Source organism: Streptomyces sp. AM8-1-1 (assembly GCF_032229325.1).
GTDB lineage: Bacteria > Actinomycetota > Actinomycetes > Streptomycetales > Streptomycetaceae > Streptomyces > Streptomyces achmelvichensis.
In genome coordinates this window covers 8,375,726-8,473,713 of record NZ_CP135086.1, presented here as the reverse complement: position 1 = coordinate 8,473,713, position 97,988 = coordinate 8,375,726, and the positions used below count along the sequence as shown (strand labels likewise).

At 67.9% G+C, this 97,988-nt stretch carries 69 protein-coding genes and 7 pseudogenes (1 of these 76 cut by a window edge); 42 read left to right on the top strand and 34 right to left on the bottom strand.

The window, feature by feature from the left end; translation table 11 throughout:
- Positions 1 to 510: 510 nt before the first annotated feature.
- Complete coding sequence (locus RPQ07_RS37720; RefSeq protein WP_313941861.1) at positions 511 to 678, bottom strand: hypothetical protein; 168 nt, start codon at positions 676 to 678, stop codon at positions 511 to 513.
- 405 nt (positions 679 to 1,083) lie between these two features.
- Positions 1,084 to 1,623, bottom strand: a complete 540-nt coding sequence (locus RPQ07_RS37715; RefSeq protein ID WP_313941862.1) for a hypothetical protein — start codon at positions 1,621 to 1,623, stop codon at positions 1,084 to 1,086.
- Positions 1,624 to 1,678: 55 nt separating this feature from the next.
- Here RPQ07_RS37715 and RPQ07_RS37710 point away from each other — a divergent pair, with 55 nt between their 5' ends.
- The 12 genes from RPQ07_RS37710 to RPQ07_RS37655 all read left to right on the top strand — a co-directional run bounded on the left by RPQ07_RS37710 (position 1,679) and on the right by RPQ07_RS37655 (position 15,202).
- On the top strand, positions 1,679 to 1,912 hold the full coding sequence (locus tag RPQ07_RS37710; protein ID WP_313941863.1) for a hypothetical protein: 234 nt from the start codon (positions 1,679 to 1,681) through the stop codon (positions 1,910 to 1,912).
- Between the two features lie 518 nt (positions 1,913 to 2,430).
- Entirely contained in the window at positions 2,431 to 4,557 is a 2,127-nt protein-coding gene (locus tag RPQ07_RS37705; RefSeq protein WP_313941864.1) for a hypothetical protein, read from the top strand.
- Complete coding sequence (locus tag RPQ07_RS37700; RefSeq protein WP_313941865.1) at positions 4,554 to 5,039, top strand: hypothetical protein; 486 nt, start codon at positions 4,554 to 4,556, stop codon at positions 5,037 to 5,039. Before RPQ07_RS37705 ends, RPQ07_RS37700 begins: the two co-directional genes overlap by 4 nt.
- A 116-nt stretch (positions 5,040 to 5,155) precedes the next feature.
- Positions 5,156 to 5,281 (top strand): hypothetical protein, encoded by a 126-nt coding sequence (locus RPQ07_RS37695; RefSeq protein ID WP_313941866.1) that lies wholly within the window; start codon positions 5,156 to 5,158, stop codon positions 5,279 to 5,281.
- A gap of 14 nt (positions 5,282 to 5,295) precedes the next feature.
- Complete coding sequence (locus tag RPQ07_RS37690) at positions 5,296 to 7,815, top strand: DEAD/DEAH box helicase family protein (RefSeq protein WP_313941867.1); 2,520 nt, start codon at positions 5,296 to 5,298, stop codon at positions 7,813 to 7,815.
- A 237-nt stretch (positions 7,816 to 8,052) separates the two neighbouring features.
- The gene (locus RPQ07_RS37685) at positions 8,053 to 9,717 is read left to right on the top strand and encodes a hypothetical protein (RefSeq protein WP_313941868.1); all 1,665 of its coding nucleotides are present in this window, start codon (positions 8,053 to 8,055) and stop codon (positions 9,715 to 9,717) included.
- A 135-nt stretch (positions 9,718 to 9,852) separates the two neighbouring features.
- Positions 9,853 to 10,995: a hypothetical protein gene (locus RPQ07_RS37680; RefSeq protein WP_313941869.1), complete on the top strand. Its 1,143-nt coding sequence runs from the start codon at positions 9,853 to 9,855 to the stop codon at positions 10,993 to 10,995.
- A gap of 273 nt (positions 10,996 to 11,268) precedes the next feature.
- On the top strand, positions 11,269 to 12,237 hold the full coding sequence (locus RPQ07_RS37675) for a PIN domain-containing protein (protein ID WP_313941870.1): 969 nt from the start codon (positions 11,269 to 11,271) through the stop codon (positions 12,235 to 12,237).
- Positions 12,234 to 13,064: a hypothetical protein gene (locus tag RPQ07_RS37670; RefSeq protein ID WP_313941871.1), complete on the top strand. Its 831-nt coding sequence runs from the start codon at positions 12,234 to 12,236 to the stop codon at positions 13,062 to 13,064. Before RPQ07_RS37675 ends, RPQ07_RS37670 begins: the two co-directional genes overlap by 4 nt.
- A gap of 462 nt (positions 13,065 to 13,526) precedes the next feature.
- The gene (locus RPQ07_RS37665; protein ID WP_313941872.1) at positions 13,527 to 13,655 is read left to right on the top strand and encodes a hypothetical protein; all 129 of its coding nucleotides are present in this window, start codon (positions 13,527 to 13,529) and stop codon (positions 13,653 to 13,655) included.
- A gap of 337 nt (positions 13,656 to 13,992) precedes the next feature.
- Positions 13,993 to 14,529, top strand: a complete 537-nt coding sequence (locus RPQ07_RS37660) for a hypothetical protein (protein WP_313941873.1) — start codon at positions 13,993 to 13,995, stop codon at positions 14,527 to 14,529.
- Positions 14,530 to 14,929: 400 nt separating this feature from the next.
- On the top strand, positions 14,930 to 15,202 hold the full coding sequence (locus RPQ07_RS37655) for a hypothetical protein (RefSeq protein WP_313941874.1): 273 nt from the start codon (positions 14,930 to 14,932) through the stop codon (positions 15,200 to 15,202).
- Between the two features lie 102 nt (positions 15,203 to 15,304).
- Here the strand turns inward: RPQ07_RS37655 and RPQ07_RS37650 are convergent, their stop codons facing one another.
- Complete coding sequence (locus tag RPQ07_RS37650) at positions 15,305 to 15,829, bottom strand: hypothetical protein (protein ID WP_313941875.1); 525 nt, start codon at positions 15,827 to 15,829, stop codon at positions 15,305 to 15,307.
- Between the two features lie 313 nt (positions 15,830 to 16,142).
- On the opposite strand from RPQ07_RS37650, the gene RPQ07_RS37645 reads away from it, so the two are divergent.
- A complete protein-coding gene (locus tag RPQ07_RS37645) occupies positions 16,143 to 16,940 on the top strand; it encodes a hypothetical protein (RefSeq protein ID WP_313941876.1) in 798 nt (265 codons plus the stop codon).
- A gap of 609 nt (positions 16,941 to 17,549) precedes the next feature.
- Positions 17,550 to 18,818, top strand: a complete 1,269-nt coding sequence (locus tag RPQ07_RS37640) for a competence protein CoiA (RefSeq protein ID WP_313941877.1) — start codon at positions 17,550 to 17,552, stop codon at positions 18,816 to 18,818.
- Positions 18,819 to 19,041: 223 nt separating this feature from the next.
- Here the strand turns inward: RPQ07_RS37640 and RPQ07_RS37635 are convergent, their stop codons facing one another.
- The gene (locus RPQ07_RS37635) at positions 19,042 to 19,398 is read right to left on the bottom strand and encodes a DUF6907 domain-containing protein (RefSeq protein ID WP_313941879.1); all 357 of its coding nucleotides are present in this window, start codon (positions 19,396 to 19,398) and stop codon (positions 19,042 to 19,044) included.
- A gap of 103 nt (positions 19,399 to 19,501) precedes the next feature.
- On the bottom strand, positions 19,502 to 21,946 hold the full coding sequence (locus RPQ07_RS37630; RefSeq protein ID WP_313948726.1) for a DEAD/DEAH box helicase: 2,445 nt from the start codon (positions 21,944 to 21,946) through the stop codon (positions 19,502 to 19,504).
- A 196-nt stretch (positions 21,947 to 22,142) separates the two neighbouring features.
- Here RPQ07_RS37630 and RPQ07_RS37625 point away from each other — a divergent pair, with 196 nt between their 5' ends.
- From RPQ07_RS37625 to RPQ07_RS37615, 3 genes are read left to right on the top strand one after another with little or no spacing between them, the layout of a single operon-like run.
- Entirely contained in the window at positions 22,143 to 23,273 is a 1,131-nt protein-coding gene (locus tag RPQ07_RS37625; RefSeq protein ID WP_313941881.1) for an ABC-three component system protein, read from the top strand.
- Positions 23,270 to 23,746 carry an ABC-three component system middle component 2 gene (locus tag RPQ07_RS37620; protein WP_313941882.1) on the top strand — a complete coding sequence of 159 codons (477 nt, stop codon included), beginning with the start codon at positions 23,270 to 23,272 and terminating at the stop codon, positions 23,744 to 23,746. The genes RPQ07_RS37625 and RPQ07_RS37620 overlap by 4 nt, the downstream gene beginning before the upstream one ends.
- The gene (locus RPQ07_RS37615; RefSeq protein WP_313941883.1) at positions 23,739 to 25,610 is read left to right on the top strand and encodes a hypothetical protein; all 1,872 of its coding nucleotides are present in this window, start codon (positions 23,739 to 23,741) and stop codon (positions 25,608 to 25,610) included. Before RPQ07_RS37620 ends, RPQ07_RS37615 begins: the two co-directional genes overlap by 8 nt.
- Positions 25,611 to 25,661: 51 nt before the next feature.
- Here RPQ07_RS37615 and RPQ07_RS37610 read toward each other — a convergent pair whose 3' ends face one another.
- The 4 genes from RPQ07_RS37610 to RPQ07_RS37595 form a co-directional block, all read right to left on the bottom strand.
- The gene (locus RPQ07_RS37610; RefSeq protein ID WP_313948727.1) at positions 25,662 to 27,143 is read right to left on the bottom strand and encodes a UvrD-helicase domain-containing protein; all 1,482 of its coding nucleotides are present in this window, start codon (positions 27,141 to 27,143) and stop codon (positions 25,662 to 25,664) included.
- Entirely contained in the window at positions 27,130 to 27,618 is a 489-nt protein-coding gene (locus RPQ07_RS37605) for a hypothetical protein (protein WP_313941884.1), read from the bottom strand. The genes RPQ07_RS37610 and RPQ07_RS37605 overlap by 14 nt, the downstream gene beginning before the upstream one ends.
- Before the next feature lie 36 nt (positions 27,619 to 27,654).
- Positions 27,655 to 28,521, bottom strand: coding sequence for a DUF6083 domain-containing protein (locus RPQ07_RS37600; protein WP_313941885.1), 867 nt, complete (start codon positions 28,519 to 28,521; stop codon positions 27,655 to 27,657).
- A gap of 159 nt (positions 28,522 to 28,680) precedes the next feature.
- Complete coding sequence (locus RPQ07_RS37595; protein WP_313941886.1) at positions 28,681 to 28,944, bottom strand: helix-turn-helix transcriptional regulator; 264 nt, start codon at positions 28,942 to 28,944, stop codon at positions 28,681 to 28,683.
- Between the two features lie 200 nt (positions 28,945 to 29,144).
- Here RPQ07_RS37595 and RPQ07_RS37590 point away from each other — a divergent pair, with 200 nt between their 5' ends.
- Both RPQ07_RS37590 and RPQ07_RS37585 read left to right on the top strand, forming a co-directional pair.
- On the top strand, positions 29,145 to 30,182 hold the full coding sequence (locus RPQ07_RS37590; protein ID WP_313941887.1) for a hypothetical protein: 1,038 nt from the start codon (positions 29,145 to 29,147) through the stop codon (positions 30,180 to 30,182).
- A gap of 552 nt (positions 30,183 to 30,734) precedes the next feature.
- Positions 30,735 to 32,513: a hypothetical protein gene (locus RPQ07_RS37585; protein ID WP_313941888.1), complete on the top strand. Its 1,779-nt coding sequence runs from the start codon at positions 30,735 to 30,737 to the stop codon at positions 32,511 to 32,513.
- A 62-nt stretch (positions 32,514 to 32,575) separates the two neighbouring features.
- Here RPQ07_RS37585 and RPQ07_RS37580 read toward each other — a convergent pair whose 3' ends face one another.
- Positions 32,576 to 33,274: a hypothetical protein gene (locus RPQ07_RS37580; protein WP_313941889.1), complete on the bottom strand. Its 699-nt coding sequence runs from the start codon at positions 33,272 to 33,274 to the stop codon at positions 32,576 to 32,578.
- Between the two features lie 334 nt (positions 33,275 to 33,608).
- On the opposite strand from RPQ07_RS37580, the gene RPQ07_RS37575 reads away from it, so the two are divergent.
- A complete protein-coding gene (locus tag RPQ07_RS37575) occupies positions 33,609 to 34,274 on the top strand; it encodes an HNH endonuclease family protein (RefSeq protein ID WP_313941890.1) in 666 nt (221 codons plus the stop codon).
- 155 nt (positions 34,275 to 34,429) lie between these two features.
- Entirely contained in the window at positions 34,430 to 34,783 is a 354-nt protein-coding gene (locus RPQ07_RS37570) for a DUF6207 family protein (RefSeq protein ID WP_313941891.1), read from the top strand.
- A gap of 127 nt (positions 34,784 to 34,910) precedes the next feature.
- Here RPQ07_RS37570 and RPQ07_RS37565 read toward each other — a convergent pair whose 3' ends face one another.
- Both RPQ07_RS37565 and RPQ07_RS37560 read right to left on the bottom strand, forming a co-directional pair.
- Positions 34,911 to 35,393 carry a hypothetical protein gene (locus RPQ07_RS37565; RefSeq protein ID WP_313941892.1) on the bottom strand — a complete coding sequence of 161 codons (483 nt, stop codon included), beginning with the start codon at positions 35,391 to 35,393 and terminating at the stop codon, positions 34,911 to 34,913.
- A 49-nt stretch (positions 35,394 to 35,442) separates the two neighbouring features.
- Positions 35,443 to 37,221 (bottom strand): trypsin-like serine peptidase, encoded by a 1,779-nt coding sequence (locus tag RPQ07_RS37560; RefSeq protein ID WP_313941893.1) that lies wholly within the window; start codon positions 37,219 to 37,221, stop codon positions 35,443 to 35,445.
- Positions 37,222 to 37,411: 190 nt separating this feature from the next.
- On the opposite strand from RPQ07_RS37560, the gene RPQ07_RS37555 reads away from it, so the two are divergent.
- Positions 37,412 to 37,873, top strand: a complete 462-nt coding sequence (locus tag RPQ07_RS37555) for a hypothetical protein (protein ID WP_313941894.1) — start codon at positions 37,412 to 37,414, stop codon at positions 37,871 to 37,873.
- 229 nt (positions 37,874 to 38,102) lie between these two features.
- Here the strand turns inward: RPQ07_RS37555 and RPQ07_RS37550 are convergent, their stop codons facing one another.
- Positions 38,103 to 40,910, bottom strand: a complete 2,808-nt coding sequence (locus RPQ07_RS37550) for a hypothetical protein (protein ID WP_313941895.1) — start codon at positions 40,908 to 40,910, stop codon at positions 38,103 to 38,105.
- 518 nt (positions 40,911 to 41,428) lie between these two features.
- A complete protein-coding gene (locus RPQ07_RS37545) occupies positions 41,429 to 41,614 on the bottom strand; it encodes a hypothetical protein (RefSeq protein ID WP_313941896.1) in 186 nt (61 codons plus the stop codon).
- A 320-nt stretch (positions 41,615 to 41,934) separates the two neighbouring features.
- Between RPQ07_RS37545 and RPQ07_RS37540 the strand changes: the two genes are divergently transcribed.
- Positions 41,935 to 44,079, top strand: a complete 2,145-nt coding sequence (locus RPQ07_RS37540) for a tetratricopeptide repeat protein (protein WP_313941897.1) — start codon at positions 41,935 to 41,937, stop codon at positions 44,077 to 44,079.
- 149 nt (positions 44,080 to 44,228) lie between these two features.
- On the opposite strand, the gene RPQ07_RS37535 is transcribed toward RPQ07_RS37540, so the two are convergent.
- The 4 genes from RPQ07_RS37535 to RPQ07_RS37520 form a co-directional block, all read right to left on the bottom strand.
- Positions 44,229 to 44,741 carry an ATP-binding protein gene (locus RPQ07_RS37535; RefSeq protein ID WP_313941898.1) on the bottom strand — a complete coding sequence of 171 codons (513 nt, stop codon included), beginning with the start codon at positions 44,739 to 44,741 and terminating at the stop codon, positions 44,229 to 44,231.
- A 695-nt stretch (positions 44,742 to 45,436) separates the two neighbouring features.
- The gene (locus RPQ07_RS37530) at positions 45,437 to 45,973 is read right to left on the bottom strand and encodes a hypothetical protein (protein ID WP_313941899.1); all 537 of its coding nucleotides are present in this window, start codon (positions 45,971 to 45,973) and stop codon (positions 45,437 to 45,439) included.
- 32 nt (positions 45,974 to 46,005) lie between these two features.
- Complete coding sequence (locus tag RPQ07_RS37525) at positions 46,006 to 46,971, bottom strand: helix-turn-helix transcriptional regulator (protein ID WP_313941900.1); 966 nt, start codon at positions 46,969 to 46,971, stop codon at positions 46,006 to 46,008.
- A 315-nt stretch (positions 46,972 to 47,286) separates the two neighbouring features.
- Positions 47,287 to 47,556, bottom strand: a complete 270-nt coding sequence (locus RPQ07_RS37520) for a hypothetical protein (protein WP_313941901.1) — start codon at positions 47,554 to 47,556, stop codon at positions 47,287 to 47,289.
- Between the two features lie 1,040 nt (positions 47,557 to 48,596).
- Between RPQ07_RS37520 and RPQ07_RS37515 the strand changes: the two genes are divergently transcribed.
- Positions 48,597 to 49,700: an ImmA/IrrE family metallo-endopeptidase gene (locus RPQ07_RS37515; RefSeq protein WP_313941902.1), complete on the top strand. Its 1,104-nt coding sequence runs from the start codon at positions 48,597 to 48,599 to the stop codon at positions 49,698 to 49,700.
- On the top strand, positions 49,697 to 50,932 hold the full coding sequence (locus tag RPQ07_RS37510; RefSeq protein ID WP_313941903.1) for a hypothetical protein: 1,236 nt from the start codon (positions 49,697 to 49,699) through the stop codon (positions 50,930 to 50,932). The genes RPQ07_RS37515 and RPQ07_RS37510 overlap by 4 nt, the downstream gene beginning before the upstream one ends.
- Here RPQ07_RS37510 and RPQ07_RS37505 read toward each other — a convergent pair.
- A complete protein-coding gene (locus RPQ07_RS37505) occupies positions 50,929 to 51,552 on the bottom strand; it encodes a hypothetical protein (RefSeq protein WP_313941904.1) in 624 nt (207 codons plus the stop codon). The two genes, RPQ07_RS37510 and RPQ07_RS37505, sit on opposite strands and share 4 nt — an antisense overlap.
- Before the next feature lie 310 nt (positions 51,553 to 51,862).
- On the opposite strand from RPQ07_RS37505, the gene RPQ07_RS37500 reads away from it, so the two are divergent.
- Positions 51,863 to 53,785 carry a hypothetical protein gene (locus tag RPQ07_RS37500; protein ID WP_313941905.1) on the top strand — a complete coding sequence of 641 codons (1,923 nt, stop codon included), beginning with the start codon at positions 51,863 to 51,865 and terminating at the stop codon, positions 53,783 to 53,785.
- Between the two features lie 461 nt (positions 53,786 to 54,246).
- Here RPQ07_RS37500 and RPQ07_RS37495 read toward each other — a convergent pair whose 3' ends face one another.
- Positions 54,247 to 55,344 (bottom strand): hypothetical protein, encoded by a 1,098-nt coding sequence (locus RPQ07_RS37495; protein ID WP_313941906.1) that lies wholly within the window; start codon positions 55,342 to 55,344, stop codon positions 54,247 to 54,249.
- Positions 55,345 to 55,525: 181 nt separating this feature from the next.
- On the opposite strand from RPQ07_RS37495, the gene RPQ07_RS37490 reads away from it, so the two are divergent.
- Positions 55,526 to 55,834 (top strand): hypothetical protein, encoded by a 309-nt coding sequence (locus tag RPQ07_RS37490; RefSeq protein WP_313941907.1) that lies wholly within the window; start codon positions 55,526 to 55,528, stop codon positions 55,832 to 55,834.
- Positions 55,835 to 56,012: 178 nt separating this feature from the next.
- On the opposite strand, the pseudogene RPQ07_RS37485 reads toward RPQ07_RS37490, so the two are convergent.
- Positions 56,013 to 56,603, bottom strand: a pseudogene (locus tag RPQ07_RS37485) (TetR/AcrR family transcriptional regulator); the annotation flags it as partial.
- A gap of 84 nt (positions 56,604 to 56,687) precedes the next feature.
- Between RPQ07_RS37485 and RPQ07_RS37480 the strand changes: the two are divergent.
- Both RPQ07_RS37480 and RPQ07_RS37475 read left to right on the top strand, forming a co-directional pair.
- Positions 56,688 to 57,422 (top strand): annotated as a pseudogene (locus RPQ07_RS37480) (SDR family NAD(P)-dependent oxidoreductase).
- Entirely contained in the window at positions 57,361 to 58,098 is a 738-nt protein-coding gene (locus tag RPQ07_RS37475) for a DUF664 domain-containing protein (protein ID WP_313948725.1), read from the top strand. The pseudogene RPQ07_RS37480 and the gene RPQ07_RS37475 overlap by 62 nt, the downstream one beginning before the upstream one ends.
- Positions 58,099 to 58,264: 166 nt before the next feature.
- Here RPQ07_RS37475 and RPQ07_RS37470 read toward each other — a convergent pair whose 3' ends face one another.
- The 3 genes and pseudogenes from RPQ07_RS37470 to RPQ07_RS37460 all read right to left on the bottom strand — a co-directional run bounded on the left by RPQ07_RS37470 (position 58,265) and on the right by RPQ07_RS37460 (position 60,807).
- Complete coding sequence (locus tag RPQ07_RS37470; protein WP_313948724.1) at positions 58,265 to 58,741, bottom strand: hypothetical protein; 477 nt, start codon at positions 58,739 to 58,741, stop codon at positions 58,265 to 58,267.
- A 1,252-nt stretch (positions 58,742 to 59,993) separates the two neighbouring features.
- Positions 59,994 to 60,074: pseudogene (locus RPQ07_RS37465) on the bottom strand (XRE family transcriptional regulator); the annotation flags it as partial.
- Between the two features lie 25 nt (positions 60,075 to 60,099).
- Positions 60,100 to 60,807: a site-specific integrase gene (locus tag RPQ07_RS37460; protein WP_313948723.1), complete on the bottom strand. Its 708-nt coding sequence runs from the start codon at positions 60,805 to 60,807 to the stop codon at positions 60,100 to 60,102.
- Between the two features lie 511 nt (positions 60,808 to 61,318).
- Here RPQ07_RS37460 and RPQ07_RS37455 point away from each other — a divergent pair.
- Positions 61,319 to 61,804 (top strand): annotated as a pseudogene (locus tag RPQ07_RS37455) (transposase); the annotation flags it as partial.
- 21 nt (positions 61,805 to 61,825) lie between these two features.
- On the opposite strand, the pseudogene RPQ07_RS37450 reads toward RPQ07_RS37455, so the two are convergent.
- The 3 genes and pseudogenes from RPQ07_RS37450 to RPQ07_RS37440 all read right to left on the bottom strand — a co-directional run.
- A pseudogene (locus tag RPQ07_RS37450) lies at positions 61,826 to 62,227 on the bottom strand (transposase); the annotation flags it as partial.
- A gap of 513 nt (positions 62,228 to 62,740) precedes the next feature.
- Entirely contained in the window at positions 62,741 to 63,130 is a 390-nt protein-coding gene (locus RPQ07_RS37445) for a hypothetical protein (RefSeq protein ID WP_313948722.1), read from the bottom strand.
- On the bottom strand, positions 63,127 to 70,173 hold the full coding sequence (locus tag RPQ07_RS37440) for a polymorphic toxin-type HINT domain-containing protein (RefSeq protein WP_313948721.1): 7,047 nt from the start codon (positions 70,171 to 70,173) through the stop codon (positions 63,127 to 63,129). Before RPQ07_RS37440 ends, RPQ07_RS37445 begins: the two co-directional genes overlap by 4 nt.
- 633 nt (positions 70,174 to 70,806) lie before the next feature.
- On the opposite strand from RPQ07_RS37440, the gene RPQ07_RS37435 reads away from it, so the two are divergent.
- Positions 70,807 to 74,097, top strand: a complete 3,291-nt coding sequence (locus RPQ07_RS37435) for a DNRLRE domain-containing protein (RefSeq protein WP_313948719.1) — start codon at positions 70,807 to 70,809, stop codon at positions 74,095 to 74,097.
- Between the two features lie 1,045 nt (positions 74,098 to 75,142).
- A complete protein-coding gene (locus tag RPQ07_RS37430; RefSeq protein ID WP_313948718.1) occupies positions 75,143 to 76,063 on the top strand; it encodes a DUF4238 domain-containing protein in 921 nt (306 codons plus the stop codon).
- A gap of 9 nt (positions 76,064 to 76,072) precedes the next feature.
- On the opposite strand, the gene RPQ07_RS37425 is transcribed toward RPQ07_RS37430, so the two are convergent.
- Together RPQ07_RS37425 and RPQ07_RS37420 are read right to left on the bottom strand one after the other, a co-directional pair.
- Positions 76,073 to 76,872 (bottom strand): IS5 family transposase gene (locus tag RPQ07_RS37425; RefSeq protein WP_313949142.1). Its coding sequence is split into 2 segments (ribosomal slippage): positions 76,073 to 76,534 and positions 76,537 to 76,872, totalling 798 coding nucleotides; the frame shifts between segments, so codons are not numbered across the junction.
- 269 nt (positions 76,873 to 77,141) lie between these two features.
- The gene (locus RPQ07_RS37420; protein WP_313948717.1) at positions 77,142 to 77,939 is read right to left on the bottom strand and encodes a hypothetical protein; all 798 of its coding nucleotides are present in this window, start codon (positions 77,937 to 77,939) and stop codon (positions 77,142 to 77,144) included.
- A gap of 164 nt (positions 77,940 to 78,103) precedes the next feature.
- Here RPQ07_RS37420 and RPQ07_RS37415 point away from each other — a divergent pair, with 164 nt between their 5' ends.
- The 6 genes from RPQ07_RS37415 (at position 78,104) to RPQ07_RS37390 (ending at position 86,164) form a co-directional block, all read left to right on the top strand.
- Positions 78,104 to 78,235 carry a hypothetical protein gene (locus tag RPQ07_RS37415; protein WP_313948716.1) on the top strand — a complete coding sequence of 44 codons (132 nt, stop codon included), beginning with the start codon at positions 78,104 to 78,106 and terminating at the stop codon, positions 78,233 to 78,235.
- 821 nt (positions 78,236 to 79,056) lie between these two features.
- Positions 79,057 to 80,352 carry a hypothetical protein gene (locus RPQ07_RS37410; protein WP_313948715.1) on the top strand — a complete coding sequence of 432 codons (1,296 nt, stop codon included), beginning with the start codon at positions 79,057 to 79,059 and terminating at the stop codon, positions 80,350 to 80,352.
- The gene (locus RPQ07_RS37405) at positions 80,349 to 80,909 is read left to right on the top strand and encodes a hypothetical protein (RefSeq protein ID WP_313948714.1); all 561 of its coding nucleotides are present in this window, start codon (positions 80,349 to 80,351) and stop codon (positions 80,907 to 80,909) included. The genes RPQ07_RS37410 and RPQ07_RS37405 overlap by 4 nt, the downstream gene beginning before the upstream one ends.
- A gap of 11 nt (positions 80,910 to 80,920) precedes the next feature.
- Positions 80,921 to 81,538: a hypothetical protein gene (locus tag RPQ07_RS37400; RefSeq protein WP_313949141.1), complete on the top strand. Its 618-nt coding sequence runs from the start codon at positions 80,921 to 80,923 to the stop codon at positions 81,536 to 81,538.
- Positions 81,535 to 84,699, top strand: a complete 3,165-nt coding sequence (locus tag RPQ07_RS37395) for a hypothetical protein (protein ID WP_313948713.1) — start codon at positions 81,535 to 81,537, stop codon at positions 84,697 to 84,699. Before RPQ07_RS37400 ends, RPQ07_RS37395 begins: the two co-directional genes overlap by 4 nt.
- On the top strand, positions 84,692 to 86,164 hold the full coding sequence (locus RPQ07_RS37390; protein WP_313948712.1) for a Wadjet anti-phage system protein JetD domain-containing protein: 1,473 nt from the start codon (positions 84,692 to 84,694) through the stop codon (positions 86,162 to 86,164). Before RPQ07_RS37395 ends, RPQ07_RS37390 begins: the two co-directional genes overlap by 8 nt.
- A gap of 381 nt (positions 86,165 to 86,545) precedes the next feature.
- Here the strand turns inward: RPQ07_RS37390 and RPQ07_RS37385 are convergent.
- The 5 genes and pseudogenes from RPQ07_RS37385 to RPQ07_RS37365 form a co-directional block, all read right to left on the bottom strand.
- A pseudogene (locus RPQ07_RS37385) lies at positions 86,546 to 87,301 on the bottom strand (IS256 family transposase); the annotation flags it as partial.
- Positions 87,302 to 87,319: 18 nt separating this feature from the next.
- The gene (locus tag RPQ07_RS37380; RefSeq protein ID WP_313949140.1) at positions 87,320 to 87,733 is read right to left on the bottom strand and encodes an IS30 family transposase; all 414 of its coding nucleotides are present in this window, start codon (positions 87,731 to 87,733) and stop codon (positions 87,320 to 87,322) included.
- The gene (locus tag RPQ07_RS37375; RefSeq protein WP_313948711.1) at positions 87,700 to 88,479 is read right to left on the bottom strand and encodes a helix-turn-helix domain-containing protein; all 780 of its coding nucleotides are present in this window, start codon (positions 88,477 to 88,479) and stop codon (positions 87,700 to 87,702) included. Before RPQ07_RS37375 ends, RPQ07_RS37380 begins: the two co-directional genes overlap by 34 nt.
- A gap of 52 nt (positions 88,480 to 88,531) precedes the next feature.
- Positions 88,532 to 89,072 (bottom strand): annotated as a pseudogene (locus RPQ07_RS37370) (transposase); the annotation flags it as partial.
- Between the two features lie 74 nt (positions 89,073 to 89,146).
- Positions 89,147 to 92,758 (bottom strand): Helicase associated domain protein, encoded by a 3,612-nt coding sequence (locus tag RPQ07_RS37365; protein ID WP_313948710.1) that lies wholly within the window; start codon positions 92,756 to 92,758, stop codon positions 89,147 to 89,149.
- Positions 92,759 to 93,006: 248 nt separating this feature from the next.
- Between RPQ07_RS37365 and RPQ07_RS37360 the strand changes: the two genes are divergently transcribed.
- From RPQ07_RS37360 to RPQ07_RS37345, 4 genes are all read left to right on the top strand, one after another.
- Positions 93,007 to 94,038: a TniQ family protein gene (locus tag RPQ07_RS37360; protein ID WP_313948709.1), complete on the top strand. Its 1,032-nt coding sequence runs from the start codon at positions 93,007 to 93,009 to the stop codon at positions 94,036 to 94,038.
- Positions 94,039 to 94,212: 174 nt separating this feature from the next.
- Positions 94,213 to 94,932: a hypothetical protein gene (locus RPQ07_RS37355; protein WP_313948708.1), complete on the top strand. Its 720-nt coding sequence runs from the start codon at positions 94,213 to 94,215 to the stop codon at positions 94,930 to 94,932.
- The gene (locus RPQ07_RS37350; protein ID WP_313948707.1) at positions 94,929 to 97,250 is read left to right on the top strand and encodes a hypothetical protein; all 2,322 of its coding nucleotides are present in this window, start codon (positions 94,929 to 94,931) and stop codon (positions 97,248 to 97,250) included. Before RPQ07_RS37355 ends, RPQ07_RS37350 begins: the two co-directional genes overlap by 4 nt.
- A protein-coding gene (locus RPQ07_RS37345; RefSeq protein WP_313948706.1) for a hypothetical protein crosses the window boundary here: on the top strand, positions 97,247 to 97,988 show its 5' portion. It continues 356 nt past the right edge of the window; only the first 742 of its 1,098 coding nucleotides appear in the window; its start codon is at positions 97,247 to 97,249; the stop codon falls past the right edge of the window. The genes RPQ07_RS37350 and RPQ07_RS37345 overlap by 4 nt, the downstream gene beginning before the upstream one ends.

The following is a 97,988-nucleotide window of genomic DNA, read 5'->3' as shown; positions in this document are numbered from 1 at the left end:
CCCGCGGAGCGGGTAAGAGCCTGCTGCGCAGGCTCTGAAGGAACTTCCGCGCTGCGCACGGAAGTTGAAGTGAAACCCCGCGCTGCGCGCGGGGACCGAAGTGAGACTCCTCGCGGTGCGAGGAGTCTGGGCTCTGCGCTGCGCTCCGAGCCTTGTTTCCCTCCGTCAGAACTTTCGCTATATCCGGAGATTGGCTGGTGCCCTCCGGCTCTCCGCTGACGCTCCGAGCCGGCGGCTCCTTCGTCGCTGCGCTCCTGGAAGGAGCCTGAGGGTCCGTCCGCTGCGCTCCCGAACCCGGCCCGCATTCGCGGGCGGCTGGCTACGAGGCAGCGTGGCCGGGGTGCTTGGCTAGCCGTTTCCTTCGTTGCAGAATTTTTGGTGGATCCGGTTTCGGGGTGTGTGCCTCCTTGGGCTGGAGGTGGCGGAGGCGGGGTGTGCCCGGGGGGTGAGGTGATGCCAGTTGCGGTTGGCTGCACAGACATTGAGTTCCTCTTCGTGCTCGGGCGGGTGTCAGTCGTGCTGCCACCACGTCACTACGAGGCCGGCCAGGAGTGCCCCGATGTGGCGGACGGCTCCGGTGAGGAGCGCTACGGAGACGAGGCGCCGCCATGAGACGGGGTCGGGCGTCACGTGGTCCTGGTGCGGGGTGGTGGAGGGGGTGCGGTTCTTCTTCGGCATGGCGGGTGTCCGTTCGGGCGGGGCGCGGCAGCGCGGGCTGTGGTGCTGGGACCAGTGAGCCAGAGCCGCAGGTCTGCAGAAAATTGCGCTTCTCGGGGTTGTAATGGTGGGCATGGCACGAGGAGCGCCGAGTCCGGCTGATCTGTGGGTGATTCGCGAACTTGCCGCGCGGGAGGTGGTGGTGACGGCCAGCCAGTTGGAGAGCTGGCGGCGGGCGGGGTTGTTGCCGCGTCACCGGCGCCGCGGGCTCGGGCGAGGGCAGGGGTCGGTGGTGGACGCGGTCGATCCGGTGGTGGTGGAGAGCGCCGCGGCGCTGGCGCGGCATCTTCGGCAGGGGCGGCATCGTCGGCTGGCGGTGCTGGAGTGGTTCGCCGAGGCCGGCATGGGCGTGCGGCCGGGGGCGGTTCAGGTGCCGGAGCCCCCATCGGCGCCGTGCGCCAGGCTCTCGTCTGGGTGCTGGAGAGGTCGGTGTCGCACCGGCTGGTGGAGTTCGCTCGCAGCGCGGCCGGGGCGGGTGAGGAAGGGCAGGACGTGCTGTATGCGGCCGCCGAGCGGCTCGTGGCGCCGCGCCGCGGGGCGGCGAACCCCGCCCTGGTGCGCGCGGCGCTCGAAGCCGGCGAGGACGTGCCGGTGGAGGCCGAGGGGCCGGACTCCAGGAGCATGGTGCATGTGGTCGCGGCGATCGGTCTGGGAGTGGAAGAGGTGGGGGCGGAGGCGCTGGCCGAGGCGTTCGCCGCGTTCGGCATGTACGGCCTGACGGTCGAGGACTGGGCGCAGATGCTGGGGGCGGCCGAGCGCGGCGAGGTACCGCCCCTGGGCTGGGGGCTGCTGGAGCAGCATGCGGACGTGGTGGGTCCGGTGAAGCGGGCCAGTGACGAAGACCTCGTGCGGGCGCGGACGGTGCTGGCCGGTCTGCGCGGGTTCTACGGGCTGTATGTGATGCACGGGCTGCTCATGCCGGACACACCGGCGCAGGCCGCGCTGCGGCAGCGGACGACGAATGGGGCATGTTCCCCTTCCTGGACCACCTCATCACCGTCAGCCCCTCCCCGGCCAGTTCGCCGAGTCCCTGGCGGTCTGCATGGAGCCGCCCTTCGACAATCTGTACGAGGCGCTGATGGAGCAGCTCGCAGCCGACCCGTACGTCTTCCGGATCCCCGGCGACGACACAGGCGCCGCCGGCTTCGGCGAGACGTGGGTACGCACCCTGCGCGAACAGACCGCGGCCGGGTGAGAGTCAGGCGGTGGCGTGCACCAGGACGCTCGCCGAGAGCGCGTTGGGCCTGTTCTGTCGGATGACTGGCCCCTGCAAGTGGCGTAGATCAGAACTGGTGTTGGGCTTGGCTGTACCGAACTGACCAAGTTATTTGCCTGGTTGAGAGCCGTCATCTTGAAGTCAGTCTGTTTTAGGTGGAGATGGGCGTAGTCTTGGGTGGAGCCGGCGGAGTTCGTTGTCGTCGGCTGCGCACCGCTCTGGCTACATGGAACTGCATGCCGCAGGGTTCGAACTGAGGCATGAAGAGCGGCTGGCACCCGTCGTCGACGGGAGTTCGGTCCCCTGGGGATCCGACTGACCAGCAGCTCGCCTAGGACCGTGGAACGCTGGTCGGCACGGGACATCGCGGAGACATGAGCCGCTGGTGGAGCGTGACGGCGCTCGCCGCCCCCTGTGGACGGCGCGCAGTGGAGGCAGTGGCTCACGCCCTGCCGCGGGTATTTCCTGCTGCGCGCGATGCCCAGGAGAGCAAGATCGTGACTTCTTCGTTCGACGAACTCGACGGCCTCGATGGGCAGGAGCCCGACGAGGGCCTGCCGCCCCTGCTGCGCCGCCCCGAGCCGGTCGCGGACCCGCTGCCGGTGACCAAGCTCCGCAGCACCCGTAGGGAGCTGCTCGAGAACCCCGAGGCCGCGCTGGACGAGGCCGCGGCGAACGCCATCACCTCGGGTGCGGTGGACCCGGAGCGGCTGCAGGCCCTCGTGGCCCGTGAGCCGATCAGCCTGCTGACGGCCAAGCCGGTCGTCGGCGGGATGCTGTACGCGACCCCGCCGCACTACCGCTACCTCGACCTCGACGTCCTGCCGGACTTCATCAACCAGCGGTGGGCGGACCAGCTGCGCACGGCCATGGACGTGGCGCCGTCCACGTCGGTGGTGCCGACGTACGAGACCGTGACCGATCCGAAGACCGGCAAGCCGCTCGCGGTCTTCACGGTGCGCATGCGGGACCGCCAGGCGCTGGCCAAGGCGGTTGGCGAGAGCATGCGGAAGACGTACAAGGCCCAGAAGGGCGAGAACGTCTACACCGAGAGCGTGCTCCAGCAGGGCGTGAAGGAGCCGCTGACGCTGTTCGTGATGCGCGTCGTGTACGACGATGGCACCGAGGACACCTTCCTGGTCGCGGGCGACGGCAACAGCCGGATGGTGAGCATGTGGCTGGCGCGCACCGACGGCGACATCGAGAAGGCGATCTCGGCCTGCACCGCCTCCGTCATCGGTTCCGCCGAGCGGTCCGGGGGGCGCAGCCGCGCGGAGCAGGCGGCCACGCGGCGGCGGGTGGGCGAGCTGACGAAGCGGACCCGTAAGAACCTGGCGGCGCCCACGCTGACCGAGGCGACCCGACGCGAGGGCCACACGCTGGCCTTCCCCGCCACCGTCGTGGTCGGCGCGCAGGCGGACGGGGGTGGGCCGCTGGCCGACCTGGTGGCGGCGCGGGACGACCTGCTGGCCACCCTGCACGTCCGCGTCACCGCCTGGACGCCGGGGGCCCAGAACACGCAGGGCATGCAGCGGGTCTACCGGCACGCCCTGCGCGAGGGCCTGATCACCCCGGACGTGCACCGGGTGCTGTCGGGCACGGTGGGTACGCAGGCCATGCACGAGCTGCTCGGGGTGCCGGCGCACCGGCTGTGGTCGGCTGCCGTCCACCAGCACGCGGTGCTCGCCGGACCGCACGCGGACGCCATGAACCGGCTGATCAAGCAGGAATTCGGGATGGTCAAGGCGTACCGGCAGCCGATCAGCGAGCGGCTGGCGCCCATGGCGCTGTCGGCCTACCGCAGCAAGGAGGGCATCGAGCAGCCGCTGCGGGCCTTCGGCAACGGCGGCACGATCACCGACCGGGTGTGGAAGCAGCCGTGGGAACTGACCAAGGGCGACGACGCCTTCGGGGTGCTCGACGACATCCTCGAGCGTGCCCTGGCCGGCAAGGAGGACGCTGTCGCGGAGCTGACCGTGCTCGGCGGGACCGCCGCGATCCTCGACGGGTACATCACACGGGACCGCGGCTCGAAGGAGGGCACCGACCGCGACAGCTACAAGGCGCCCTTCCGGGCGACGCCGGTCAAGCTCCTGGCGCTGCTGTCGAAGACCTCTGGCGGGCTGCGGATGCTGCACTCAATCGCCGTCGCCCACGTCGCCGCCGACCCGGCCGTGCTGCCGAAGCTGTTCCACACCCAGGAGCGCGAGGTCGAGGGCGTGGTGGTCCACGACGGCAAGCCCATGCTGGACAAGTCCGGCGAGCAGGAGATCCTCGACTACGAGTGGGACCTCGTCCACGCCGCCGACCCGGCCCACGCCCTGGCCACCATCGCCAAGAACCGCGCGGAGGCCAAGGCCAAGACGGACGGCACGTCGGCGGAACCGGAGGCCGAGGACGCGCGCCAGCGTCGGCTCCTCGACCAGGGCATCAAGGGTGCGGCCAAGGCCGGACGGGCCCTGGCCCGTATGAGCCAGAAGCGCGGCAACCAGGTCTTCGGCACCTTCGAGGCCGTCAAGGCGCTGCGGGTGCAGCTGGGCAATCTCGAAGAGATCCTCATGCAGTTCGGGCCAGCCGATCCCTCGATCTTCGTGGTCGACGAGGACGATGAGGACTCCGAGTGAGCACGGCTCCGACGCTTCCGACGGCGATCGTTCAGGCGCTGCGGCCGGTCCTGCGGCTGATGGGCCCGGTGCTCGACGTCCCCGCGACCGCAGAGGGCCGCGCGGGCTCGCCGGTGGTGGTGTGCCGGGCCAGCCCGGACGTGGTGCGCCGCCGGGTGGCGGCGAGCTGCGCGGTGTACGTCGCGTGGGACAACCGCGGTGGGTGCCGGTACGTGGGTAGCGTGTGCCGCCAGGGCCCGTGCGCGGTCGGCGACCGGCTGGCCGAGCACTACGCCCATCGCACGGTCGGGGTGTCCCGGCGGACGTCCTGGTGCCTGCTGACCGTGCTCCCGCTGTCGGAGGGGACTCCCCTGGAGGCGGTCCGCGTCGCCGAGGGGTGGACGGCCCGGCTGCTGAACCCGGCGGACGGCTCGGCCCACCCGCGGGTGGATCTCACGCAGACGCCCGCGACGCTGGTCTCCTTGCCCGCCCAGGTTCGGTAGGAGACAGCCGCTGTCCTGCGGTGCCGGCTTGACGGGCCAGGCACGGTCCGCGAACGGGTGCTTCCCGGCCCGCCGCTTCTCAGGCGGGCCGGGAAGCACCCCGCCGGCGGGCGTGGGTGCCAGAGCCGCAGCAGGGCCGCGCCGAGGCGGAGACGTCGGTGTGGCGCGAGGCCGTCGCCGGGCGGGCGACGGCCCTGAAGAACGAGGAAGTGCGTGCGGCGCTGGGCCGCCGGGACAGGTGAGGGAGGACGGCGCAGTGGCGCTGGATTGGGATCGGATCGGTACGGGGGACAGCGAGGCGCTGCTGCGGCCCCGGGATATCTACGCGGGGCTGTCCAGCCGGCCGTGGCCGTATCTGCGGCATGAGCAGGGCGAGGTGCTGGACAAGTGGTTCGAGCGGCGACGTGAACGCGATGTGGTGATCAAGCAGAACACCGGCGGGGGCAAGACGGCCGTCGGCCTGCTGATCGCGCAGAGCACCCTGAACGAGGGCATCGGCAAGGCCGTCTACCTGACCCCGGACAACTACCTCGTCAAGCAGGTCCGCGAGGAGGCCGACAAGCTCAACATCGCCACCACGGACGATCCGTACGAGCCGGCATTCCTCACGGCGCAGGCCGTGCTGGTGACGAACTACCAGAAGCTGCTCAACGGCAGGTCGGCCTTCGGTGTCGTCGGGGACGGCAAGGAGCCGCTCGATCTGGGCATCGTCGTCGTCGACGACGCGCACGCCGCGCTGGCGCGGACCGAGGACCAGTTCCGGCTTCGGGTGCCCGCCGGGCACGAGGCGTACGACAAGCTGCTGCAGCTGTTCGCGCAGGACCTGCGCCACCAGTCGGCGAACGCCTGGTCGGCGCTGGAGGACAAGGACCCCACCGCGTTGGCGCCGATCCCGTTCTGGGCGTGGGCCGACAAGCGCGAGGAGGTGCTGAAGATCCTGCGCCCGCACCGCACGGAGCGGGTCTTCGAGTTCGTATGGCCGCTGCTCGCGGAGGTGCTGCACCTGTGCACCGCGACGGCGACGTCGTCGGCGATCGAAATCAGGCCCTCGTGCCCGCCGATCGACCGCATCCCGTCGTTCGTGCGCGCCCGCCGCCGGGTCTACCTGACCGCGACGCTCGCCGACGACAGCGCCCTGGTCACCGACTTCGGTGCCGACCCAGCCCTCGTCGCGAAGCCCGTCACCCCGGGCAGCGCCGCCGACCTCGGTGAGCGGATGATCCTGGCCCCGGTGGCGCTCAACCCGAACCTGGACGACGAGGCCGTCCGCGTGCTGGCCCGCCAGTTCGCCGACGGGGACCAGGACGGCGACGGTGTCGCCGAGACCGAGCCAGTCAACGTGGTCGTTCTGGTGCCCAGCGACCGGGCCGCCGCGAACTGGCGGCCCTACGCCCACCACATCTGGCGGGTCGGGGACCTCGAGGCGGGCGTGAAGGAACTCCAGGCCGGCCATGTGGGCCTAGTGGTACTGGTCAACAAGTACGACGGCGTCAACCTCCCGGCCGACGCCTGCCGTCTGCTGATCCTCGACCAGATCCCGCGGCCCCTGGACGGGGTGGAGCGGCGCGAGGCTGTCGCGCTGGCCGACAGCACGGTCCGTCTGGCCCGCGAGGTCCAGCGGATCGAGCAGGGCATGGGCCGCGGCGTGCGCGACGGCGAGGACTACTGCGCCGTCCTGCTACTGGGGGCGAAACTCGCCACGGCGATCCACGACGCCCGCCACCTGGCTCTGTTCTCCCCGGCGACCCAGGCGCAGCTGAAGCTGAGCCGGGACATCGCCGGCCAGATCAAGGGCGAGGGACTGGACGCGGTGAGGCAGGCGCTGCGGGCCTGCCTGGGGCGGGTGCCGCAGTGGCGCGAACGCAGCCGGCGGGCGCTGGCGGAGGTGCGCTACGCCGAGCACGGGACGGTGCGGGACGAGGCCGTCGCGCTGCGCGAGGCGTTCGACCTCGCGGCCACCGGCCGTACCCCGGCCGCGGCCGAGCGGGTGCAGAAGGCGGTGAACGACCTCGGCAACGGCGACACGGCGCTGCGGGGCTGGCTGCGGGAGCAGAAGGCCGCCTACCTGCACCTGACCGATCACGCGGCCGCCGAGCGGGCCCTGGCCGGGGCACTGGACGACAACCCGTTCGTCCTGCGACCCGTCAACGGCGGCGCCCCCGTCCAGCTCAAGGCAGCCGCGGTGCAGTCGCGCGCCGCCGCCGAGTTCCTGGCCGCCCGGTACCGCGACGGCGTCAGCCTCAGGCTCGGCGTGCAGGCGCTGTTCGAGGACGTGGTGTGGGGCGAGGAGGAGCGCTCCGACGACGCCGAACGGGCCTGGCAGCAACTCGGGCTGCATCTCGGGTTCGCCAGCACGCGTCCGGAGAAGCTGTACGGCACGGGCCCGGACAACCTGTGGGCGCTCTCGGCGGCGCGGCAGGCCGTCGTCGAGCTGAAGACCGGCTGCATCACCGACACCATCGCGAAGAAGGACATGGACCAGCTCGGCGGCAGCGTCCGCTGGCTCAACGAGCACAACGCCGAAGTGGAGGCCGTGGCGGTCATGCTGCATCCCAGCCGGGTCCGCGACGGCAAGGCCACCGCGGTGCCGGGCATGCGCGTCGTCACCCCCGCCATGTTCGAGAAGCTGAAGGAGGCCGTGACGGCCTACGTGGCCGCGCTCGCGAGCAGCCCGGAACGCTGGGCGGACGAACAGGCCGTCCGCGAACAGCTCACGCACCACAAGCTCACCGGTGACCGGCTCTTCACCACCTACTCCGAACCCCTGCGCGCCTGATCAACACCCGGAAGTCAGAGGGGTCCTGGGCCGGTACGGGCCGCCGCGTATACCGGCGGGCTCGTACCGGTCGGCAGGCACAGGCGGGCGTCCCCGGGCCGGCCCCTACGGCGGGCGACGGCGGCCGGTCGGCAGCCCTTGGCACCGTTCGCCCTGCCCGCCGGGGCCGGGGGCGGGGCGAGGAGTTCGGCGTACGGAGCGGGTCGGGATGTCAGAGGGGGTTCGTAGGGTGGGCGTGTGGTGCGAGTTCCGTGGGAGAAGCTGGCCGAGAACCCCAGGCTGTCGGAGTCCTTGGTGACACTGCTGGTGATGCGCCTGCAAGAGCGGGCACAGGCGGTCGACGGGACAGGCGGGGACGGCGGCCGGGACCTGTTCGAGCACACCGACGACGATGAACTGGTCCTGTATGAGGCGAAGTCGTTCACCGGCCGGATGACCGCGGGACGGCGCAGGCAGGTGGAGCGGTCGCTGGTGTCGGCGGCCCGTCACCAGCCGGACCACTGGGATCTCCTCGTGCCGATCGATGCGAACCCCGCCGAGCTGCGGTGGTTCGACGGCCTGCGCGATGAGTTCCCTTTCGTGCGGCGGTGGCGGGGGCGCAGCTGGCTGGACGAGAAGTTCGCGGCCCATCCCGATCTGGTCCGGTATGCGCTGCAGGAGTCCGCCGACTACATCCTGGAGCGCATCGCCGAGGCGCGCGCCGAGCGTGACACGTTGGCCGGCGGGATCAGCGACTACGCCGAGCGGGCCAGCGCGCTGCATACGCGGGTCCAGGAGATCTCCCCCCACCACGCGGTGCACACCTCCATGGACGCCGACGGGCGGACGGTCGTGCACCTGACGCCGCAGGGGCCGGCCCCGGACGGGCAGGGCACCATCCGGTTCACCGGCCGGGTCCGCTTCGCCGGCGGGGACCCGCAGGAGGCCCGCCGAAGGCTGCGGTTCGAGGAGACCATGCGCTTCGGCGGCGAGGTGGAGCTGAGCGCGGACAATCTCGCCGAAGCCGCCCTGTCGGGCCCCGCCGGGCTGGGGCTGGAGCGGATCACGGTGGGCGGTGTGCGCATCACCTCGCCCCGGCAGGAGGTGACGCCGCCACTGCGAGGCCAGGTCGTCGTCCAGCTGTCCTCGGGCGTTCCGCTCGCCTCTCTGCCCGTGTCCTTCACGCACCGGGTGAGCGGCATGGACGGCGGGACCCTCCTCGGCAGTGACATGACGGGGTTGATGCGAGTGCGGCTGCGCTACGACCAACGCGATCTCTCCGCTCAGCTGAAGTTTTCCTTCCAGCCGCCCGAGGCGGCGATGCCGCAGACGATGGTCCCGGTGCTCCGGCTGCTCAGCCAGGCCACGCCCGGTCGCTTCATGGAACTCGCCTTCGCCGGGGAGCCAGCCGGCCGGGTGCGGGCACCGATCAGCACGACCATGACGCCTCAGGGCTGGGAGCCGGGAGAAGCCCAGCTGTGGGCCGATGCCTTCGACGACCTGACGCGGCTGCAGAGCAGGACCGGGCGTTTCTTCCCCGTCCCCGACGACTTCACCAAGCGCGATGCGCGCGAGGTCAAGGACATTCTCTCCCTGCTCGACGGGAAAGAGATCGTGCTGCGGGGCGGCACCGTGTCCGTGGGCGTCGACAGCGCCGAAGCCCTCACTCAACTGGGGGACATCCGCGCGGGGATGTTCCGCGTCACCGCCAGCTACGAGGGGATGCTCTTCACCCTCGGCGAGCACCAGATCGACCTCGGTCCCTGCACCGAGATCTACACCATGGACAAGATCCTGAACATGAAAGAGGCCCGGCGCGACCTCGCCGCGCGCGGGCACGCAACCGTGGTGATGCGCATCGCCGAGCGTTTCCCGGCCGTGCGCTACCTCGGGCCCGAACGCCCCAGTAGCGCCGAGGTGTGACGGCGGCGCCGAGACGGTGGCAGGTGCGGGTACACGGAGACGGCCTAGACGTGGTCGCGACGGCGCGAGGGTCGCGCGCCCTCTGGTGGCCGCGTCGCTGACGGCCGACGATGTCCTGGAGGATCACCAGCGGGGGTGGGCGTGGAGCTGACGGCGTTCTTCAGCAGCGGCGACGGATGGGCACAGCCCTGGGTGCTCGACACCGAACTGGTCGAGTCCCTGCGGTTCGGCCCGCCAGCCGGTCACACCGACCTGGACGTGGCCATCGCGCTGACCCGGCTGCTGCACCACGACTTCGTCTCCCACGGCACCGACGGCAAGGGCAGGCATCTGGACGACGAGAGCGTGCCGATCGTCATCAAGGCCCACCGCGCCGTTCTGGAACGCCTCGCCCTCGAGCCGCCGTCCTGGCCGTTCCGTTCGTTCGACGGGCCGCGCGGGTTCGGCACCTACTGGCGCGACAACAACATGAGCGGCAGCTGGAAGGCCCGGCGGGACTGCATCGAGCAGCTCATGGGCCCCACCCGCGACGCGCTGGAGGACCTCCAGGAGCTGGAGTACGAACGCCGGTTCACCAAGGGGCCCTCAGGCAGCTTCAAGAACCTCATCTTCGCCGCCGACGGGGCGAAGCCACAGATCGTGCTGCGCGACGCGGTGAACAACGACGTCGAGATCGTCCGCAACTCCGACAACTGCCTGGTCTTCACCGACCCCCTGCCGCCGCACGGGCTGACCTGGCGGCAGATGGTGGCCTGGTGGAGGAAGAAGCACCAGCCGGACGCCGACGAGAAGAGCGCCGCCGACGCGCTGTACCGGCGCCTGTACCGGTCGCTGGACTCCCCGCCCGAACAGCTGCTCATGATCACCTACTGCGCCCGTTACGCCGAGGCCGGCGGCTTCGACCTGCCCGCGCTGATCCCGCAGGTCTACCTCCACTACGACCCCTACAGCCGCAGGAGCGGCAAGCAGTCCGGGGCGCTGTACCGGCAGCGGATGGACTTCCTGCTCCTGGCCCCGGACCGTTCCCGCATCGTGATCGAGGTCGACGGCGTGCAGCACTACGGGATCGCGAACCCGCCCGACGAGAAGGGCCGGGTCACCCATACCGCCGTGCCGCGGCTGTACGCGGAGATGGTCGCCGAGGACCGCCGGCTGCGGCTGGCCGGATACGAGATCTACCGCTTCGGCGGCTGGGAACTCACCGCGCCGGGCGGGAAACAGCTCCTGGATGTCTTCTTCACCGACCTCCTGGCGCGACACGAGAAGCCGACACTTTAGCCGGAGGTCCCGGGGCGCGAACTCCGGTGTGTCGGTCAGCCGTTGCGCACCCCAGACCGCGAGGTCGACGGGCAGCTCGTCCGCGACAGCGAGCCCGTGCCCGACAGGGCTGACGAGCAGGTCCTCATCGGACACCAGCGGGACGTCGTCTACGCCGCACCGGTCAGGGGCCTGGCCGGGTCGGGTGCAGGAGACGGAACTCGCACCGGGCGTCAGCGCTGACAGGATGTGCCAGACGGGGACCGCCGGGCCCCGAGGGGGAGGAACAAGGGCATGTTGAGAGCCGGAACGACCTGCGCCGAGGCGATCGATTTCCTGGATAACGATCTCGTGGCCGGAACCCTCAACGACGTCTCCAACCGCATCCCGCACATGATGAAGACGGGCGCGGACGCCAAGGCCGAGATGCAAGCCGTGCGCAAGCGGTACGACGAGTGGACATGGCAGGCTGCCGAGGAGATCAACCGGCGGTTCAGCGACCGAGAGATCGCCGGCCAGTTGCGTGCTGGCCGCTACCGGGCGATCCTCACCGCACCGCTGGACGAGGCCCGGCTGATGATGTACGTGGAAATCGCCGAGCTCCGGGACTACTTCAGAACCCTGGCCAACCGGGTGCGTGCCATGCAGGAGCGGTACGGGCGCGCCGGTGCCGTCCGGTACGCGGTGCTGGACACGAACACCACGCTGCACTTCATGCGGTTCGACAAGGTCCCCTGGCAGAAGGTGTTCGGGAAGGGCACGGCGGTCGTGGTGCCGCACGTCGTGGTCGACGAGATCGACACCAAGAGCTACCAGACGGGGGACAAGAAGATCTCCAGGCGGGCGCGCGGCGTGTTCCGGCTGCTGGAGTCGATCCTGGAAGCGGGGCCCGAGGGAGGGACCGCGGACGACGGCACACTCCTGCTCATCGCGGCCGATGAGCCTGGGCACTCCCGCCTTTCCGTGCCGGACGACGAGTTGGTGGCCTCGGCACTGCGTCTGCACCAGGCCGTCGCTCCCGTGGAAGTGATCGTCGTCAGCCGCGACATCGGCGTGCGGACACGCGCCGCCACATGGGGGCTGCCGGCACGGCCCCTGCCCGACACGTACCTGATCGAGGGCGGCGAACTTCACCGGCAGGCACTGGAACAGGCAGCCGCCGAGCTCGTGCCGGGCGGGGGCCTACCGGAGCAGCCCGAGCCGAAGGAATCCGGCGCACCCTCCCCCAACTGGGCGGCACGTCAGGCAGGGAACGGCTCGTGAACGCACAGGACGGGCAGGGTCGCCAGGAGCGTGCGGACGCGGTGGACCGCGAGATGGCCGCACACCTGCTGCCCGACGCCGTTGTACGGGCGCTGGGCCGCTGGTGGGAGACGAATGCGGCTGCTTACGCGGACGGGACACCCAGCGCGCACACCGTCCGCTACACGCCCGGCCGGTGGGCGCAGATCACTCCGTGGCCGGAGGCGCTGGCGCCCACCTCCGCAGGTGGTGACGCTGCGGTCAGCCGGGCGGAGGTGGCCTCGGCCGTCGCCGACGCGCTACGGCGGGAGGCGTTCCAGGAGGCACTGGTCGCGACGTATGTGTGGGGCAAGGGCAAGCGCGGCACTCCCGGCGGCAGCGGCCCGGCCACCCTGCACAAGATCCTGGCCTTCGACGGCCTCGACACGGCGCTGGCCACCGCGGTCACCGCGCTGCGCGAGCACGGTGCACCACAGGCGTACGCCGCACTCCACCGGCAAGTTCCCGGGCTCGGGCCGGCCTTCTTCACCAAGTTCCTCTACTTCACCGGCATCGCGCTGGCGCCCGCCCACGGCCCGCGGCCACTCATCCTCGACCGCGTGCTGTCCAGACGCCTGAGGTGGATGGCCGCCGCGGTCGGCCGCGAGAGCAGCCACGATGTGGACGGCTCGATCGCCGCCTGGATGTGGTCGGACAGCAACTGGACGCCCCACCGCTACCAGGTCTACCTCTCCTTCATGCACGCCGCCGCCGACCAGCTGGCCGCAGGCGACAACTGGCCGTCCGGTGCAGCCCCCGACCTGCTCGAATGCGCGTTGTTCACCACCACCTGGGAGACATCCGGCTGACGGCACACTGTGCCGGGGCGTGTGGCCGGTACTGGGCACGGTGGATTGGCTTCGTTCACTTCAAGCGGTTCTGCGCGACGCTGCGCGCCGGTCTTGCCGGTACCGGAGGGCTGGTGGCCGGTGTCCTGTTCGTGCTGGTGACGGTTGCGCCGGGTGGCCACACCCCCTGTCTCATGGAGTGGTCCGCCCTCATGGCTGACCACCCCCACGGAGTGGTCCCCCAGCGCGGGGACCCTCAACTCCCCAGCACCGCCTCCATCACCCCCCGGGCGATCGGCTCCGCGAACCCACCCCCCGTGATGTCCCCCTGACGATGCTCACCCCGGCCCTGCAGCCGCTGAGATAGAGAACCTGCCCATCCACTGGCTCAAGGACTGGATGCTGTGCCTGGACGTCGAGTGCGGGATGCGTGCTGCACCGGCTGTACGGCACGGTGACCTCCTACGAGCCCGAGCCGGCCGGGTGGGGTTCTCCCCCGCGGGCGGCCACCCGGCCATCTCCGTGCCCGTCCACCGGATCGTCGCGCTCACCAGCGACCGGCAGCGGCGCAGCGACGGACAGGTGCCCGCCCACGAGCCGTACGAAGAATAGAAGGCCGTCCGCCTCGGCCGCGAGGGCGGAGCGTTGGGGCCGATCCAGGCGATGTTCGTGTCCGTCAGATGTTGAACCGACCGGCTGATGGACGAGCACGGCGCCGACAAGATCTCGTAGTAGATGGTCCGGCCAGGCGCGCTGCTGTGGCCCCGTCGACGCTCCGGATGGCACCGGTCGGTTCTTACGCCTCGAAGGGCTGCCGGCCAGCTCCGACGAGCTCTGAAGCCTCGGGTTTCCGTGATGCGGATCACAGGAAGATTCGAGGGATGCGTTGTCGGATCGGGTCCGTGCCGGGACCGAGAGGAGAAGGATTTTCCCCGACAAGGAGGCACCCATGGCCACCGAGGACCCGACGCCCAGTTACACCATGGTCGAGGATGACGGCTCTGTTCACACCGACTTGGCGGAGCGGATCAGCCAGTTCAACTGGGACACGGATACCGGCGCGGCGGTCACGGCCTTGTTCCCGGCCCACTGGAGCGGGAACGCCGGCGATACCGTGACCCTCCGGGAGGACGGAAGCGTCGCTCTCGACGTGGATGGCACGTTCGGACTGCCGGAGCCGTTCGACCGTGTCGCCCCTCCCATGATGATCACCACCACCACCGGCATGGCAGTGCTCAAGGCCGGCCACCCGGCCAACCAGACCATCGAGTCCGGGTTCCGGTCTCTGAACATCCCGGTCCCCGACGTGATCCAGGCGCTGAGCGCCCGCGAGGCCGCCCTCGCCGGCGACGGATCCACGATCCGCTCCTTCAGGTCGGAGGTGCTGGGGATGTGGAGCGGATGGAATGAGCCGGTCTCCACCGCCTGCTCGGCAACTGGGCGGATCCTCTCTACGACCAAGGTCACCTCACCCCTGACGCCCTGAAGAAGCTGAAGTCAGAGGCCAAGGCCATCAACCGGCAGCTCACCCCGGTCTGGCGCCGCAAGACCGGCCAGGCGCGGCTACGGCTGCTCGACACCCCGCTCGGCAGCGGGCTGACCCTGTACGACCTGGTCCCCGCAAAGACCGCCGCCGACACCGGAGTCGAAGCCGGCTTCGATGACCCGCGCCTGACCGAGATCCTGGAGGCCCTCTCCCCGGCCGAGCGAGCGGTGACTCTCGCCCTCGCCACCCCCGGGGTCACCACCTGGGCTGAAGCGGCCATAGCTGCTGGGGCTGCGGAGCCAAAGCGTCAGGGCGAGCAGGTCCGCCGAAAGGTGAAGAAGCTCGCTGCGCGCATCACCGGCCGCTCTCTGGAGGCCGAGACAAGCATGGTGAGCGGACGATGAGCACCCTCAACCCCGTCCCGGCCCGCCGCCGGGAAGTGGTGCTGCGGATCGCCCTGCCCAACATTCCGGCCTGCACCGCGGTACTCGGCACCGGCAGCGTCGGCGCAGCCCTGGTCCACGGCACCGTCCCGGCAGGCTCCCCCCTCGTGGGGCCGCTCGTGGTCCTCGCCCTCGGCGCGATGGCGTACGACGTCGGGCTCCGTGCCCTGCCCGCCGCGTCGGCCGACCGCGCCGCCGGACGACAGCGCGGTCCTTCTCGGCTTGAGTGAGTCCGGCCCGCGCCGCGCCTACCACGGCCCGGGCCCGGCGCTCGCAACGCATTCCTCGAGCCCGCAGAGAACATCGCGCTCAGCATCGAGCTGGCGCGGTCGTCAGCCGCCGTCGCGAGCAATCCGCCGGCCGATGCCGGTCCAGACCGGCTCGGCCGCTTCCTCGGGCACGGCGCCGGTGAGACCGTCGAGGTGCTCGACGGCCTCACGGGTGATGTAGCGGTCAGGGTCGGGGGATTGCAGGTAGCGGCGCAGCAGGTCGGCGTCGAGATCCTGGCGCTGGAGGTAGGCGGCGAGGGTGCCGACCAGGAGGTGGTTGTGGGCGAGGGCGTCGGTCAGGGCGTACAGGACCAGGCGCTGCCATTGCTTCATGCTGTCGCCGTGCAGGGTCTTCAGGTGCTGGGCGCGGGCGAGGTAGGCGTTGATGTGACGGCAGTGGTAGGTGACCAGCGCCAGCAACTCGGGCGGTACGCCCTCATCGGCCGGGAGCGGAGCGGGCGCCACGGCGCAGGAACCGGGCGCGGGCGGCAGGGCGTCGCGGACTTCCTGCAGGCCCGCGGTTTGCTGCGGGCCACGGGCGATCTCGCTGCGCCGCTGGGGGCGCCTTCGCGGGTGGGGTGAGGTCATGGCGGTGCCGTCTTCCGGCCGACCCCACGATCCGGCGCCTGTCGGGCGGCCGGGGCCGCACGGCGGGGCGCTGTGAGTGACGCGGCGCGTCTGGGACCTACCAGTCCGGGTCAGTCGTGGGCTGACGCGGCACTCGGCCGGGCACCGTCACAGCGCGGCAGGAAAGGGGCGGCACCGCCCGGACAACGACGAACGTCCTCCCCACGTCACGGCCGATTTCCCGGCGGGGCGGCAGAAAATCGGTGAACACCAGGCAGGTGTCGGCGTGGCGGACATCGGTGCTGTGTCAGTGCCGCGTGCCACACTGCCGGCCATGTCGCTCGCTGATCTCACTCTCGACCTGTGGCGGACCTTCGACCAGGTCACCGCCCAGCGGATCGCCCAGAATGCCGCTGACCACGTGGGCGGCCGGGTGTCACTGGTCGAGGCCACGGAACACCTCGGTGCCCCGCTGCACCGCGTCCGGGTCGAGCGGGACGGGCAGGAGTTCGCCCTGATACCCGGAGGCCGGGTGTCCCTGGGCTTCGACGCCGCCACCTGGAAGCCGACCGCGCAGCAGGCAGCTGACTACGCGGAGAGCCTGCAGCAGGGCTACGGTTACGGGTCCGATCTGCGGACCCACCTCGAGCGGATCCTCAGCGCTCGCCGCAGCGTTCACCTGGACACCCTCCTCATGGCCGTGGAGGACGAGAACCTGACCGAACCTCCGGCCGACATGGCTGCTGCCCTCCTTGCCCGTGGTCTGCGGATGCCGAGCTCCGACGAGTGGGAACACGCTTGCGGCGCCGGGTCGGACACCCTGTTCCGGTGGGGCGACGACTGTCCCCTCGACCGCATCCCCTACGGCGACGACACCGGCCCGCACAACGAGCTGAACGCCTTCGGCCTGCACATCGCCTACGACACCTACCGCACCGAGCTGACCAGCGATGTCACCGCGGTCCACGGCGGCGACGGGGGCGAGTCGGTGTGCGGCGGCTACGGCCATCTGCTGGCCTGGCTCCCCCTGGCGACCGCCAACCGTAACCCCGGGATGGCCGAGTTCGTGTACGGACCGGACGGGGAGGACCTGTACGACAACTTCTCCACGCGGCCGGTGCTCACGCTCTGAGCGACCGCCTATAGGCCGTCCACCGCGGGCCTGGCGCCGCTGGGAGTCCGAACTCGGCGAGGACGCCGACCCCGACGGCTTCGTCGACCGGGCTGTGCACAACCGCTGGAAGACCGTGCTGCCGCGCGGACTCGTCCCCCGAGACCGTAGGCGACGACCTCACTCGCATCGCCGCACCTACCTGCAGACGGACGTCGAAGGCGCCGGGCCGGGCGCCAAGCCCACGGCCACGGTGCAGCGCTCACGCTGAAGCCGGACAGCTGGCCGACTTCTTCCGCGCGCCCATGTCCAGAAGCTGTTCGACCAGGCCGGGTGGCAGCGTGAGCCGTCTGACAGGCGCATCCCGTCAGAGAGGGCTTTGGCCGGACCGGTGTCCCTGAAGCTGGACACCCCCGCCGGGCCGAGTTGGCTCATGAGAGAGACTGAACCGCCCGGCGGCGTGCCCTGTGTCCGGCCGATGCTGCCGCCGCCGGGCACCGCCAGCGGCCGGCCGGGCCGGACCGGCTCATCGGCGCACCAACGGCACAGGAGCCGCGCGTCCTCATCCGGTGTATCGCCGTCCCGCCGCGAGGGGATGCTGTCCTTCTCGGGCCACACGGGAGGGGGCTGATGGGGTACACCGCTGTGCACGCGGGCTGGGGCCGGCTGGATGCGTCGCTGGACGATCTCGGTTGTGGCCGGTCCTGGGCGGACGTCCACCGCGTGAAAGGGCTGGAGCTCGCGTGTCCGGAGTGCCGGGGAAGGGTGTTCGCGCGCATCTCCCCCCACCGCGCCAGGCACTTCTACCACCAGGTGCGGCCGCGCGACTGTGAGTTGGCGAACGAGTCGCCGGAGCATCACCTGCTGAAGCTGGAGCTGGCCACCGCCGCCCGGGCGGCGGGCTTCAGAGCAGAGCTGGAGGTCGGCAACGAGGCCCGGACCTGGCGTGCCGACGTGCTGGTCTTCGACCGGCAGGACCGGCCGTTCATCGCGCTGGAGGCGCAGTTGTCGCCCATGACGCCGCAGGACGCTCGGATGCGGACGGACCGCTACGCGGCGGACGGTGTGGCGGTGTGCTGGGTGGCGATGGAGAAGCGCCCGTGGGAGCGCGGCGTGCCCTCCCTGCGGGTAGCGCCCCCTAGGGACCGCGGGGACGCATGGACAGTGCGCCATGGCATGGCGCGCTACACCTGGGCAGCGCCACGCACGGTGAAGACGAAGGCGGCGTGGACGCACATCAGCTGTTGTCTGGACGAGGCGGTCCGGTGGATTCTTCAGGGACGGGTTCATGCCCATACCGGCCCGGGCGGCTCGGTGTGGTGGACCGCCCACTCCTACGTCCACCTGGCCATCGCCCGGGCCCGGCTGGAGGCCGATGCCGAAGCCGTCCAGCAGGCGGCTGCGGCCGAGCAGCGCCGACGGGCCGCACAGGAGCAGGCCGCTGCCACCGAGCGGGTCCGACTGGCCGCCGAGCAGCGCAGACTGGCTGCCGAGGAAGAGGCGCACGAGGAGCAGCAGGCGGAGCAGGAGCGGCTGGCGGACTTCTTCGAGCACGCGGGCATCAAGGCCGCGCTGTGGCCCGCGTTCATGCAGTTGGTCTGCTCCGCCTCTGGCAAGGCCGTCACATGCGGTGACCAGAGCCCCGCCCATGGCAACGGGCTGCTCCTCTACAGCCGGCCGCGCAAGGGGGCCGCGTTCCAGCTGGCCGGTGTGGTGTGCCCTGATCCTTCGGCGCTCGCCGGGTGGCCTGCGGACCTGACCATCCTGGTCCCCGGCCGGGTCTGGCTGTTGCGTATCGAGGAAGCCGCCCAGAGCCTGCTGAAAGTCGCCGTCTTGGATCCGGTCACCCAGCACTGCGCCTACGAACGGGTCGGTCCCCGGACCGCGACGCTGACGTGAAACGCATCAGCTTCCGGTGGGTGAGCGCCTATCGACGGCAGAGGGGGTGTCGAAGGGTACGGGGCCCGGTGCCGGTGATGGCGCTACTCGGTCGAGTGAACGCGCACGGACGCGTCGTGCCGGGCATGAAGCCGATCAGCGAAGCGCACGTTGCGCAGGGCCCGGCCGTCGTCAACGTCGCAAGGAGAGCGCGGCCCGTCCGGCGCCGCCGACGGAGCCGACCTCATCCGGGAAGACGCTCCATCCAGGTCTCCAGAGTTGCTGTCATCGCTCGCAGCTCTTGAATGAGTCCCACGACGTCGTCCTGGCTGGACAGCCGACCGGCCTCGCCGGTCGCCTCGACCTCGATGTGAGGCGCTCCTGGTGCGCCGTCCGGGCATGTGCCGGATGTCAGGGTCAGCATGACCTCCAGCCAGCCTGCCCGGCTGTGGCGGGGAACGGCAAGGCCCGGCCCCATCACCATGTGCACAACGTCCTCGAGAGACGCGACACCCGCGTCTGCTTGGTGCTTCCAGTCGCACCACGCAGGGCAGGTGAAGGGCGGAAGGGCCGGTTGCGCGGTGGCAGTGTCCACGATCATGCATCCTGCCCGTTGCGCCACTGTCTGCGCCGGAAGGCACGCCGGAGGCTGCCCGTGAGCCGACGGGGCGACGTGGCCAGGGCTGAGCGCGATCGGGCCGGAACTACACGAGGGGCGCTGGAGTAGCGTTCTCGTCGGTCCAGTCCCCGTCGAAGAGGGCGTCGACCAGGCGCTCTTGGCTAGCGTCGAGCTGCCCGGCGCGGTGCTTGGTGCGGGCCTTGGCCAGCCAGGCGCCGATCCTGACCGTCTCGCCGTCGACGCGGATCGTCTCGCGGGCGGCGGGGGCGCGGTTTTCGCGGTGGAGGAAGAGTTCCAGGAGCTGGACGGTCTGTTCGAAGGTGCGGCGGGTGCGGCGGGCGGGGCTGAGCGGGTTGCTCCCGGGGAAAAGGCCAAGAGAGCTCACCAGATGTTGCTGGCCGGGGTGAAGGGTCTGCCAGGTGGCCAGCTGGCGGTGCAGCCAGGAGCCGATCTTGACGCCGGCCAGGAGGGTGTCGCGGGTGAGCATGGCCGGGTCGGCTCCGTCGGCGAGATGGGCGCGCAGCAGGTGGTATTTGCGGTGCCAGTCGGCGCCGTGGGGCAGGCGCCAGTCGGGTGCGAGGGTGGTCAGGGCGTCGGCGCGGGCCTGATCGAGCTGGTTCTTGGCTGCGAGGTGGCGTTGTTCGGCGAGCCAGGAGCCGACGGCGGTCGTGGCGGGGGCGGCGAGGTGGCCGTGGGTGCGCAGGTAGTCGGCGGCGGCGGTCAGGCGGGCGCGCCAGGCGGCGTCGTGCTTGTCCCAGATCATGCCGAGGGCGTCGAGTTCGGCGATCCAGTCGGCTTCGAGTCGTCCGGCCTTCGCAGCGTCGCGCATGGTGGTGATGAAGGTGCCCAGGGTGTAGCCGGCGGGGTCGGTGTAGTCGGCGGGGACGTCGAGGTGGCCCATTTCGTCACGGTAGGACTGGGCGGCGGCGAGGCCGAGGCGCCGGGAGCGGGAGACAGCCGCCTCGCGGGGGTCGAAGGAGGCCAAATCCATGGCGCGGGCGATGCGCTCGGGGTGGACGGTGAAGTCGAAGTGCCAGCGGCGTTCGATGACGTCGCTGGTCTCCCTGGGGAGACGGTTGGTCTTGTCCGGGAGGCGCTCGAGGATGCGGTGGTCGTGGCTGGCCAGCGCGCAGGCGATCGCCCACACCGGCTCGTAGGCGGTGCCGAGGATGTTCTCGCCGTCGGCGCCGGGCGGGACGTAGACGGGGACGATCAGTGAGGCGGTCTTGCCAGACACGTCCAGGCGCAGGGCGCGGCCGAGGGCTTGGACGCAGCGGATGACGCTGCGGGTGGGGTCGGCGAAGACGATGGCATCCACGCTGGGGATGTCGACGCCTTCGGCGATCAGGCGGGAGTTGGCGAGGATCGCGCAGTCGGCGGCCGCGAAAGCCGTGAAGGTGTCGGCGCGTTGGGCGGGGGTGTACTCGCCGTGGGCGAAGAACAGCCTGGGGGTGATGTCCGGGACGAGGTCGGGATCGGTGCGGGCCAGCAGGCGCAGGGTGTGGGGGAGTTCGCGGGCGAAGCGGCGGGCGTCGGAGACGAGGTTGAAGTAGACCAGGATTTTGCTCAGACGGTGTTCGGTCATGGCGCGCAGGACAGACAGGTGCAGGGCGGTGGTGCGCAGCGCGCTGTCCCCCTCCTCACCGTCCCCACTGGGCGGGGATGTGGTGGGGGTAGGGATGTTCAGGCTGCGGCGTAGGTCGGCGTCGGTGAGGGTGGGCACCACGATGCGGTAGTCCGCAGCCCGGCCGTCTTCCACCGCCTGGGCGAGGGGGTACTCGAAGACCTTCCTTCCGTACACCTGCTCGTTGTCCATGGAGTTGGCGAACGCGTCCACCTCCAGTTCCTGGTTCGGCGCGGTGGCACGGCGGCGGGGGCGGGTGGTGTCAGCGGACTCGGCCAGTTCGGGGGCGGCGAAGATGCGTGGGGTGGCGGTCATGTAGAGGCGGCGGTCGGCGCGGATCCGCGCCCCGTCATTGACGGCTGCCCACTTCTTGTCGGCCCGGCCGGCGATCCGGTGCGCCTCGTCCATGATGGCAAGGTCGAACGGCGGCACCACGAATCTCGTGTTCTGTGTCTCCTCGATCTTGTCCAGCGAGTCGTAGGTACAGATCAGAGTCAGCGCGGGGATCTGGTCCGTGCCCTCCCCCACAACAGACATCAGGGCGGCAAGGGTCTGAGAATTGCTGGTGGACCCAATGCGGCGTGCGGCGAGGACATCCTGCGCGGTGGCGTCCATCGAAGACACGATCACCATGTGTTCCTGATGGCCGTCCCGGCGCCAGGCGAGGGCAGTCTGTGCAGCTAGATCGAGCGTGGGCACCACAACCAGGACGAGTCGGGCGTTGATCGCATCGGCAGCCCGGATCGACACTAGCGTCTTGCCGGTCCCCGTCGCAGAGACATAGAGCGCGCGGCTGTGCGGTCGCCGCAGGTGCTGCACCACTGCTGCCAAACCGCGCTCTTGGTCCGCGTGAAGGAGTGGTTTTCGAAGCGAGCGGGCGGTGAAGGCATCAACCTGCGTGACCATGTGCCCATGATGACGCAGCGGCGGGCGGGGGAATGACGTGGTGTTGACGTCGCCCGGGTCCATTCGGGCGGGAAGCGGAGTCTGCTCGCTGGTGCAGCGTTTAAGCCATCACGGTCTAGTCACCGGCTGTTGGGAACTGATAACGAGTGGTAATACGTCTGTTGCGGCGGTTGGTTGAGGTACGACCGGGAGATCAATGAGCACACCGGAGCGGTCGTCGGCGTTTCCTGCCGAGCCCTTGTTCACTGAGCTGCCCACGGCGTCGCAGACGCCGGTGACAGTGGTGTCCCCCATGATGGCTCTACCGCCCGCTCTGACGCCGAAGCAGCGCTTGGTGCACTACTCAGCTGACGACTGGGAGGAGTTCATCTACGAGTGGGTGATGTCGCTCAAGGAGGCCGGGTACGTGGACGTGGTGGGCATGGGGGGATCCAACGACCGAGGCGCGGACATTGCCGCCTTCCTGACGCCGGCGAAGACCGACAGACGCTGGCACTGCTATCAGTGCAAGCACTACGACAAAGCGCTGGGACCGTCCGTCGCCTATCCGGAGATCCTCAAGATCCATTCGGCTGTGGCCGAGCGGCAGTACAAAGTGCTGCCCGAGCGGTATGTCTTTGTGGCGCCGCGGATCGGGGGGTCACTCATCCAGTTGTTGGCGAAGCCCTCTGCGTTGAGCGCGGGGTTTTTCGACTGGGTGACGAAGAATTCGGCCAAGCTCGCGCTGGAATACACGGGCGGCCTGCTGGACCGGGCGCTGGATCTTGCTCGCCAGTCTGAGTTCTCGCGCTTCGAAGCCGGCAACCTGGACACGATCCTTGAGCAGCACGCCTCGACGCCTCATCATGTGCGGCGGTTCGGAACGCCTCTGCCGGACCGGCCTGCCCAGGAGCCGGCGCCGGCCGAGCACGCTCCGGAAGAGGCGCGGTACATCCAGCAGTTGCTGGATGTCTACTGCGAGAAGTGGGGCTGCTCCGCGGCCTCACCGGAGGAGGCCAGGGCGCACCCCAAGGCTGGCCGCAATCTGCAGAATCAGCGGGAGGCGTTCTACCGTGCAGAGCAGCTGCGCATGTTCGCCCGGGACAGCGTGCCGGTGGGAACCTTCGAGTCCCTGCAGGAGTCCGTATTCAGTGGTGTGGTGGAAGTGGAGGAAGACGACTTCGCCACTGGCTGGGCGCGGCTGAAGGCCGTGCTCGCCGCAGCCCGGAACATGCAGCTGGGTTCCAACGTGCTGTTGCAGGTGGTGGATCAGGACGATCGCAAGGGCATCTGTCATCAGCTCGCCAACGAAGACCGACTCACTTGGGTTCAGGGGGCGGAGCAGTGAATCCCCTCAACAGTCCGCTCGAGGTCGGCATGCGCACTCTGATGCTTCTGACAGCCTCGTTTCCACAGCCATTGGATGTGGCGCAGTTGGTGTGTCTGGACCATCTCATGCTGCACAGCAGCGAAGTGAACGGTCCCCCCAGCCTGCATCCGGCATTGCCGGCCGGACCGGGAGAACTCGCGATGAAACGCGGACTGATCGAACAAGGGCTGGTCGTGTTGCTGCGGGCGGGGCTCGCCGAGCTCGAGGCGACCCCGGAGGGCCTGCTCTATCGAGCCAGCGAGGAAGGGCCGGGCTTCGTGGACATCCTCGCGGCACCGTATGCGGATGCTCTCAAGGACAGGGCTTCGTGGCTGATTGCGGCTCGGGCGTCGTCCGATCTGGACGTGCGCTCCGCTACACGGGCCATCACCGACCGGTGGGCTTACGACTTCGAGTCCCGTCTTCCTGCCTCTGGAAGTGACCATGCCTAATCTGAGGCTGCTGCACCTGACGTTCGCCGGGATTGGCCGCGACCCCGCCCGGGTCGTGTTCGACCCCAAGCTCACAGTGATCTACGGAGCCTCCGACACTGGAAAGTCGTTCGTCACCGAAGCGATCGACTACATGCTCGGCGCACGAAAACTCAGCATGATCCCCGAAGCCGAGGGATACACACAGATCCTCCTCGGCCTGCAGCTGCCTGACAGCAGTGTCATTACGCTCATGCGCGGCCCGCAGTCGGGCAAGGTCAGCGTGTACAACGCGGATCTGCGCGAGCTGATCTACCGGGCCGCCGATCTGGAGCTGACCGCACAGCACAGCGCCAAAAGTTCGAAGAATCTCTCCCGCTACCTGCTGGAGCAAATTGGCCTGGACGGCAGCCTGATCAGCACCAACGACACTGGCGGCTCGAAACTCCTGGGCTTTCGTGATCTGCTCCATCTGTGCCTGATCAGCGAGACCCGGATGGTCTCCAAGGTCTCACCCGTGCTGCGCGCCACGGGCACCAGTGGACAGAGCGCGCACAAATCCGTCTTGAAGCTGCTGCTGACCGGTGAGGGCGAGCCTCCGGCCGACGACCGGCCGAGCCCGGGCCAGCGCCGCGTCCACAAGGGCAAGATCAGTCTCCTGGACGAGCTGATCCTCGATCTGCAGCGGCAACTCGATCCGAACGGAGGCAACGAAGCCGAACTGGCCGGGCAGTTGCACCGTGTCCTCACCCACCAGGACGAAGCCGCTCTGTCCCTTCGGGACATCACAGGCCAGCACGCACGGGCCGTGGCGCGCAGGGCAGAACTGTCGGTGACTCTCGGCCAGTACGAGCAACGTCTGGGCGAAGTCGACGACCTCCTAGGGCGCTTCGGGCTCCTGCGCAACCAGTACGAATCCGACCTGGCCCGCTTGGAAATGGTCAATGAGGCCGGCAGCCTGCTCGGCTACTTCCGGACCGGACCCTGCGTCTTCTGCGGAGCAGAGCCCGAGCACCAGAGCGCCAACCACGACAGCCAGGAGACAACGGCGCTGCACACCGCCGTTCACGCGGAGAGCACGAAGACCCGGCAGCTCCTGTCCGATCTTCGTCTTACCATCGACGATCTGCGGGTGCAGCGAGAGGAGCTCATCGGGAAGCGCACCGTCCACGTGGGGCGAGCACAGGAGACAGACCGGTCGATCGCACACATCGAGGACGACATGCAGCCACTGCAGAACGAGGCTGCGGAGCTGATGACAGTGCGCTCGCTTGTGGAAGCCCAGCTCGGCCTCCATCGCCGGATCCAGGAACTCGAGGATGTCAGGGCAGGCCTGGTCGCCGACGGTGCCGTCCCCGGCGGCCGTCCTAGTACCAGCGTCCCTGCCGGTATCGTCGCCGAGTTCGACCGCGCCGTCGAACGCACACTGGAACAGTGGCAGGTCCGCCTCCACGACGTGTCCTACGACCAGTACAGCGCGGAGCTGTTCGTCGGCGATCACTCCCGCGCAGGCCACGGCAAAGGCATGCGTGCAGTGCTGCACGCCGCATTCGCCGTCTCATTGGCCGAATACTGCCTGGCCAAGGAACACCGCCACCCAGGGTTCGTGGTCCTCGACTCCCCCCTCGTCACCTACCGTCAGCCCGGCATACGACGCACGGACGACCCTGACCTGCCCGACAGCGTCATCGACTACTTCTACCGTGACCTGTTCAGCCGTTTCGCAGGCCAGGCCGTCGTCGTGGAGAACGGGGATCCGCCTGCGGACATCGTGGAGCAGGCGCATGTGTACATGTTCAGCCGCGACCCGCACGACCACCGCTTCGGATTCTTCCCCGTCCTGCCTGACACCGTGGGCGACGAAGACAGCTCGGTCGGCAGATAGCCAACCGCTACCAAAGGAACGAGACCAAGCACCCTGTGCACGGACGGGGGATCAAAGTGTTGGCGGCCGCTGCTCTTGGTTACCTGCGGGGTGATCGTCGATCCAGGACAGGCCGCCCCGGTCAAGTCGGCCACGAGCGCGGGTGACTGCGACGTAAGCGAGGCGCGCTTCAGCGTCGTTGATGGGGCCGGGAACGGGGCCGCCGTTCGCGTCCTGCTCCTTGGTGTTCTTGGGCGGGGTGAAGTCGCCGGAGATTCTGACCGTTTGCCACTCGCAGCCTTTAGCTCGGTGAGCGGTGGAGATGATGACGTCGGCATGGACGTCGGGGGCCAGCCGTTCGACGGCGTGCAGGAGGGCGTCGGGTCCGTGCTGGTCGATGAGGTCGATGAACGGCTTGAGATCGCCGCCGGCGGGGTCGTGGTCGGCGTAGTCCTGCAGTTCTCCCCAGGATGAGAACAGGATCAGTTCTGGGTGGGTCGTGGGTCGCCCGCTCTTGAGGTCGCGGGCTGCCGTGGCCAGCGTGTAGAGGCTTCGTCCTCCCCCGGCCAGGGCGACCTGATAGCCGGCCGCGAGGTGCGCCATCACTTCGGTGATGGCTCCGATGTTGGTGCGGCACAGCACTGCATCGGGGCGCTCGACCGGAGCGAGTTCGGTGGGGATGGTGTCGGATCCGGTCAGGCGGATGGGGGCGTCGGCGATCGTCAGCCACCGGTTCGCTTCCGAGGCGAGGGCGGGCCCGAATCGGAAGGATCGGGACAGGGGCAGGGTGTGGCCGTCGAAGCCGGCCATGATGTCGCGGGCACCGCGCCAGCCGTAGATGGCTTGGGCGGAGTCGCCGACCATCACCAGCTGAGCGTGGGCGCGCTGGGCGGTGAGGACCTGTTCGAGGACGGGGTTGGTGTCCTGGGCTTCGTCGAGGAGGAGGAAGTCGGCGTCGATCTTCGGGTCCGACAGAGCCCAGATCTTGAGGTAGTGATCGTGGTCGAAGCGCACAACGCCGTCTTCGGGGTGCTGGAGGTCGGCCCAGGCTTTGCGGGCGAACGGCAGGACTGTCTGGGTGAGTTGGGTGTGCAAGCGCGGGTCTTCGAGGCCGCGCAGCTGCGGTACGTGGCACGGGGTGAGGGTGCGGTCGGCGGAGTGGCAGTAGCGGGTCACCGTGCGCAGTACGGCGTGGGAGAGGGCCTTGTGGGTCACTTCGCGTTCGCCGATGCGCACCGCTTTGGTGATGCCGAGGGCCATGCCGGTCTTCCAGCCCGCTTGTCGGGGGCCGTTCAGGCGGCGGGCGTAGCGGTGGCCGACGGCGGCGAAGGCGAGAGAATGGGCGGTCTTGCAGGCAACGGTGGGCGGGAAGCGGGTGGCTGCGTGCTGGGCGATGGCCTTGTTGAAGGCGATGTACCGGCCGCGGCGCCGGGTCGTGGAGGCGAGGAGAACGAGGGTGCTCGTTTTACCTGTTCCGGCGCCGGCCTGGAGGGCGAGGTGGTCGCCTGCGCGGAACGCATCGGCAGCTGCGGTCTGTTCGTCAGTGGGATGCAGCACGCGTGGGTTCCAGGGTGTGGTGGGACAGGTGGCGCCCGATGGCTGCCAGAAGCGCGAGGGGCGTGGTGGTGGTGAGTAGCTGTTGAAGGGCACGGTCGAGTCGTGCGGCTTGCTCACGTTCTCGGTGGGCCAGGGCGTCGTGGACGGCAGTCTCGATGAAGGTGCCTGTTGTCTGGCCGGCGCGTTTGGCTGCGTGACGGATGAGGGCGTCGTCATCCGGGCCGAAGTTGATCAAGAGCCTGATGCGATGGTCGGCGTCCGGGTAGTGCGTCGCTACGGCATCTACGGGCAGGAGCCCTGCCAGGTTCCGGTGGGCGCGGGTGAGGGCCTTGGCCGGGGTCTTGCCTGCTGCCAGCGTGATCAGGCGGGTTCGGTCGCGGTTCGGCACGAGCGCCATGACGTGGGCGGCGCGGGCGAGTTCGGCGCGGGTCGCGGGCCGGGTGAGGGTGATCTCAAGGGCGTGATGCGGCATGCCGGTGCCTCCCCCGCGCGAGAGCCTTCGCGTGGTTCATGCGTGCCCTCGCCGACGCCGTACCGCGGTGGGGGTCCGGGGGTGAAGGTGCTGGTGGTGGACGAGGGGGTCGAAGACCTCCCAGTCGGCCAGGGCGAGGTCGGCCGCGGCCGGGGCGGCGGCGTGCGCGGGGCAGCGCTGGGCGCGCCAGCGCAGCTGTTCCGCATACGGCAGGGAGCTGAGGCTGTAGATGGCCATGTCGGCTGCGGGCAGGGCGAGCTGTCCGCTAGCCGGGGTGGCGGGCATCAGTGTCCAGCGGCCGGCTGGGGCGTCGGGGGCGAGGACGGGGTGTGGGCAGCGCTCCCGTCGTCGGGTCTGGGCGATGCACCGGATGTCCTCGACAGGTTGGGCGGCGAGGTAGCGGCCGTAGAGGATCTGGACCACGGGCCGGGTCGGTCTGCACGCCGCCACGTCCGGCGCGCGGGTCGGCCGGTCGGCGGTGGGAGTGAACGTGCCGGAGTCGAGCAGGCGCCGCGTGCTCAGGGCGAGGTGGCGGCGCAGTTCAGTGAGTAGCGGGGTGAGTTCGGCCGGGGCATCGCCGCGCGGGCAGAGCGCGAGGTGCGGGATGCGGCACCAGGAGGTGCCGTCGCTGCCGGGGTGGGCAATGCCGGCAGCGACGTGCCAGCGGGAGCCGGCGGGGACGGTGGCCGTGCGGAGTTCTGCCGGGTGGAGGCTGATGGAGCGGTGGTCGGTGCGGGTGTACCAGTCGATGCGGTTGCCGCAGGCGTGGCAGCGGCCGGGCTGGGCGGTGCGCAGGAGCCGGGACGGACTGTCCGCAGCGATCCGCAGAGCGCGCAGGTGCCGGGCGGTGGTGGGGCTGCCGTCCCAGCGGCGGCCGGATGAGGCAGTGGTGGTGGAGCGCATGGCGGTGAAGGTGACAGGCGGCGCGCCGCCGACACGGCGGCCGTGCCGCCCGCGTCCTCCGGACAGACCAATACCTAGGAACATGCGGACGACTGGTCGCATGTCAGAGCGAAGCGGGTTCCCTGATCGAGTGATTCGCCCGGCCTACGCGGGGGCGGGTCAGTCGGTGGTTTCTGCGGGCGGGGTGTGGCCCTCGCAGAGCGGTGCGAAGAGCTGGTCGACGGGCACGTTCAGGGCGTGCGCGAGGGCGTGCCAGGTCTTCAGCGATCCGATGGTGCGGCCCTGCTCGATTTCGATGACGGTGCGTCTGCCCAGGCCGCTGCGGCGGGCGAGCTCGTCGTAGCTCCAGCCGCGTTCGCTCCTCAGGCGCGCCAGCTGCAGACGCAGCGCGTCGAGGTTCGGGTCCGGCGGGAAGATCGTCACCCCACCATCCGACGGTGCAGACCCCTGCCCTGTCAGTGCAGACCTCTGCCCTATTTCTGCAGGTGGCGGGATCATCGACAGGGCAGAGGTCTGCACTACGGTGTGCCGCCGGCACACCGCTCCCCCATCGACTGGCGGGGAGCGCGGACCGGTCTCGCGCCGACGACAGGAGGAACGCACGTCCCATGAGGCTGTGCACCATGCACCCACCCGTGCCCCGCACCTGGACCGTGGAACTACGCCCCCATAACGGCAGGCCGGCGCTCCACTGCCCCCGCTGCGCGCCCCAGGGCCAGCTCCTGCACGGGACATCAGCCCGGCCAGCAGCCCTCGCCCACCTCGCCCGGCACGCCCGAAGCGACGCCCTCCCAGCGCACCTGCGCGTCTGCCAGTGCCACGAACGCGGCTGCCGATGGCACCCCCGCCACCGCGGCTGCGCAGGCCCCATCCTCCTCGTCCTCACCCGCGACCACGGCGGCCGCCTCTGGCGCCTCGCCGATGTCTGCGCCGCCTGCGCCAACGCCACCCCGTACGCCGCCGCCGTTCCCGACACCGCCTTCGCCGGCACCCCGGCACAGCCGCGCGGCGGGGACGACGCCGGCTCCCAGCGGAGGAAGCGGAGCAGACGGTCACGCGGCCCCTCGGAGCAGGTCCGCATCCAGGACGTGCTCAGCTATCTGGCAGCAGCGCTCTCTCCCCAGGCCGACCCGAAAGCCCGTCTGCTCGCCCTGCAATGCGCGCTGCGCGCCGACGCCCGGGGACACGTGCAGCTGCCCACCGGACTCCTGCGCAGCATGCGCCTGGCCCACGACCCCACGCCGTGGCGTGAACTCGAGCATCACCGCTGGCTCCACACGCAGAACGACACCACCCACCCGGGCAGGCCGGTGTTCATCGCCCGGCTCGTCGATGCCGTGAGCTGGCCGCCCGCCCGCCCCGACCGCCTCCAGGCCGCCAACTGGGCTTTGCACGTCACCTCCGCAGCGCACGTGAGAGTTCTGCCTGCCGGCGTACGGCTGGCAGCGCTTGCCCTCGCTGCACACGGCTCGCCGGCTCACCCGCACACCGGCGTGGAGGCCGATCGCCTGAGCCGCGCCTGCGGAACCCAACCCGCCGAGCTCGAAGGCCTGCTCAACCGACTCGTCATCGCCGGAGCGATCACCACGTGGGCGCATGACCCGCACACCGATGAACTCCACTGGGCTCCCATGCGCCCCGCAACACGCCTTGGCGGCTGAAGCCGCTCACCGCCAGCCTGGCGCCCTTCACTCTCCCGGACGGCCGGGAGACGGCTCCCTTGTTGCCGGGATCACCGCCCGCCGAAAGTGCCGGTACTGGAGGTGAGCCATGGCACGCCGGGGGCGTTGCAGGCGGAACCTGTGAGTCCTTCACGCGGCCCTCACGAGATCGTGACGGCCGGGGACACAACCGTGTTGGGGGTCACGTCTGTTACCTCCTGATAAGGGTGAACGCTCCCCAGTCCATGGCCTTGCTGTGTGATCACGGCGGCCCATAGGAAGGTCTGGCGCGACAATCACCGACCAGCCCTGCCCCGGGGAGCACAAAGGGGGTGGGGCCAGAAGGGAACACATCTCTTGTCTGGAAACTCCAGAAAAAGACGAGTCCTGTCCCGCTTAGCCTGTGGCGCCGCCACCGTCCTGCTTTTGGGGTCCGGCTTGGCGGGCACCGCATCCGCCGGTTCCTTCGATCCGAACCCCGATCCCAACGCCGCACCGTCCACACGGCCCGGTGCCGGACCCGAGAAAGAAGTCAGGGCCGGAGCCCGTCCGGTGTCGGGCAAGAACCCGTCGGCCGGGCCGGCCTGGAAGCAGGTCGACGAGGGGCTGGGCACCTGGAGCGTGAACACCCGCAAGGTCCAGCTGCGGAACACGGTCACCGACGCCGACGGCGACAAAGCCAACCTCACCTTCGAGGTGTGGACCGTCGACGCCGGCGGCAAGCCCAAAACCAAAGTCAAGATCGATGACAACGAGTTCGGCGTGAAGGTCTCCGGCTACGTCAACTCCGGGACTGCAGCCACGGTGACGATCGACCCGAAGTGGTTGAGTCCGAACGTCGACTACGTCTTCCACACGAGCGCCTACGACGGCTCCCTGTACGAGACGTCGTGGTCGCCGTGGGCGAGGCTGCGTATCGAGCTGCCGGTGGACCTGACGCTTCCGGCGCCGGTCTATGACGCGCCGAATCCAGGCTTCACCACGGCACCCAACAGCCAGCAGACCAAGCCGTTGGCCTCTGGCAGCGTCACGCGCAGTACCTACAAGGCCGCGAAGCAGTGCGGTCCGACCGACGCCGCCGGCCGCCGGGTGTGTATCGCCCCGACCCCGGACAAGCCCGCCAAATCCAGGGGCACGCGCGACGCGGGCTGGTGCGAGAACGGCTCCATGGGGGCCTACGCCGACCGGTTCAAGGAATGCGACAGCCGGCCGGTCACCTACTACCTGGGCCCCGACGACGACCCCACGGCGAAGGCTGATTTCCAGTTCACCCGCACGCTCCGCCTGGACGGCCCGGACAGCTTCACCGAAACCCTCACGATCAAGGGGGTCAACATCCCGGGTGACTTCGACGGCGGCATCGCCCTGTCCGCGTTCAACGGCCACATCTGCCAGGGCTCGTGCAAGCCGATCGAGCCCCAAGGCGGGGACTGGACGGCCACCCCGACCTGGAAGCCCGGCGACACGCACACCGCGTCACTGACCACGAAGTACACGTGGGACGCGTCCGCAGCCGACATGAAGTACGTGTACAAGCCGGACGTCAAGATCGAGGGGCAGGTTCTTTCCCCCGGCAGCGTGCAGAAGGTCAACTACCAGTGGAGCAAGGGCTACTGGCAGGACACTCCCGACCTTGACCAGATCCGCTGCGACACTTTCAAGACAAAGTGGGGCTCCGCCGGCTGTGTCTTTGTCAACTCGGCCCCGAGTTACGTGTTCAACGCCAAGAGGTACCCGCAGGCCGCGGCGCACGCATGGCTCATCCAGACTGTGCTGCCGAACCACGCCGGCTCCGAGGCGAACAACAAGCCGTTGTACTACATGGGCGATGAGGCGCAGAACACGAGGAACCGCGCCCGCATCTGCCCCGACAAGTGGGCTGCGGAGAACGGCGACGCCAGCGCGCTGGACGATGCGTCGGACAAGCTGAACTGTGACGAGTTCGCCTTCGCCTCCTCCTACAACAGCGGCGGTATGAAGAAGAGCGAGGGCGGCCTGAACGAGGCCGTCCCCACGGGCAGCACCACGGGCATCCCGAACGGGAAAGCCTGCGTACAGTCCTTCGCGAAGAAGCACGGGACGAAGGTGCACCTGTACAACATCGACAACGGCGTCGTGCCGACGTTCCACGAGGTGTGCGGGCGCTCGGCCATCTCCGGAATCCACAACCAGGAGTCGATGGGCGGGAACTTCAACTCGTTCATGAAGCAGATGCGCATCATGGACAGGGACGCCTACTGGCTCAACACCCGTATGACCGGGAGCTGCGCGGCCACCGACGCGTTCGGCAAGCCGGTGAACCCCGTCATCTGCACGATGACCGCGAAGTAGCGGCCACCATCTGAAGGGCCGGTGGGGGCGCCCAGCGTGTGCGTCCCCACCGGCCGGCCAGGTCAGATCAGCGGCGCGGGAAGAAGAGCCAGCGGGAGCATGCCGCGCTCGACCGTGGCGCGGTCGATCGACAGGCTGCAGTAGCGGCCGACGCCGGCGAACACCCGGGCGGGGATCTCATCCGCGTGTTCCTCGTAGTACAGCTCCACCTCTTCCTCGGTGGACACGCCGTCGTACAGAGAGGGAAACACGGCGCCCGCCGCGCGCAATGCGGCGTCGAGCTCCGGCGACCAATCCGCGTCCCCTCGGAACTCGGCCTCCCGTACGTTCCCATCCCGTGGGGCGTGGAGGATCAAAGACGGAGCATCGTGGTGGTTCAGTGTGAGGCAGACGATCTCCTCCCCGATGAGCGGCTGCATCGCGGCCACGCTCCGGTAGCCCATGAACCAGGTCGCCCAGCCCTGGTCCTCCAGGACGTACACCCAGTCCCCGCAGGTGCCGTACATCGCACGGCTGACGTGCCCGTCCACACCAGAGGAAATCGTCAACTCATCCCGCTCCTTGTACAGATCCTGGCACCGGAGCTGTTCACGGTCCGCTCCCAAACGGATAAGGAACTCCTCGGCTTCCACGCCGCGAGCGGCTGTCAGCGAGATGCTGCCACGCATCCCGGGCGCGCCGCTTTGCGGCTTCTCGTAGCTGTGCACCCCGATCCACCGCAGTCCAGCCGCTTCATCCTCTACATTCCGCTGCTCGCTCATCGGGCCAACCTATCGGCGGGCAAGGAAGCATCAACGGCTGAAGAACGTCACGCGCACTCCGACCGGGATCGGCTCGTGAGCGGCGAGAGATCCGCACGGAGCGTGGACAGCATCGCCGCCCTCCATGCAAGCGATCGCCCGAAGCTCAGGCCACGTTGCGCCGAAGACGCCCCACTCAAGGAGCCATCCCGCCAGCGACCCCCGACTACCCCATCCTGAGGCACCGAGCCAGCCCGGCAATTGATCGTTTCTGCGGTGAACATCTACGTCCGCACGGGTGAGAGCGGACTCCAGCAGCGTGAAACGCCCTGCGGGCGACCGCTATCAAACGGGAGTGATCAAGAACCTGACGCGCGGCTTCAGCGCGCTCACCCTCGCCCTGATTCCTCTCCTTGCACCCGCCCCGCCCGCACAAGCCGCCGAAGTCGCCACGCTCGCCGACGCGGTCGGCAGACTGCCGATCGCGCCGGAGAGCCGGGAGGGATATCAGCGCACCAGCTTCAAGCACTGGAACACCGGCCTGGATCCCGCGGACGGCTGCCACACCCGTAACGAGGTCCTGCTCGCCGAAGCGATCGAGCGGCCGGATGTCGCGCCGGGATGCCGCATCACCGGTGGACGGTGGCTGTCCTACTACGACGGGCAGTTCGTCACCGACGCGGGCAGTCTCGACATTGACCACATGGTCCCCCTCGCCGAAGCCTGGGATTCCGGCGCTTCCGCCTGGACCCCCGCACGACGCGAGGCCTACGCCAACGACCAGCACGCCGAGACCTCCCTGGTCGCCGTCACCGCCCGCACGAACCGCTCCAAGGCAGACCAGGACCCCGCTCAGTGGCTGCCGCCGGCCGCCGAATCGCACTGCCGCTACCTGACCGAATGGGTCGCCACCAAGCTCCGCTGGCAACTCGCCGCCGACACCGACGAGATCGAGGCACTCAAGTTGTTCGCCGACGGACCGTGCGAGGACGCGGCCGTCATCTACACCCCCGCGCCATAGAACCTGCGCACACTGCATGCGGTCCCGGCGCCGGGCGGGCGGGACCGCATGCAGGGTTTCGTCGTGTCAGGGCCGCACGCCGAACGCCCCACGCCGCCTCCGGGCCTGCCGCCATTCACCCGCACGGGTCGTGATCGCGGCGTCCGTGAACCAACGTGACGGAACCCGGTTTGATCGTCATCGACATCACCGCCGCGGACGCAGCCACCGCACTCGGCGCCGTCGCCGAAATGGACAGCCAGTGGGCCACCTCCCGGCCGGACGAGGTCCGGCGCGTGCCAGGCCAGGCTGGCGTCACGCTCCGCATGTACGCAGACATGCGCCGCAGCGGGCTCCGCACGCCTAAGTTCCTTGGCCTGCCAGGATTTTCCGCCATGACGCGCAGGCTTCAGAGATGCCGTTCGTCGACCGAAACCGTCGCCGTCCATCGGTCAACTTCTGCCCGCAGCCCTTACATCCCGGCCGCTGCGCGTCCCGCTGCGCCGCTTCCCGCCCCACCTCGTCTATAGGTCCGATCGGGACGGCTTACCCAGCGGCAGGCGAAAGTCATGCCCACCACCAGGCAAGCCAGCAGGATGCGATCCCTACGCAAAGTGCCGGAAACCCTCACCCCAGCATCGGGAGCCTGCCTGCCGCTTAGTCCGGCCGGGAGTATTCTATGGTTTTTACGTGGCCGTTAATGTTGAGTCTCATTTTCACAGAAAGCGAGGGCTCAACACGCTTCGTTCTGGAGAAGCAGCCCACTTGGAAACCTGTATTCAGAGGCGATGAGGCGCAGTCTACGTCCGCGAGGTTCTTCCTGCTCGGGTTCCAGCTTGTCCTTATAGTCGTATTCGTTTCACCGTGTATCTGCACCTTTCTTCCGGAGTTATTGACCAGGACGAGTACGGCTTGAGCCATGTCCATTTCATTTCGGATGATGCATGCCCGGAATCGAATGCCGTCTGCAGCCGGGTGGTCTGTGACTGTTCCGCATTTCCAGTTGGCATTGGTTTCTCCGACTTCGTGCCATGCGACGATGTCCGGTGTAGAGATGCTGGCCAGGGCCGGTCCTGAACTTAGCAGGAGGGATCCCATTGCGATGCTCACTACAGAGAGTGCTTTTGTGAGGGAATTCATGGTGTTCCTTTCTGGCTGATGGAATCTGCGGTGTGGTGTTCGGCGTGCGTCAGGCTGGCGGGTAGACGAGTGTGATTTCGCGGCTGAGTCCGGCTTCGTCAGCATCGGGGTAGAGGGACACTTCGCCATCGGACCAGCGGACGATGAAGTCGTCGGGGTGGTCGTTTTCGGTGTAGTCGCCGGCGGCGATGACGGTGGCGTGGGTCCAGAGGTCGTTGGGCTTCTTGACCTGGACTTCGCCGTGCAGGCCGGTTTGGTCGATGTCCTTGTAGATGGTGAGTTCGCCGTCCTTCCAGCGGACCATGAGGTCCCACTGGTCGTTTCCGGTGAAGTCTCCGGCGGCGATGCTGGTGGCGTGTTTCCAGACGCTGTTGCCTGCGGCGAGCTTCTTCTCGCCGTGGAAGCCGTCCTTGTTCATGTCGGTGTAGAGGGAGACTTCGCCGTCGGTCCAGCGCACCAGGAGGTCGTCGGTCCATTTGCTGCCGGTGGTGTAGCGGCCGGCGGTGATGGACACGGCGTGTTTCCACAGGGCGTTGGGTGGCTGGATCTGGTGTTCACCGTGGAAGCCCTGTTCATCGACGTCGGGGTAGAGAGTGAGTTCTCCGTCGGTCCAGCGGACCATGAGGTCGTCAGTGTCTTCGCCGGTGAAGTCGCCTGCGGCGATGCTCTCCGCGTGGCTCCATATACCTCCTGGGCCGGCGAGTCGTATCTCCTTGTCGAAGTTGTCCTCGTCTTCTCCGGCGCCTCTGTAGAGGGTGAGTTCGCCGTCCGACCAGCGCACGACGAGGTCGGAGTAGTCGAAGCCGCCCGCGTTGCTCTGTGTGAAGTAGCCGCCGGCCAGCACCTCGGCGTGCTGCCAAGTCGATGCGGATCCCAGGACGCCACGGCCGGCCGGGGGACGGTTGTTGACGGCGTCGTCGTAGAGCTTCTTGGCGTCTGCGTCGAGATAGGAGCTGTAGGAGACGTCGTCGACATTGCCGCCGGTGTGCCAGCCGCCGATGACCCCGATGAGTCCCCAGCCGTTCCCCTTCTTGACGAGGAACGGGCCGCCGGAGGCTCCGCCCGAGTAGGCCTTGCACTCGATACGGAGGAAGCTGCCGGGGATTTTGGCGTCGGTGCTGTTGTAGCGGACGGTCTTGTCGGTGCAGTCCAGTGGTCGCTGCAGCACGTTGGGGTAGCCGATGAGACGGACGGGCTTGTGCTCGTAGCCGGCGTTGATCTGGAGTTCTGCGGCGCCGACGACGTCCTGGATGTTCTTGCCGCCGCGGGGTTCCAGCTGCAGGAAGTTGAAGTCGAGGTCGGCCGCGGCATCAGGGCCCTGTGCCAGATAGCGGCTGTCGACGTAGATCCGGCCCGGCTTGACGGTGAAAGCCCCGAAGGGCTTCTTTCCATTGTCGTACTGCGGAACGAACGTCAGATTCTTGCGTGCGTCCTGGTCGTCGAAGCAGTGCCCGGCGCTCATGGCGAGATTCTTGCCTGGGCTACTGACGACCGTTCCTCCGCAGAATCGGCCCGTGTCGGTGCCGTCGCTGAAGAAGAAGGTCCCGACAATCGGAATGCCTTCGAACTGCTTGCTGGGTGATGCCGCTAATCCGCGTGGTGCAGGACCGCCGTTGCTCTTTCCGCCTTCTACCGGCTGCGCCGCGCGCATCCTCTCGGGCGTCCAGTAGGCGTCCGCGTCAGCAGGGGTGAATCCGCGGGCATCGTTGTCTCCCGCGGCCGGGACGGGTGTGGGCGGTGGTGCGGGTTCCGCATGGGCTTGCGGTAGCGGCAGCACCGCAAGCGCCAGTCCGCTCACGAGGACCGCGAGCGTTTTTCGTATGTGCACGTTGCTTCTCCGTGGTCAAAAGAGAGGCAGATCACTCTGTGTGGCGTGATCCCCCTTGAATGCGCCATGATCGTAAGATCATGCGTTACGTAAAGGGGGAAGCATGTTGAATAGGTGGCGTGTCAGCCACGTTCTGGCTTTAGCTGGCTCATTCTTGATCGTCGCTTCAGGGCCAGGGTGGGCAGACCAAGTGCCCTTCCCCGACAGTGGGGACGCCACGTTCGCCGGCTCGGTCAGCCCCGGCGGGTACGTCAGCGTCAGCGTGAAGGAACGGCCGGGAAACCCGCACCCGTCCGGCGTGACGGTGTCCAGCCCAGCGCTCGCGGAGGACAGCGTCCTCGGAGACACCGGTCGCGCCTGGGTCGGAGCAGCGCACGCTGTCGCCAAGGTCAAACCAGGCACGTACAAGGCCAAGTTCACCTTGACCTACCGCGATGTCCCATGCTGGAACGAAGAAGACAGGGACAGCGTCTGCGACTACGACTCCACCGTTGTGTGGAGCGAGTTGCACGTAGAAGCTCTCCAGGAGAGCAAGACGAGCAGATGGGGATTCAGCTACGGGGTCGCTCTGGGTGCCGGAGCCGCTGCAATAGCCGCAGCGGCAGTGCTGGCCGCTCGACGGCGAACCGCAAAGGGCAGTCGCCCCTCGTGACTCCATCTCCCCGTGAGACGCCGCATCACTGCCACCTGCTCCAAGTCGGAGTGCCGGTCCGCACCCCCCACGTGCGTCTCCCAGAGCACACCGTCGTCGACCGCCCCGGACCGGCGGGGCGCGAGGGCGCTTCGGCTGCTCGGGCGGCATCGGCTGCCGTGACGCTGGCGCAGTGATGCTGTGCACTACCCATGCCTGGGATCGTGATACGGCCGAGTCGTTCGGGAGGTCATGCGTGGCGGTGATGGCGTGGGCATCCGGCAGGTAGGGACGGAGTGTGGCTGCTGGTAGTTGGGGCCAGGGGTAATGACCAAGCCTTGCGGATGGTGTCTATCAGTGGGCGTGCGCTGTAGGGGGAGATGCCCAGCTCTTGCCGGGCATCGGCCAGCCGTTCCGGGTCTCCCTCCGGCCCGTGTGCGGCCGCCAGCTGGGTGCGGCGCTCGAGGCCTTCGGAGCTGAAGATGTCGAGCAGGGTGAGCGAGAAGTAGGCGTATGCGGAGGCCTCGTCGATGAGTTGGCGGGCGTCGCTGGTGAGTTCTCTGCTGGCTGCGGAGTCGTCACCGGGGTCGGCTTGTGTCCTCGCGGCGAGAGCGTAGAAGGCGAACTGGTCCAAAGCGTGCAGCATCTCGGCCTCGCTGCAGGGGCAGGGGTCGCGCAGATAGCCGCACAGAGTACGGAACGAGGCAAGGACGTCACTGGTCTCGTGGGTCCATTGCTGTTTGCTCAGCAGAGTCCGGAAGCCTCCGAACGTCTCAGCCACCTCCTCCAGAACAAGGTGGCGGGAGAGTTTGGTCAGCTCGTGGGACTGTGTCTTGTCCTGTATCTCGCGGATCTGCAGCCCATAGCGGAGCAGGTCACGGGTGATTCCCCCGGACAGGGCATGGGCGAGCATGACATAGGGGATTTTCAGAGACTGGGAGCGTTTCGCGAGGATCGCGCGCGATTCTTCGAGAGTGCTGGGCTGGACGTGGATGATGTCGTCCAGGGAGCTGTCGGTGACGTCCCGGTGTGGCAGGCCCCGGCGAACGAACGCAGCCCCGACGTCTTCGGCTACGGAGATGAGGTAGTAGACGTCGGGCACGCCCAGAATGGCCTTGATTTCGCTGAGGAAGGCCAGCGCCTGGGTGTCCGTGCCGAGGCGGTCGACCTCATCGATGGCGATCACTACGGTCTTGCCCTGTCTGGCTCTGTCCGTGGCGATGCACCTGAGCAGTTCGCGAAACTCGTCGACCAGTTCTGGGTAATTCGGCGGAACGGTGGAGACGGACGTGGTGTGGTTGGTGCCCAGGCTCAGGATCTGGGCGGCACCGCCGGTAGTGAACCCGTTGGTGGCTTGCTGGATTGTCTGGAGACGGTAGAGGTGGTTGCGGCACCGGGTGACCAGTTCTGGTTCCTCGGGCTGCGGGCTCCAGTCCCCCGCCTTCGACAGCAGGACTCCGGCAATGACGCCGGCGAGCCGCAGTGGATTCTCGGTGTCTGACAGGAGAGTGCGCGTCTGCGGGTTGTCGATGGCGTACAGCAGCAGGTACGTCCCGGCGGCCGCAGCCAAGGGGCGGAAGACGTTCTTCAGGGAGATGTGCCATCGTCCGAGAGGGAACTCGACGCCGGAGTCACGGGCAAGGCGCAGGAGCCCCCACACGAACAAGAGAAACAGCACGTATGCCCCGGCCCTGGCCAGCTCGTCCGGCTGAGTGTGCTGCATCCGCTGGGCCTGCTGACGGAGCTCGTCGTCGAAGAGCACCGAGGCAGCGGACAGCCAGACCAGGAGCAGACCAAGAGGCCGACTGCCGCTCACGCACATCCGCCCCAACAGGCGGAGCAGCCAGGCCGTGTGCCGCGTCCGCCACCAGACGACTCCAGCAGTCGTAACCATCACGCTGGCGAGGATCGCGTGACCCTGCCAAATGTCCACCACATCGTGGTGGATCGACTCGGCGAACGTGCGGACAGAGGCGGTGACGGACGCGGCGTACTGCGTATAGAGAACACGCACCGAAGCGGACAGGCCCAGCACCAAGAGGGCGGCGGCCGGGAGGGCAAAGGAGCTCCACCGTGCCAGTCGCTGGGCTCGGTGCTTCAATCGCCGCAGGACCCTGCGCGCCGGGGACAGCCGTGTGAACTCAGGCGGCTCGTAACCCTGGTCGCGCATGTACCTCTCACTCAGCTGCACCGACAACGACAGCAGGAAGTCGTGCGGAGTGTAGGTAGCCGGAGCCTGGACAATCACGCCGAAGCCGGCCTTCTTGACGCTCTGCTCCAAGAGTGTCGTCTTCCCCGCGCCCCGTGGGCCGCAGACGGCGATGGTGCCGTCCTCGATGTGCGAGAGTTTGCGCTCAAGCTGCCGCCTGGCCCCGTTCTCGACGATGTAGCCGGGTGCCCGCGGTGCGCGCAGGCCCCAGTCGTAGTCCTCGGGAACGAACAAGGAGTCTGGGTCATCGCCCAGCATGTGGCGGACCAGATCGGTAACGACCGGGCTTGTGCCCGCGTCCTGCAATTCCTCTCCCCAGCGAGCGGCGCACACTCCGACCTCGAAGCGTTGCACCAGCCAGGAGAAGCCAAGGCCGGCGGCAACCAAACAGTGTCCGAAGTTGAACCACACCGAGGATCCGCGCCAGAACAACGCAAACATCACCACGGCCATGGTCAGAGCCGCGGCAACGAGGGCGATCAGGCCGCCGAAGTAGAGAACGGCAATGGCTCCACCTGCGGTCAGGGAGCAGACCACCCGCCAGTTCCACTCGGTCCTGCTGGCGGCCCTCTCGTGGTTCTCAAAGAGTTCATCCAGCTTCTCTACCGCCTCGTCCAAGTCGGTAGATGGGCATCGGATGGTGGCGTAGCGGTGGTATCGGGGCGTACTCATTCGCTCAAAGACGGCCTCCCGGGTCACACCGTCCCGTTTTCCCAGCAGCCGCTGCGTCTCCGGATCGGCGAGCGCGGTCCGCACACACCGGCGATAGATCCCGATCTTGTCGCTTCCGCTCAGGAAGTCCTCTGCCTTAGCTCCCCACGGCTCCAGCCGGTCCTGTAACGGCAGCATCTGCTCGCCCTTCCCCCAAGTGCCAGAACCTGCGGATGCTAGCGCTCAGAAGCAGAGAGCCGGAGCGTGTCCTGCGAAGGTGGCGCAGTTTGCCCTGTCCGCTCTGATGCAGACAGCTGAGGCGCGAGGCGTGCCGGATTCCGTCACGTTGTGCGGTATACCGCGTCGTCGGTCAACGTGCTGGCTTGTTCGTCGGGTGTGTTGCAGCTGTGCCCGCTCATCGGCCTCCGCTGATAGGCGTGCTGTGCGGGCCTGCATGTGGACCGTCGGTGCACCGACCACGCGACGATGGTGGTGACGAGGGATGTAATGGCCGCGATCACACGCCGGTGATCGTATCCAGGCCCGTCGACGACCGAGTGAGATAGTCGTGGCTGGCCCAGTTCGCGAAGCTGAGCCGCCCCGCCCGGTGAAGGCGCCCGGGTAATGCCTCGCGGCTTGCAGTGTGCGCTGCGAACGGCCCAAAAGCAGGGTCCGCTGATGCCTACGGGTAGGACACCACGTCTCCAGAAATGATCTCAGAGTCGGTTACGGCGGAGCCTGTGGCGTGCCTTGAGCAGCGTGTCGAGGGTGCGGTGTGCGGCTGCTCGGCGGTCGGGGTGGCGGGACCAGATGGTGGGGAGAATGACTCCGGCGTACAGAAGCGCAAAGGCGATGATGCCCAGTGCGCCGGGGATGACCAAGACGGACGGTTCGATGCCCATGGGGTGCTCCTTGGAGGGTGTCGTCGTGGGAGAAGGCCTCTCTGTGCGGCCTGGCAACGACGATGTCTGTGCGAGGCGGTGTCCAGCAGCTATTCAGTGGCAGGTTGCGCGCAACCTGCCCAACAACAATGGTCTGAGGTCGTAGAGTTCGCGGGTGTCCAAGTGTGGTGTCTGGGCAGGACAGGGGGTGGGACAGCGCAGTGAGTGCACGGAGCGAGGAAGCCTTCTTCGCTGCTATGCAGCGGCTCGGCGCCATCCATGGCGAGCACCTCGCGCGGCGTGTCAGTCTGCGGGCCTTGTCACGGGGCGCTGGGGGGCCTGTGGCGACGACGATCGGGGCGTGGCTGGATGGCAGCCGCTTCCCCCAGCAGGTCGACGCTCTGGTCAAGGTGGTGGAGCAGTTGCGTGCTGCGGCTGCTGCCGAAGGTTTCGAGCCGGCGGCATCCGAAGCGCATGTGCTCGACCCCCTGTGGTGGCGTGATCAGCACTCGGCGGTGGCGCGGCACAGGGCCGACACGGTGCGGGCCGGCGTGCAGCGGGCTCAGGCCGAAGCCGCACTCGGCGAGCATCGCATCGCCACGGCCGTGGGGCGTGCCATCGACCAGCTGGACCCATTCGACCTGGAGGTCCACCACAGTGTTGACGCGACGCCGGGGCAGTGGTTCCAGGGCAGCCGCACCCTGCGCTACGACGACTACGACCCGATTGTGGGCGCCGCCAGGTCGAAGGGTCTCTCCTCGCTGCCCGCCCTTACTCCGTACATTCCGCGGGCCCACGACGAGGATCTGCGTGGGCTGGTTCTCCGGGGCGTGACTGGGCACAGCGGGATGGCGATGCTGGTGGGCAGTTCGTCGTGCGGAAAGACCCGAGCGTGTTGGGAAGCAGTTCAACTGCTCGGTGAGGGTTGGCGGTTGTGGCATCCCTTTGATCCCACCCGGCCGGAGTCCGCATTGGCTGACATCCAGAAGGTCGGCCCGCGCACCGTTGTCTGGCTGAATGAGGCGCAGCACTACCTGTTGCCGTCGACCGGTGCCCTGGGCGAGCGTGTGGCCGCTGGCCTGCGGGCGCTGCTGCAGGATCAAGCCCGTCGGCCTGTCCTGGTGCTGGGCACGATCTGGCCCGAGTACTGGGACACGCTCACCGCGCTGCCCAAGCCACAGTCTCCGGACGCCCATGAGCAGGCCAGGAAGTTGCTCGCGGGTACGAACATCTCGGTGCCGTCGACGTTCTCAAAAGCCGACATGGTCACCCTCCGCAGGGACAGTGCTCGCGATCCCCGCCTGCTCTATGCCGCCCAGAGGGCCGCCGACGGCCAAGTCACTCAGTATCTGGCCGGAGCGCCGTCGTTGCTGGAGCGCTACCGCAACGCCCCTCCCCCTGCACGAGCAGTACTGGAAGCAGCCATGGACGCACGGCGGCTCGGCGCCGGCCTCGCGCTACCCCACCCCCTGCTCGTGGCTGCCGCGCCGGGATACCTCACTGATCAAGAGTGGGATCAGGCCAGCGACGACTGGTTCGAAGAAGCACTGGCCTACGCGTCCCAGCCGTGTCACGGGGCCCGGGGAGCACTGACCCGGATCAGACCTCGTCCTGGTCAGGCGGCTGTCGACCCCCCGCACTACCGCCTGGCGGACTACCTGGAGCAGCACGGCCGCGAAACCCGGTATCGCAAGCCCGTTCCCCAAGCGTTGTGGGAGGCGGCGTTCCAACACGCCCACCCCGAGGACCTGTTCGCCCTGGGCCGCTCCGCACGCGCCCTCGGCCAGCCCGCAGATCACTTGCGGTTCGCCTTGAAGGCAGCTGAGATCGGGGACCACGCCGCTGCGTGGGAAGCCGCGGAGATCCTCCACAGTGCAGGCCGGCTCACGGATGCGCTCACCATGTACCAGCGCGCGGCAGAGGGCAGCGCCTACGCGACAGCCCGCAGAAGGGCCGCTGGACTGCTGAAGCAACTCGGGCGCTTGGACGAGGCCGTGCAGGAGTATCAGGCGGCGGCGGCCCAAGGCCACCTTCCCTCGGTATCGACCGTTGTCGACCTCATGCTCCGCCAGGACCAATCCGGTGCAGCCGCCGTCTGGGTGAAGCAACTCGCGGAGCAGACGGACCTCGACCTTCTGGACACCGCGATTACCCTGCTCCAGCACACCGGCCAGGACGCCGGCATCATCCCGTGGATGCGCGGCCTCGCCGAACAGCACCGTCCAGGCGCTCTGGGTCGTGCAGTCGACCTGATGCAGCAGGACGATCAGGTCGAAGAGGCAGTGACCTGGCTCATGTTCTTGGCGAACCATGAATACCTGGGAGCCGAGCTGCTCGTGGCGGACGTCCTGGAAGAGACCGGACGCGTCGAAGAAGCCACCGAGTGGTACCAACGAGCGGCCGATTCCGGCTATCCCAGCGCCCGCAGTGCGCTAGCCCGTCTGTCGCTGCCCCGGTCCGCTCCGGGCGAGATGCACCCTGGCTAACTGGAGCTTAGGCCCGGCAGCTCCCAGCCCACGCCTGTTGACCCGCGCTTAGGGGCTGCTGGTCGTCGCTTCCCTCCGAGGGCCAGGCGCACGACACCCTCGTGCTGCGGTCGTGAGCGTGATTGACCACGAGTCCGACCCGTGACGCGTCACGGTTCCGGCTCCGCCAGCACGCGCGCCCAGACCATTTTCCCTGAGCGCTGCGGCGGCGAGCAGCCCCAGGAGGAGCTGATGGCTTCGACGATGCGCAGTCCGCGGCCCGATTCGCTGAGGTGCCCTGGCTGCTGAGGTTCGGGTGCGCAGGGGCTCGGATCCGCCACGGCGCATATGACCGCCTGCTGCCTGCGGACCAGCCCCAGCCAGGCGGTGGCGGCATGGCCGTCGCGGTCCTCGAGTTCGAGGGCATGTCTGGCGGCGTTGGCAATCAGCTCGCCAACCACGATGACCGCGTCGTCGGCGCAGGAGGAGAGCCCCCATTCCTCCAAGATATTTCGGGCGAATAGGCGGGCATGGTGCAGTCCGGCCGAGTCTGCGCTGAAGCGGTGGGCGCTGAACTCGGCGGCACTGATGCCCAGCAGAAGTCCCCAGTCGCCCTCTCCGGAAATATCCGGCATCGCTCCTGCCGAGGCTGCCGGTTCAACCGGATCCGAAACGTCGTTCACATTCTTTGCGTGACACGCTGCAGTCGTGGGTTGTGTCGGCACTACTCATCTCCCCGCAGCCGCCCGGATCGGCAGCCATAAGAATGCCTGGCCCGGGCCAGTATCGTCGCTCCACGCCCGTGGATGCAATTGCTTCTGAAATTGCATCCACACGGTGAAGGGAGAACGTATGCGCGCGCGGTAGCTTTCCAGCCACTCACCGGCAGGAAGGGCTTCGGGCGCGTTGGCGAAAGAAGCATGGCAATGCAGCCGGCCGTCAGCGAGGTTTCGGTGAACACGCTTCAGGAGGGCCAGAATCAAGAGCGAGCCGGCGCCGTGGGACTGAGTTCGCTGCCCTGTCGGGCGGGTGGGCAACGCAACTCGCTGAGCTCCGAGGGCCGTTGGAGGAGGCTGCGGCTGCCGGTCAGCGAATGGGCACTGGGGGGCGTATTCGAGAAGTGCCGCTCCGGCCCGGGCGGCCGGCTGGGTAGTTGACTTTCCCGCAGAAGTGGCAGCTGCCCCTACGGTTCACGCTGGACCGTGTCCCATCGATGGGGCGGGAAAGCGGTGTTCTGTGCTTGTCCATCCGGCCCCTCACCGCCGTGTCAACACGGCACGCCGACTACGTGTTACCCATCGTAGGGAGGACCGGTGTCTTGGGCCATTGCCCAGTGTGGACGGGGGATGGAGCAGTAACCTGAAAGGTTTGGTTAACGTCACAGGAGTCCCGTGGCTGCCGGGATCGGCGAGTGCTCCGGATGCCCGGACATCGTGCGGTGGGCCATGCGCAGTTGGCTGGTCACGACCGACTCCTCCACTCCCAGAAGATCTGCGGTCTGCTCGTTACTGAGGCACAGGCGATGCCGCAGGATGACAACGTCTGCTTGCAGCGCTGGAAGGATGCGGTAGGCGACGCTGGAGAGGCTGGTCGCGGCCTGGCCGCGTGCGGCCTGCGCGATGACTGAACCGAGGATGGCCCACGCTTCGGCCGCGGGACAGGGGCTGGCCAGCAGGTCTGCCCAGTTGACGGCCACGCTTCCCAGCGTGGTTTCGACCAGTTCCCGGCTGAGGCCCGGATCTGCCACGCGGACACGGGTGTAGCGCAGGTAGCGGTCCTGGTAGTGCATGCAGAACCCGATGTAGTCCGCCGGCAGGGCGACGGTGAGGCCACTGGTCAGGGTGGGCGGCGAGATGGCGCAGTGGGGCAGCGGCAGGGATACGGGCTTATGCGGCGGGGACGGCCGGTGGGCCATCGCAATGCTCCTGAATCGTGGACGGGGCCATCTCATGACCGCTCGCCGGGGTTCTGGTCTTCGCGTGCCGCTCCGCTCTTGTCGCCCGCGCCGAACGGCGGCGGCAGCGGAGGGTCGCCCTCAACCGGGTCGAGGAAAACGAGGAACGCGTAGTGAACGGACTCCCACAGCGGGCGGATATCGGTGGGGGTCCCGCCGACCGCCTGGACGAACGACACCGTGGTCCTCCAGTCCGGGACCGTGCGGCCCGCCAGGATGTCCTTAATGATGGGCATGCTGAGCGTGCCGCCGCTGACCTGGTGGATGCGCGTGGGCGATGGTGAAGCAGCCGCCAAGTACAGTCCGCGCAGCGCGGCATTGAGGCGTGCGGCCGCATCGGGCAGCGGTTGGCGGGCCGGCGGAGTCATGCCATGAGCGTTCTCCCAGAGCATGGCCAATTCGCCCGAGTCACCCTCGAAGAGAGAGGCGAGCATCTCCACCACGGACCAGTTCGGCAGACGTTCACCAGACATGATCCGGGACACGTACGACGGTGACAGGTCGGTCGATTGGGCCACCTGCCTGATGGTCAGGCCGCTGTTGCGGTGCAGATGAGACAGCGCTGCGGCCAGCTTGCTGGCGGAGCGCTCCCCCGGCGGCACGCCGCCCTGCCCGTCGGTGCGGGGCGGGGCAGTCGCTGTGGCGGGGTCACGTTGTCGCAGCGCCAGCTGCTCGCCGGCGCGCCTCTCGAGTCTGCGCCGTACCGTCTTCTCCGCCCAGCGCGATCGCGCCGTCCCCGCACTTACGGAAGCGGCTGCCGCGACCTTCTCCCAGGTGGTCCCTTTCCTGCGTGCGTCCTGGACCGCGGCACAGATGTAGTAGTCCACTTCCCGTGTCAGTTCGTCGGCGTGGCGCAGCAGTGCCTCGAGATCTTGCTCGCCGTACTCGGAGGCCAGGAGAGTCTGTGCGAGAGCCTGTACGGATTCGGCGATGTTCCGTGCGAGTGGCAGCGGATTCACGGGGGTCGGTGGGGTGTTGGAGTTGCGTTCACGCTGGGCCCGGCGGCGGCACTGGAGGGTGCAGTACTCCTGCTTTCGTCCCGGCTTGCCAGTCCGTTCGAAACGCTGCCTGCAGTAGCAGCACTTGCCATACTGAGGGCCGCTGTTCGGCATTGCTTCCTCCAAGGCGGCATGCTGGACGTTTCTCTCCGGGCGACCGCAGACCTTCATCGCTCCCCGGCGATGAGCAGGGCCGGATTCCGGATTCGCGGCGGTCAGTGCTTCTTACCGTGGCGGCCGGCGGCCGGGGTGCGGCCGCCGGCCGCCACGGAGTCCTCAGCTGACCTGAAGTCGCAGGTAGCGGAGATGGGAGCGCCGCGCGGCGGCACATGCCAGGGCAAGGACGACGGCGCCGTCGGGGGTCTGCCAATCCCCGGTGATGAGCACGATAGGCAGAACGAGCAGCGCGAGGAACGCGCTGAGCTGCACCGTGCCAGCCCAGGCACTCACGAGGCGGGTTTGGGCATCCAGAACGTGCGGAATGTTAGCGTCGTAGCTCGCTTCCGGCTTCTGAAGCCAGCCGGGAACGGCAGGAAGACTGATCACTGAGGGACCTCTGTTCTCTTGCTGGTTGGTCAACGCATATGAGAGGCCCCGGAGTTGGTTGGTAGCCCGCCCGGGGTCTTCTCGTGCCCATGGACGCTAGCGGCTCGCCGCGTTCCTCCGCCATCCGCTTCAGTTCATTAAGCAAATCTTGCGCCTTCGAGAAGACGAATGCGACCGCCGCTGCACACGCGCCATGTTTCGCATGCAATCGCTGCACACTCGTCGCCTACACAAAAGCGATCCCAAACGATCGAATCAGTTCTGAGATACGTCACATTCAGCCCTCTGTCCGGTACACGGCATCGAGTTCAAGACACCGAGAGGTAATCGCGCGCGCCACTGTCCGCATTCCACCCCCTAGGCAACACATGCCGCCCAGGCCCGCAGATCGGGTATGCTCCCGCGCCGCTCCCCCGCCACCGGCGCACGCCTCGACCTGCCATGCACATGCAAATGCGCCCATCCGCAGAACCGGAGTGTGGAGCCGGCCGAGCCAGCCGGTGGGTCGTTCAAGGGCCGAGCGGTCGCGGTGACTGGCCGTTGATTCTTGTGGCGAGGCGGGATGACGCATCCGCTGAATGTTTGGGGTGGGCTGCGCAGGAGTCGGCACGCATGAAGTCTGCTGTCGATTTCGAGGATGTTCCCGGCGCCGGATGGACAGGGGTCACGGGCGTCCAGGCCCGCGAGCTGGTGGCCAGCATCCGAACCTATGGGCCCAGGCGGGCAGTTCACGCAGGAGCCAATGGGGCGTAGCGGTGTGCGATGCGCCTGGCGCGCCTTAGCCGGTCACGACGGCCGCAGCGCGACGTACCCGCGGCGTGGAGCGGGTGAGCGGCGTGGGTGTGGATCCCGGTCAGCGTTCCGGGCGGCGCGCGGGTGGGCGGGGTCCTGGTTCTTCTGCAGTGGCAGGGATGGCCTGGAGTCTTCCGCTGAGGCGGCAGCTGTAGGCGTACTTGGCATTTTCTGAATTTCTGTCAAATGGCATTGCAGCAGGAATATTTGAGGCTAATCTTTTGAGGTCTGATCCGAGGTGATAGATCGTGATTGGTATTCGTCCGGCGGAGCCGGCCATGCTGGTGCTGGCCCGTGAGTCGAGGTCGATGACTCAGGCCGAAGTGGCTCAAGCCATGACGAAGAGCGGTAGCGACGCCGTGTCGCAGGGGTATGTCAGCCGTGCGGAGAGCGGGCGGCTGGCTGTCTCCGGAGAGCGGTTGCACCTGTATGCGGCAGCGCTGGGTTATCCGACTGAGTTGCTGCTGCTGAATCCGCAGGTTCACGGAGTCGGTATCGGCCTGGTGCACCACCGTAAGCGCGCATCGCTCACGGCCACTGCACTGCGCCGTCAGCACGCTCAGCTCGCTTTGACCCGCATTCAGCTGGACGGGATCATGGGTGGCCGATATCCGCCTGCCGCAGGTCGGGCGAGTGTTCCCTCGCTGAGCGTGGATGCTTTCACCTCAGCCAAGGATGCGGCTCGGGAGGTACGTACGGCGTGGAGGATGCAGTCCGGGCCGGTATCGGACGTGACCTCGGTGGTGGAGGCGGCGGGGGTTCTGGTCGTTTCCCGCGACCTGGGCAGTCGGCGGCTGGACGCGGTGAGTCAATGGGACGGCGTTCAGGCGCCGTTGCTTCTGGTCAACGACCAGGCTCCAGGGGATCGTTACCGGTTCTCCCTCGCCCATGAGCTCGGCCATCTGGTGCTGCACCGTGCTCCTGGCGACAGCGCCGCGCAGGAGCGGGAGGCCGATGACTTCGCCTCGGAGTTCCTCATGCCCGCCCGCGATATCCACTCCGTGTTCACCGGTCGCATCGACCTATCGGTGCTCGCCGAACTGAAGGGGCGCTGGCGGGTTTCGATGGCTGCGCTGCTGCGTAGGGCGCACAGCCTGAGTGCGGTGAGCGACTGGCAGTACCGCAGTCTGATGGTGGAGATGTCCGCTCTCGGGTATCGCACGGCCGAGCCAGTCGAGGTGCCGCGCGAACAGCCGCAGCGGGTCGCGCAAAGCGTCCGGGAAGCACTTGAGCGCGGGACGAGTCTGGAGCGTCTGGCGTCCTGCGCCTGTCTGTTGCCCGAGGACTTTCAGCAGCTCTACACCCCCGCACGGGACCGCGGTGGTGAGTCCGCTTCGAAGGTGAGGCCATGACCGAGTCGCTCTTCCCGCAGCAGCGGGATCCCGCAGATCCCCCCGACCCGCCCGCTGTCGTGCCCGCCCAGACGCCGGTTACGGTGCCGCAGTTGCTGCGCGGGCGGCTGCTGTTGCAGTCCGGTGTGGGGCGGGTCGGCTATGTACGCCAGCAGCTGGACCCCGTGCGCAGCGGCTTGGTGGTCAGTGGGCCAGGAGCGGTGACGAAGGTCCGTCGGCTGCGGCAGGACGGGTTCAGCGGCCCATTGCTGGCCGACGCGGCGGTGTACACGACCGTGGCCGCGAGTGAGAGCGATCCTTTTCCTGATGTGTCTTCTGGACAGCTGACGTTCGGTGATCCGCTGCTGACGTCGATCGAGGCGCAGGTGGAGCATCCGTACGCGGCCACAGCAGCGATGACACCGACCGGATATTTGCAGGCGGAGGATTCAGGTGCCTTGAAGGCTGCGGTCCGCAGGGTGATCGCGCTGGATGATCCTCGGGTCATCTTCGCCGTACCGGTCGATGTCCGCTGGCTGAGGGATGATGCCATCGGGCAGTTGATCGCCTGGCTGCAGCTCGCGCCGGGCATCAAGGCGGTGATGCTCGGCGGCCAGATGGACCCTCTGACCTCGTTTGCGAAGGCGGTCGCCAATCTGAAGCGGCTGCTGGCCGAGGTACCCGGAACGGCGTTGCTGCGGGCCGACCTGGCGGCGTTCGGTGCTCTGGCGCACGGGGCGGTGTTCACGGCGTTCGGGGCCACCAGCAGCGTGCGGCACATCGTTCCGCCCGGACAGCCGGCGAAGCGGTCCAAGGGCGGGCCCAACTCGCCGCACGTGCTGTTTCCCGAGCTGATGGACTTTTTCCTCGGCGAGACGCTTGCCAAGAAGCTCGGTGGTGGCCAGGCGCCGCTTTGCCGGTGCGCTGCCTGTCATGAGCTGGGAGGACTCCCGCTGGACACCTTCGTTGACAACCACTGGCAGGTCGAGGCGGGCGCCCACAATGCGGCCGTACTGATGGAATGGCTGCGCGTTATTGACGCCGTCGAGGCCACGGAACGCGCCAACTGGTGGCAGGAGCGGTGTCGGCGGGCAGTGGACAGCTATGCGCTTTGGAACGCGGCTGTCGACCAGCACGACGCCTTCAAGGTGCCCAAGCAGCTCGATTGCTGGGCCAAGGCTCCGTCCGGCGCCACGGAGGCGGCCGACCGGCAATCGCCGCGCGTCGAGCGTACGGAGCCGCGCAACCCCTAGGCCAGCTGCTGGTGTATCTCCTCGGTGAAGCACCATGCCGCTGGTGTGTGCCGCTGCGGCCGATAGAGGCGTGGTTCCAAGGCCATCACGGTTCCCTCGGTGCCGGTGCGGACCAGCACGCCGACACCGTAGAACGCGGCTTCCATCAGCAGATCCTCCCGTGCTGCGGGGAAGGCGTCCAGGAAGAGTGCACGGCGGCAGAAGGGGGCGAAGCGGCTCGCGCGGCGCAGTCCGTCGCGCCAGCCGGCGGTGGCGGCCCGTACGACGGCCAGGTCGACGGCAAGGGGGCGCACGGCGCGTCGGACGACCTGGCTGCGGTCAAGGTCGGCAGCGCCGACGGGGAGGCGGCGGATGCCGGCCTGCAGCCGCTGGGGAAGCGTGGTGCGCTCCACGGGCAGGCCGACCGGAAGCTCCAGGAGGGTCTGCAGCACACCGATGTTGTCCAGCCGGCCCGCTGAGGTGCTCATGCGGCGGGCGCATTCACGGTCGTCGGGCCGATAGAAGATGAGGGCCTGGCTGCCCATGCGCTCCAGCGAGACGCTGCGGGCGGTGGAATCCAGAAGTGCCGCCGAGGCCGCCCGTACAGAGGTGCCCACTGACGGGCTTGCCAACGTCGCCATGCCCACCACCCTGCCTCATCCTGATGCGGCCGCAATCAGCGGCCCCGACTATCCCACCCGCCCAGGCGGTACGACACCAGCCAAACGTCCAAGATGACGCCCAAACGGCCACTGCCGTGCTACGGAGGTGCGCGCAACGATCTCGGGCGCTTCCTCGCAAGGAGGCTCAGGAGTCACTCAGCGGGGTTCGCTGCAGACTGGCAACAACATAACTCTTCGTCTGCAGCCGAACATGCCCCCTACTCTGAGCGGGATATGACGGAGCAGCCCCTATGGCCTGCAGTCAGGACCGTGTGGAGGCAGGCCCTAGATGATGACCGACTACAACGTCAGCGACCACTGGTCTGCTGACGATCCCGACTGGTTGAAGTCCCTCGTCTCGTCACTCGACCGCCACCACGGTGTCAGCACCATTCTGCCGCTTACCGTGATCGCGGAGGAGGTCCTGGAGTGGCTGGAGCTTGCCAGCGGCGTCGATGCCTGGAAGAACGGCGCCAACCGAAGGTCGCTGAGGCTTGACCTCGACGAGTCCATTGGCGCGCTCGGTGCATTGCTTCGAGTACACATCGCGCCATCACTCGCGAAGTTCCAAGCCGCCTTCTCGCGGCTCGACCGCAGCCCCGCGGCGGTCTTGAAGCAACCACCAGGAACCCGTACGGGCGCCGTCTGGGCCGAGGTCACCACGGCCGCAAAGGATCTCCTCGAAGCGCTAGACGCGGACGTAGCCGTCCGCGCCAGCTGGGATGACCTCGTAGACGCAGCACAGGACCGCACACTGGAAGGCCGGGAGTACCGCCCGATCGCTGATCTGCTCTTCGACCAGCTGCGCAGACGCGGCCTCAGTGCGGAGCGGATCTTCCGCGATCTCGTCTCGGTGATCGCATACGGTCGCGATCCTCACGACGTTCACGTCGGCCAGAAGAACGTACCGCTGAAGGAGCGGATCGCGAGAGCCCGGGCTCACGTCAGCACTCCCGCCAAAGTCGAACCGATCGTGGTGTGGCTCGGCTACCTGGGCGGCCAGGCTTTCCCGCATCTCTCCGCTGGGCGAGTGTCCTTCATGAATGCCTACTGGGCGGTACCCAACGCCGGGCCCGGGGGACAGAACTTCGAGCACAGAGCAGAGCTTTGGGAGCTGGTGAGGCATGGTGGCCTGTTCCAGGTCGCCAAGCTGGTCGACGAGGAGTCGGATGTGGACTTCCTGGTCCGCGTCGACCTCGGCAGAACCACGGCAGCCGGCGCGTTGAACCGTGCCGTTCGTATGGTGAATACGATCCTTAACGTCTCGATCCACAACTCTGGTGGGGTCCGCCCGCACCTTGCCCAGCACGGGCTCCTGCGCTCCGGTCAGGTCGGCTCTTCCAGTCTCATGATCTCCGGGCATGCGACGGGCTTCCCCGACGATCATTACGGCGCGGGCATCACCGCAAGAGCGATCGAGGAACACGGGCCGCGCATCGCCTCAGCATTGGCCAATGGAGAGCTTCCGCGTTTCCTCGCGGCCGCACTCGAAGTGCAGACCACCGCCGACCACCCCTTCAGCCGTGCCATGGCGCTGCGTAAGCCTTCCGAAGCCGACATCAGCAGCGTGATCCCCCTCGCGGACCGCGTAGTGCAACACATCGCGGCGCACGCGGCGCTCGCCCCAAAGGATTTGTTTGATCTCCTGAGCAGGCGCTGGCCACATGCTCGGTGGCTGGTCGACGTGCGGCGAGCCGTTCAGATGTGCCTCCTCGGTGGTGGATCTCGGAGCGAGCTGCGCGACGAGCTGACCCGCGAGTGGCTCGCGAACAAGCCGCCGCGCCCATGGATTCTGTTCGTCACTGACCGCTCTGACGATCTACTCTCGCTCTGCCGCATCGAGTCCGAGCGGGCGTGGATCAAGCGGATGTTCGCAAGTGTGAGCGACTACAACGAGTACCGCGCCCTGATTGAGTACTACGCCGCCGAAGGTGCCGTGTTGGAGGCCAGACGTGGTCGTGTCCGGAATGCCTTGGTACACGGCAACCCCGCCGGCTTCGCAATAGTTGAGTCCGTGCGCGAGTACGCCAAGTTCCTGAGCGGCAGGGCACTCAACCTCGGTCTCGAGTCCTACGCCGAGGGCACAACGCCCGCCGTCGCGCTCACGAAGCGGACTGATGAGTTCATCGCGATGCAGGCAGGTCAGGACGCGGCCAGCTACTGGCGGGATCAACTCAGGGCCAGAGCTGCAACAAGTGCGGTCTCGTTGTAGGCAGGGTCTTCGGCTCAGCAAAGACAGAGCCTGCTCAGTGGCCGCCTGTCGATGAGTTTGGCGAGGCGAGCGAGGGAAGCCCGGCGTGGCCTCGCGCGCGCCCGGCAGAGGAGTGCTTGCACAGCAGCGTCTGAAGCGTCGCGGCCAACCAGCTACCTCAGCGTTTCCCGGACCAGGCCCGGTGCCGCTTCTTGCAGGTCGTCAAGAAGCTCACGGAACAAAGCCGATCGTGGCCTGCTTGGTAGAGGAAACCAGGTCGCGCACGCTCAGCCGCACCGCAAGGTCGTACCTCATTGAGGGTGGGGGGCTTGCCGGGGTTAGTGACATGGGAGCAGTCCTGTTCCTTTCCACAGCGAAAAGGCAGCGCCGCCGACCCGTGGTCCCATCTCCGGTCTGATCGCCACGATGACTGACCGGGCCTGCCCGACCCCACCACCGATGGGCAACGTTCTCGGTGCTGTTCATCTCAGGCAGCAGCCGGGCCGGTGGTTGCGATAAGCCGAATCGGGGCCGGCGGGGGTATAGAAGCGCCGCGCCAACTCCTTGTCTGTCGTCGAGGCGGTAGGCGAGTCGAGCAGTCGACTGGCAACGACACATGCAAGGCGGACCTCGCGATGCAGTCGGTCAGACACGGGCAGTGCCTGGTCTCCAGACAGCCAGTCGCTGAATCTCTCATGCGCAGCTTGGCGGGACATGCCCAGTGCGAGACCAACGTCCTCCCAAGTAGCCTCCCGGCGACGTGCTTCGTATACGAGGCTCTCCTGATCGTTGGCAGCTCGGTACTGGAGCTGCGATATCGCGACCACGGAGGCCAGAGCGGTGCGCTGCTGGGGCGACCAGTCATCCCACGTCTGCTGCCACTCCGCTTGGCCGTCGGCCGCTCTTCTGCGCAAGGCGGCCATTCTGCGCTCCTGATCGTTCTGCGCACTTCGCTCACGGGCGACGAGGTCGAAGATGTTGGGGACGCGGATGTCGGCGACCTGCTGCATGTGCTCCGCGGCGAGGATGCCGATAATCTCGTCGAGGCCGTTCTTGAAGGGGCCGCCGGTCCAGGGAGCGAGCGCGGCCTCGCCGACTTCGATCGTCTTCCACCGCTTTTCCACGGCTTGCCGGGTGGTGACCCGGCCATCGCGTTGGAGACTGCGGTCACCGGCGCCAGACTCCAGGACAGGCAGGATCCTCTCCCAGGGGATGCCCAGTCTTCGCGCACGATGTGTGTACTGGTCGAGGCGGAGCTGGAGGAGCAGTTGCAGCCCGTGAACCGCTCTAAGGGTGGCGGTCACCGTGCGGAGCTTGGGCCGTAGCGCCAGCGCGCGGGCCCTGTCCGTGGTGGGCTTTGTGCGGCGCGTGTTAAGCCTCGTCAGATCGTCGAGGATGCACACAGGCTCCCGTGCGGGGTCGTGCCAGTGCGCCAGTTGGCTGTCCCGCAGCATGCTCAGAAGTCGACGCACCAGCCAGAACTCGCCGACGTCACCCCAGGACCACCACGGTGTGACCGGTGAAAGCCAATCCCACTCCCAATCATGTTCGTTGAGGTCGTCCAAGAGTGTGCGCGTCATGTCAGGTTAGGTTGCCAAGCTCCCTCTGACGTGTAAATCCCCTGGTAGGGAGGGTTCCTGGTGACGTGTCAGGTGGAGTGTCAAGGGCGACGGCGTGCGGCTTCACGCTGGAAGAGTCCAGTGCAGATCCGGAAGACCCGGAACATCTGCTCACCCACTCTTGGTCGGATGGAGCCCTTTGATGCCTCGCAAGAACAAGGAAGACCGCAAGAAGCAGCCGGACCGCCGCACCTTCACCACGGCACCCGCTCCGCTCTCCGTCCCTGGGACTACCGACAGCGGATGGCGACGCAAGGACATTTCCGTGTGGGTCCCGCCGATTCCCCGGCTGACAAGTATGGGAGCGCTGGGCGGGGGTGGCCTGATGACCTTCGCCATCGCCGACGGCACAATGGATCCCCGCCTGGTCTGGCCCGCCGTCGTCGCAACCGGGATGACCATGGCCTACGACATCACGCGCCGGATGCTCGACCGCAACAGGCTTCGCTAGCCGCAACCGGTTTCCAGAGTCGCCCAAGAGATACAACAAGGTATAAACACGCAGCAGGACACGTCGGCGCCGGCAGAAAGATCTTTCCGCCGGCGCCGACGTCTGCTCGAGGATCGGTTCGCAGGGCAGTCAGCTTCGCGGCCGGGCTGCGCCCGGTTGCGAGGCGTTTCTGCCCCTCGGGCATGGGCAGGACCGACAGTGCGGTATCTGCAATGTTCCGCAGCGTCTCCGGGTCCAGGCCGGCCTTGCCTACCGCCTCGATACCGCGGACCACCGTCAGCAGCAGTGCCGCCAACCGCTCCGGATCTGCAGCGCTATCGATGTCGCCGTGGCGCTGGGCGGCGCTGATCTCTGTCCGCAGCAGGGTCAGCAGTGCCGTCATGGTCTCGGCCGACCGTCCGGCGACCGTCGGATCGTGCTGGGCCAGTTCCGCCGCGCCCTTGGCCAACAGGCACCCGCGGCGCTCGGTGTCGGAGGCGGTGTTCGCCGCCATCAGGTGCACGTATCCCGACAGCCGGGCCAAAGCCTCTGCGTCGGGGCCACCTGTCAGCCGCCCTTCGGCCACCTCAACGACTGCGGTGCACCAGTCGCCAAACACACGGTGGAACAGCTTGCCCTTGTCGCCGAATGCGCCGTACAGGCTGCCCTTGCCCAGGCCGGTCGCCTGGGCGATGTCGTCCATCCGGGTTCCTGCATAGCCGGTCGCCCAGAACTGTTCCCGGGCCCGCTCCAGGACTTGGCGTTCGTCGAATGCGCGTGGTCTCGGCATGGTCTCAGCCTAGCCATTCTTGACTCGATCGTCCATTACTGCCTACGTTATGGACGATCCATTCCACAACTTAAGGGGCTCGACATGCCAGGCGTGCTGCAGGAGAAGGTGGCCGTGATCACCGGAGGGACCAGCGGGATCGGGCTGGCCATCGCCCACCGCTTCGTCCGGGAGGGCGCACGGGTCTTCGTGACCGGCCGGGACATCGACCGCCTCGACGCGGCAGTCAACAAGTTGGGCCCTGCGGCCACCGGCGTACGATCCGACGTCTCGGTCCCGCCGACCTGGACGCGCTCTACGCGCGAGTCCGCGAGGAGGCCGGGCGCATCGACGTGCTGGTGGCCAACGCGGGTATCGTCGCGGACGCCGCGCTCGGCGCCCACACCGAGGCGAACGTCGACCTGACGCTCGCCGTCAACGTCAAGGGCCCACTATTCACCGTTCAGAAGGCGCTTCCGCTGCTGGCGGAGAACGCCTCCATCCTGGTCGTCGGCTCGAGCAACAGCGTGCGGCCCAATGAGCAACTCGAGGTCTACAGCGCCTCGAAGGCGGCGGTGAGCAACCTCGTGCACAACTGGGCCCGGCAGTCGCGGGAGCGCCGATTCCGGGTCAACGTGCTCAGCCCGGGACCGACGCGGACCCTGGCCTGCTGGGCGCCGCGGGCCGGACGTCGACCAGTTCGCCGAGGCCGTCGTGCCACTGGGGCGGCTGGCCGACGCCGAGGAAATCGCCGAGGCCGCCCTCTTCCTGGCTTCGGATGCCTCGTCGTTCGTCACCGGCGCCGAACTCTTCGCCGACGGCGGCTACACCCGGGCCTGAAACCACGGCCGGTGGTGCGCATCCGGTTCCTCGCAGCGATGGGGCGCACTCCCGGCCGCGCGTGTGCGTCGTACGAGGCGGCACCGGGGGCAACGAGATCGTGGCCGCCGCCTCTTTGAATGACGTCGGCCGCCACCCCGACTGCCGGTGGGGCAACACCAACCTCCCCTGGATGCTCATCCATCTCGCCGAGGTAACCGGAAGGCACGCGGGGCACGCGGACATCGTGAGCACCGCCGAGCGGTCTACTTCCGCCGGCGGCGGTGTAGCGGGTGGCGGCCTTGATGCCGAGGCCGAACAGCTCGCAGATCAGCAGGGCATCGCCGCCGGCGGCCTGTACCTCGTCGACGATGCGGTCGCTGCGCAGCACGTGGGCGGAGTCCGGGTACTGCCGGTACAGCCAAGAACGGGACACCGGTGTGGTGGACAGTGCAGAGCGCTGGGTGATGAAGAGGTGGGGGTTGGCGGTGCCGGGCCAGCGGTGGCTGCGATGGGCGAGGTAGGCGGCCAGCCGTACGCGGACCGGTTCGGCGAGCGGGACGGTGCGTTGGGGCAGGCGCAAAGGCCCTGTCTGTGCCGCGAGAGCCTGGTCGAGGGTCAAGTGGCGGATTTCGCCGGAACGCAGGGCGTGGAAGACGAGCAGGGCGGTGACGGCGGCCCGGGCCGGTTCGGGTGAGGCGAGGGACTGGCGGATCGGGGCGAGATCGGCCGGCACGGGGATCGTGTACGCGGGGAGCCGCCGCGCAGCTTCATGGCCGGGTTGCGGTCCAGGACGCCGTGCGCGTGCAGGACCGTGAAGACGATCCGCACAGCGGAGACGGTCTGGCACAGCTCAGTACCCGTCAGGCGGGCTGCGCCGAGGCGTGCGCGGAGCTGAAGGGGGTGATGTCGGCGAGGTCGTGGACGCCGGCGGCGGCGAGAGGGGCAAGGACCGTCATGGCGTGGCGCAGTTGGTGGCGCACCGTGTCTGTGGTGCGTGGCCGGCTGCGTGAAGGCTTGAGGCGCAGGGACATCCAGGTGGCGAGCTGGGCGGTCATCGGCTCGGGCAGGCCGTCGGTGATGCGGGTGAAGAAGGATTCGATGGCCGGGGTGCGGTCGTCCTCGGCGAAGCTGTGGGCGGTGAGGAACTCGTGCAGCAGACGGCCGGGCAGGCGGAATGGGGCGAGCTGCTCGATCCACGTCGCCGGGATGGGGGCGCCAGCGGTGGTCTGCACCGCCAGCAGCATGCGCAGACCCGAACGGGCCCGCCCCAGGGTGGCCGTGGACCAGCCATGGGACGCGGCCCAGTCGGTCAACTGCCGGCCGAGCCACGCGGACAAGGCCGGGTCCCGCGGACCGCCGGAAACGGGGCCGCCGCCGCGGCGCGCAGGGCGGCAGCCACGTCGCGCGGCGGCGAGGGAAAGAGAGTGAGCTGGCGGTGCACCGCCGGCGCCACCACCGCGACAGCAGCGTGACGGCCCGGCAGCCGACCTGCCCGGCCGCGACGGCGTTCCTGCGGGCCGCCGCCCGCAAAGGACAACTGAATCCAACCGCTGTGAAGAGCCTGGGCATAGGACACGGTCCTGTCACCCGTAGCGCGGCGCAGCCGGGCACGCTGCAGCCAGCACAGCCGGCACACCGCATCAAGGTTGACCGTAACCGTGCGCCGGCACCACCGGCACGGCCCACCCGGCCCCGTGTCGCGGAACCTCTTACTCCAGCTCCGACATCCCCAGCACCGCCACCCCGATCGACGACTGGTGCCCCACGCGAAGCAGTCCGGACAGGCATCGCGCCGCTCGGGCGAAAAGGGATGACAGGCGGTACACAGGCCCTGGTGAAAGAAGAAGCCGGTCCTGCCGCACACCGTGCACGGCGGCGGAACATGCGGCCCCCGGGCAGACACACGAAACAGACATCGACCCGCGGCACCCGATACGCCACCGGCCGCACCCCACACCCCGCACACACCGCAGGCGGCCGCCCGCCCCTCGCCACCTCTTCGACAGCGATCACCCCGCCGCCGCTGCCGGCAGGCGCAGACCTGCCTGAACCACCCAATGCCTCAGCCCTGCCCGTGCGGTGAGACTGCATCAACTTCCCTCCTCGTCCACAGCCACCCGCCCACAGGGCAGAAAGACGCAACCACGGCACCCCGCAACGCCGGCCGCTCCAGGGCTCCCCGCAGCGCCGGAATAGCGCCGGTAATTCGGGCGCCTCGCAACGCAGGTACTCCGGGGCCGCGCAGCGCCGGCTGCTCCGGGCGCCGCACGAGCAGGCTCCTCCCTCCACCGCGACGTTCTTCTCCCCACCAGGGGCGTGGCGTTCAGTGGCGACAGGGCCGGCGGCGGGCGCCGTGTGTGGCTCATACCGGCGGCAGCGACGGCCGTACAGACCTCGTCGCCCCGTCCCCCGATCCGGCTCCCTCGATGGCCCACGGCGGGGCCGGCGCCGGGACGATCGGGGCCGTGTCACCCGCCGCCCCGGCAGGCTGCGCGGCACTAGCGTCCGGTGGCGGGGGATCCAGGACCGGAGCCCCGCCGCGTCGCATCCCAGCACCCGGCACAGCACCTCCACGTCGTCCAGCCGCACCGACACCGGCGTACCCGACCACAGCGCCGACATCTTCCCCGCACTGACGTGCAGCCCCGCCGCAGCCAGCAGCCGGCGCATCTCGACCGCCTTGAACACGCCCCGCTCAGCCGCCCTCAACCGCAACTCCCACCGCACCCAGCCCCACCCCCAGCTCGCCCGACCCACCAGCCGCCCCGTCGGCCGCCCCCAGCAGCCGCACACCGACGCGGGCATTGGCCTGCGCCCACTGCTCCTCGATCCGCTCGGCCGGCACATGCACATACGCCGCCGTCGTCGACACCCACACATGGCCCAGCAACGCCTGCACCGCCGACAAACCGACCCCTCTGCCGTACAGCCACGACGCGCAGAAATGCCGCAGTACATGCGGCGTCAGACGCCCCGACCAGTCCGGCAGCCACCGCGCAACCGCGTCCGCCAGCCCCTGGCGCAACGTCGCCGCACACACGGCCCGCCGCCCGGCGCCCGGCGTGTGCAGCCGGCTCGGCAGCAACATTGCACGCCCACCCGCCAGATCGTCACCGAACTGCGGGCGCACCTGCTCCAGCCACCACGCGAGCAGCCGGTCCACGCCGTCGATCGCCGGCACCAGCCGCTGCCGCGGACCGCTTCCCCGGGCGCCCTTGCCCCACCGCACATGCAGCACCCCGTGCGCGCCCATCTGCGGATACCAGTCCCCCACCTCCAGCCGGGCCGACTCACTGATCCGCAAACCCACCCGCCGCCAGAGCGACGCCGCCACATAGTCCCGCGCCGCCGGCAAGAACCCTGCCCCCGCCGACGGCAACCACCAGCGCCATGCCTCGAACAAGGCCTCCACCTCCCCGCCGACGGCGGCACCCGCACCATCGTCACCACCCGCCGCGGCCGGTTGAACTCATCCACCGGCTGCACCAGAGCCCGCCCCGACACCTCCTCCACCACACGCCCATACCGAACCCCGACGAAAACGTAAAACCGGTACACCGCCTGCGCCATCAACAACACCGTCCCCCCGGCCACCCCCCGCCGCCGCGCCCCAGCCAGCCACCCATCCACATCCCGAGGCCCCACCTCCCACACCGCGCACCCCGCACATTCCAGCAACTCCCCCACCCACACCGCCTGCTGAGCCACCCACCGATCCGTCGCACCCCGCGCCGCCAACGCCAAAACAAACTCATCCACCCACGCCTCAGACACCCCCCCACCCAGACCCCACACCCTCAGCAACCCCGAGAAAAGTTCACAAATGCTGAACAACCGACCACCTCGCCGACCACGCCCCCACCACCCGTGACCAGCAACGACCACACACCCACCGAACCTGACCTTTCAGGTAGGGCCGCCAGACGCTGGCGCTCCTGCGGCAGCTGGACGCCGCGTGCGTCAGCGCCGAGGACCTCGCCGAGGTCGCGGTGGAGTCTTTTGAAACACACCCGGACGCCGAGATCATCACCAGCTTCCCAGGGCTCGGTCCGCTCAGCGGCGCCCGGGTGTTCGCCGAGATCGGCGACGACCGATCCCGCTTCGCCGACGCGAAAGGCCTCAAGGCCTACGCCGGATCAGCCCCGATCACCAGGGCCTCGGGCAAGAGCGTGGCCGTCCTGGCCCGACGGGTCAAGAACCAGCGCCTGGCCGCCGTCGGCTACGTCTGGGCCTTCGCCGCCATGGCCCACTCAGACGGCGACCGTCACACAGCCGCCCAGCGCAACCTCTTCAACCGCATGATCGGCTGCCTTCACCACTGTCTCACCCAACGAGTCCACTACAGCGAAGCCGTCGCTTTCCCCACACCCTCAGACGTCCAACTCGGTGAGACTGCTTGACAGTTCTTCCGCATCGGATGTCTTCTTGCCGGCGTCGATGCCCTGACTGGTTTCGGCGACATTTGCCGAGGCCTTCACGCTCTGCGCGTCGACCACGGCCGCGGTGGGCTCCGCACGGCGACCATGGAATCGGCGGGTCTTGTCACGTAACAGGTCGTGGACCTGCTGGGTGGTGCCGTCGGTTTCCCACTTCGCGTAGTAGTCGTAGACGGTCTTGAAGGGCGGGAAGTCGTGCGGCAGGTATTCCCACGGGATGCCGGTGCGGTTGACGTAGAGGATCGCGTTGACGATCTCTCGCAGGTCGTGCACCCGAGCGGCTGTACCGGGGCCTGTCCGTCTCGCCCGCCAAGCGGTGAAGACCGGTTCGATCAAGGCCCACCGGGCGTCGGACACGTCACTGCGGTACGGGCGACGAACACTCACGCCTCATCCAACGACCGCCAACAAAGGCAGTCACAGAATCACCCCAGAACACCAACTACCCAGATCAGATGCTCTCTTAGACGAAATCCAGTGCCCGGTACACGTATCCGACTCGGCCGCCGCCCTGCTAGAGCTGGCACTGAGCCGCGCAGCGAGAATCCCTCACGCCTCGGAATCCGATGCCCTGAGCCGCCACGAACTCGCAGTCCTTATCGCACGGCGAGATGGTCTCCACCCATGGGCCCGAAGCAAAGTTCTTGGACCACTCGACGTGTGCCTCGACAGTCACGCGACCCAACAGTCCTTGCGTACCACTGCGCGGCGCCCGGGAATTCGTTCGTCTCCAGGAAGACTCAATGCACAACAGTCGCATGTCAGTACTAGGGACAGTGAGCCCGCGGCGCTGCCATTATGCGCAGCGCCCCGGGCCGTGTGACGCCAAGACCTATCGATAGTCACTGCCTAGTCTGGTTCAAGTCACTCACAGAACTGCATGAAGGCAGTGCACGCAGGCTATGCGATTCCCGAAGACTCTCCGGTCCTGCCAGGTGGCACCCCGATGGCACTCACCAATCCGCCAGCCAATGCAAATGCCTGCTCCCGAAAGAAGCCGATTCTTTCATAGAACACTTCCTCAGAGGGAATCAAGACCGGGGTGGAGACCAAAGCTGCGAACAGCACGTGAATCTCATCTAGCTGGAATTCAGAGCTCGGCCCGCCAACTTTCTTCATTATCCGCGCAGCGCTTGCGCGATCGACACCAAGGCGCACAACCGAAGGCTGGTCCCCATCAGGACGATCCACGTGGAACATAAGCGTCTCGCAGATCAACTGCTTCTGCACCTCCGTCAATCGCAAGAAAGCACCACTGCGAGTCAGCGTGGCTGCAACCTTCACCCTCATGGCGTCACATACCTCCCGCTATTAAAGGCACCCTGACTATACCTATACCCGTGGATATTGCGGCCAGTTGTCACAATTAGCACACCTCTGCTGGAATCATACGCCACACGCGATCCAGTCTTGGTGTCCGTGTGCGTCATCTTGCCTCGCCAGGATGCAAAATAGGAACCCAACGCATCAGGGTCATGTCCGATACCAGGAAGATCGTGATCCAGTGCAGTGGAGGAGCCGTCATGCATCCTCCGCACCTGGTAATCAACACCGTCGGCTACATCGGGGCCATGCACATTATCTACTCGATCATAGGTGTTATCGTCGAGCCCACCATTGACAGGATCCCACCCATTGCAATTGTGAACGAGTACCGGCATCTTGCCCGCCAGCACATAGTACGTATGCAGGCCCGCCACGGTCAGGTTATACGTCACCTGATGGTCAATATACGTACGGCTGCCTCGGAGTTTTACAGACGCGCCATCGTCGGACCGTAGCGTCATGCCCGGCGTGAGTTCTGCGGCGTTGATCCAGGCGTTCTCGGACTCCGACCAGAAGGGGTGGTGGCCGGTTGCCGTGATGGCGCGAATCCCCTCTGCTGTCTCTACGCGGAGTTCGACATACTCCTTGTCATCCTTTGTGAGGATGACGGCTGTCACAGGCTGAGGTTTCGTCTCGCCGGTTTGCGGGTCTGTGGCAAGGACCGTGTCGCCGGTATGGATACCTTCGATTGCCTTGGTGGTTCCGTCAGCAAGCTGCACGCGCGTTCCGGCAACAAAACTGTCAGCTCGCAGGCATGCGATGAGTAGCCCGCCGGCGTCGTCGGCTTCCTTGGCTCCCGCCTTCGCTGCTCTGGCGGCTGCTGTGCCAGCCTTCCCGAGCCCTAGGGTCGCGACTGAAACAGCTACGTCGACGGCGACCCATACGCAGGAACCGGCATCCCCCTGGACACATTCGATAGCGTCACGGATTCCAAGGACTTCGAGTATGTCCCCGGTTTCCCCCAGCCATCCTACGGAGTCGGCGGCGTTACAGAACTTTTTGTTCTCTTCGAAATTTTGACATATTCGTTGCGCCCACTGCTCAACGTTTCTCTGATAGTCGTTCCAAGGGGAATGCCCCCGCCTAAGCAGCTCTTCCTGTGTAGGTATGTAGCGTCCGGCGAGCTTTACCGAGTTGCCCTCCTTCTTGATATCTACCGAAGTTCCGTTTCCGTCACCCTTTCCACCGGAACTATTGCCGCCCTTGGAAGGTGGCGGCGAGTCGGGGCAGCCTTCGGTTGTGCAGCCTGGGCCGTGTGAGGGGTCCCAGGCGGAGTTGTCCTCGTTGGCGCTGCAGCCGTCGCAGAACAGGCCTGTGGGGTCAGATCCGGTGACGGGGCTGGCGTTGGCGTATGTGTACCCGTTCATTTGGAGCGGGTCGGTGATGTCGATGATCGGGTCTATGGAGATGAACCGGCCGAGGGTGGGGTCGTATTCACGGGCCCCGATGTGGGTGAGTCCGGTCAGCGGGTCGTCGATGCCGGTGCCGAGGAAGGTGCGGCGGTCGGGCCAGTTGGTGGGTTCCGTGCCGCGGGGGTTGCCGTAGGGGTCGAACTTGCGGCGTGTGAGGGCCTGTCCGGCGGTCTGTTCCACGGCGCTGGTGGCCGTGTTGTGGTGGTCGGAGAGGAGGACGGTGAGTTTGTGGTTTGTGGTTTTGCCGCCGGTTGCGCGGACGGTGGTGGGGCCGCCGGGGTGGGTGTAGTAGCGCTTGGCGTCGGTTGCCTGGCCGGCGGTGTTGACCGTGACTTCGGCTTCGCCGAGGAAGAGGGTGCGGGTGGTGCCGTTGTCCTCTAGGAGCCGGTTGCCGTTGGCGTCATAGAGATATGTGACGTTGGCGGTGCCGTTGTTGTCGGTGTCGGCCGCGGTGAGCTTGTTGCGGCGATCCCACGTCAGGCTCTGGGTGTCGCCTCCGATGACGCGCTCTGTCGTGTTGCCGGCTATGTCATAGGCATAGGTGGAACGGTTCGTGACCTGTCCGGTGGCGGTGACTTCTGTTGAGTCGGCCTGGGTGAGGGTGTGCGGCTGGACCGTGGTGGCGGGCTGCATGCCGTTGCCGGTGACCGTGCGTCCGTAGGTGTAGGTGTGGGTGTCGTCGAGTGCGGCGTTGTTCGGGTCGTGGACTTTCAGCTTTGTCCGGTTGCCGATGGCGTCGAACTCGTACTCCTGCCAGTAGCCGTCGCCCGCAGTGCCAGCGGTTACCTGGGAGCGTGCTGGGCCGGCTCCTTGTGCGGCAGAGGAGGCGTTGCAGTCAGTGGCGCCTGTCCAGGCGTGGGCCATACGGCCCATGGGGTCGTAGGCGAAGCACTGGCGGTCGGTGCCGGTGGTCTGTGTATCGGTGATGGAGGTGACGTTGCCGACAGTGTCGTAGCCGTACGTCAGCGCGGAGATCCGGTTCGGGTTCGCTGTTTCCCGGTCGGCGACGGACTGGTCGACGCGGCCGGTGTTGTCGTTGTAGAGGTTCGTTGTCCATACGCGTCGCGGGGCTTCGCCGGAGACGGTGCGCAGGATTTCGCCGAATGGGCTGTAGCGGGTGTCGGCTGTGTACCAGGCAAGGCCTGAGGTGGTGACGGGTGCACCCTCGCCGTTGTAGCGGGTGATGATCTTCTCGGCTGCCAATCCTCCCGGGGTTGCCGGGAGCTGCACCGATTGAGGCTGGCCTGTCGGGGTGTAGGTGTTGGTGTAGGCGTACGTGCCGGCCAGGCCTTGGGTGGCGGTGGTGGCGGGGATTGTGATCTTTGTGCCGGTGGGCCGGTATTCGGTGTCGTAGCCTGTGATTTCGCTGGTGTATGCGGCGCCGTTGTTGTAGCGGGTGGACGCGACCGGGTGTCCTTTGCCGCCGGGCAGAGTGTCGTACGTCCACTTGGCTACGAGGAGGCCGGAGGCTGTGTCGTCGCGGAGCTCGGTCTGTCGGCCGAGGACGTCGTAGGTCTTGTACTGGAGTCGATCGGCTGCGTCCTTGGACCAGGTCTGCTGGTCCAAGGCGTTGTAGCCGAAGGAGGCAGTCCCTGCGTCAGGGTCTTTCGAGGCTGTCAGCCGCTTGCGTGCATCGTAGGTGGATTCCCAGGTGTTGCCGTGCTCGTCTGTGACCTTCGTGAGGTTGCCACGCGGGTCGTAGGCGTAGTGGGTGTTGATCGGGACAGTGAGGTCGGCTGCCGAGTAGTGCTGGATGAGGGAGGTGCGGCCGACGGTGTCTGTCCACGTCTTAGCGGCACGGCTGCCGGAGCGGGGGGTGAGGCCGTCGGCTGACATACCGCTGCGCGTGAGGGTCCAGTCGCCGCCGTACTGGTTGGTGGCCGAGTGCTGCGGGTCGCCTTCGTACAAGGTGGTGGTGCGCAGCGGGCGCCCGAGTCCGTCGTAGCGGGTCTGTGTGGAGTTCTTGACCTCGGTCAGGGACTTGGCGACGAAGAGGCCGGCCGGGTCGGGTTCGCCCTTGGCGTAGTAGCTGTTGTGCGTCTGCCAGACGGTCCCGTTGTCGTCGTAGAGGGTGTCGACGATGAGGCGGCCGCCGCCCAGGGCTTCGTTCTGTGTCTGGCGGGGTCGGAGCAGACCGTCGTAGAGGACGACGGAGTCTTCGTAGGTCCCGTTGTCCCGCAGGGATCGCGTGATCACCGCCGGGGTCTCATCGCTGTCCACGCGGTAGTCGAAGGTGGCATTCGGGGCGTGGGTTACGGGGGTGCGGGAGGGGGACCACACGGCCGTGATGCGGCCCAGGTCGTCGTAGCGGCTGGTGGCCTTGCGGCCATTGGGGTCGGTCACGGACAGCACGGATCCGCGGCCGGGGTCGGACACGGTCGAGGAGCTGTGTTCGGCTGCGTTGATGACCGTGGTGGTGAATGCCGGCCCGGTGGACGGTGTGAAACTGGTTCTGGTCGGGTTGCCCGAGGCGTCTGTGACCTTGACGGTTCTTCCCAGCGCGTCGTACTCGTTGCGCGTGGACGTGACCCAGCTCGTGCCGTCGCCTCCAACGGTGTCGACCTGGTAGGCAAGTCCCTTGGTCGGCGTGCCGCCGAAAGCGTTGAGTGCGTCGTATGAGGTTCTGACGTCGGAGATCACCTTGTCGCCGCCGGCTGCCGGGGCTGCTTGGCAGTCGCCCGCTGTGGTGCGTACGCGATGCGCCAGGCCGATCAGGTGTATCGACGGGTTGTGCACGTAGGACGTGGTGGCGCACGCCTGGTCACCCGTGGTGTCGCCGCCCTGCGCGTTGGGTGTCAGCGTGTGGTTTTCCGTGGTCTGCGGCAGCCCGTACGTGGGGTCGAAAGTGGTACTGCTGCTGGTCCAGCGTTCCTTGCCGCTGCTGATGGTCTGGCTGGTGTCGGTGCGCCGGGTCCCTGTCCAGTAGGCGTTGAGCACAGGAAGCTTGGCTTCGGGGCGCGGCCGGGTGGCAGTCACCTTGCTGTAGGGCCAATTCAGTTGCCGTGAGGCGATGGTGCCGCCGGCTTTGGTATAGGTGATGGTCTCGGCCACCTGCCCCTGATACGGGGGCAGGTCGTCGCCCAGCTCTTCTGTTCCGGTCGAGTCCTTGATCGTCAGGGAGGCTCCGCCGGCGTCGCCTGACATGCCGCGGAAGTAGCGGGTTCGGGTCTGCGATTGCTCACTCAGATCCCCGGAGGTAGCGGGCCGTCCCTTTTTGGCCAGCACGCTGGCATAGCCCCGCCATTGGCTGAACGTGCGCAGTTCAGGCTTGGAGAATTCGTCGGTGTCCTTCGCCCACTCAGCGCCGCCTTCGTAGGTGTAGGTGGTTACAACATCGGGCTGTCGTGCTACGCGGTCCTTTTCCAGGACCTGGTCGACGACGTATTTGTTGAACCACTCGAGGGGCGGTTCTTCCAGGTCCGGGTCGGGTGACCAGTGCACCGGGAAGCAGCGGTCGGTGTTGTCCTTCGGGGTCGGGTGGGTTGCTGAGAGGGGGCAGGGGTCTGAGTAGTCGACATAGATCTCGCCGCCGGTCTCGGTGCGGATGGTCTCGACGCGCAGGCGGTCGTAGTCCGGCGTCGTGTCACTGGCGCCCTTGGCGACGCGGTTGGGCATGTCGACGACATTGGGCAGAAACGACACTGCGGGCACAGGGGTGCTGGTCTGGTGGCCGTCTTCGTCAAGGGTCGTGCCGAAGCCGGTGCGGGTGATGGATTCCAGCCACAGCGGAGGGTGCGTGTCCGTGCGCTGCTTCGGGAAGGACTGCTGCAGGTTCCAGCGGTCGACCAGGGACAGGGACGTCGACCCGGGTGTGCGCTGGCCGTAGGTAGTGACCTCGGTCAGCCGCTTCCGCGTCCAGAACGTCGGCGAGGAGACATAGCAGTTCTTGGCGGTCGCCTTGCAGTGGAGCGTGGAGGGCGTGTCCCACCAGGGCTGCTTTTCCTCGTAGTTCGCGGACTCGAACTCGGCGTCACTGCAAGCGACACTGCCCTCTTTCAGGCAGCGCTCGTCGACCTTGAACAGCACCTTGCCGGCCGGGGTGCCGTTCAGGTTGCCGGCACGCAGGCCGTAGAGGATCTGGGTCGGGTAGCCGCCTCGCGTGTAGGGCTGGGCAGCCTTGTACTTGCTGTTCTTGGCGTAGCGGGCGGTCTCTTTTGCCCAGTCGATGATCATGGCGTTGCCGTGAACGTCTTCGACGTAGTCCAGGCTCCATCGCCAGGCCTGGTTGCAGGAGGAGTTCGCGTAGGTGGCGGCATGGCAGGGTTCGCCGGCGTGGTTGCCGAAGACGGGTACGGTGAAGACGGAGTCGGTGAGGGGCCGGCTGCCGGAGCCGTCGACGTCATTACGGCCGAACCAGTAGCGGGTGCCGTCGCGGAGGGTGACGACCCAGTGCTCGCCGTCGTAGGCGCCGGTCTGGTCGGGGCGGGTGACTCCGTTCTTGTCCTTGTACTCGACTTTGGCGCCGTCGTCGTTCGCGGGAACCCAGGTGCCGTCGGGATCATGGACAAGTTCGGTGGAGTTACCGCCGAGCGACATCACGAGGTGGTCGCTGGCCCAGCACAGGTCGGACTTCTTCTTGTCCGTGGTGTTGTCGTTGTTGGGGACGTTGTCGTTCTTGACGTCTTCGGGAAACTCTTTCCGGTCGTCCGGGCAGGAGCGGTAGCGGCGCTCGATGAATCCTGGGTTGTAGTCCCAGCCGTCGCCGATCCAGGAGGCCTGGCCGTTGGCTACGGACGTTTTGCCGTCAACTGCCTGCGAGGAGTAGGAGAAGGCGATTTTCGGCGCGGGTCCTGCGGGAGGTGCGGGGATGGTGAGGGGGTAGGACCAGGAGAAGCCTCCACCGCTGCCACCTGCTGTCCATGACCCGGTCGCGGACAGGGGCGTGGCCTTGTAGGTTCCGCCGGCTCCTGCGGCGGAGTCGGTTGCCGCGAGGACGATGGGGCCGCCGCCGGCCTGTGCGGTGAGGCCCTGCGCTGGGCCGGCCGCGGGGTCCACGGTGGCGCGAATGGTTTCCGTGCCCGGATTGTTCGCGCTCGGGATGTCGACGGCGGTGGCGCATTCGTCGAGTTCCGGTGTCTCGAGGAAGCATGAGGGCAGTTGCGTGAGCTTGAGCCGGGAAGACCATTCGGTGCCGAACAGGTCTTCAAAGTGTCCGTAGTCGAGCTCGACATCCACAGGGGTGGAACCTGCCGGCGGAGGGGTGACCTTGATGAGCGCCCCGTCGACTTCCGCCGACTCGGTGGAAGCGCGGGGTTCCATCGCAACATCCCAGGATCCGCCCGGTGCGGGGGGATTCGGCATGGTCTCCGTTGGTGACGCTTGACCGATGCGGACGGGCATGCCTTCGACCTGGACGAGTTCATCTCCTGCGCCGTCCAACTCGACGGTGTCCTCGGCCGCTTGTGGGGGCGCGACGTTGTCGGGGTTGTACTCGGCCGGCGGCTCGACGGGCGCACCAGCCCAGCTGCTCAGCTCCTCGATCTTGTCCTCGTCCGGAGCGACCGGCTTCTCCTGGGGAAGCTGCACCAGGGCGGGTCCGTTGCGGGGGTCGCCGGGCGGGGCGGCCCACGCTTGGGCCGGCAGAAGGGTTGCCACGAGGACTGCCGACACGATGATGCCGACGCGCTGTGCCCGGCGGCGGCCAGCCCTGCGGGAGTTCCTTGCTCCCGCACGGGTAGACGCACCGGCGCTTCCGGGCAGGCGTAGTTGGCGTCCCAGACCGGGCGTGAACATGGTGACCCCCACTTCCGCTGCGGCGGCGTAGAGCAGGCCGCAGGGAATCGATAAATAGCTCGGCGATTGTGTGGGGCGATCACACAGTAAATCCACAGAACTTCATGCTGTGTGACCTCAATCACGTACACCAATGGAAGTGAAGCCCTTCATCAGCACTTAAAGCCGCATAGTGGATATCCGATGATCAAAAACATCATGATTAGCTATCTGGACATAGCGGAATTCAGATGATCAAGGAGCGGATTCGGCCTTCAGATCTGCCCCAAATATGCCGATATTGGGAAGCCTTGATGCCCCGTGAGGTGACGTCAGCCCCGCGACTGCCCCTTCGTCAGAGACGCCTCGGCCTGCGGTTCCCGCCGACGCCATCTCACCTGTCGATGGGTGACGAAAACGTGAAGATGGTCCATGCTCTGCTCGCGCACATCTGTGCCGGTAGGCAGTTCCGGGAGCGGCTCAGGGAGGAGCCGTTTCCGGAGGGGGAAGGAAGTCATGGACGCCTCGAAGACTGGGCAGAGCAGCAACCGTTCAGGGCCCGGCAGGGACTCGGGCACCTGTGATGCCGCACCGACGGTCAGCGCACTGCGACGCCCCCGCACACGGCGTTCACTTGCCGCTCTCGCAGCGCTCCTCGCTGTCGCAGTCGCGCTGCCGGTCGGTGTGGACCTCGCACACGAACGCACCCCCGCGCGATCCGACAACAAGACGGGCAGGGCTGGGCCGACCGCTCCTGTCACTACCGCAGCGGCAGTCAGGCAGGCCCGGGCGTCGGGCCAGGACGTCGAGATCAGCGCCGAACGGACCGCGAACTCGACGACCTGGGCACGCCCGGACGGCCTTCTGCGAACCCGCAGTTACAGCGACACCATCCGCGCCAAGGTTGGCGGCACCTGGAGGCAGATCGACACCGACCTGCACCGCGTCGAGGGCGGGTACGCACCCAAGGCAGTCAACGACCCCCTGCTCTTCAGCGCCGGCAGCACTCACAGTTCGCGGGCCTCCCGCACCAACCCGCGGCCCGCACTTCCCCACACCCCCACCAGCCACCAAGACGGCACGTGGACCGAACTGGTGCGGCTGACCGTCGAAGGGCACCAGCTCACCGTCAGCTGGCCCGGCCCCCTTCCGGAGCCGGTCATCGACGGCTCCCGAGCCCTCTACGAAAACGTACGCCCCGGCATCGACCTGCTGCTCACCGCGCGCGACAGCGGCTACTCACACGCCCTGATCGTCCATACACGGGAAGCAGCCTCCGACCCCCTCCTGTCACAGCTCAACTACCGCCTCGCCTCCCCCGACCTGACGTTCCGCCTCGACGCGGAGTCCCACGTCGTCAGAGCCCTCGACGCCAGCGGCGACGAGGTCGCCTCCTCCCCCACCCCCTACGCGTGGGACTCCGCCGGCGACGTCAAGACCACCATCGGGGAACCCAAGCCCACCCTTCCCCTTGAAGTAGGCGACACGGCACTCGCACTTCCCGGCATCGCCGGACCTCAGCCTGGCAGCCACGACGCAGTTCTCAACGCCAGCCTGGACACCGGCAACACCCTCGCACTCACCGTCAGCAAGAAGCTGCTGAGCGACCCGGACACGGTCTACCCCGTCTTCATCGACCCGTCCTTCAAGGGCCGCAAGAAGAACTGGACTCTGCTCTACCAAAAGCACCCCAGCTCCAGCTTCTACAACGGGCAGAACTTCAACGACGGCACCAACGACGCCCGCGTGGGTTACGAGTCCGATTCCGGCGGACTGTCCCGCTCGGTCTTCACCTTCGAGTTCGACAGCAAACTGCACGGCACCACCGTCAAATCCGCAACCTTCCGCGCCCTGCAGACCTACTCCTGGGGCTGCGCGGCACGCCAGTACAACCTGCACCTCACCAGCGCCATCTCCAGCACCAGCACCTGGAACAAACAGCCCACATGGGGCTCGGCCATCAACACCGGCGTCACCGGCCACGGCTACAAGGCCACCAGCTGCCCCGACAAATGGATCGCGCTCGACATCAAACCCGAGGCGCAGCAGGCGGCCACGAGCAAGAAGACGGCGATCACCCTGGGCCTGCGGGCCGCCAACGAGAGCAGCGCCGAATACTGGAAGAAGTTCCAGGCCAACGGTGAAAGCTCCCCCTACATCGAGGTCGTCCACAACCGTCCGCCGAACGAGCCGACCGGGTCCCTGATGAAGACCTATCCGGGCGGCACGTGCGACACGCTCACCCCCTACCTGTCCATCGGGAAGAGCGACATCACCTTCACCTCATCGGCGTCGGACGCAGACGGCAATCTCAAATACCTGCATCTGAAGGTCTGGAAGAACGGCCAGGCCAGCAGTCCACTGCACGATGCGGACCACGCCACCAACAGCAGCGGCGCCATGTCCGCCTTCACCATGCCCTGGAACGCCTTCACCCACGGAGTGACGTACTCCTGGGCCGTCTACTCCAAAGACGCCGAAGGCGCCACATCGGCCTGGGGACCTCCGAAGACAACTGCGTTCTGCCAATTCACCGTCGACCACACCGCGCCCAGCAGCCCCGAGGTCGCGTCCACCACATTCCCCGAACCGGGCGAAGACGGATCGACGTGGAGCACGGTCACCTTCGGCACCGCCGGAGAATTCACCTTCCAGCCCAACGGCACACCGACAGAGGTCAAGGAATACCAGTACAGCTTCAACACAGCCTTCGACAAAAAGGCCGTGCCCAACACCGTCGACGGCCACGCCCCCGACGCAGGCCACCCCCTCAAGCCGGGCGAAGCCACCTACACCCTCAAGCCGCCCCACGCCGGCCCCAGCGTGCTGTACGTGCGCAGCGCTGACGCCTCGGGCAACATCTCCGGTGTTCGGAAGTACCAGTTCAACGTACGACCCAGCCCCGAACTCGACACCGCAGGCGACGTCACCGGCGACAAAGTGCCCGACATGTACACCATCAGCGGCGAGGGCAACCTCGAGATGTGGTCGAAGACGCTCGGCACCGACCGGCTGCACTTCTCCATGCCCGCCGCCTACACCACCAGCGACGGCGCCACAAACCCGGTCGACGACGGCTACTGGACCGGAGCCCTCATCAGCCACAACGGGGACTGGCTTCCCGGCGACGGCACCCAGGACCTCGTCGCCCGCATGGCCGACGGCAAGCTCTACCTCTACCCGGGCGACGGCTACGGCGGATTCGACGTCAACGAACGCCACGAAATACTCATGCCCGCCGGCGCACCCGCCCCCGCGTCCCTGACCCAGATCCTGTCCATCGGCGACGCGACCGGCGACGGACGCCCAGACCTCCTGGCGACCGCAGGCACCACACTGTGGGCCTTCACCGGCTACACCGGAGCCAGCCTCACTACCGCGACACAACTCTCCGGCGACGACTGGACCCTGCGCGACCTCGTCCAAGTCGGCAACATCGCCGGCGACTCAGCCCTAGACCTGGTCTACAGGACAGACACCACCGGCAAGCTGTACCTCCGCAAAGGCAAGAAGCACGCCAGCGGCACCGGCACCGATCTCTTCTCCTTCGCCGTCCAAACGGCATCCGCCGACGGAATCGACTTCTCCTACGGAACATCCGGCTGGGCCACAACCGCCATGCCCATCGTCATCGGCAGCCCGGACGTCACCGGCGACGCCATACCCGACGTCTGGACCCTCAAATCCGACGGCAATGCCATCATCTACCCCGGCAGCAGCACCACCTCCCTCAGCACCACCAACATGTTCAACATCATCAACAGCAGCGTCGGAACTACCTGGAGCGGCTACACCGCAATCGGCTGACGCCCCTGCCGGTACGCACTCACAAGGCCCCGGGTAGTCGCGGGGCGGAGTCCTGTTCGACGCCGTCGATCGACGCGGCCTGCTACAAGCTGGAGGCTGGCCGCCGCCTCCCCCGGCGGGTCTGGTCGGTGCGGCAGCGCGGCGGCAGCCTCCGCCGACGAGGCGTCCCCGAGCGATACGGGTGCGAGTCCGTGGGGACCGGGCTCTATCTGTCCGATCCGCCCGTGCCACACGCCTTGATCCCCCCGATACATTTTCGTGGCCCCGCAATGGGGCCTCCGGCCTTCGGCTCCGGCATGACTTCCCCCTTGTTGTCCATGACAATGCCGTTGCTTTTGGAGCCAGTCAGTCGGGGAACGAACGCGAGCTCAACCCCTGATTCAGCAGGGGACCATCTCGACAGGCGCGTGACCTCCCGTAACCGTACGGTTGCCAGTACAGCCCGCCTCTGACAGGACAGTGCGGGCCCGGGCGGGCCCGTGTTCACTTCGCACGTTGCACGGGGCCGCCCGCTTCGGACATTGCCGGCACGGGCGTTGCCGGACAGGACCATGCGCCGGGCTGGTCCGTCGCGAAGCCGCACCGGCATAGCGAGAACCCCATCGTTGAAGGCCTGGAATGCGTTCTCGCGCATACCCGTGATCTCCGTACCGCCGAGGCGCCGGCGGACGGCCGATACAGGCTGGCGGCGACTGCAGGAAGGCGGACTTGCGAGAGGGAGGGCCCCTAGTGGCTCACTATTTTCTGCCTATGGCTTCGAGCGGCTGAGCGAGTTGGTTGATACCTGTATTCGTGAAACGGCTGGCGCTTTGAATGACTGGGCAAGCGGCGTGTAGGGGCGCAGGAGCCCAGTTGGTTTCCTCCTTCCGCCGCACTGGACGTACCGCACGAGCTGGTCGAGGGGACACCACGGTCACCGGCACCCGTGAAAGGTGACTGATGATGCAGACTTCCGCCGCACCGGCGTGCCCTGCTCTCGTGTACCTGCGCCGCCCCGACAGCCTGCCAGGAAGCACACGGCAGGGTCACCGCTACAGTCCCCCGTATGCCGTCGCATCCCGTCAGACACCACTTCGTCCCCCAGTTCCTGCTCAAGTACTTCGCCGAGCAAGGGGGACAGCTGTACGTGCATCAATGGGTCAGCGGACGCGCCTTCCGGAGGAATGTGAAGGAGACGGGCCAGCGCAAGTACGGGCATTCGGTCTACCGGCCTGGAAGAGATCCCGACCACTCGTCGATGGAAGCCGCCATGGGCGACATCGAAGGGCAGGCCGCCTCCGTCGTAAAGGAGCTGGTGCAACGCCGTGAACGTGCCGTGCCCGAGCATGCCCGGGAGGCCCTGGCTTGGCTACTGGCCCTGCAATGGCAGCGCAGCCGCTTCCTACGGCACGTGGTCAACCAATCCGTGGGAGTCGACGATTATGACCTGGACGAGGAAGAAGTCCAGTCCAGCATGATGGGCCTGATCACCCAGACGGTCATCTGGCCATGGCAGGCACGCAACGACGAGGACGCCCATTACAAGGACCAGTGGAATCACCTGGTGTCGGTCCTGCTATCCAGCGACATGCACTGGGCGTGCTACCGGCCACGCGGCGGCGGCCTGATCGTCAGCGACAATCCGCTGTGCATGTCAGGGGTCGTGGGCACCCCGCCGCCAGACATACCTACCGGCTTCTTCGATCACGGCGTCGGCGTCGGCTTCAGCAACTTCCGGCGGATCACAGTGCCGCTCGGCAGCAGCCTCGCCCTCATCATTTCCCGTAACCCGGACGAGGTATCCCGCCTGGACGCGGCCGCCATCAACCAGTTCACCGTATTCAACAGCCGGGAGTTCGTGGCGCATCCCCCTCAGTGGAGGCAGACCCACCCCAAGCTCGCACGGGAGCTGCCTGACCTGCTGGAGCGGCAACAACTGGTCGCGCCGGCATTCCTCCATGACTACCAGCCCGGAACCAGTGCCTAAGACGTCATCTCATTTGGTGAGTCTGCGATAGCAGATCAGGGTGCAGGCGATGCTGGTGAAGGCCAGGAAGTGGTCGGCTTTGCGTTCGTAGCGGCGGTGTAGGCGTCGGCATCCGGCGAGCCAGGACATGGTGCGTTCGATGGTCCAGCGGTGGCGGCCGAGTCGTTGTGAGGTCTCGATGCCCTTGCGGGCGATGCGGTGCCGGATGCCTCGTCCGGATAACCATCGCCGCAGGTGGTTGTAGTCGTAGCCCTTGTCAGCGTGGAGTTTGTCCGGTCTGCGCCGCCGGCGTCCTCGGCGAGAACGGATCGGCGGTATGCCCTTCACCAGTGGGATCAGTGCCTGACTGTCGTGTGTGTTGGCGCCCGAGATGCCGATGGACAGGGGCAGGCCGGTCCGCTCCGTGATCAAGTGGATCTTTGACCCGTACTTGCCCCGGTCTACAGGATTCGGGCCTGTCAGCTCCCCCTTTTCAAGGCCCGCATGTTCACCGAGTCGATCGCGCACCGAGACCAGTCCAACTCGCCGCGGGATCCCAGTTCGTCGAGGACCAGGCGGTGGAGTTTGGCCCACACCCGGGCCTTCGTCCACTCGGTGAATCGCCGGTGAGCCGTCGCGCCGGACGGCCCGAACGACGCGGTCGGCAACTGCTGCCACGTGCAGCCAGAGGTCGCCACGAAGACGATTGCGGCCAGCACTTCGCGGTCGCCGTGCCGACGCCGGCCGCCACCCTGAGGCCGCGACGGTGCCTCCGGCACCACGCGCTGGAACAGCTCCCACAACTCGTCCGGCACCAGCCGCTCAACGATCCTCGCCACGACCAGACAGCTTACCCAGCCAAATGAGATGACTTCTAAGCCGAGCCAGCCCCCGCCGTCGCCTGCGACCACCGCTCTCAACGGCAACGAGTTGCGTGCGTTGCGGAATGCTGGTCCGTCACTTGGTCAGTGGCCACGGCACAATGCTGGTCATCAGCCCCAAGCCCCTGACGTCCGGACACACAGTTCCAGTAGGAGGGGAGAGACCCTGCGTCCGCCACGGGACCGGGGCCCTGTCCTGTCCCGGACCGGAATGCCGCTCATGCGCTACGCCGTAGTACGGCCGCCACTTCCTTGAACTCATCCAGTGCTCCCGTGAGTTTGCGCAGATCCGCCGGGTAGGAGCTGTCTGGTCGGCCCTCATCGTCATGGTCGATACTCACGCAGGACCTCCGCACATCGGTGCATGCGGCCAGCACACGGCTGACGTGACTTTCCAGGCAAGGCATCAGCGTGGCTGTGCGTTCTGCATCCACTCGCACTCCGACCAAAGCGCGGTCTACCTCGGCCAGCGCCTCCACATCCTTGGGATCGGCAGGTACGGGCTCGACCGGAACATCGAAGGACCAGCCATCCGCCGTCGTCACTGTCTTCGTCGGGTAGTCGCGACGGGGGGAAAGTTCATATCGCGCGACGGCATCGAACACCCTGCCTGCTTCCCGCATAAACTCCCCGGCCTGGGTGACCAGCCGCACCACCGGGTCCGCCTCCCCCATCTGTATGTCGCTTGAGGGAGCAGAGTCGCCGAAGCCAGCGCGGCGCTGCTCATAGACCGCTGCTGTCCGCATCGCCTGCCATTGGGGGACGCCGCGCTTGGGAGTGCCAGATTTTTGCTGGGCACGCGCCTCGAGCAGCTCGACGAGCACGGTGAAGGGCCGGCCGGAGGTGGGCACGCTGCGGCCGTTGAACCACGCGCTGAGTTTGCCCTTGGCCAAGTTGACAGCAGGGGTCTGCTGTTGGCCCCATGCCGCGATCGCGGCATACGACGGGCGGCCGGCCTTCTCCTTGAGCTCCTTCAGTGCGCGCGCCAATTGCTCGGCCGCAGGCCGGTCGTTCATGCGTCCCCCGTTCAGTCTGAACCTCCGCTGAACACCAATTCGACCAGGTGTGGCCTGCGTCGACGTCCCGTTCGGCGGACCTGGGGGTCGCTGAACCCCAGGCCGAACGGGATCAGTGGTGCTCGGGCCGGCCAACGGGGCCGGGAGCCGAGGAGGGGCAGGCGATGAAGAAGTTCGCAGCGAAGTGGCATGACCAGGCCTGGCGGCACGAGGCGCTGAAGACCACCGCCAGGTGGGTCGTGTCGCGTGCAGTGATGGAGCTCGGACGCTGGGCCCTGGATATGTGGCTGCAGTAACTCAGCTTCTTCTTTGAAGACCTGAGGCCGAATCGGGTCTCGTGCTAGGCCACTCACCTGCGCGTGATTAGCAAGCCCAGGCGAGCCTGACCGCATGTGACGGCGCCAACTGGGCCGCGCCGACTGTGATCGTTGCGGCCCCCGGTTGGCGTTCGTCGACTCTCCTTTCGGGTGACGCAGTCGCCCCTCCTACGGGGCGGCCCCTTCCCCGATGCCCAGCCAAGGTGCTCACTCGTCGGTGTCGGCTCGCCGCCCTACCGCATCAAGCGTCCGAAGGAATCAGCCTGACTGCACACGTCCAGGTATGGCCGGGAAGCGCGAAGCACCGCCGCTAGCAGCCGACGGTGCTGTAGTGCGCAAAAGCGCCATCGCCGACGACGAGAACCTCCCCCGCTCCCCCAGCCCACGACGCGCCACATCCGCGTGAACGATCCCCCGCCATCCCGTACACCGCCCAGCCGCGGTGTTCGATGAGCTTCACCCTCACTGACGGCAGGCAGATGACGTCACTTCGGCAGGCGAAGCAGGTGAGCGCGGCAGAACGTCAGACGGTTGACACCCAGAGCCAGGGGACCAGGCGGCGGCGATCCACCAACGGTCGGTGATAACGCCGAACATTGACAGCCAGTTGTACTGGTCGTCGGGCAGCGTGAGGTGCTTTCCGTGCACCATCGTGTGCTGCAGACCTGATGGGCAGAGGTTTACGTCATCTGTTGGGAATGCGGGGATATTGGCGATGTAGCAGCAGGCAGCGCCCGCGGCGGATAGGTTCGGTCTCTTGGAAGTGGGCGCGGGGGCGCCTGGCCGGTTCTGGGGGGAGTTTGTCTGCACAGGAGAGCGGCTTCGAGCAGGGTGATCTGTTCGATGGTGCTGCTGATGAGGTTCGCGGTGACCGGTTGGACTTCGTGCGGCCGTTTGTTGCGCCGGTGGCGTCGACGGTGGGTGCGGTCTCGGACGATCCTGTGTCGTTGCAGCTGGCCGAGGCGATTCACGATGCGTTTGGTGATCTTGCCTCCGATCGGGGGCTGACCCGATCGGAAATCGCGGCAGCGTGTGCACAAGTGGCCTCGGATGAGGCGTTCGATGCCCGGTTCCGGGTCTTTGTGGGGCTGGGGATGCTGGAGCAGGCCCGCGGCAAGGCATATGAGGGGCGCTACGTCTTCAATCCGACCAGCGGTGCGGCCTTGTTGGTCTTCGAGCGGCTGGCGGAAGCCGGCGGGGTCGAGGAGATCATGAGCCTGCTGGACCGTACACAGGTCGGTCTGACGCAGGGCTTGTTGAGCGAGGATCAGTTGGCTGGCCGGCTCCGGCGGGTGCGGCGTGATCTGTCTATCACCACCGCGCATCTGCTGCGGCTTGTGCGGTCCAAGCCCATCGAGGAGCTGGTGGGTGAACGTCACCATCACCAGTCCAAGGCCGTGTTGCTGGACCATGCGAAGCAGTTGGTCAAAGCCGTCAGCAGCCGCTTCCCGCGGCTGAGAGCGTCGGGGACGCGGTTGATCGGTGAGGCGCTTCGTTATTCGGCGGCCGTGGATGAGTTCTCCGACCGGTTGCTGCAACAGGTGCGTGCGCGGCGGGACTTCAGCATGCTGCTGCCGGAGCAGTATCTGTCGGCGGCCTTGGGAGCGCCGGTGGAGGCGCTCGCGGAGGTGTTTGCTGCCACGGTGTTCGATCCCGCCAGCGTGGAGATCACTGCGGCGCAGGTGCTCGTGGCCGCCGGGGAGCGGCGGCCGCCGGCCCCCCGGCGGCGGCCGGCGCGGCCGGCGCCGCTTCCGCTGGGTCCTGATCCGGTGGAAGCGGCGCGAACGAAGGCGCTGCTGTTGCGTCGGCGGCGTTCGGCGTCGATGGAGTCGCTGGTCAGGGGCGGGCAGGAGGCTGATCTGACCGGGACGCTGGGAGCGCTGCCATGGCGTGCGTCGATTGCGACGGTGGTGGACTTGCTGCAGGCTTCTGCGGACCCGGCGACGCCGTTCTTCGTGGAGATCAGCGAGGAGATCGTCGTCGATCCGGCCGGGGCGGTCACTTATGCCAGTCCGCTGTCCTTGTTCCGGCTGCCGCAGGACGTATCGGGTGCCGTGGGCGGAGACTCTTCGGCCGTGCAGGAGGGGCCGGCATGAACGAGGACGCCTATCTGCTGGCTTGGGCTCGGGCTGTGCGGGTCGTGCCGCTGGGGGCAGCGGATGCGCTGTCGGTGCTGCGGCGGGCCGCCGACGACGTGCAGCGGCGCCTTGTTGAGGTGGAGGTGGCCGACCGTCAGGGGGTCATGGTGCGTTGGGCGCCGGACGTGGAGCCGGTCAGTGGTGTGGTGGGCGATCCGCTGACGCATCGGGAGGCGACGCAGTCGCAGCTGCTGACGCTGGGAGCCGCTGTACGCCTGTGCTGGCTCGATCCTGAGCAGCCGCTGTATCCGGGGGGCGCGGTGACCGAGGAGGACATGCTGGCTGCCTGTGCTCCGCCCGGGGACGGTCTGCCACGGGAGGGCATGGCTCTGATCGCGCAGAGGTCAGCGTATCGGAGGGCGCTGCGGGTCCTGCGCGCGTGTGGCTACCTGGCCGCCGATGTCGGGGACGGCATGGTGCGGCTGGGACCGATGGCGGCCGCCTGGAGCGAGCGGGATGTCGATGAGTTGCGGCGCGGCTACGACCTGCTGCCCTGTCAGGGGGAGGAGGGGTAGGCGTGGAAGTGATGTATCTGGAGGCGCTGTCGGAGCAGCGCCGTGCAGAAGTGCGGGCGGCGGTGTGTGCGGTGGAGACCGCGCGGCTGCCGGTGCCGGCGGCGCGATTCCGGGCGTTGGCAGAGGTGCCGCTGCGTAAGGTGGTGGAGGAGGTGCTGGCCGCTTCGGGCCGGAAGCTGCTGGGTGTGGGAGAAGGATTCCTGTCCGGCTATGACGACACGGTCAGGGCGCGGCTGGCCGATGAGGGTGTGGGCGTCCTGCCCCGTGAGGACCGTGCCGTGCTGACGCTGGTGCTGCTGTTCAGCGTCGCCGTCCCGCGCGCCGGCGGCAGCGTCCTGCCGCAGGCACTGTGGACCCAGGGATTGCCGGTCAGCCGGGAGCGCCTGAAGGAATCCGCGGTGCCCGACGGGGTCGTTGACGCCGCGCTGAGCCGTCTTACCGCCGCCGACCTCGTGCGGCCCACCGGCTCGGGGATCGTACTGGGCACCCAGTTGCTGCGGCTGACGCCGACAGCCCAGGCGGACCTGTTCGAGCAGTTGGTACTGCTGGCCGAGCCGAGAGGGGGCATGGCCGAGGCGATCCTGCGGCGCCGGGCCCGCGCCGCCGGCCAGGAAAGGCAGGAACGATGAACGCCACCTGGCACCAGGGCGGGACCGAGGATCCAGGCGAGGATGAGGAGGCGCTGCCCGAGCTCGTCGAGCACCGCGGCATCATCGGTGACCGCCATCTGGTGGCGGTCCAGACGTTCGACATCGCCCGGCTGACCACCCACGCGGTGCCGGTGGTGCCCGAGACGTTCGTCGCCGTATCCGGGATGGGCCCCAAGGATGACTCCAACGGCTCGGGCAAGACCTCGTTCCTCATCGCGGTCTCGCTGCTGCTGGCCGATCCTCAGTGGCGGTTGGAGTCCAACCACGGGCTGTACGCCAGCGGGATCCTGTTCAAGCCGGATGCGGCCGGGGTGGACCAGGCCCAACAGATTCCGGCCGCTTCGCACGGCTACGTGGTCGGGGTCTTCGCGCGCGACAGGCTCGACGCGTACAACGGCGACGAGGGGGATGATCCCGGCGAGGGGGCTCTGACGGTGTGGGTGCGCATCGCCGCGTCTGCCCCGTACGTCCAGGCCAACTGGGCGGAGGGTATCCACGTGGCTGATGCTGCAACCGATGTCGAGCGCGCGGTGCAGGCGGACGACCTGTGGCAGGAGCTGGGGAGCGCCGGTCGGCTGTCAGCGCATCGTATGGCCGATGTCCTCTACGGCAACGCACCGCGGTGCCTGACCTATCTCGACACGCCGCTGCGCCCGGCGGTGCCCTCGCTGCTGAGCCAGCAGATGACGGCGATGGAGCCGCACGACATCGGGGAGGCTCTGATCGCTCTGTCTGGTATGTCCCATCTGCTGGAGCAGGAGGGTGCCCGTCGTGGCAAGGCCCTGGAACATGCTGCGCAGTTGGAGAAGGCGCGTAACGAGCATGGACTGGCCCTGGCGGACGAGGAGGCGGTGCTGGAGGGCGTGCGGGCGCGTGCTGCTGCCCGCGCCGCGCTGGAAGCAGGTGGTCGCGCGTGGCGGCGCTACGTGGCTGCCTGCTACCTGCGGGCAGTCCAGGCCGACTGGGAGCTGGCGGCGGACCTGGAGGGTAAAGAGCTGCAAGTGGTGCAGGCACAGACTCTGGTCGATCGTGCTGAGGAGAAGCTGCACGAGCTGAAGGCGGCCACTGGGCTGGCCGAGGATGCGGCCGCCGCTCGCCAGGAGTGGGTGGACGCCAAGCAGGTCACCGAGGAGGCCGCCGCGAAACGAACGTCGGCTGCTACCCGGCGGGACATCGTCCGCCAGAACATGGCTCCCCTGCGGCCGAGTGCCGGCTTGTGGCGGGGGGCGCCGGTTGCCGATGCCCGCAGTGTGCTCGAAGTCGCCCGAAACACGCTGTATACGGCGCGGCAGCAGAAGGCCGACGCAGAGCGTTCCCTGTCCCAGGCCCGCCAGCTGGAGGAAGCGGCCCGGCAGGGGCGCAGCGGGGCCGCGGGGCAGGCCCTGGAGAAACTCGACGGCCACGGCATCAGCGCCGTCGGGCTGATGGACCAGCTGCAGCTGGAGGAGTCGGCTCGCGCGGAGTGGGAGGCGCGCCTATGGCCCTGGCGCGACGCCGTGGTGGTGCCGTGCGGGGAAGCCGAACGCGCCCGGGAATTGCTGCGCGACCTGCCCGGTGCACAGGTCATCGCCGCCGACCCGGCCGACGAGACGGGGAGTGTTGGGGGTGTTCTGCCTCCCGGAGTGCACAGCGGCAGGGCGTTGGCCGGGTTCCTCGGCGCACTGCAGGAGCGCATGACGGCTCTGGAGGAGCCGACGGCGGCCTACGATGCCAGGTTGTCGCTTGCGGTCGTCGGCGGCTTCCTGTCGCCGATCGCCGGGCGGGACGCCCGCGTGGCCCAGGCCGTCTCGCACCGGCGCCGGTGCGAGGACGACGTGTCCACGGCAACTGCGGTCCTGAGCACGGCCGAGTCCGAGTTCGAAGTCGCCGAGATCGAGCACGATGCTGCCGTGGCGGCTCGGGATCTGGCAGCCCTGGAAAAGCAGGCCTCCAGCTTGAAAGACGAGATCGCGGAAGCCGACGCCGAAGTCGCTACAGCTCGGGGCGCGGAGGAGAGGCTGCACGACGTGTGGGAACGGGCCCAGAGCGCCCTTGCCGCCCACGACCAGACGGTGACGACCGCGAAGCTCACTCGGGATGCGGCCGCCAAGGCATGCAAGGAGCAGGTCAAGGAGCACACGGCGCTGGTCAGGGCCCGTTCCGAGATCGCCTGCCCGCAGTGGCAGCAGCTGTGGGGCGCCTCCGTCGAGGAGGCGGCTGAGATCGTGGAGGTCACGGACCCCGGCACGCCGGTGCCCCGGCCCGGCCGGTTGCGGCGGGAAGTCGAGGATCGCCTGCGGGACGCGTACGAGCACTACGGCCTGCCTGCCGGCGCTGTGGCCGCCGTCGACGAGGACCTGCGACTGGCGCAGCGCCTGCGGGCCGGCTTCGCGGAGGAGGAGGCATCCGCGCTGCCGCGCACCGGATTCGACGAGGTGGCCGCGCCCTTGCAGATACGGCTGGACGGCCACGCCGACAAGGACGCCGTCGAAGCCGCCCGAATCGACTCCGGCCGCTCCTTGCGCGAGCAAGCCTTGGCCAAACTCACCACTGCGGCAGAGCGCAGCGAGCACACTCTACAGACGCTCCAGGACATGATCGAACATCACGTCGAGGGTCTGTTCGCGCAGATCAGCGACGCTTTCGACGCGTTGGACCGGCAACGGGGCGGTGACGGCGCACGCCTGGAATACGCCAGCGTGCGGGCCGAGGGCGCCAAGCCCTGGCGGTGGAAGGTGACACCGCGCTGGAAACGCTCCCCACGCGGCGCCTACGTGCACTACCGGGAGAACGCCAACGGCGCCCAGGTGAAGGTGCATGCCATCCAGCTGGTCCTGGCCGCGGTGCTGGCCGACGCCGAGACCAGGGGCCGGGTCCTGATCCTGGACGAGCTCGGCAACAGCCTGGGCGAAGTCAACCGCAAGGACATGCTCGCCGCTTTGCGGGATGTGGCGCGCCGCCAGCACCTGACCATCCTGGGCACCTGCCAGGACAGTGTCCTGGTGGATGCCGCCGACGTCTGCGACGAACTGCTGTGGTTCGTGCACGCCTCATCCTCCGACGCCTACAACCAGCCCACCCGCGCCTGGGGACACGACACCGACGCCCAGCGCGTGGAACTGACCGCCGACTGGATCACTGCAGGACGCTCCCATGCCTGACATGCCTGAGCAGCCCACCGCGCCTCTCCCCCGCCCCGCACTGCTGGTCGGCGAAGCCCACGGCCGCCGGGAAGTGCCGTTGCACGGACTTCCCGCCGGGATCATCGCCGTCACTGTGCCCCGCACCCGAAAAGACGGCGACGAGGTCCTCACTCGCGTGCCCCTGGACCGCAAACGGCGGGTCAACCCCGCCGTCGTCGACCTCGTCGCATCCGACCCGGTCCCCGCCTACGACCCGCCGCCCGGCCTGGCGGACCGCGACCTGGTCAAGGTCCTGACGACCCGGACCCGCAAGCGGTGGGCCACCGTCGAGGCCGAGTTCGGTCCCCAGCAGGCGTGGCGCACCACCGTGTCGCTGATCCGCTGCGGTGCCGTCGTCCTGCGCTGCAAGGTCATCCAGACCACCGGGTTCGCCCCAGACTCTTGGCGGCTGACCCCGTCCTGGGCATCTTTGAGGGAGGACAAGCTCGCCCACCTGCGAGGCCACCCCGACCCGCTGCGGCTGCACGCCGAGCTGCTGCAGGAGATGGTAGGCGTCCCCCAACTGGCCAGCGAGCACGCCCTGCTGACCGCCACTGCCCCGGCCCGCACCCTGCAGGTTCCTGCGGGCAGCGCCGCCGGAACCGAGGACTGGCGGGTGTATGAGGTGGCCGTCAGGTCCGCCGCAGTGTGGTGGGCTGCCCAGTCCCGCCCTCAGCCGATGACCGCCAAAGCCCTGGCGGGCAAGAGCATGCGCGACACCAAGAACCCGTGGACGCCGGCCCGCCGGCAGGCGTTCGCCAATCTCGTCGGCCGCCCCTTCGACCAAGCGGTAGAAGAGACCGACACCGAGTTGCGCATGCGCGGGCCCCTGCGCTGGCGCGTCGACGATGTCATCGCCGACGCCGCAGCCTGCCGCCCCTGGCTGGGACTGCCCGCAGGCGGCTTGCGCAGCCTCGGGCTAATCGACTGCTCGGCCGTGGGTGTGTTCCTGGTCGAGAACGAGGACGCCTTCACGCAGGTGTGCAAACTCCCCGGCGTCACAGAGAGGTGGCTGTGCGTATGGGGTGCCGGCTACGCCACGCACGGCCTGGCCGCGTTCCTCAAGGCCATGGCACCGCTGCCAGTGGCCGCCTGGCAGGACCTGGACGCCCACGGCATCCAGATCATCGCCAACCTCACCGAACGCATCGGCCGTCCCATCACCCCAGTCGGCATGGACGTCGACCTGTACCGGCAAGGGACGAAGTACCGTCAGAAACCCGAAAAGCGGGCGGGGAACGTCCACCTCGCCGAGCGGCTCGCTGTCAGCGGACCGCTCGCCCTGCGCGCCCTTGCCGCGGAGATCGCCGCAAGTGGCGGCGACGGCTGCGAACACGAAACTCTCTACCCCGAGGTCCTGCCCACCCTGGCGCGCACGCTGGACCAGATCCCCGGCGAACAAACGTCGGCTATCTGGCCATTCAGCACCGACGGCATCGCTTGATCACCGATTCCGTCTGGATGTCATCGACATCACGCTGTATCAATCAGGTACACGTGGACCTCCCCTGTTAGTCAGCCAAAGTCTGGAGCGCTGTCTAACGCGCCTCACCGCACCCGCGCCTGGCGACTGGGTGCACGGCCCGGGCCGATTCAGCGTCGTCCGGATGCCTGGTGCGCGCGGCCGATGGCGGCCTTGCCCCGCAGACGTCACGACGACCACAGCGCAATCGGTTAAGACACCGTCCGACTCCACCGGGTGGCTCACGGACCCTGTCCTCTGCTCCCCGCCGCCCAGTCTCGGCGGCGTCATCGCTGACCCTCGGCTGCATGACGGTCTGCCGCCGCGGGTCTGTCAAACGAGCGGTGTAACTGGGGTTGTTGGTTACTGGCGGGCTGCTGAGAGCCGGCCGTCGAAGGTGATGTCGAAGGCGTTGAGCGCGGTCTTCCAGCGCATGGTCCAGCGGGCCTGGCCCTTGCCGGTGGGATCGAGAGACATGATGGCCATGTAGACGCACTTCAGCGCGGCCTGCTCGTTCGGAAAGTGTCCACGAGCCTTGACCGCTCGCCGGATGCGGGCGTTGACCGACTCGATCGCATTCGTCGTGCAGACGATGCGGCGAATCTCGGTGTCGAACCGCAGGAACGGAGTGAACTCCTCCCAGGCGTTCTCCCACAGCTTCACGATCGCCGGATACTTTCTGCCCCACGCGTCCGCGAACTCCGCGAACCGCTCCAGGGCCGCCTCTTCGGTCGGCGCGGTGTAAACGGGCTTGAGGAGCTTGGCGATCTTGTCCCAGTCCTGGCGGGCGGCATAGCGGAAGGAGTTCCGCAGCAGGTGCACCACACACGTCTGCACGATCGTCTTCGGCCAGACTGTCTCCACCGCTTCGGGCAGGCCCTTCAGTCCGTCGCAGACGAGCATGAGGACGTCGCTCACGCCGCGGTTCTTGATCTCGGTGAGGATGTGCAGCCAGTGCTTGGCTCCCTCACCGCCGTCGCCCGCCCACAGTCCCAGGATCTCGCGCCGGCCTTCGGTGGTGACGGCCAGGGCCACGTAGATGGGCCGGTTGGCGACGGCGCCGTCGCGGATTTTCACGTGGATGGCGTCGATGAAGACCACCGGATAGACGGGGCGGTTTCCATCAGTGGTTGCGAATCACCTGGTCAATGGGCCTGTAAGGCATTCTCGCATGGCCTCGACCGGGGACTTGTCACCGAGGACGAGGCGGGGCCTGCGGTTTAGTTGACGGGCGACTTCACGGAGGTCGCGGGCCGAGTGGACGGACAGGTCGGTGCCCTTGGGAAAGTACTGCCGCAGCAGGCCGTTCATGTTCTCGTTGGTGCCACGCTGCCAGGGCGAGTGAGGGTCGCAGAAGTAGATCCGGAAGCCGGTGAGGGCCTCGATGTCCTCATGGAGCGTCAGTTCGCGCCCCTGGTCCCAGGTGAGGGTTCGCCGTAGCTGAGGTGGGATGTGAGCGGTCTGCGTGATCAGCGCGTTGCGCACCTGCGGGGCCTTCCAGCCGCCGGGCAGATGGATCAGTTGGACGTAGCGGGTGGTGCGCTCGACCAGGGTGCCGATCGCCGAGCCCTGTCCGCGGCCGATGATGAGATCGCCCTCCCAATGCCCGGAGATCTACGGTCGTTGACCTCGATGGGACGCTGGTGGATCAGCGTCATGTTCTTGATCTTGTTCAGGGTGGGCACGCCGCGGCGCTGCCTCTTGCGTCGGGTTCGGCCGGTACGGAGCTTGGCGTCGCGCCGGCCGAGGAGGCCGGCAAACAGAGCCCGGTAGATCGTCTCCGGGCATGCCCGCATCGATGTGTCGCGGCCGTGTTCGCGGGCCAGGTGGCGCGAGATCTGCTGATGGGACCACTTCTCAGTGAGCTTCTCGCGCACGAACGTTCGCAGCGGCTCGCCGGCCCGGATCTTCTCCTCCTTGGGACGCCTGCGACGCAGGAGGGCCTGGTTGTGGGCCCACCAGGGGTTGTAGCGGCCGTCCGGCTTGCTGTTGCGCTCGATCTCTCGGTAGACGCTCTGGAAGCTCTTCCCGATCGAGGCAGCGATCCGCTTCACGCTCTGGTCGGCGTACAGGCCGTCGGCGATCGCGATGCGGTCATCCTGGGTGAGGAAGCGCGGCGATATCGGGCCGAGGTCAGGAACGATCATGCTTCCAGCATCGATGAACCACAACGAACCACAGCTAGTGGACACCCCGACCTGGCGGGCGGCAGCCGCACCTCGGTACCCCTTGTGGAGCAGCTCGAAGTACCTCTTCTTCACCGCAGTCGGCACTCTGTTGGGGGCGTACCTCGGCATGCGAACACTCTCCTTCCGGAGCGTTCGCAACCACCGATAGAACTCAAGCGGCGTCGAGGGGGCGGCTCTGCCATTCGGCCATGCCCTCGAGGACCTTGTCGGTGATGGTGGAGATGGTCTGGCGGGAGACCTCGGCGCCATAGACCTCTGCCAGGTGGGCCTGGACCTCTCCGGTGGTCAGACCCTTCGCAGCCAGCGAGATGACCATCTCGTCGACGCCGGTCAGGCGCTTCTGCCGCTTCTTGACGATCTTCGGTTCGAAGGAGCCGTCCCGGTCGCGGGGCACGGTTATCTCCACCGGCCCGACATCGGTCAGGACAGTCTTGGAGCGTTTGCCGTTGCGGGAGTTGCCGCCGTTTGCCGGCCGGATCGTGTTTGTCATAGCCGAGGTGGTCGGTGATCTCACCCTCGAGAGCGGACTCCAGCAGCCGCTTGGTCAGCTGCTGCAGCAGTCCGCCCTCACCGGTCAGCTGCAGGCTCTCGGCCTGGGCACGGCCCACCAGCTCGTCGATCAACTGGTCGTCCACGGCCTTCGCCGACACAGCCGCTGCCGACTCGACAGCCTCCTGCTCGGCCACGTTCTCACTGGTCATCGGTGCATCTTCCATGATCGGGAGTTACACCGAACGTCTTACAGTCCCGCCGCCGCAGGTCACAGTGGCAGGACTCACTGAGAGCCGGCGGGATCGTGTGCCCAGAGCGCTGCTGCGATGCGGCGGAGGACGGCAGGGGGTGCGGCGGGTGGCGCGGCGGCGTCGGGGTCGTAGGGCTCAGGGATGATGATCGCTGTCTGTGCGGCACGTTCGTGGTGCTGGCCCAGCAGGGGGGAGAGTGAATCGACCAGTTCCAGTGCGGTGTAGGCGCTGGAGGGGAGTACGAGGGCGTCGAGGTCGGGGGGCATGGGGTCGGTCGCGCGCTGGCAGCGGATCACCGGCTGGTTGTGCGGGTAGCGCACCGCCGTCTGCGGGGGGATGCGGATCTCCGCGTCGAGCATTTGGATGGCCAGTTGGCAGGCGAAGGCTTCGGCCCGCTTCAGGTCTCGGAGTACGGCCACCACGCGGCGCAGGCGGTGTTGTTCGATGATGTGGGCTGCTCCGATGGCTTGGGTCCGCCAGATGCGGTTTCTGGGCAGTTCGGGCACTTGGATCCGCGTCAGCTGGTAGGGGCTGAGCAGTCCTTTGTCCACGAGTTGTGCACGGTCCACGCTGGGGTGATGGATGCCGAAGATCGGCTGGGCGGGCATGTCCACGGCCCAGGTGATCTCGGTTCGGTTGTCTCCTGGGCCGGGCAGTTCGCTGGGGATGCGGGGTGTGGCCGTGAGGTAGACGCGCTTGTAGGCGAGGATGCCGTCGTCGTAGTGGATCACGGCATGCGGGTGGTCCGAGCTGCAGATGCCTTCGGCGGTGCGGTGGGCTTCCTCTACGATGAGATGGTCCCAGGGCGGCAGGTGGTGATCGCGGTGGCTTTCGGCGATGAGCCGGGCATCACTGTAGCGGGCCACGACGAGGGCTCCCGGGGGCTGTTGTGCCATCCAGCCGGCCAGTTGTCCTGCGGTGGTCAGCTTGTCGCCTACCTTGCCACTTCGGGTGGGCTGGATGTTGATGCCCGCGAGAGGTCTCCGGCTGACCATGCGCCAGGTCTTGACAACGTCATGGAGGTAGGCCCGGTCCGGCCCGAGCACCAGGCACGCGCGGCTCGCGGCTTCGTGGACCGCTGTCGCTACCGTCATGGTCTTGCCTCCCCCGGCCGGCATGCTGAGCAGCATGCGACGGCCGCCGTTGAGGATGACGTCGGGCAGCATGGGAGGTGACGGTTCGCGGCCCGCGATCCAGAAAGTCTGACCGCGTTTATGCGGGTCGGTGGCGCCGTGCGTCGGCTGCGGCTGCTGGGCAGGCGGCTGCTCGTCGGTGGTGTTGGTGGATGTCCCGGGGAGTGTGGTCGGGGTGCTGTCGTACTGGGGTTCGGGGGCCCATTCCATGGCCAGGGCTTCGACAGAGTTGATCTCTTCGCGGCTGAGGAGGCCCGCGCCGGCGGAGGTGCGCAGGTCGGCGATCCACTGGCCCAAGGGGAAACGTGGCTTGGTGTGTTCGTCGGCGTAGTCGGCGGGAACGCGCAGGTGTTGGTGGTGGCGGTAGAAGCGCCGGGCGGCGCGCAGGCCGTGGGCGTGGGTGGCGACCTGGCTGCCGAGGGGGCGGCGCAGTGCGGGGGCGAGGGGGTCGTGCTGCAGGGGCAGTGCGGCCAGTTGTGCCTGCTGGCCCTTGGCGAGGGTTGGGAAGGTGTCGACCTGTCCGTCCAGCCAGCGGGTGATGGTGTCGGCGTCGGCCGGCAGTGGGCCCGCCGGGATGGCCAGGGCTTTGCCATGGCTGCGGGCGCGGGCGCACATGCGCTGCCACTCGTGGGGCCAGGCGGGGTTCCACCAGCGGTCGATGTCTTTCAGGGCGCGCTGGTAGGGGGCGGGCAGATTGCCGCCGGTTGCCTGGCGGCGCTGTTCGGCGAGCCACTCGCCCAGGGGGCGGCCCTGGTAGGTCGCTTTCGGTTTCGGGAGCAGGTGGCCGTGCTCGCGGGCGTAGGCCTGGGCGATGTCCAGGAAGGTCTCTGTGCTGTTGTTGGGGTGTGCCCAGGGCATGTTGCAGGTGGCCAGCGCGGCGGCGCGGGCCGCGGAGAGGTTGCCGGCGGCCTTGAGGGCGCGCTGGTAGCCCAGCCAGCAGCCGAGGTGGAAGCCGTCGGGGGTGATGTGGTTGCTGGGGACGCTCAGGTGGCCGTGGGTGTCGAAGAAGTCTTGTGCGCAGGCCATCCCGGTTTCCCAGATGTCGGGTTCGGGTTCCATGATCCGCAGCATCAGGTGTGGGGCGATCTCTGGGGCGCGTGCGGGCCGGGTGGCGAAAGCGGGGGTGGGCAGTTGCAGCCGGGTGCCGCTGGTCGGCAGGCGGCGGAAGTAGTGCTCGTCGTATGCCTTGAGAGCGATCATCACTTGGTGCAGCAGGTGGTACGGGGTGCCGAACGTGGCGTCCTCGGCTCGTTGCCCGGGCCCGAAGAGCACCGGGACGATCAGGGTGGAGATCTTGTTCACGCCGGGGCCGATGCGCAGCGCGCGGCCGATCGCCTGGACGATGTCGATGGTGCTCTGTTTGGGGTCGGCGAAGAGCACGGAGTCGGCCAGCGGGAAGTCGACGCCTTCGACGCACAGGCGGACGTTGCACAGCACGCTCAGCTCCGCCAGCCGGTCCTTGCGTCTCTCCTGCGGGGGCTGGGCGAATCGCGCCAGGCGCTCCCGCCGTGCGGTGCGGCTGTTTCGGGAGTGGACGCTGGCGACCCACAGGTCGTCTGCGTGGCCGCCGGGGATGGCGGCGGCGGTCTCGGGCAGCGTTTCGGCGAAGGCCTCGCTTTGGACGATGCTGCGGCTGAAGACGACCGGGCGGCGGATGCCGTGCTCTTCGCGCGCTTTGAGCAGGGCCAGCTGGGCCACCGCCACGCGCATGGCGTCGGCCTGGGGCGTGCGGTGGGCGCCGCCTCGTCTGCGGCCGACGAGGAAGGCGTGCAGGTGCGGGTCGTGGATTTCGGGGGCAGCGATGCGGTAGTCGGCGAGCCGTCCCTCGTGGATGGCCTCGGCCAGCGAGTAGCGGTAGGCGATGTGGCCGTAGAGGTTGGTGTCGTCCATGGAGGCGACCGGCTCGGTGGTGATGCCGCGGTTGACGTCCCAGATGCGGGGCGTGGCGGTGAGGTAGAGCCGGTGACGGGCGGGGACGGCGTCGTTGTCGTGGATGACGGCCCACGGTTTGGTGCGGGCCCCGGCGGTGCGGTGGGCTTCGTCGACGACCGCGATGTCCCAGCGCGGCATCAGGTGACGCCGGTGGGCCTCGACGAGCTTGGGCAGCGAGGCGTAGGTGGCGAAGATGCTGACGGGCCCGTCGGCGGCGCGCACGGCGGCGGCCAGCCGGGCGGGGTTGCTGGTCATGGTGAGCACGCCGCTCAGGACGGGTTCGCTGGTCTGCTTGTCGGAGCACAGGCCGAAGTAGTGGCCGGGCCGGCCGGAGGTGTGCCAGACGCGGGCGGTCTGGTTGAGCAGGTCCAGGGTCGGCATCACGGTCAGGCTGCGGCTGTCGGGGGCGACTTCGTGAGCGATGTGGACGGCGAGGTGGGTCTTTCCTGTGCCGCACGGCATGATCACCTGCACCCGTGCATGGCCCATGGCGAAGTCGTTGAGGACGCAGTCCGCCGCGGCGCGCTGGCGCGTCCACAGTTCGCTGGGCAGGCGTTGAGCGGGCAGATCGTGCAGCACGGGCGGCTCCCCCAGGCCGGCGCAGTGAGGATCACGGGCAGGATGCCGCCTTCACTGCCTGACGTGCCGTCGCCTTTGACCACCTGTCCTCCGTGCGGGTGAGGATGCCGGACGAAGCATGGGCGGTGTGTGACAGGCGTGGTAGAGAGGGGCTGCGGTGGTCCGCCGGCGGTCGCGGTGCACCTCCCGGCCGTGCACCGGGGGTCGTTGCCGGTTTAGGCCCGCGGCGGGCCAAGGGAGGGGGCGCGGTGCACGGCGGGAGACTGGCGGCGCGGCGCGTGCTGCTGGTGGCGGGTGAGTCGAACGCGTCGTTCTTGGCGCGGGTGGCCGCCCTGCAGGGTGTGTCGGTGGATTTCCTGCTCGGCGAGCTGGGTTCGGGCCCGCCCGGGCAGCAGGCGCTGGCGCCGCATCTGGCGGAGGTATTCCTCAGCCGTGCGGCGGTCGATCGGCTGGCCATGATGGTGGGGATGAGCTGGCCGCGGCTGCGTCGGGCGCTGCCGCATCTGCTCGAGCCGCATCTGCAGCCCGGTGAGCAGGCTCGGTGGGAGTGGCCGTGGCAGCCACTGCCGCACTATCTGGTGCCTGCCTGTCACCTGTGTGCGGCCCGGCGCGGTGCGCCCGAGGCGGTGGTGTGGCTGGTGTGGCCGGATGGGTGGACGATCTGCCGGCGCCACGATCGGTTCACCCACGTCCGCCAGGCGGGTGGCGACGCGGTCGATGTGCGGCGACTGCCGGAGACGGTCCGCGCACACCGCTTGAGGCTGCGACTGGAGCGGCGGTGGGGGTCGGCGGGAGCGTTCGTGTCCGCGGACGCCTTCGCGATCGTCGGATGGTGGTGGCGTCATTGCCTGTTCGGGCCCTTGTGGCAGGAGCGGGCCCGGCGGGCGGGACTGCATCCCGGGGATGCCGAGACGGCATGGCTGCTGCTGTATCCCGAAGCGGTGCAGGTGGCCCGCCTGCTGCTGCGCCATGAGCAGCGACGGGCCGTGATGCCGGCCGCGCAGTGGGGGCGAGCCGAGTCGGAACTGGTGGCCGACTGCCGCGAGTTGGCCACCGCGGCGGGGGCGCCGGCGGGACGCTGGCAGGTTCCGGTGGCGGAATGGCTGGCGCTGCACCGTCGCTGCGTGCCGCCGGCCTGCATGGAGGGCTTCACACCGGGCCGCAGCGGGCCGGCGCCGTGCGTGGGCGCCGTGGTGCATCAACACAGTGATGAGCGGAGCGCGCTGGAGGACCGGTGCTGTCTGCCATGGCAGTGGAACGATCCGTCGGTACCCGTCTAGACCTGCGTGACCGCCCGCCTCTTGCGAGGAGTGGAACATGCGCTCGCCGCATCACCGGTTCGGGTGACCTGTGGGGAAAGAGGTCTGTCCGGGACGGCGCGTTGGTTGATGCTGGCCGGGGCTGTTCCGCGCGGCCGTCTGCCACCGGACCAGAGGGGGATGGGGATCGTGCCCGTGCACGCCCAGGACGTCACGGTCGTGTATGTCGACCGTTTCGGGCGGCAGCGTGCCCTGCCCGCCGACCGAGTGGGCGTCATCCCGTTCGAGGAGTTGCCGCCAGTGCGTCCGCCGGTGGCCTATCCCGGGCGGACCTCGTTCGTCACCAACACGGCGGCCTCGGCCGGCGGGCAGGCGCAGTCGTGTTCATCGCTGCGCGAGCTGGCCTGCTCGATGCTGCTGGACCGCGACCCGCAGGTAGGGGCGCGCAGCACCGGGCCGGTGGAGCTGCACTGGCAGGATGCGCGGCCACATCGTGTGCGGCCGGCGTTTGTCGCCCGGCGCGCAGGATGCCGCGAGGTGGTGTGCGTGCAGCCGTCCGAACTGTCGGACCGATGGCACCTGGAGCAGGAGGTACTGGCCGTGGTGGCCGCGGCGGCTGGCTGGCAGGTGCGGGTGATGGTGCCGCCGCAGGGCGTTCAGCTGGACAATCTGACCCTGCTGCATGCGGCACGTGACCCGGTCGGCTGCCCGGATCAGCTCGAGCGGCTGCTGGGCCAGGTGGGGCGCCCACGCCGCATCTGTCACGCGGTGCGGGCGGCCGGCCTGCCTGCTCTGGTGGGCGTGGACCTGGCCTACCACCTGCTGTGGAAGAGCGCCCTGGACTTCGATACGCGGCTGTTGCTCACGCCCTCCACGACCGTGTGGCGCAGCAGCAGTTCTGGGGTACTGCCGTGAACGGGCGGCGTGGGGAGCCGCCCCCGCTGCAAGACAGCCTCGCCCTGGGTGACACGGTGCGCTATCGCGGCGAACCCTGGGTGGTCATCGCGTTCTGCGGGCCCCAGGTGTATCTGGAGCGGCCTGGGCAGGCCGCCGCGGATCCGCTGGTCATCGTGCAGCGGGCGCTGACGGCGGCCCCGGACTTCGCCGTCGTCAGCCGGCCGGCCCAGCGGACCGTGGTACCGATGCGGGTCGGTGAACTACAGGGCCTGCCGCGTGCGCTGCGCAAGGAGGCAAAGCGGTGGGAGCGGCACGTCAAGGACGTCCTGCACGAACAGGCCCCCTGGATTGCGGCCGACACGTCGCCCGAGCCCGCGTTCGATCCCGCCCTGCGCACCCTCAAGCAGCGCTGCCGGGCCAAGGCCGACCAGCTCACCGCGCTCGGCCATACGGTGTCGGCCGCCACGGTGGAACGCAAGTGCGCGGCGTGGCGGACGGGCGGCCTGATGGGACTGGTCGACAAGCGCAGCCTGCGCGGCGAGTCCCTCACCGGGCGCGTCGATGCCAAGGTGGTCGACCTGGTGTGGGAGGTCCTGGATGATGAGCGGGAGGCGGGCCGCTCCCCCGGCACCCTGTCGCGTCTGATCGACGACGTGAAACGCCTGGTCTCCGCCCGCTACGCGAAAAGCGGCAAGGTTCCCAAGGAATTGCGGTGCAGCCAGGCCACCTGGTACCGGCTGCTGGCCGGCTTGGGGATCACCGCCGAGAACGCACATGCGGTGGCGGCGGCCCGGTCCGCCGGCAGTGCCCACACCGCCAGCTGGTACACCGGGCGTCCGGCGACACTCGCGCGCTGGCCCGGCGAACTCGTCCAGATCGACACCACAGGGCTGGACGTGCTGGCGATGGGCGACGACGGACGGGTGATCTCCGTGGAGTTGACCATCGCCATCGATGTCGCCACCCGGAGCATCATCGGCGCGCTCGTCGTGCCCAAACGGCACCGGCGCGGTGACGGCACCGGCCGGTGGATCGCCGGGCGGGCCACCCGGTCCTTCGACACGGTGCAGGTCCTCGGGCAAGCTCTGGCACCGCTGCCGGCCCGTCCGGGCTGGGGCCCGGCCACCCTCATGGAGGGATCCGCCCTCCCCTACGAGGAGCTCCTGGCCGCCGATGAACGGTTCGCCGGTTCCGCCGCCCGCCCCGTGATCAAACCGCACACGGTGGTGATCGACCACGGATCGCCCTACATCTCCGAGGACTTCACCCGGGCCTGCCTGTCGCTGGGCATCCGGGTCCGCAAGGCGCGGCTGCGGACCGCGATCGACAAGGCCATCGTCGAACGGGCCATGCGCGCCATCAAATTCGGGTTCAGCCAGTACCTGGCCTCCTACACCCACCACCGGCTGGACCTGCGCGGCAAACAGGTCCGCAAACAACTGGTGTGGACGATTGCGCAGCTGCAGGATCTGTTCGAGCAGTGGGTCGTGCTGCACTGGCAGCAGACCCCGCACGGTGGGCTGCGCAGCCCCTTCCACCCCGGAGTGAAGGTCTCCCCCAACGCCATGTACGCCGCCTTGGTGGCGATGCGCGGCTACCGGCGCATCAGCCTGACCGAGAGCGAGACGCGCAAGCTGCTGCCCGCCTGCTATGTGCGCGTCACCCGCAAAGGTTTTCAGCTCAACAACCGCACCTACAACCTGGACCGGGGTGGCCTGGACGCGTTTCGCGGCTCGTCGGGGATCGCCTGGCTCGAAGGCCGCTGGGAGGTGCACTGCTCCCCCAACAACCCCGAATACGCCTGGCTGTTCGACCGCCGGGCCGACGAGCGGGGCGAGAATCCGTGGGTGGAAGTGCCCTTCATCCACCGCCGGCTGCTGCATGACCGGTGGACGGAGGAGGCCTGGGAGGAGGCGGTGCGCATCCACCAGGCCCAAGGCGGCAGCACCCGTGACGAGGTGGCCATCACCAGGGTCCTGGCCGAGCTGCAACGCACCATGGCCGCCGGGCCTCAGCCTGGCACCCGCGCTGGTGCGCCGCCCGACGCGCCCGCGCCTGCCCGTGCGGTCGGGCCGCTGCCAGCCGTGCCTTCGCCCACGCCGCCCCACGCGGCTGAACTGCCCCCGCTGGACATCGACTCGGTGCGTCCGTTCCGCTCGCTGGACCGGCCCGCACGGGACCTGTTCGACACCCCGGAGCCGGTACGCGGCGGCACCCAGAGCCTCGATGACTTCCTCGCCTCGCTCCCCCAGATCCCGCCCCCCGACCCGCAGGACGGCAGCGACAACACCCCGCCCCCAGACCACCCCGAGCCCCTCCCGGGAGACCGTTCATGAGCACCCGGACGCGCGCGCCACGCACGACCTCGGCCCGCCCCACGGCGGCCGCCGACCCGCAGGACGCCACCAGCACCGTGCACGGCTGGAACGCGCTGGTGCGAGAGGACCCCCCGCACCCCCCGCCGCTGCCTGCCACCGTGCCGAAGACCGTCGACGAAGACGATCCGCGGGTGCGCTACCACGCCCGGCTGGGGCTGGTGGAGACCACCGACATCCGCAAAGGCCTGCTCACCGCACGCCGCCTGCTGCGCCTCAACGGTGAACGCCGCCACCCCTGCCCCCACGTCGCCATCGACAGCGACTGCCGCGGCACCGGCAAGCGGACTCTGCTGCACCACATCGGCCTGGGCTATCAAGGCCGCCTGGAACAGCTGCACGGCATCGACGACAGCATCATCCCCGTGCTCTGCCTCAACACCCCGCCCGACCCTCGCGCACCGGCCGACTGGTCCGCCGCCATGGCCACCTTCCTGGGATGGGATCTCTACCGCACTGACGCCGAGGGCCGGCCCGTCCTGCGCATGAAGGACTTCACCGGACCCGCCCTGCACATGATGCGCAGCAGCCGTACCCGCCTGTGCCTGATCGACGGCATCGACCGGCTGCCCACCGAAGACCTGCAGCCGACGTTCGACTTCTTCGACTACCTCGCCGACGAACTGTCCCTGACCATCTTCTGGAGCGGGATCGGCTCCAGCGACATCCTGCGCGAAGCCCGCACCGCCCGGATCCCGG

Bases quoted from the DNA above. Each gene is read 5' to 3' on its own strand.
- RPQ07_RS37530 (WP_313941899.1), bottom strand. From the start codon at position 45,973: ATGGCCCACCGGCCGTCCCCGCCGCATAAGCCCGTATCCCTGCCGCTG.
- RPQ07_RS37655 (WP_313941874.1), top strand. From the start codon at position 14,930: ATGAGCACCCTCAACCCCGTCCCGGCCCGCCGCCGGGAAGTGGTGCTG.
- RPQ07_RS37430 (WP_313948718.1), top strand. From the start codon at position 75,143: ATGCCGTCGCATCCCGTCAGACACCACTTCGTCCCCCAGTTCCTGCTC.
- RPQ07_RS37395 (WP_313948713.1), top strand. From the start codon at position 81,535: ATGAACGCCACCTGGCACCAGGGCGGGACCGAGGATCCAGGCGAGGAT.
- RPQ07_RS37400 (WP_313949141.1), top strand. From the start codon at position 80,921: ATGTATCTGGAGGCGCTGTCGGAGCAGCGCCGTGCAGAAGTGCGGGCG.
- RPQ07_RS37495 (WP_313941906.1), bottom strand. From the start codon at position 55,344: ATGACGCGCACACTCTTGGACGACCTCAACGAACATGATTGGGAGTGG.
- RPQ07_RS37500 (WP_313941905.1), top strand. From the start codon at position 51,863: ATGATGACCGACTACAACGTCAGCGACCACTGGTCTGCTGACGATCCC.
- RPQ07_RS37565 (WP_313941892.1), bottom strand. From the start codon at position 35,393: ATGAATTCCCTCACAAAAGCACTCTCTGTAGTGAGCATCGCAATGGGA.
- RPQ07_RS37445 (WP_313948722.1), bottom strand. From the start codon at position 63,130: ATGAGGGTGAAGGTTGCAGCCACGCTGACTCGCAGTGGTGCTTTCTTG.
- RPQ07_RS37660 (WP_313941873.1), top strand. From the start codon at position 13,993: ATGGCCACCGAGGACCCGACGCCCAGTTACACCATGGTCGAGGATGAC.
- RPQ07_RS37415 (WP_313948716.1), top strand. From the start codon at position 78,104: ATGAAGAAGTTCGCAGCGAAGTGGCATGACCAGGCCTGGCGGCACGAG.
- RPQ07_RS37675 (WP_313941870.1), top strand. From the start codon at position 11,269: ATGTTGAGAGCCGGAACGACCTGCGCCGAGGCGATCGATTTCCTGGAT.
- RPQ07_RS37590 (WP_313941887.1), top strand. From the start codon at position 29,145: ATGCACCCACCCGTGCCCCGCACCTGGACCGTGGAACTACGCCCCCAT.
- RPQ07_RS37420 (WP_313948717.1), bottom strand. From the start codon at position 77,939: ATGAACGACCGGCCTGCGGCCGAGCAATTGGCGCGCGCACTGAAGGAG.
- RPQ07_RS37390 (WP_313948712.1), top strand. From the start codon at position 84,692: ATGCCTGACATGCCTGAGCAGCCCACCGCGCCTCTCCCCCGCCCCGCA.
- RPQ07_RS37550 (WP_313941895.1), bottom strand. From the start codon at position 40,910: ATGCTGCCGTTACAGGACCGGCTGGAGCCGTGGGGAGCTAAGGCAGAG.
- RPQ07_RS37405 (WP_313948714.1), top strand. From the start codon at position 80,349: ATGAACGAGGACGCCTATCTGCTGGCTTGGGCTCGGGCTGTGCGGGTC.
- RPQ07_RS37650 (WP_313941875.1), bottom strand. From the start codon at position 15,829: ATGACCTCACCCCACCCGCGAAGGCGCCCCCAGCGGCGCAGCGAGATC.
- RPQ07_RS37625 (WP_313941881.1), top strand. From the start codon at position 22,143: ATGAGCACACCGGAGCGGTCGTCGGCGTTTCCTGCCGAGCCCTTGTTC.
- RPQ07_RS37605 (WP_313941884.1), bottom strand. From the start codon at position 27,618: ATGCCGCATCACGCCCTTGAGATCACCCTCACCCGGCCCGCGACCCGC.
- RPQ07_RS37435 (WP_313948719.1), top strand. From the start codon at position 70,807: ATGGACGCCTCGAAGACTGGGCAGAGCAGCAACCGTTCAGGGCCCGGC.
- RPQ07_RS37545 (WP_313941896.1), bottom strand. From the start codon at position 41,614: ATGGGCATCGAACCGTCCGTCTTGGTCATCCCCGGCGCACTGGGCATC.
- RPQ07_RS37645 (WP_313941876.1), top strand. From the start codon at position 16,143: ATGTCGCTCGCTGATCTCACTCTCGACCTGTGGCGGACCTTCGACCAG.
- RPQ07_RS37375 (WP_313948711.1), bottom strand. From the start codon at position 88,479: ATGCCGAGGTACGCCCCCAACAGAGTGCCGACTGCGGTGAAGAAGAGG.
- RPQ07_RS37505 (WP_313941904.1), bottom strand. From the start codon at position 51,552: ATGGCGACGTTGGCAAGCCCGTCAGTGGGCACCTCTGTACGGGCGGCC.
- RPQ07_RS37635 (WP_313941879.1), bottom strand. From the start codon at position 19,398: ATGATCGTGGACACTGCCACCGCGCAACCGGCCCTTCCGCCCTTCACC.
- RPQ07_RS37720 (WP_313941861.1), bottom strand. From the start codon at position 678: ATGCCGAAGAAGAACCGCACCCCCTCCACCACCCCGCACCAGGACCAC.
- RPQ07_RS37490 (WP_313941907.1), top strand. From the start codon at position 55,526: ATGCCTCGCAAGAACAAGGAAGACCGCAAGAAGCAGCCGGACCGCCGC.
- RPQ07_RS37640 (WP_313941877.1), top strand. From the start codon at position 17,550: ATGGGGTACACCGCTGTGCACGCGGGCTGGGGCCGGCTGGATGCGTCG.
- RPQ07_RS37580 (WP_313941889.1), bottom strand. From the start codon at position 33,274: ATGAGCGAGCAGCGGAATGTAGAGGATGAAGCGGCTGGACTGCGGTGG.
- RPQ07_RS37475 (WP_313948725.1), top strand. From the start codon at position 57,361: ATGCCTCGTCGTTCGTCACCGGCGCCGAACTCTTCGCCGACGGCGGCT.
- RPQ07_RS37510 (WP_313941903.1), top strand. From the start codon at position 49,697: ATGACCGAGTCGCTCTTCCCGCAGCAGCGGGATCCCGCAGATCCCCCC.
- RPQ07_RS37630 (WP_313948726.1), bottom strand. From the start codon at position 21,946: ATGGTCACGCAGGTTGATGCCTTCACCGCCCGCTCGCTTCGAAAACCA.
- RPQ07_RS37600 (WP_313941885.1), bottom strand. From the start codon at position 28,521: ATGCGCTCCACCACCACTGCCTCATCCGGCCGCCGCTGGGACGGCAGC.
- RPQ07_RS37615 (WP_313941883.1), top strand. From the start codon at position 23,739: ATGCCTAATCTGAGGCTGCTGCACCTGACGTTCGCCGGGATTGGCCGC.
- RPQ07_RS37710 (WP_313941863.1), top strand. From the start codon at position 1,679: ATGGGGCATGTTCCCCTTCCTGGACCACCTCATCACCGTCAGCCCCTC.